Source organism: Brevibacillus sp. AG162 (assembly GCF_006715575.1).
Lineage (GTDB): Bacteria > Bacillota > Bacilli > Brevibacillales > Brevibacillaceae > Brevibacillus > Brevibacillus brevis.
The window spans coordinates 686569-801911 of the sequence record NZ_VFNO01000001.1 but is presented as its reverse complement, the minus strand read 5'-3'; the positions used below and the strand labels follow the sequence as shown (position 1 = coordinate 801911).

Annotated in this window: 110 protein-coding genes and 2 pseudogenes (2 of these 112 only partly in view); 30 read left to right on the top strand and 82 right to left on the bottom strand. The window is 45.3% G+C overall.

Features of this window, described 5'->3' with window-relative positions; translation table 11 throughout:
* From lpdA to pdhA, 4 genes are all read right to left on the bottom strand, one after another.
* A protein-coding gene (gene lpdA, locus FB479_RS03940; RefSeq protein WP_106656515.1) for a dihydrolipoyl dehydrogenase crosses the window boundary here: on the bottom strand, positions 1-343 show its 5' end (the start). The gene continues 1067 nt to the left of window position 1, outside the view; 343 of the gene's 1410 nt are visible here — the first part of the coding sequence; the start codon lies at positions 341-343; its stop codon lies off the left edge, out of view.
* Positions 344-349: 6 nt separating this feature from the next.
* A complete protein-coding gene (locus FB479_RS03935; protein WP_142062557.1) occupies positions 350-1738 on the bottom strand; it encodes a dihydrolipoamide acetyltransferase family protein in 1389 nt (462 codons plus the stop codon).
* 101 nt (positions 1739-1839) lie between these two features.
* Positions 1840-2820, bottom strand: coding sequence for an alpha-ketoacid dehydrogenase subunit beta (locus tag FB479_RS03930; RefSeq protein ID WP_047067643.1), 981 nt, complete (start codon positions 2818-2820; stop codon positions 1840-1842).
* A gap of 3 nt (positions 2821-2823) precedes the next feature.
* Complete coding sequence (gene pdhA, locus FB479_RS03925) at positions 2824-3909, bottom strand: pyruvate dehydrogenase (acetyl-transferring) E1 component subunit alpha (RefSeq protein ID WP_015891588.1); 1086 nt, start codon at positions 3907-3909, stop codon at positions 2824-2826.
* Positions 3910-4237: 328 nt separating this feature from the next.
* On the opposite strand from pdhA, the gene FB479_RS03920 reads away from it, so the two are divergent.
* A complete protein-coding gene (locus FB479_RS03920) occupies positions 4238-4972 on the top strand; it encodes an alpha/beta hydrolase (RefSeq protein WP_007718904.1) in 735 nt (244 codons plus the stop codon).
* A 3-nt stretch (positions 4973-4975) separates the two neighbouring features.
* On the opposite strand, the gene FB479_RS03915 is transcribed toward FB479_RS03920, so the two are convergent.
* From FB479_RS03915 to ltaE, 3 genes are all read right to left on the bottom strand, one after another.
* A complete protein-coding gene (locus FB479_RS03915; RefSeq protein WP_015891590.1) occupies positions 4976-5173 on the bottom strand; it encodes a hypothetical protein in 198 nt (65 codons plus the stop codon).
* Positions 5174-5316: 143 nt separating this feature from the next.
* Positions 5317-6960 (bottom strand): peptide ABC transporter substrate-binding protein, encoded by a 1644-nt coding sequence (locus tag FB479_RS03910; protein ID WP_142062554.1) that lies wholly within the window; start codon positions 6958-6960, stop codon positions 5317-5319.
* A 235-nt stretch (positions 6961-7195) separates the two neighbouring features.
* Positions 7196-8221, bottom strand: a complete 1026-nt coding sequence (gene ltaE / locus FB479_RS03905) for a low-specificity L-threonine aldolase (RefSeq protein ID WP_142062551.1) — start codon at positions 8219-8221, stop codon at positions 7196-7198.
* A gap of 124 nt (positions 8222-8345) precedes the next feature.
* On the opposite strand from ltaE, the gene FB479_RS03900 reads away from it, so the two are divergent.
* Entirely contained in the window at positions 8346-8648 is a 303-nt protein-coding gene (locus FB479_RS03900; protein WP_142062548.1) for a HesB/IscA family protein, read from the top strand.
* A 62-nt stretch (positions 8649-8710) separates the two neighbouring features.
* Here the strand turns inward: FB479_RS03900 and FB479_RS03895 are convergent, their stop codons facing one another.
* From FB479_RS03895 to yneA, 4 genes are all read right to left on the bottom strand, one after another.
* Positions 8711-10960: a HelD family protein gene (locus tag FB479_RS03895; protein WP_142062546.1), complete on the bottom strand. Its 2250-nt coding sequence runs from the start codon at positions 10958-10960 to the stop codon at positions 8711-8713.
* A gap of 38 nt (positions 10961-10998) precedes the next feature.
* On the bottom strand, positions 10999-11364 hold the full coding sequence (crcB, locus tag FB479_RS03890; protein WP_106656520.1) for a fluoride efflux transporter CrcB: 366 nt from the start codon (positions 11362-11364) through the stop codon (positions 10999-11001).
* Positions 11365-11461: 97 nt separating this feature from the next.
* A complete protein-coding gene (locus FB479_RS03885; protein WP_106656521.1) occupies positions 11462-11659 on the bottom strand; it encodes a DUF896 domain-containing protein in 198 nt (65 codons plus the stop codon).
* 76 nt (positions 11660-11735) lie between these two features.
* Positions 11736-12074 carry a cell division suppressor protein YneA gene (gene yneA / locus FB479_RS03880; protein ID WP_106656522.1) on the bottom strand — a complete coding sequence of 113 codons (339 nt, stop codon included), beginning with the start codon at positions 12072-12074 and terminating at the stop codon, positions 11736-11738.
* Positions 12075-12236: 162 nt separating this feature from the next.
* On the opposite strand from yneA, the gene lexA reads away from it, so the two are divergent.
* The gene (gene lexA / locus FB479_RS03875; RefSeq protein WP_007718939.1) at positions 12237-12860 is read left to right on the top strand and encodes a transcriptional repressor LexA; all 624 of its coding nucleotides are present in this window, start codon (positions 12237-12239) and stop codon (positions 12858-12860) included.
* Between the two features lie 50 nt (positions 12861-12910).
* Here lexA and FB479_RS03870 read toward each other — a convergent pair whose 3' ends face one another.
* Positions 12911-13396: a DUF456 domain-containing protein gene (locus tag FB479_RS03870; RefSeq protein ID WP_142062543.1), complete on the bottom strand. Its 486-nt coding sequence runs from the start codon at positions 13394-13396 to the stop codon at positions 12911-12913.
* Positions 13397-13504: 108 nt separating this feature from the next.
* Between FB479_RS03870 and FB479_RS03865 the strand changes: the two genes are divergently transcribed.
* Positions 13505-14080, top strand: a complete 576-nt coding sequence (locus tag FB479_RS03865; protein WP_106656524.1) for a DUF4269 domain-containing protein — start codon at positions 13505-13507, stop codon at positions 14078-14080.
* Here FB479_RS03865 and FB479_RS03860 read toward each other — a convergent pair.
* Positions 14077-14766, bottom strand: a complete 690-nt coding sequence (locus FB479_RS03860; RefSeq protein WP_142062540.1) for an SOS response-associated peptidase — start codon at positions 14764-14766, stop codon at positions 14077-14079. The genes FB479_RS03865 and FB479_RS03860 overlap by 4 nt on opposite strands.
* Positions 14767-14852: 86 nt before the next feature.
* On the bottom strand, positions 14853-15743 hold the full coding sequence (locus FB479_RS03855; protein ID WP_142062537.1) for a GNAT family N-acetyltransferase: 891 nt from the start codon (positions 15741-15743) through the stop codon (positions 14853-14855).
* A 688-nt stretch (positions 15744-16431) separates the two neighbouring features.
* Between FB479_RS03855 and FB479_RS03850 the strand changes: the two genes are divergently transcribed.
* A complete protein-coding gene (locus FB479_RS03850; RefSeq protein ID WP_106656527.1) occupies positions 16432-16695 on the top strand; it encodes a CD3324 family protein in 264 nt (87 codons plus the stop codon).
* 159 nt (positions 16696-16854) lie between these two features.
* Complete coding sequence (locus tag FB479_RS03845) at positions 16855-17493, top strand: FusB/FusC family EF-G-binding protein (protein WP_106656528.1); 639 nt, start codon at positions 16855-16857, stop codon at positions 17491-17493.
* A 63-nt stretch (positions 17494-17556) separates the two neighbouring features.
* On the opposite strand, the gene FB479_RS03840 is transcribed toward FB479_RS03845, so the two are convergent.
* The 4 genes from FB479_RS03840 to FB479_RS03825 form a co-directional block, all read right to left on the bottom strand.
* Positions 17557-18072: an SRPBCC domain-containing protein gene (locus FB479_RS03840; RefSeq protein ID WP_142062535.1), complete on the bottom strand. Its 516-nt coding sequence runs from the start codon at positions 18070-18072 to the stop codon at positions 17557-17559.
* Positions 18073-18103: 31 nt separating this feature from the next.
* Positions 18104-18448 (bottom strand): ArsR/SmtB family transcription factor, encoded by a 345-nt coding sequence (locus FB479_RS03835; protein WP_106656530.1) that lies wholly within the window; start codon positions 18446-18448, stop codon positions 18104-18106.
* A gap of 162 nt (positions 18449-18610) precedes the next feature.
* Positions 18611-19576 carry an SDR family NAD(P)-dependent oxidoreductase gene (locus tag FB479_RS03830; RefSeq protein ID WP_142062532.1) on the bottom strand — a complete coding sequence of 322 codons (966 nt, stop codon included), beginning with the start codon at positions 19574-19576 and terminating at the stop codon, positions 18611-18613.
* A gap of 111 nt (positions 19577-19687) precedes the next feature.
* Positions 19688-20194, bottom strand: a complete 507-nt coding sequence (locus FB479_RS03825) for a TetR/AcrR family transcriptional regulator (RefSeq protein WP_106656532.1) — start codon at positions 20192-20194, stop codon at positions 19688-19690.
* 1013 nt (positions 20195-21207) lie between these two features.
* Between FB479_RS03825 and FB479_RS30370 the strand changes: the two genes are divergently transcribed.
* The 3 genes from FB479_RS30370 (at position 21208) to yjcZ (ending at position 22607) form a co-directional block, all read left to right on the top strand.
* On the top strand, positions 21208-21345 hold the full coding sequence (locus FB479_RS30370; protein ID WP_164724472.1) for a hypothetical protein: 138 nt from the start codon (positions 21208-21210) through the stop codon (positions 21343-21345).
* 300 nt (positions 21346-21645) lie between these two features.
* Positions 21646-21912, top strand: coding sequence for a hypothetical protein (locus FB479_RS03820; protein WP_255438264.1), 267 nt, complete (start codon positions 21646-21648; stop codon positions 21910-21912).
* A gap of 608 nt (positions 21913-22520) precedes the next feature.
* Complete coding sequence (yjcZ, locus tag FB479_RS03815; protein WP_083995000.1) at positions 22521-22607, top strand: sporulation protein YjcZ; 87 nt, start codon at positions 22521-22523, stop codon at positions 22605-22607.
* 459 nt (positions 22608-23066) lie between these two features.
* Here yjcZ and FB479_RS30365 read toward each other — a convergent pair whose 3' ends face one another.
* Positions 23067-23222 (bottom strand): hypothetical protein, encoded by a 156-nt coding sequence (locus FB479_RS30365; RefSeq protein WP_185746327.1) that lies wholly within the window; start codon positions 23220-23222, stop codon positions 23067-23069.
* Positions 23223-23417: 195 nt separating this feature from the next.
* On the opposite strand from FB479_RS30365, the gene FB479_RS03810 reads away from it, so the two are divergent.
* Positions 23418-24410 carry a GNAT family N-acetyltransferase gene (locus tag FB479_RS03810; protein ID WP_142062530.1) on the top strand — a complete coding sequence of 331 codons (993 nt, stop codon included), beginning with the start codon at positions 23418-23420 and terminating at the stop codon, positions 24408-24410.
* 801 nt (positions 24411-25211) lie between these two features.
* Here the strand turns inward: FB479_RS03810 and FB479_RS03805 are convergent.
* From FB479_RS03805 to FB479_RS03785, 6 genes and pseudogenes are all read right to left on the bottom strand, one after another.
* Complete coding sequence (locus FB479_RS03805) at positions 25212-26243, bottom strand: Cfr family 23S rRNA (adenine(2503)-C(8))-methyltransferase (protein WP_142062527.1); 1032 nt, start codon at positions 26241-26243, stop codon at positions 25212-25214.
* A 1953-nt stretch (positions 26244-28196) separates the two neighbouring features.
* A complete protein-coding gene (locus FB479_RS03800) occupies positions 28197-30038 on the bottom strand; it encodes an ABC transporter ATP-binding protein (protein ID WP_142062524.1) in 1842 nt (613 codons plus the stop codon).
* A gap of 19 nt (positions 30039-30057) precedes the next feature.
* Entirely contained in the window at positions 30058-31362 is a 1305-nt protein-coding gene (locus tag FB479_RS03795) for a lanthionine synthetase C family protein (RefSeq protein ID WP_142062521.1), read from the bottom strand.
* On the bottom strand, positions 31352-34567 hold the full coding sequence (locus FB479_RS03790; protein ID WP_142062518.1) for a lantibiotic dehydratase: 3216 nt from the start codon (positions 34565-34567) through the stop codon (positions 31352-31354). Before FB479_RS03790 ends, FB479_RS03795 begins: the two co-directional genes overlap by 11 nt.
* A 148-nt stretch (positions 34568-34715) precedes the next feature.
* On the bottom strand, positions 34716-34877 hold the full coding sequence (locus tag FB479_RS31215; protein ID WP_221629573.1) for an FDLD family class I lanthipeptide: 162 nt from the start codon (positions 34875-34877) through the stop codon (positions 34716-34718).
* A gap of 719 nt (positions 34878-35596) precedes the next feature.
* Positions 35597-36030 (bottom strand): annotated as a pseudogene (locus FB479_RS03785) (IS110 family transposase); the annotation flags it as partial.
* Between the two features lie 890 nt (positions 36031-36920).
* Here FB479_RS03785 and FB479_RS03780 point away from each other — a divergent pair.
* Positions 36921-37322 (top strand): hypothetical protein, encoded by a 402-nt coding sequence (locus FB479_RS03780; RefSeq protein WP_142062512.1) that lies wholly within the window; start codon positions 36921-36923, stop codon positions 37320-37322.
* Positions 37323-38117: 795 nt separating this feature from the next.
* Here the strand turns inward: FB479_RS03780 and FB479_RS03775 are convergent.
* Positions 38118-39065: an ABC transporter substrate-binding protein gene (locus FB479_RS03775; RefSeq protein ID WP_142062509.1), complete on the bottom strand. Its 948-nt coding sequence runs from the start codon at positions 39063-39065 to the stop codon at positions 38118-38120.
* Between the two features lie 369 nt (positions 39066-39434).
* Between FB479_RS03775 and FB479_RS03770 the strand changes: the two genes are divergently transcribed.
* Positions 39435-40073, top strand: coding sequence for a flavin reductase family protein (locus tag FB479_RS03770; protein ID WP_142062506.1), 639 nt, complete (start codon positions 39435-39437; stop codon positions 40071-40073).
* Between the two features lie 40 nt (positions 40074-40113).
* Here FB479_RS03770 and FB479_RS31210 read toward each other — a convergent pair whose 3' ends face one another.
* Positions 40114-40248, bottom strand: coding sequence for a hypothetical protein (locus tag FB479_RS31210; protein WP_370511671.1), 135 nt, complete (start codon positions 40246-40248; stop codon positions 40114-40116).
* A 121-nt stretch (positions 40249-40369) separates the two neighbouring features.
* Here FB479_RS31210 and FB479_RS30835 point away from each other — a divergent pair, with 121 nt between their 5' ends.
* Together FB479_RS30835 and FB479_RS03760 are read left to right on the top strand one after the other, a co-directional pair.
* Positions 40370-40501 (top strand): hypothetical protein, encoded by a 132-nt coding sequence (locus FB479_RS30835; protein WP_255438263.1) that lies wholly within the window; start codon positions 40370-40372, stop codon positions 40499-40501.
* Between the two features lie 404 nt (positions 40502-40905).
* Positions 40906-41361 (top strand): PLAT/LH2 domain-containing protein, encoded by a 456-nt coding sequence (locus FB479_RS03760; RefSeq protein WP_185746326.1) that lies wholly within the window; start codon positions 40906-40908, stop codon positions 41359-41361.
* A gap of 1010 nt (positions 41362-42371) precedes the next feature.
* On the opposite strand, the gene FB479_RS30735 is transcribed toward FB479_RS03760, so the two are convergent.
* Both FB479_RS30735 and FB479_RS30730 read right to left on the bottom strand, forming a co-directional pair.
* On the bottom strand, positions 42372-42608 hold the full coding sequence (locus tag FB479_RS30735; RefSeq protein WP_221629572.1) for a hypothetical protein: 237 nt from the start codon (positions 42606-42608) through the stop codon (positions 42372-42374).
* Positions 42605-42748 (bottom strand): hypothetical protein, encoded by a 144-nt coding sequence (locus FB479_RS30730; protein ID WP_221629571.1) that lies wholly within the window; start codon positions 42746-42748, stop codon positions 42605-42607. Before FB479_RS30730 ends, FB479_RS30735 begins: the two co-directional genes overlap by 4 nt.
* Positions 42749-42838: 90 nt before the next feature.
* Between FB479_RS30730 and FB479_RS03750 the strand changes: the two genes are divergently transcribed.
* From FB479_RS03750 to FB479_RS31200, 6 genes and pseudogenes are all read left to right on the top strand, one after another.
* Positions 42839-43195, top strand: a complete 357-nt coding sequence (locus FB479_RS03750) for a hypothetical protein (RefSeq protein ID WP_142062500.1) — start codon at positions 42839-42841, stop codon at positions 43193-43195.
* A gap of 587 nt (positions 43196-43782) precedes the next feature.
* On the top strand, positions 43783-44412 hold the full coding sequence (locus tag FB479_RS03745; RefSeq protein WP_142062497.1) for a hypothetical protein: 630 nt from the start codon (positions 43783-43785) through the stop codon (positions 44410-44412).
* Between the two features lie 143 nt (positions 44413-44555).
* Positions 44556-44930, top strand: a complete 375-nt coding sequence (locus FB479_RS03740) for a hypothetical protein (RefSeq protein WP_255438262.1) — start codon at positions 44556-44558, stop codon at positions 44928-44930.
* Positions 44931-45114: 184 nt separating this feature from the next.
* Positions 45115-45429, top strand: coding sequence for a helix-turn-helix domain-containing protein (locus FB479_RS03735; RefSeq protein WP_142062491.1), 315 nt, complete (start codon positions 45115-45117; stop codon positions 45427-45429).
* Between the two features lie 119 nt (positions 45430-45548).
* Positions 45549-45911: pseudogene (locus FB479_RS31205) on the top strand (DDE-type integrase/transposase/recombinase); the annotation flags it as partial.
* A gap of 92 nt (positions 45912-46003) precedes the next feature.
* Positions 46004-46144: an IS3 family transposase gene (locus FB479_RS31200; protein WP_370511670.1), complete on the top strand. Its 141-nt coding sequence runs from the start codon at positions 46004-46006 to the stop codon at positions 46142-46144.
* 102 nt (positions 46145-46246) lie between these two features.
* On the opposite strand, the gene glnA is transcribed toward FB479_RS31200, so the two are convergent.
* The 7 genes from glnA to FB479_RS03695 all read right to left on the bottom strand — a co-directional run bounded on the left by glnA (position 46247) and on the right by FB479_RS03695 (position 53678).
* Positions 46247-47581 (bottom strand): type I glutamate--ammonia ligase, encoded by a 1335-nt coding sequence (glnA, locus tag FB479_RS03725; RefSeq protein WP_007719084.1) that lies wholly within the window; start codon positions 47579-47581, stop codon positions 46247-46249.
* A 35-nt stretch (positions 47582-47616) separates the two neighbouring features.
* Positions 47617-48027 (bottom strand): MerR family transcriptional regulator, encoded by a 411-nt coding sequence (locus tag FB479_RS03720; RefSeq protein WP_015891641.1) that lies wholly within the window; start codon positions 48025-48027, stop codon positions 47617-47619.
* 167 nt (positions 48028-48194) lie between these two features.
* Complete coding sequence (locus FB479_RS03715; RefSeq protein WP_142062486.1) at positions 48195-49472, bottom strand: methionine gamma-lyase family protein; 1278 nt, start codon at positions 49470-49472, stop codon at positions 48195-48197.
* Between the two features lie 7 nt (positions 49473-49479).
* The gene (gene hflX, locus FB479_RS03710; protein ID WP_106656547.1) at positions 49480-50772 is read right to left on the bottom strand and encodes a GTPase HflX; all 1293 of its coding nucleotides are present in this window, start codon (positions 50770-50772) and stop codon (positions 49480-49482) included.
* An 84-nt stretch (positions 50773-50856) separates the two neighbouring features.
* The gene (locus tag FB479_RS03705; protein ID WP_106656548.1) at positions 50857-51774 is read right to left on the bottom strand and encodes an RNA ligase family protein; all 918 of its coding nucleotides are present in this window, start codon (positions 51772-51774) and stop codon (positions 50857-50859) included.
* A 146-nt stretch (positions 51775-51920) separates the two neighbouring features.
* Positions 51921-52478 (bottom strand): DUF3221 domain-containing protein, encoded by a 558-nt coding sequence (locus tag FB479_RS03700; protein WP_142062483.1) that lies wholly within the window; start codon positions 52476-52478, stop codon positions 51921-51923.
* A gap of 33 nt (positions 52479-52511) precedes the next feature.
* Positions 52512-53678, bottom strand: coding sequence for a chymotrypsin family serine protease (locus FB479_RS03695; protein WP_185746323.1), 1167 nt, complete (start codon positions 53676-53678; stop codon positions 52512-52514).
* A gap of 234 nt (positions 53679-53912) precedes the next feature.
* Here FB479_RS03695 and FB479_RS03690 point away from each other — a divergent pair, with 234 nt between their 5' ends.
* Complete coding sequence (locus FB479_RS03690) at positions 53913-54863, top strand: AAA family ATPase (RefSeq protein ID WP_106653546.1); 951 nt, start codon at positions 53913-53915, stop codon at positions 54861-54863.
* A 59-nt stretch (positions 54864-54922) separates the two neighbouring features.
* Here the strand turns inward: FB479_RS03690 and FB479_RS03685 are convergent, their stop codons facing one another.
* Complete coding sequence (locus FB479_RS03685; RefSeq protein ID WP_142062477.1) at positions 54923-55675, bottom strand: DUF4184 family protein; 753 nt, start codon at positions 55673-55675, stop codon at positions 54923-54925.
* Between the two features lie 21 nt (positions 55676-55696).
* A complete protein-coding gene (infC, locus tag FB479_RS03680) occupies positions 55697-56182 on the bottom strand; it encodes a translation initiation factor IF-3 (protein ID WP_142062474.1) in 486 nt (161 codons plus the stop codon).
* A gap of 200 nt (positions 56183-56382) precedes the next feature.
* Here infC and FB479_RS03675 point away from each other — a divergent pair, with 200 nt between their 5' ends.
* The 3 genes from FB479_RS03675 to FB479_RS03665 all read left to right on the top strand — a co-directional run bounded on the left by FB479_RS03675 (position 56383) and on the right by FB479_RS03665 (position 58673).
* A complete protein-coding gene (locus FB479_RS03675) occupies positions 56383-56850 on the top strand; it encodes a MarR family winged helix-turn-helix transcriptional regulator (protein WP_174769407.1) in 468 nt (155 codons plus the stop codon).
* A gap of 46 nt (positions 56851-56896) precedes the next feature.
* Positions 56897-58129: a multidrug effflux MFS transporter gene (locus FB479_RS03670; RefSeq protein WP_142062471.1), complete on the top strand. Its 1233-nt coding sequence runs from the start codon at positions 56897-56899 to the stop codon at positions 58127-58129.
* A 112-nt stretch (positions 58130-58241) separates the two neighbouring features.
* Positions 58242-58673, top strand: coding sequence for a VOC family protein (locus tag FB479_RS03665; protein WP_142062468.1), 432 nt, complete (start codon positions 58242-58244; stop codon positions 58671-58673).
* Between the two features lie 111 nt (positions 58674-58784).
* On the opposite strand, the gene hfq is transcribed toward FB479_RS03665, so the two are convergent.
* From hfq to FB479_RS03645, 4 genes are all read right to left on the bottom strand, one after another.
* Positions 58785-59024, bottom strand: a complete 240-nt coding sequence (gene hfq / locus FB479_RS03660; RefSeq protein WP_007719110.1) for an RNA chaperone Hfq — start codon at positions 59022-59024, stop codon at positions 58785-58787.
* Positions 59025-59053: 29 nt separating this feature from the next.
* Positions 59054-60013: a tRNA (adenosine(37)-N6)-dimethylallyltransferase MiaA gene (gene miaA, locus FB479_RS03655; protein WP_142062465.1), complete on the bottom strand. Its 960-nt coding sequence runs from the start codon at positions 60011-60013 to the stop codon at positions 59054-59056.
* Positions 60010-60795: a class I SAM-dependent methyltransferase gene (locus FB479_RS03650; RefSeq protein WP_106653562.1), complete on the bottom strand. Its 786-nt coding sequence runs from the start codon at positions 60793-60795 to the stop codon at positions 60010-60012. Before FB479_RS03650 ends, miaA begins: the two co-directional genes overlap by 4 nt.
* A gap of 304 nt (positions 60796-61099) precedes the next feature.
* Entirely contained in the window at positions 61100-62302 is a 1203-nt protein-coding gene (locus FB479_RS03645) for an alpha-amylase family protein (RefSeq protein ID WP_142062462.1), read from the bottom strand.
* A gap of 861 nt (positions 62303-63163) precedes the next feature.
* Here FB479_RS03645 and FB479_RS31155 point away from each other — a divergent pair.
* Positions 63164-64135 carry a globin-coupled sensor protein gene (locus FB479_RS31155; RefSeq protein ID WP_142062459.1) on the top strand — a complete coding sequence of 324 codons (972 nt, stop codon included), beginning with the start codon at positions 63164-63166 and terminating at the stop codon, positions 64133-64135.
* Positions 64136-64772: 637 nt separating this feature from the next.
* On the opposite strand, the gene mutL is transcribed toward FB479_RS31155, so the two are convergent.
* From mutL to FB479_RS03595, 7 genes are all read right to left on the bottom strand, one after another.
* Positions 64773-66851 (bottom strand): DNA mismatch repair endonuclease MutL, encoded by a 2079-nt coding sequence (gene mutL, locus FB479_RS03625; RefSeq protein WP_142062456.1) that lies wholly within the window; start codon positions 66849-66851, stop codon positions 64773-64775.
* A gap of 24 nt (positions 66852-66875) precedes the next feature.
* Positions 66876-69464 (bottom strand): DNA mismatch repair protein MutS, encoded by a 2589-nt coding sequence (gene mutS / locus FB479_RS03620; RefSeq protein WP_106653535.1) that lies wholly within the window; start codon positions 69462-69464, stop codon positions 66876-66878.
* A gap of 88 nt (positions 69465-69552) precedes the next feature.
* Complete coding sequence (locus tag FB479_RS03615) at positions 69553-70842, bottom strand: putative amidoligase domain-containing protein (RefSeq protein ID WP_142062453.1); 1290 nt, start codon at positions 70840-70842, stop codon at positions 69553-69555.
* Positions 70843-70952: 110 nt separating this feature from the next.
* Positions 70953-71513: an outer spore coat protein CotE gene (locus FB479_RS03610; protein WP_106653533.1), complete on the bottom strand. Its 561-nt coding sequence runs from the start codon at positions 71511-71513 to the stop codon at positions 70953-70955.
* Between the two features lie 136 nt (positions 71514-71649).
* Positions 71650-72093 (bottom strand): YlbF/YmcA family competence regulator, encoded by a 444-nt coding sequence (locus FB479_RS03605; RefSeq protein ID WP_142062451.1) that lies wholly within the window; start codon positions 72091-72093, stop codon positions 71650-71652.
* 6 nt (positions 72094-72099) lie between these two features.
* Positions 72100-73611, bottom strand: coding sequence for a tRNA (N6-isopentenyl adenosine(37)-C2)-methylthiotransferase MiaB (miaB, locus tag FB479_RS03600; RefSeq protein WP_048033378.1), 1512 nt, complete (start codon positions 73609-73611; stop codon positions 72100-72102).
* 91 nt (positions 73612-73702) lie between these two features.
* The gene (locus FB479_RS03595) at positions 73703-74332 is read right to left on the bottom strand and encodes an HAD family hydrolase (RefSeq protein ID WP_142062448.1); all 630 of its coding nucleotides are present in this window, start codon (positions 74330-74332) and stop codon (positions 73703-73705) included.
* Positions 74333-74487: 155 nt separating this feature from the next.
* On the opposite strand from FB479_RS03595, the gene FB479_RS03590 reads away from it, so the two are divergent.
* The 4 genes from FB479_RS03590 to cbpB all read left to right on the top strand — a co-directional run bounded on the left by FB479_RS03590 (position 74488) and on the right by cbpB (position 78680).
* A complete protein-coding gene (locus FB479_RS03590; RefSeq protein WP_106653530.1) occupies positions 74488-75735 on the top strand; it encodes an S-layer homology domain-containing protein in 1248 nt (415 codons plus the stop codon).
* Between the two features lie 166 nt (positions 75736-75901).
* A complete protein-coding gene (locus tag FB479_RS03585) occupies positions 75902-76744 on the top strand; it encodes a lipoate--protein ligase family protein (RefSeq protein ID WP_142062446.1) in 843 nt (280 codons plus the stop codon).
* Between the two features lie 58 nt (positions 76745-76802).
* Positions 76803-77942 (top strand): acyltransferase, encoded by a 1140-nt coding sequence (locus FB479_RS03580; RefSeq protein WP_142062443.1) that lies wholly within the window; start codon positions 76803-76805, stop codon positions 77940-77942.
* A 267-nt stretch (positions 77943-78209) separates the two neighbouring features.
* A complete protein-coding gene (gene cbpB, locus FB479_RS03575; RefSeq protein WP_047067754.1) occupies positions 78210-78680 on the top strand; it encodes a cyclic-di-AMP-binding protein CbpB in 471 nt (156 codons plus the stop codon).
* Positions 78681-78748: 68 nt separating this feature from the next.
* Here cbpB and FB479_RS03570 read toward each other — a convergent pair whose 3' ends face one another.
* The 3 genes from FB479_RS03570 to FB479_RS03560 form a co-directional block, all read right to left on the bottom strand.
* On the bottom strand, positions 78749-79849 hold the full coding sequence (locus FB479_RS03570; protein WP_106653527.1) for a YheC/YheD family endospore coat-associated protein: 1101 nt from the start codon (positions 79847-79849) through the stop codon (positions 78749-78751).
* A 165-nt stretch (positions 79850-80014) separates the two neighbouring features.
* Entirely contained in the window at positions 80015-80575 is a 561-nt protein-coding gene (gene mnmM, locus FB479_RS03565) for a tRNA 5-(aminomethyl)-2-thiouridylate-methyltransferase MnmM (protein ID WP_088908043.1), read from the bottom strand.
* A 33-nt stretch (positions 80576-80608) separates the two neighbouring features.
* Positions 80609-81358, bottom strand: coding sequence for an MBL fold metallo-hydrolase (locus tag FB479_RS03560; protein WP_142062440.1), 750 nt, complete (start codon positions 81356-81358; stop codon positions 80609-80611).
* A gap of 53 nt (positions 81359-81411) precedes the next feature.
* Between FB479_RS03560 and FB479_RS03555 the strand changes: the two genes are divergently transcribed.
* A complete protein-coding gene (locus FB479_RS03555) occupies positions 81412-82446 on the top strand; it encodes a YkvI family membrane protein (protein WP_142062437.1) in 1035 nt (344 codons plus the stop codon).
* 46 nt (positions 82447-82492) lie between these two features.
* On the opposite strand, the gene FB479_RS03550 is transcribed toward FB479_RS03555, so the two are convergent.
* The 30 genes from FB479_RS03550 to dapA all read right to left on the bottom strand — a co-directional run.
* Positions 82493-83359 carry a 2-oxoacid:ferredoxin oxidoreductase subunit beta gene (locus FB479_RS03550; RefSeq protein ID WP_106653524.1) on the bottom strand — a complete coding sequence of 289 codons (867 nt, stop codon included), beginning with the start codon at positions 83357-83359 and terminating at the stop codon, positions 82493-82495.
* Positions 83331-85109, bottom strand: coding sequence for a 2-oxoacid:acceptor oxidoreductase subunit alpha (locus tag FB479_RS03545; protein WP_106653523.1), 1779 nt, complete (start codon positions 85107-85109; stop codon positions 83331-83333). The genes FB479_RS03550 and FB479_RS03545 overlap by 29 nt, the downstream gene beginning before the upstream one ends.
* 193 nt (positions 85110-85302) lie before the next feature.
* The gene (locus FB479_RS03540) at positions 85303-86241 is read right to left on the bottom strand and encodes a dipeptidase (protein ID WP_142062434.1); all 939 of its coding nucleotides are present in this window, start codon (positions 86239-86241) and stop codon (positions 85303-85305) included.
* 108 nt (positions 86242-86349) lie between these two features.
* Positions 86350-86610 carry a stage V sporulation protein SpoVS gene (spoVS, locus tag FB479_RS03535; RefSeq protein ID WP_003385776.1) on the bottom strand — a complete coding sequence of 87 codons (261 nt, stop codon included), beginning with the start codon at positions 86608-86610 and terminating at the stop codon, positions 86350-86352.
* 118 nt (positions 86611-86728) lie between these two features.
* Complete coding sequence (locus FB479_RS03530) at positions 86729-87523, bottom strand: TIGR00282 family metallophosphoesterase (RefSeq protein ID WP_106653521.1); 795 nt, start codon at positions 87521-87523, stop codon at positions 86729-86731.
* 109 nt (positions 87524-87632) lie between these two features.
* Entirely contained in the window at positions 87633-89174 is a 1542-nt protein-coding gene (rny, locus tag FB479_RS03525; protein ID WP_007719154.1) for a ribonuclease Y, read from the bottom strand.
* 273 nt (positions 89175-89447) lie between these two features.
* A complete protein-coding gene (locus tag FB479_RS03520; protein ID WP_106653520.1) occupies positions 89448-90089 on the bottom strand; it encodes a RecX family transcriptional regulator in 642 nt (213 codons plus the stop codon).
* A 69-nt stretch (positions 90090-90158) separates the two neighbouring features.
* Positions 90159-91217 (bottom strand): recombinase RecA, encoded by a 1059-nt coding sequence (gene recA, locus FB479_RS03515; RefSeq protein WP_106653519.1) that lies wholly within the window; start codon positions 91215-91217, stop codon positions 90159-90161.
* A gap of 166 nt (positions 91218-91383) precedes the next feature.
* A complete protein-coding gene (locus tag FB479_RS03510) occupies positions 91384-92973 on the bottom strand; it encodes a DEAD/DEAH box helicase (protein ID WP_106653518.1) in 1590 nt (529 codons plus the stop codon).
* 8 nt (positions 92974-92981) lie between these two features.
* On the bottom strand, positions 92982-94226 hold the full coding sequence (locus FB479_RS03505; protein WP_142062431.1) for a competence/damage-inducible protein A: 1245 nt from the start codon (positions 94224-94226) through the stop codon (positions 92982-92984).
* A gap of 107 nt (positions 94227-94333) precedes the next feature.
* Positions 94334-94909 carry a CDP-diacylglycerol--glycerol-3-phosphate 3-phosphatidyltransferase gene (gene pgsA / locus FB479_RS03500; RefSeq protein WP_017249262.1) on the bottom strand — a complete coding sequence of 192 codons (576 nt, stop codon included), beginning with the start codon at positions 94907-94909 and terminating at the stop codon, positions 94334-94336.
* Positions 94910-96256 carry a 30S ribosomal protein S12 methylthiotransferase RimO gene (gene rimO / locus FB479_RS03495; RefSeq protein ID WP_106653516.1) on the bottom strand — a complete coding sequence of 449 codons (1347 nt, stop codon included), beginning with the start codon at positions 96254-96256 and terminating at the stop codon, positions 94910-94912. It abuts the gene before it with no gap.
* Between the two features lie 111 nt (positions 96257-96367).
* On the bottom strand, positions 96368-97267 hold the full coding sequence (locus FB479_RS03490; protein ID WP_142062428.1) for a helix-turn-helix domain-containing protein: 900 nt from the start codon (positions 97265-97267) through the stop codon (positions 96368-96370).
* A 12-nt stretch (positions 97268-97279) separates the two neighbouring features.
* Positions 97280-98059, bottom strand: a complete 780-nt coding sequence (locus FB479_RS03485) for a YmfK family protein (protein ID WP_016743377.1) — start codon at positions 98057-98059, stop codon at positions 97280-97282.
* Positions 98060-98167: 108 nt separating this feature from the next.
* Positions 98168-98437 (bottom strand): DUF3243 domain-containing protein, encoded by a 270-nt coding sequence (locus FB479_RS03480; RefSeq protein ID WP_106653514.1) that lies wholly within the window; start codon positions 98435-98437, stop codon positions 98168-98170.
* Between the two features lie 102 nt (positions 98438-98539).
* Entirely contained in the window at positions 98540-99277 is a 738-nt protein-coding gene (gene ymfI / locus FB479_RS03475) for an elongation factor P 5-aminopentanone reductase (protein ID WP_106653513.1), read from the bottom strand.
* Positions 99278-99284: 7 nt separating this feature from the next.
* The gene (yfmH, locus tag FB479_RS03470) at positions 99285-100577 is read right to left on the bottom strand and encodes an EF-P 5-aminopentanol modification-associated protein YfmH (RefSeq protein WP_142062425.1); all 1293 of its coding nucleotides are present in this window, start codon (positions 100575-100577) and stop codon (positions 99285-99287) included.
* A gap of 1 nt (position 100578) precedes the next feature.
* Positions 100579-101874 carry an EF-P 5-aminopentanol modification-associated protein YfmF gene (gene yfmF, locus FB479_RS03465; protein ID WP_106653511.1) on the bottom strand — a complete coding sequence of 432 codons (1296 nt, stop codon included), beginning with the start codon at positions 101872-101874 and terminating at the stop codon, positions 100579-100581.
* A gap of 209 nt (positions 101875-102083) precedes the next feature.
* Positions 102084-102239: a hypothetical protein gene (locus FB479_RS30355; RefSeq protein WP_185746322.1), complete on the bottom strand. Its 156-nt coding sequence runs from the start codon at positions 102237-102239 to the stop codon at positions 102084-102086.
* A 53-nt stretch (positions 102240-102292) separates the two neighbouring features.
* Positions 102293-103471 carry a stalk domain-containing protein gene (locus FB479_RS03460; RefSeq protein ID WP_142062422.1) on the bottom strand — a complete coding sequence of 393 codons (1179 nt, stop codon included), beginning with the start codon at positions 103469-103471 and terminating at the stop codon, positions 102293-102295.
* Between the two features lie 125 nt (positions 103472-103596).
* Positions 103597-104556: an ABC transporter permease gene (locus FB479_RS03455; RefSeq protein WP_106653509.1), complete on the bottom strand. Its 960-nt coding sequence runs from the start codon at positions 104554-104556 to the stop codon at positions 103597-103599.
* On the bottom strand, positions 104556-105629 hold the full coding sequence (locus FB479_RS03450) for an ABC transporter permease (protein ID WP_106653508.1): 1074 nt from the start codon (positions 105627-105629) through the stop codon (positions 104556-104558). Before FB479_RS03450 ends, FB479_RS03455 begins: the two co-directional genes overlap by 1 nt.
* Complete coding sequence (locus tag FB479_RS03445) at positions 105622-107163, bottom strand: ABC transporter ATP-binding protein (protein WP_142062419.1); 1542 nt, start codon at positions 107161-107163, stop codon at positions 105622-105624. Before FB479_RS03445 ends, FB479_RS03450 begins: the two co-directional genes overlap by 8 nt.
* Before the next feature lie 93 nt (positions 107164-107256).
* A complete protein-coding gene (locus FB479_RS03440) occupies positions 107257-108303 on the bottom strand; it encodes a BMP family lipoprotein (RefSeq protein WP_048033407.1) in 1047 nt (348 codons plus the stop codon).
* A 57-nt stretch (positions 108304-108360) separates the two neighbouring features.
* A complete protein-coding gene (locus tag FB479_RS03435) occupies positions 108361-109086 on the bottom strand; it encodes a GntR family transcriptional regulator (protein WP_015891694.1) in 726 nt (241 codons plus the stop codon).
* A 241-nt stretch (positions 109087-109327) separates the two neighbouring features.
* Entirely contained in the window at positions 109328-111706 is a 2379-nt protein-coding gene (locus FB479_RS03430; protein ID WP_142062415.1) for an FtsK/SpoIIIE family DNA translocase, read from the bottom strand.
* Positions 111707-111928: 222 nt separating this feature from the next.
* The gene (locus FB479_RS03425) at positions 111929-112159 is read right to left on the bottom strand and encodes a YlzJ-like family protein (RefSeq protein WP_047067802.1); all 231 of its coding nucleotides are present in this window, start codon (positions 112157-112159) and stop codon (positions 111929-111931) included.
* A complete protein-coding gene (locus tag FB479_RS03420; protein WP_142062412.1) occupies positions 112156-112980 on the bottom strand; it encodes a ClpP family protease in 825 nt (274 codons plus the stop codon). Before FB479_RS03420 ends, FB479_RS03425 begins: the two co-directional genes overlap by 4 nt.
* A gap of 123 nt (positions 112981-113103) precedes the next feature.
* A complete protein-coding gene (locus tag FB479_RS03415) occupies positions 113104-114810 on the bottom strand; it encodes a ribonuclease J (protein ID WP_211330243.1) in 1707 nt (568 codons plus the stop codon).
* Between the two features lie 115 nt (positions 114811-114925).
* Positions 114926-115343 carry the final stretch of a 4-hydroxy-tetrahydrodipicolinate synthase gene (dapA, locus tag FB479_RS03410; protein ID WP_106653502.1) on the bottom strand. It continues 449 nt past the right edge of the window, so 418 of the gene's 867 nt are visible here — the last part of the coding sequence; its start codon lies beyond the right edge, outside the window; its stop codon occupies positions 114926-114928.

The following is a 115343-nucleotide window of genomic DNA, read 5'->3' as shown; positions in this document are numbered from 1 at the left end:
TTACCTGGATTTTGTTGCCTTTGAAGAGGGAGCCTACGCCACCAGTCAGTTGCTTCACGACGCCGCTTTTCCACTCTTGCACTTTGGCAAAATCCACTTTTACATTTTCCATGGTGATACCCATGGATTCTGTATGTTGTGTGTGCTCATATGTGTGTGCAGCGTGGATCATCGCTTTGGAAGGGATGCAACCTACGTTCAGGCACACGCCGCCCAGCTCAGCTTTTTCCACGACAGCTACTGTTTTACCTAGTTGAGCTGCACGAATCGCTGCAACATATCCACCTGGACCGGCACCAATTACGAGTACGTCAACCTCTGTAGTAAATTCACCTACTACCATTGTCTCTTATCCCTCCATGACGAGCAGCGTTGGGTTTTCGAGGAGCTGCTTCACGTAGTTGACGAAACGCTGTGCAGGTTCGCCATCAACCAAGCGGTGGTCAAAGCTCAAGGACAAGTGCAACATTTGACCTACCGCGATTTCTCCATTTTTCACAATCGGCTTTTCGCTAATGCGGCCAACACCCAGAATAGCTACTTCTGGATAGTTAATGATTGGCGTGAAGAACATACCGCCCGCAGAACCGATGTTTGTGATGCTGAAAGTAGAACCTTTCAGCTCGTCAGCAGTCGCTTTGCGGTCGCGTGCTTTCTTCGCCAGATCGCCGATTTCGCCTGCGATTTGGAAGATAGATTTGCTGTCAGCGGATTTCACAACTGGAACCAGCAAGCCGTCTTCAGTCGAGGTAGCGATACCAATGTTGTAGTACTTTTTAAAGATGATTTCTTGTTTTTCATCGTCGATAGAAGCGTTGAGCTCTGGGAATTTCTTCAGACCAGCTACAACTGCTTTCACGATCATAGGCAGGTAAGTCAGCTTCACACCACGCTCTTCAGCAAGTGGCTTCGCATCTTTGCGCATAGCGACAAGCGCTGTAACATCCACTTCGTCGAAGATCGTTACGTGTGGTGCTGTGTAAGCAGATTTCACCATTGCTTTCGCAATTGCTTTACGCATACCTTTCAGCGGAACGCGCTCTTCCAGCTCGCCAGCTTGAGGTGCGTGGTGAACAGTTGGAGCCGCTGCTGCTTGTGCTACACCTGTAGCTGCTGCTGCAGGAGCCTCAGTTGCTACTGGAGCTGCCACTTGGGCAGCTGGTGCTGCTGCTCCGCCAGATACGAAGCGGTCTACGTCTTCACGTGTAATGCGACCCAATTTGCCTGTACCAGGTACATTAGCCAATTGCACGCCTTTTTCGCGAGCGTATTTGCGAACAGAAGGTGTAGCCAACACATGCTTGCGGTCAATTGGTGCCGCTACTGCTGTTGCAGTTGCTTGTGCCATTGGCGTTTCCAGAGATTGGTTCGCATTTGCACTCACCTGGGAACCGATGTCGCAGCCTGGCTCCATTTTGTCCTCAGCTTGAGGCGCTGGTGCCGCTTCAGCAGCGTGGGAATCGCCATGACCATGGTCTGGCAAATTCGGAATTTCGCCTTCTACGTCAAACTCGATCAGTGGATCGCCGACTACAGAAACCGTACCCTCGGTTACTTTCAGGTCGATAACTTTCCCTTTAACAGGCGACGGTACTTCTACAACCGCCTTGTCATTTTGTACTTCCATGATGACTTGGTCTTCTTCTACGGAATCTCCGGGCTGTACGTGCCATTTGACGATTTCGCCTTCATGGATACCCTCGCCGAGCTCCGGGAGTCTGAATGTAAAACGACTCACAGTATCTCCTCCTTATAACACTTCGCCATAGTAGTAAGCCTATATTTCCCAAAAGAAGGCGGAAAGCTTTCAACTTTTCCGCCATTATGTCCGTTTCTCAATTAAAAATCGAGGACTTGAGTCAGACCATCTACTACGCGTTTTACGTCAGGCAGCCATACATCTTCTGCTTGTGCAAACGGGTAAACGGTATCTGGTGCTGTAATACGCAGCACTGGTGCTTCGAGGTGCAGGATCGCACGCTCGTTGATTTGCGTGATGATTTCTGCCGCAACACCAGACGTTTTTTGTGCTTCTTGAACTACAATCGCACGATTTGTTTTCTTCACAGAATCCACGATCGTATCGATATCGAGTGGGCTGATGGTGCGCAGGTCGATTACTTCTACTTTTGCTCCACGCGCTTTCTCGATTTCTTCTGCTGCTTTCAGGCTGGTATGCACCATCGCACCATAGGTGATGATGGTAACATCGCTACCTTCTTTTACTACGTTTGCTTTGCCGAGTGGAATCGTGTACTCGCCTTCTGGAACTTCTTGACGGAAGGAACGGTACAGCTTCATGTGCTCGAGGAAAACAACTGGATCGTTGTCGCGAATCGCGGAGATCAACAGTCCTTTTGCATCATATGGGTTGGAAGGGATAACCACTTTCAGACCCGGAGTTTGCATCATCAAGCCTTCCAAAGAGTCAGCATGCAGCTCAGGCGTTTTCACACCGCCACCAAATGGGGAGCGGAATGTAACTGGGCTCGTGAAGCGACCGCCGGAACGGTAACGCATACGAGTAGCTTGAGATGCAATAGCATCGAACGTTTCAAATACGAAACCAAAGAACTGAATTTCTGCTACTGGACGGAAGCCGTTTACGGAAAGACCAACAGCCAAACCGCCGATTCCGGACTCAGCGAGCGGCGTATCGAAAACGCGTTGCTCGCCGAACTCAGCTTGCAGACCTTCTGTTGCACGGAACACCCCGCCGTTGTTACCTACGTCTTCACCGAAGACAAGAACGGTTTCATCGCGCTTCAATTCTACGCGCATTGCATCCGTAATGGCTTGAACCATTGTCATTTGTGCCATGGCTTATTTCGACTCCTTCGCCAGGAATTCTGCCTTTTGCTCTTCGAGTGCAGGCGGCAGTGTCTCAAACATTACATCGATCAGTTCGGAAACCTTCATCTTAGGTGTTTCGTCCGCTTTTTTGATTGCGTCCGCAACAGCTGCTTTCGCTTCTTCGATGACAGCTTCTTCGTCTTTTTCGCTCCACAGGCCTTTTGCCTCGAGGAACTTGCGGAAGCGGATCAGTGGATCGCGCAGTTCCCACTCGCTTTGCTCTTCACCTGTACGGTAACGAGTTGGGTCGTCACCAGCCATGGTGTGAGGACCATAACGGTACGTCATTGCTTCGATCAGAGTCGCACCTTCGCCATTCACGCCGCGCTCTTTTGCTTGTTGAACCGCGTAGTAAACTGCGAGAATATCCATACCGTCAACGCGTTCGCTAGCAATACCAGCTGCAACTGCTTTGACTGCGATATTTTCAGAAGCCGTTTGTTTTTCGAACGGCAGTGAGATTGCATAACCGTTGTTTTGGGAGAAGAAGATAACAGGCAGCTTGTATACCCCTGCAAAGTTCATACCCTCGTAGAAGTCACCTTGGGAGGTCGCACCATCACCAAAGTAGTTGATCGCAACTTTCTTTTCACCGCGCAGCTTGTAACCCATTGCAACACCTGTTGCTTGTGTACATTGAGCTGCGATGATGATTTGAGGCATCAATACGTTTACACCTTCAGGAATTTTGCCACCCTCGATGTGTCCGCGGGAGTACAGGAATGCTTTGTGCATAGGGTAACCATGCCATACCATTTGTGGAATATCACGGTAGCTAGGCAGGACAAAGTCTTCTTTGGAAAGAGCAGCCTCGGAACCGATCATGCTTGCTTCTTGACCAGCTACTGGTGCATAGAAACCAAGGCGGCCTTGGCGGTTCAAGCTGATTGCGCGTTGGTCCCATACACGGGTAAATACCATTTTACGCATCAGTTCACGCAATTCATCATCGGAGAGCTTAGGCATCAAGTCAGGACGAACAACTGTACCATCCGGGGCAAGAATTTGCAGCGGGGCGTTGTTCTCTGTTTGTTCAACAGCAGTGGATACGCTCATCACATTCACCTCGTCACTAGAATAAGGGACTTCCTTTTCCCGAGTTGCCCTTTGTCGCCTTTATCTGAGCATCTGCTCGATGAGCGACGAATGCAATTCGCAGCGGAAGTGACCCTGATAAAAACCAGAAGAAAGTTGCATGGTGCAAGAAAGGGCTTACAGCGCCGTTTGCAACACCCTGTTATAATGCAGATGAAATACCTGTTTAACGTGTTACAGTATTGATATTACAGGGTTTATTTCCTCTCTGTTATCATTTACTATATAAGCTGTATCAGTTTTTTTCAAGGCTTAGTTTTTCATTTGAGCAAACAGGGAGTGTGAATCGATGTCTGACTATGTAAAGCGAACTATAATGAAAGAAGAAGTGCCCAGCATCCACGTGGACACTCCCCGCTCGGTCAAAGTATACCTACCGCCGGGGTACAATGAGCTTCTTTCATACCCTGTTGTGTATTGTCAGGATGGGAACGACTTTTTTACGATGGGGCGAATCGCAACCATCTCCAATCAATTGATTCTGGAAGAAGGTATCGAACCCTACATCGTCGTCGGTGTCTCAGTCGATCGCAACAAGCGCACGAGCGAGTATTCTCCGTCTGGGTCGAGAAACGCAGCCTATCAGCGTTTTTTCACCGAAGAGCTGATTCCTTACATAGAGGAGCGCTATCCTGTACGCCGTGATCCTGGTTCACGCATACTGGCAGGAGACTCTTTGGGTGGAACCGTTTCTTTGCATCTCGCATTGGAGCACCCCGACCTCTTTCCACAGGTACTCGCGCTGTCCGGGGCTTTTTTCCAAACGACACTCGACCCGCTTTTGAATCAGTCCAGTCTATCTTGGCTGCGAATCTGGATGGTCGTTGGCCTCGATGAGACAGCTGTGGAAACAAGTGCGGGTACCTTCGATTTCGTGCAATGGAATCGCGAGGCAAAACAGATTCTGGAGGACAAGCAAGCAACCTTGTCCTACCGAGAAAAACCAGGGAATCACGTCTGGGGTTTGTGGCAAAAAGAGCTGCCTGACGCCTTGCGTTACTTCTTCCCACCTCCCCGTCTGTAACCATTACGAGCCATTGATTTCTTTGATGTCCTCGTACCCGTAATACCGGCCATCCACCAGGAAAATACCTTGGTGGTTGGCTTTTTCAATTTCGCCCGCAACTTGATTGGCGTCGTTTAGAACGATGTTGACAATCTTGCTCTCGTCCCGTTTCATTTGATTGAGAATTCGTTCTCGCTCTTTAGCCGAGATCATATCCATCCCTCTTTTCCCCTATGTTGGATAGCTATAGTATTTCATTGGCGGGTCTGAATTACACACAAGTGAGTCAACCGAATGGACCCAAAAAAAGCCTTGCCGCTCTCCCATTTTCCGGACACGGCAAGACTTTTACACGTCTTTATTTATTGTTCGACGGTTGTATATTTAAAATCTCTTCCACCAAACGGGTTGATCAAAAATCCTTTGACTTTTTCATTTTTTATATAGGGTCTTGCGCCATAATACACAGGAGCAATCGGCATTTCCTCCATTAAGATAGTCTCAGCCTCACGCATGATCGCATTACGCTTCGTCGGATCTTTTTCCAAGTAACTCTGGACGATTAGCTCCCGGTATCTGTTGTTTTCCCAAGCAGCGTCATTCGTCCCCACTGTTTTGTCCTTGAAAATTTCCAGGAAATTGATGGGGTCGTTAAAATCAGCACCCCAATTTCGGTAGGCAAACTGATAGTTTTTGGAGCGCTTGTTTTGTAAAAATACTTTTTCCTCCAAGCCACTGATTTTCACATCAACACCTAGACTTCTTTTCCATTGATCCTGAAGAGCTTCCGCCAGCTTTTTCTGACGATCGTCACCTGAACCATATGTGAATGTCACTTCAGGCATCGTCGAAAGCCCCAGCTCCTTCAACCCTTCTGCCAATAACTGCTTGGCTTTGTCTACATCCTCTTGAAAATAGTCATTTCCGCTGAGTTGCATAGAGGGCGGAACCCATGCAAAAGCCGCAGGCACCCCTGTCTGCACGATTCCGTCTACGAGAGGCTGCCGTTGGATTGAATACGAGAAGGCTTGTCGAATCTTTTTATTCGTAAAAGGGGGCATGGTTGTATTAAAGGTGACGGCAACTGTATTCGGATACGGCGCCATTACGACTTTTCCTTCATCTTGCAAAGCGGGGATCACATCGACGGGCAACACATAGGTTGGATGCCCTCCCCAGTCCAATTCACCAGAATCAAACAACGCTTGAGCGGTATTGGTATCGGTAATCATGCTCCAGACGATTTTGTCGAGCTTCACGGCATCTTTATCATGATACTTCTCGTTTTTCACAAGAACCAATTTGTTTTTATGTTCCCACAGCTCCATTTTGAATGGACCGTTGCCCACGTAGTTGTCTGGAGACGCTGCCCAGTCCGGATGTGCCTCCAAGGTCTTTTTATGTAAAGGAAACAATGTCGGGAAAGCCGTCAGCTCGTAAAAAAACGGAGCTGGCGAATTGAGCTTAACCTCAAGCGTAAAATCGTCTAGCGCCTTGACCCCAACGTCTTCATGCGATCCTTTCCCTGTGTTGAATTCCTCAGCCCCTTTAATGAAATAAAGCATATAGGCATATTCGGATGCTGTCTTCGGATCGAGATTTCTTTTCCAGGCGAACTCAAAATCATGGGCGGTTACCGAATCTCCGTTACTCCATAGCGCATTCGTTTTCAATTTAAACGTGTACGTCGTCAGATCCTCGGATACCGTATAACTGTCGGCAATCGCGTTGGCTATTTTCCCATCCGGTCCATAGCGAGTCAATCCTTCAAAACAGGCAGTAATGACATCAAAGGAAGTTCCATCGGAAGCAAGTCCGGGATCTGCTGTCGGAGGCTCTCCACCGTCTGCGTTCCAATTCAATACCATCTCTTTCCCCGTTGGCTGCGTTGGTTGAGATGCCTGATCATTCGGTTTGTTAGGTACAGCTGTTTCACTTGTACTACATCCTGCTAAAACTTGCAGCAGCAAGAAACAGCTCAAAACGAAGCTCATCCTCTTTCTCATCGAGTCCATCCCCCTTGATTCCATTCGATTCCATCCACCAGTAAACGTTTTTGCTTTATCACACTACCATGATAACGCAAGTGTAGACGAAACAAATCAGACGGAATGGCGAAAAACTGATCGCGTATAGACTCATGTTTTGTACAAATTGTCTAATTATTTTGAATTAATTATTGTAGCAAAGAAAAAAGCCAGTCCTTCCTTCGACTGGCTCCAAGTGGTTGAAACGAAACAATTACACCGTTTCCAATAATTGCTCGACTGCTTCCACAACGGTCTTGATATGTTGATCACGAATGTGTCGATGCGTCGTAAAGCGAATGACATACTCGTCAAAATCAACAGCGAGCACTCCTTTTTCCTCCAATCGCTCCAAGAAGGCGACAGCTGTTTGTCCAATCGAGTCCGTATTCACGAGTACGATATTCGTCTCGACTTGCTCGACCTGAAGCGATAGCTGGCGCAAGCCTTTTGCCAATTGCTGTGCCCGTTCATGGTCTTCGGCCAATCGTTCAGTCATTTGAGTCAGAGCGATGATGCCCGGTGCTGCCAAATACCCTGCCTGGCGCAGCCCGCCTCCTAATTTTTTTCTCCACCATCTCGCTTCTTCGATAAACGCACGATCACCAGCCAAAATAGAACCAACTGGAGCACTAAGCCCTTTGGACAAGCAAATCTGAACGGTATCGGCAAAAGCGCTTAGCTCACTGACTGCAACACCTTGGGCCACAGCCGCATTGAAGAGACGGGCACCGTCCAAATGAACGGGAATACTGTATTTTTGTGCGATATCATAGACACTCTTCATTTGCGCGACAGAGATTACCGCCCCGCCAGCGCGATTATGTGTATTTTCGAGACAGATCAATTTTGTGCGAGGAAAATGGATATTGTTGCCCCGAATCGCCCTCTCCACACCCTCTGCACGCAAAGCACCACGTTCGCCAACCAGTGTCCGTGTCTGCACGCCAGCCAATGCCGACATAGCGCCGCCTTCATAGTAAAAAATGTGCGAATCCGCTTCCGCAATGACCTCGTCTCCGTTGACACAATGCGTCAAAACAGCCACTTGATTGCCTTGCGTTCCACTTGTTACGAACAGGGCTGCTTCCTTTCCGAGTATTTCAGCCGCGATCGCTTCCAAACGATTGACAGTTGGGTCCTCCCGGTAAACATCATCACCAACCTCCGCTTCCGCCATTGCTCGAAGCATCTCCTCGGTTGGTTTGGTAATGGTATCGCTGCGCAAATCGATTTTCATAGATGACTCTCCTTCCTCCCTGTTGTCATTCTCTAGACATGTCGTAACACTTTCAACATTGCATCCTGAATTCCCTCTTGCTAAGATGAAGGGGTAACTTACATACAGTTAGGGGATTTGACCTGTGAAACTAAAAATCACGCGTAACGCTGCCAAGCAATTGGCTCCAATCATCGAGCAAGAAGAAGACAAAGAATTGAAACTGCGCGTTTATATTACTCACGCTCACGGTGATCATGCACACTACGGACTCGCTCTGGACAAGCCAACAGAAGAAGATGTTGTGATCTCGACAGACAAAGAGATCGATGTGATCATGAAAAAGGATGAGCCATTGCTAGATGGCGTCGTCATTGATTACCTCTTCTTGCCGCAAGAAGGTTTTGTTATTACCAACCCTTCTAAAGGTAACACAGGCGACCACTAAGCATGATACAGATAAACCCTCTGCTTTTTACAGGCAGAGGGTTTTCTTTGATAATTCGTTTCTTATTCGTCAGTAGCCATGGTGTACAGCTCTGTCGGTAAATCTTTCAGCAACGGTGAAGAAACGCCATCAACCTGCGTCAAAACAAGTCGATGGACCGGACGCGTCATCGCGACATACAATAATTTTGCGTCCCATTCATTATTTTGATAGGCGTCTATATCCAGTAAAATGACCACATCGAACTGCAAGCCTTTCGTTAAAAAAGCAGGCATGACGGTGACGCCACCCGGAAATTGGTTATCCTTGCTGCCTAACAGAGTCAGATCAGCGACCTTGTCTTGCAGGCCTTTATGTGCTTTTTTACTGGCTTGAATGGTTTTCGCTACGATCGCAATCGTTTTGAAGCCTTTCGACTGGTAGGCAGCCACACGCGAAGAGATGTCCTCCCACAGTTGCACTCGTGAACGAGCCTTAACCATGATTGGTTTTTCACCATGCCGCAAAACCGGTTTTGCCAATACCGTCTCTGGCAATTCAATTTGCCGCAACACTTCATTGGCACAGCGCATGATTTCTATTGTCGAACGATAGCTTTGCGACAACGTATAATAGGAAGGAAACAGATGTGCAAAAATCCCCTTCGTCAACTCTTCCCACGCATGAATCCCTCGGTAGCTATGAATGCCTTGCGCAATATCTCCCACGATCGTGAGCGAGTTTCGCTTGGTTGCCAATGCAATCACGGCTATTTCTAACGCACTCAAGTCTTGTGCCTCATCCACGACCGTATGATCAAAATGTTCCGCTTTATTCATTCCTTCAACAATATGCTGCAAATATAGCAATGGCGCGATATCTTCCGGTTCCAATCTCTCCTCTGCAAACAGCGCAGCACTTGACTGCGTCACATCACGAACAACTTCGTCTGAAATGTCAGCAGGTACGAGCTTGCGCAGCAATTCCTCGTCAGCAATCAACTCGCGATAAGCTGCGAAGATCTCCAGTCTTGGAAACGAAGTCAGGTACGTATCCAGTATTTGCTCCAGCATTTTCTCGAATTTGTACAAGCCTTCTTTGTCCAAATCGACTTTTCGCTCTCGCAAATGGGCAAACAATTGCTTGTTCATTTCTTGTTTCAAATGCTTGCGAAGCGCTTCTACCCGGCGATGATACGGCATATTCGCGAATTGCTCCAGGAAGCACTGACGAATAAAATCACCGGGAATGGAAAAGACTTGCTTCGTTTTGTTGTATAAAAAGCTGAGCTTCTTAAAAGGGATTCTTGTTTCGACGATATGCCGAATGTACTGCTCCAGTGCCTCTCGACAAGCGAGCGATCCTTTGAAGCGAAGCCTGTTTCGCGTCATTTCTTGCTGGCGCTCATCCTGCCCCTCTTCGAAGAACAATTGAAGAGGCTTATCTGGACTCACGATTCTCCATCCTTTTGGCAGCAGAGGCTTCACAAGACGCGCTGCCCAATCTACAAAGGTAGACTGTTGAACGTCATCGACTCCCAGCTCAGGTAAAACCTCGGATATGTAGGTAAGAAACATCCGGTTAGGTGCAAACACCATGAACTTTTTGGACATCATGGAATCCTGGTAGTTATAAATCAAATAGGAGAGTCGGTGCAGCGCGATGGTCGTTTTTCCGCTCCCCGCTACTCCTTGCACAACAATGGGTCGTTCTTTTTCCGCCCGGATTATATCATTTTGCTCGGATTGAATCGTAGCGACGATGTCTTTTAGCCTGCTATCGTTTGCCTGATTCAGATTGGCAGCCAAAAACTCATCAATGAAGCCCTCTTGCAAAAATTCGTCGGGATGCCCCATTTCGCGGTTAATCGTTTCTTTTACCGCTCCATCATAGATGCCGACGATCTTTCCGTCTTCAATCGCAAAATTACGCTTTAATCGAACTTCACCACGTACGATCTCGCGTCCCATCCGGTAAAACGCGTCTTTGCTCTCACCAGAGTAATAAAGACCGGCGATAGGCGCACGCCAATCTACGACGACAGAATCAAATGTATCGCTACGTACAATTCCTCGTTTTCCTATGTAGACCTGATCCAGCTCGTAGATTTCATCCTTCAAGAAATCCACTCTGCCGAAATAAGGCTTCTCTCGACCCTGATCTTCCAGGTAGCGCAAATCCTTTGCCTTTTTATAGTTCACGACCTGTTTCACATAGTCATCCGTTGCCTCGCGAATATCATTGCGAAGCTGCTCCATTTCTTCGTCGATCGCTGAAATGGTTTCATCCAGCTTTTTTTGTTCCAATTCATAATCACGATGCTGTGTACTCACATTCATTCCCCCTCACATGTATCGTGTCATTGAACGTATCAGGACCATTGCCTAGCCAACCATATTCCAACCGCACAAGAGAGTAGGCCGACTCCCAAACTGAGAAGAGCGTACAAAGTGCCACGCAACAGGTGACCTTCTCCCCAAAAAGAGACCACTTCCAAGGAGAAGCTAGAGAAAGTCGTAAATCCTCCCATGACACCCGTTGCAAATAAGAGATAGAGCGTTGGAGATAAAATGTCGCGTTCTTTCCCCAGCACGAACAAGATGCCGATGATCAAAGATCCACAAACATTGGCAATCCAGGTTCCCCACGGCCATCCCGGCTGATTCGCGAGCAAAGACAATAGGTAGCGCACAAGAGAGCCAACTGCTCCTCCAACCGCCACAGCTATCCACGCCATCGCTTTCCCTCCCCTGGCTATCAAAACCGTATGTATGTTACAGAAAAAGACACCCTAGCTTCAAGCGAGGATGTCTGTCGTATCAGTAATTGTTATCTTACTGTTTTGGCTTATTTTCTTCAAGGTCTTCCACATAACGGATGGAGTCCAAATTTGCTTTCAATGAAAGCTTAACGGCGTCAATATACTTTTGGCGCAATGCTTTTTGTTCGAGCTTTTCCTCTTCGGTCAAACCTTCTTCGCGAGATTTTTTGACCAATTCGTTAATGCGTTTAATTTCTGCGTCAGATACCACTGCTGGTTCCTCCCACTCTGTAGTAGTGCCGCTTCATTATACCACATACGAATGATCCCGCAAGACAGCCGAACACTTATGGGGTATCAGGAAGGATGAGAGTCTGACCCGGGTAAATCCTGTTGCTCTCTAAACCGTTCGCATCCTTAATCTCTATTATATAGTCACGAACATCCATATGCTGATTTGTATTGTATTGAACAGCTAATGACCATAGGCTATCTCCGGATTGTACAGTTACCTCTCTACCCTTTGGCTCCTCCATTGGCGAAGAAGCAAACACTAGTTCGGTCAACAAGTAAAAAAAGAGAGTAAATGTAATAAGAAACAAGAGAGCTTGTCCTCTCGTGATACCAAAACGAACACGGCGTTCTTCTTTTTTCTCGAAACGATTACGTACTGTCGATGAATTCATGATAATGGCCCCCTCACAAACATACGTTCTGATCACTTGTAACCTCATGATAAATGAGAACATATGTTCATGTCAACAAATAATCGAACTTATGTTTGTCGAACGCAAGCTCCCATGGTATAATATAGGAAAATATGTTCGAGAAATCAGGGGTGTCTTTCTATGTCAAAATTATCGAGTAGACAACAAGCCATCATCGAGTTCATACGAAAGGAAGTTCGTGATAAAGGATATCCGCCATCTGTACGTGAAATTGGAGAAGCTGTTGGACTAGCTTCCAGCTCAACGGTACATGGGCATTTGGCACGTTTAGAGAAAAAAGGCCTCATTCGTCGAGATCCTACCAAACCTCGTGCCATCGAATTGCTATCAGATGAAGATCGTTTTCAAGACAATTTCGAAGACTCTGTCGTCCGTGTGCCAGTAATCGGAAAAGTAACCGCTGGACAACCGATTACTGCCATTGAGGATGTGGAAGAATACTTCCCGCTTCCAGATAATATCGTGACTTCTGACAAGGTCTATATGCTGCGCGTCTCCGGGAACAGTATGATTGATGCCGGGATTCTCGACGGGGACTACGTAATTGTTCGCCAACAGCACGTAGCGAACAATGGTGACATTGTCGTAGCCATGACAGAAGAAGACGAAGCCACCGTCAAAAGATTTTTCAAAGAAAAGAACCACTTCCGTCTCCAACCGGAAAATGCCACGATGGAACCGATCATTCTGGAACATGTCACCATTCTCGGTAAAGTCATCGGTGTCTATCGACTCATTCACTAGTTTCCACGTAAAAAAGGACAGCCGAGGCTGTCCTTTTCGTTTTCTGTATGTTATCTGGCGATAAAAAACCAGATGATCATTGTAACTTGCAAAATGACTTTTACGACCGCACTGCCCAAAAATCCGATCAGTGAGCCTACGCCCGCTTTCACTGCTCGCTCCATTGACTGCTTCTGTACCATCAGTTCTACCAGAACGACAAATACGAACGGCAAGATCAGCATACCAAACGGTGGGAAAACGAAAATCCCGAGGATAATTCCGACCGCAGCCGCAACGGACGACCACTTGGACCCCCCGTACCTTTTCACGAAGTACATGTTCGTCAGTAAGTCAGCACCGTATAGCAGAATGCTTAGAACGACCATTCCCCACCAAAAGGATGCCGGCAATCCCGCTCCCGGATCTGCAATGAAAAAGTGATAGAGCAAAAAGCCCGCCCACAGCAAGATCGTATCAGGTAAAACGGGTAAAAAAATTCCTGCGATGCTTAGCAAGAACAATAACACAACCACGACCCACAAAAATATTTCCATCCACTACACTCCCTTCATCTAGGTATACGAGTAATGACCGATTTCGTTGCGTACTTATTCACTTTTGTCTAAACTATTTTAAAAGAAAGTAGACATGGAGGTAGTCTCATGAGAAATTGGCATGATCTCTCTTACTTGGGCAGAGGAACGATGCGCCAAAAAGCGGCGTGGGCAGCGATTCAACATACGCACATCATGAAAGTACTATCCGATTACCGCCCAGTGCTTGCCGGAACCATCCCATTAGACATTGATGTCAAGGAAAGCGATCTAGACATTATTTGCGAAAGTCATGATCTGGAACAGTTTGAGCAAGCTGTTCGTACAGCGTTTGGCTGCTTGCCCGGATTTGAAGTGACATACCTGGATGTAAAAAGTATTCCCACGTGCGTTATCTCGTTTTTCACAGCTGACTTTTGGTTTGAATTGTTTGCTCAACCGGTGGCTGTCGAAAAGCAAAATGCCTACCGTCATATGGACATTGAAGCACGATTGTTAGACATAGGAGGCTTGGATGCGTACCAACATATCAGATCTCTGAAGCAAAGCGGCATCAAAACAGAGCCTGCATTTGCTCGATACTTTCATATTCCGGGTAATGATCCCTATGAGGCATTGTTGCAATTGGAGCCGTTAACCGACCAGGAATTACGACAAAGAATTCAGCTCCTGCGAAAGGATTAATCTTCGAACAAAGAACCGATGTCTACTTCTTGAATACAGGAAGGATCATCATTTTTGGGACTGCCCACTTTGGTAGATACCGGATACACCGTCATCTCGCTGGAATCATAGGGGGTAAACAGTGACTGTAGCTGCAGCTGATCATACTTCTCCCGATCAAGCCATAAGTCCTCGTCATCTTTCTTTAAGATGACAGGCATTCGCTCATGTATATTCTTCATGAGCTCATTCGCCTTTGTCGTAACAATCGTGCAGGTATGTACTTTTTCTCCCTCTTGATTCGTCCACGTATCATACAGGCCAGCAAAAGCAAATGGTTCCCCGGTCTTCATCATGATCCGCATCGGTTGCTTCCCTGTAATGGCGTTCATCCACTCATAAAAGCTGTCAGCAGGAAGGATGCATCTCTTTCGGGCGAAAAGCTGTTTGAATGCGGGCTTTTCATTTAATGTCTCGCAACGCGCATTGATCATTTTGTAGCTGCTCTTCTCATCGGCAGCCCACGACGGCACTAACCCCCATCTCAACTGACCCATACGTCGCTCGCCACGATTAGCAATAATCGCTGGAATGAACTGACCCGGTGCAATATTGTACCGTGGCTTTGCATCAAATGGAATGACTTCGATTTGGAACCGTTCCTTCCATTTTTCCAAGTTCGTTACGAGAGTAAAACGGCCACACATGCTTTTCCCCTCACACCCTTCCATACTGGACGTCTGCTTTTTCTCTTCTACTTTACTGTTTCACCTGACGTGTCATTTCAAACCTTTTATGCGTGTGAAGTAAGCGGAAAACGAAAATGCTCTCTCTCCATTTTTAACGAGGGACGAACAAATAAGGCATCATCCGTCGTTGTCATCCATGCAGATTGGATCTTTTCATTCTCACTATCCGGCATAAAGTGAAAATGAATGATCGTTGTCTCAGCCGTTACCAAATGAGAAAGGACTGCTTCTATATCAACTGGTTTTTTACTTACTAGATCAAATACATGCAGGTGGTCATCTTCTTGTTCAAATAAGACAATCACATCCTCTTCTTCGACATAATAAATCGCATCCCGAAAAACGAGCAGAAAGTAAAACATCAACAGATGCTCGCTATCCTTGACGCCCAATTTCGATGAAACAGGAATTCGTTTGGCAGCAAATTCCTTCATGATGATAAAATCAACCTCATTATCAACATCTAGCTTGCGCAAGACCGACTTTTTTCCTACTTGCTTTTTCAAATCAGACGCCATTAAGCGAAAACTACTTTCCTGTACTCTCTCAAATCCGAACTTCGGATAAAAATCGAGCACAGTTTCGTTGGCAAACAAATAAATAAAATCGTATTCCTTCTCGCATGTTTGAAGAATATGGTTCATCAATTTCGCTGCCAATCCTTGGGTGCGATAAGCCGGGTGCGTCATGACCGTTCCGATCTGGAGTGCCTTATAGTCTTTACCATTGGATGTCACGACCATCTTACTGGCAGAAGCGTTGGCAATGACCTGGTCCCCATCCATATAGGAGTAGCAGACATAGTTGTCATTCCAAAAGCCCTTGTTATACCATTCTTTAAAATCGAGCTGAAAGATCAGCTTGGCGAGGTCATTAAAGCTTTCCTTGTATGTTTCGATATGCTTGTAGTCGCTAATCAAACGATATTCACCCATGTAAAAACCTCCCATTCTATTGTTAGTGCTGTTTGTCATCATCCATTCCTTTTCAGCAATCCCTTCTTTCCAATAAAAAAGACCACAAGAAGAATTCTCTTCTCATGGTCAAATTTATCGATGTGATAAAGACAGCTATCCCGAACAGAATAGATATCATGCACAAACGTGAAATTTGTTTTGATGAGATATAATGACTTCTAATCGCTTTTGGAAAAAAGGGGTAAAAAATAAACAAAGGGCATGCCCTTCATTTGACCTTTTCCCGTATAAAATTCAGTTAGAATTTTATTTAGCGATTGTCAGTTTCATCATATTCTATCAAAACCTCTTTTCACATTCGTTACCTTTACTATATTTGACTTTCAATAGGCTGTAAATGAGTAATTCATATGTTTTAGTTGCGTAAGTACCGTTATACAAAAAAGTCATTTTCTTATATAATTACAAATAGTCCCTTCGTATATAGGAAGGGAAAACCATACCTCGAGGGGGGTGTACCAATGGCGAATGCTCTCAATTTGCCACATACCGCAGCGGCTCATGCAAAGCCTAGAAATAGTGAGGCGATACTTTGCATGAGGTGGTCTTACGTTTAATCGAATCATCGCCTTCATTTGCGTATCTCATTTCCTATTTCTTGGCTTTGCCCCTTATTTGCCTATTTATAAATAAGGAGCGAGCAGAAATGAAATGTGTGAAAGCAAATTTAATCCTTCCTGAATCGTTACTCGCAGAAATTCAAAAGTACGTGCAAGGAGAAACCATTTACATTCCGAAGACAAAAGTAGCCCATCAAAGATGGGGGACGCGTACTGGCGGGAGAAAACTCCTGGATGAGCGGAATACGGCTATTAAAAGCAGCTTCCGGGCCGGGACGGCTATTTCTCAGTTAGCGGAGGAATACTTTTTGTCTACAGAGACGATTAAAAAGATCGTGTATACCAAATAGACGTTTATCAAGCACTGACGACCTTTCCATTCAGGTTGTCAGTGCTTTTTTATGGCGAGTTTTTTTAGGAAATGTCCTCCCCCCTTTCTCCTCTCTTGCAAACACGCTAAAGTAAAGAAGAACCCACATTACAAGACAGAAGCAAGGAGGAACCGAAAGATGGAACCTTTTATCCATACGCATCAGTATCACTTCATTAAATCACGCGTTCAAGCAATCATGAACGCCTATGCGACCAGTACAGACGTCAACGTGATTCGTGCTCGCAAAGAAATCGCCCATGAAGAAATCTTTCAGTTGTTCCCAAACATGACGGAAGAACAAAAAGAGATTTTGCAGCCGATTGACTCGATTAAAGAAAAAGCAGAAGGAAAGCAGTTTTTGCATCAACTTTCACCGTTTGTGATTCCATTCCCTGCTCTCACAGAGGCTTCCATTAAGAAGCTCTTTCCAAAAGTAAAGAAGCTGAAAGTCTCGAATTTAGCTGAGATCAATTTTTCAGAAATCTCTTATGTGAGCTGGCTAGACACTGCGACGGAAAAGAAATTTATTGTCGCTTACCACGAAGGAAAACTGATTGGCATACACGGACAATTTACAAACGTAAACAAAAAAGGCGTTTGTGCTCTCTGTAATCGCTTTGAGGAAATCGGCATGTTCGTACTCGAAGCAAAAGGTTCTGGGGATGGAACGTATTTGAAAAAAGGAAACTACATTTGCCAAGACAGTGTGACGTGCAATCAAAATATCATTTCGTTGGATAAGTTAAACGATTTTATCTCGCTAATGGTGAAATAAATCTTCAACGAAAAAGCAAAAGCCGCCGGGTCTCCATGCCAGGCGGCCTTTCCTATATGTCCCTTACTGGATCTCGTTCAGACTCTCTTCCAAACGATCCCATGTTTGGGTGATACCCTCTAGCATGCCCATGTCCATGACAGTCTTCAGTGCTTCTGCGGACACGTATTCACCACGGCTAACCAACTTCGTCTTGCCGCCCAAATCAATGAATTCCATCGTGACCTCTGTTGAAGGCATTGTATCATTCGTATTGCCTTCTGCATCTGAAAAGTAATCGGTATAGATGATTTTTTCCGGCTCGACAATTTCCTTATAAACGGCCTTGCCCCAAGATTCCATGCCGTAAAAATCACCTTGATTCTTATCGACACATTTCATGCAGTAGTGCCAAACACCGCCCGGTCGGAATTCGACATGACAAACCGGAAGTTCCCAGCCTTTCGGTCCCCACCAACGCTTGAGATGCTCAGGCTCCTTAAACATCTTGAACACGAGATCTCTGGGCGCGTCGAAAACACGCTCCAATATCAGCACCCGCTCATTCTCTACCTTTGAAACCATTGTATTTCTTGTCATAGCAATTCCTCCTCATTCATTTGAGTGGATCTCAAGAATTTTCCTTGTTTTGCAGTTCCCGCAAATAGTCTTCCAGATTATCGAATCTTTCTTCCATAACACGCTGGAATGATCTCACCCAAGAATCCAGCGCTCGGAAGGGCTCGGGCCTGAGTTTGTAAAATCGACGATTGGCTTCGGCCTTCACATCTACGATCCCGTTGTCACTAAGCACCTTCAAATGCTTCGAGGCTTGGGGTTGGCGAAGCCCCAGTTGTTCAGCGATTTCCCCTACAGTTAGAGGACCCTCGCGTAAAAGTTCGACGATTTTCATACGATTCGGTTCAGCCAAAGCACTCAGCGTCGCCATGTCCATGCCCGGATCCATCCCTGACATGTCACTCACCTCGTTACATGATGGATTCTACGTTCATCTCATCCCCTTCAGCGTTATTGTGATCATCTTGTTAGGTAAAATATACACCAACAGGAATATTCCTGTAAAGGAATATTTGAAGAAATATCTGTTAGTGATTAATCAATAACTAACCGCTAGCATTTATTTCATGGAAGTTCGATTCTGCAAATGCTGGATCGTTGCCGTTATACCCTCCTCGAAATTCGTCGCTGGGATCGGTCCAATAAGCCGTTTATATTTTTCTCCGCTAAGGATCAACGGTTTTTCGGTTAAGTACAGCATCTCGACAACCTCCTTCATCACCGGGACGAACATACCTAACAAAGACAAACCCATTTTCCCAAGAGGAATGACAGGTTTCACGGTGCCACTTGCTTTTTGGGCGATTTGGACAATGTCTCGACCGGAAATGATGCCTCCACCTGGAATATGCCAGTTTTGTCCATAAGCAAACTCACGGCTGGCCAACTCTACAATCATCTTCGCCGCATCCGGTAAATAAACAAACTCGCGAGGAACATGCATATTCCCAATGAAAAGCCCCGGTTTTCCAGCCGCAATTGCCTCAAGTGTGGAACCCAAATACGATGCTTGATTAGCAGTAGGTCCGTAATAATCCGGTAATCTGACAATCATCGTTCGCGCATGATCCCAGCGACTGCTAAACAGCATCTGTTCAAATGCCAATCTGATTTTTCCTTTCTTCGTATGCGGTTGCTTTGGATGCTCTTCCGTCACTGGTTCCATCCGCTTTCTTCCGTATGGATAAATGCCGTCTACTGCAACAACCTTCAAACCTTTCTTGTTGGCGGCTTCCATAACCGCTTCGCCAAGTGGGATCAGCTTATTTACCATCTCGTGATATGGGACGTTTGCACAATGGAAAAGTACATCCGCTCCTTCCGATGCTGCTACGATGTCTTGAGACCGGAATGCATCCCCGACGGCCAGGTACAAATGTGCTGGATGCCCCAGCTCTGACGCCATTTGTTCTAGCTTTTGTCGAGAACGCCCAAAAGCAATTGTTTCAACCCCTCGATTGATGAGTTCCGCCAAAATTGCCGCTCCCGTTCCGCCTGTTGCCCCGACTACAATCGCTTTTTTCATTCAGATCATCTCCACTTGTTTTATTTGTGATTGATCAATCACTAACTAATTTGAACTATAACGTTTTAGTTAGTGATTAGTCAATAACTAATTGTCGCATTTTTTTCTCCGCTACACCTCCATCAATTCTGGCATGTCCAAAGCCGCTGAAATATTACACAGCATTCCTCTTGCCAGGAAAATTAGTGTTCTCTCTTCCGGACTCGCGATGCCCGCTTCACGAAAAGCTGTTAGGACAATCTGACGAACCTCCCGAAATCCTTCGCGCATTGCCTCTCGAATCGAAGGCTCTTGAATCGTCTGGGACTGCATTTGAAGAAGTATTTCATTTTGATGGGAAGCCAAAATCTTTTCATATGCCTTGATTAAATCTGTTTCCACTTGCTCTTTGGATGTGGACTCCACAACGAGACGGAAAGAGTCAATGATTCGCTCCCACGAAGCCTCCAAGGCTGCCTGTAACAGAGCTTCCTTCGATGCAAAAAACTTGAAAATATACGGCTGGGAAATCTTTGCACGCTCTGCCACTTGCGCTGTCGTTGCCCGGAAATATCCGATTTCAGCAAAAACTTCAATGGCAGCAGAAATGATTTCCGTTTTACGATTGACCGACGTCATTGCAAGATCGACTCCTTTTAGTGATTAATCAATAATAACTGATTATACGCCAGTTTGTGATGGGTTTCAAATGACGTGTAGCACTCTCATACAGACTTGCCACAAACCTCGCGATTGATGATGGGTGTTTGCTTGTTCTCACAGTTGCAAATGATTAAGAAAGCCTTGATGATTCTAGCAGTAAGCTCTGTTGTCGCGGTACCAGGCTTAGCCACAACCGCCCAAGGAGCAACACTCCCGTTACAGGGGCAGTCGGTCCCCTTCGCAGCAAGCACTACCCAATATGACTGGAAAGGGAAAGAAACTTCTTACGCTGTCCAACCAACAAGCTGACGTTGAAACTCCATCGACATCAGCTTGTTTCCTTTCCTATTTCAATTTCTAACACACTCTTTTTCTATGTCCTTTTACAAAGTGGCGGCTGCCGCTTGGCGCTGTATTCCAACAATAGTTAATGAAGAATGGAGAGACATAATTAGATGCTTTCAAGTGAGAGATCATTGAACGATAATTTTACATTGCCGCAGGTATCAGTCAGTTTCCTCTCTTGTTATCACAATTCGTAGTTTAATAACTAAGACAACGACATTTCATTAGCAGATTTTTATTTTCCGAATTTTTGGTATTTTTCATGTTAATTTGAGTGCATGTGTGTTACTATTAAATCGGAAGTTATATTTTTCCATTTAAGGAGGTGAATAACAATGTTGAAGAAATTACTTCAAAAAATAGGTGCTAACTCATACCGCTCATGCCCTCGGGAGTGCATTCCAGCAGGAAAACACTGTATGTGTCCTGCGTAATGTTAGATGGTACTTAAAAAAGGCCGTCCCAAAAACCATGTGCGTGGCGGAGGGATGGTCTTTTTCCGTCTAACTATTCATCAAAATTTCTTGACTGTTTTACGGATTCACTCTATGAGCACTCGCCAGCTACTCGATTTCTTTTCAGAATAGATGTTGTTCACGAGCCTATACTTTTTTTGAAGTTACACTTACGAGGGGGGAAGATTTATGAAAAAGCTTGCTCTGTTTGGTATTGCTGCTGCATTACTTTTATCGCTTTCATTTCCTGGGGTTAGCAGCGCAAAAGAACAACGCGTACCATGTGAAGCTGACGGGTATTGCGGATGGCCGACCTATAGCGTTTAACACCAAACATTCCAATAAAGACTGATATGAAATAGTAACGTAAAAGAAAGCAAAGTAAATTCTACATCGTTTATTTTAGTCAAACATCATACACCGACTGTTTAACGATCGGTATGATGTTTTTCTTTTTTCTCATTTGTAAAGTACGATTCGTGATACCACTATGAAAAAACATATATGAATGGAAACTTTCCATTACCGATTGGTAAAAGAACTGGTTTCATTTGCATTTCCTATTAAATCGTTTTCTCTGTGTTCCTCGTCTTATTAAACAAACGTATGTAGCAGGGAGAAGAAAGCATGAAAAGTCTTTTGAAAACGATGATTGGTTTGGCCTTTGCTTTTTGGTTCTTTATTCTTTGGGCCAATAAATCGCTTCTTTCAAGCGATATTCCAGTAACCATCTCGACCTGGGGCACGATCGTTTTCTCTTTCAGTTATCTCGTTTCTACGGTAGTAGCTCTTATCTATGTCAGGTTTACGCATAATGGAAAAATACATATCTTCCTGTCTATTCCTACACTTTTGTGGATTCTGATGCAGCGTAAATCTCCGAATTTTACCTAAAACAAATGCTACATCACTATATCCATGATTGTTCATGATCCTTCTTCAAGTGTTATTCATGAATCCCAGCTTTGCATTGGTCTCTTGAGAAAATAAGTTCAAATTTAGAAGAAATCACCTCAGATTATTTCCAAATTCTTCGAAAGGCTTGAAGCTTTAACTCCGAACATCGTGTTCAAATAAAATTCATGTTCTTATAATCACTTACCCACGATAATATGGTAATACATGGAAGATATATCTACCAAGGAGGTGAATGAACATGCTGAAGAAGCTCCTGAAAAAGTTAGGTTCAAATTATTCAATTGAGCCTTGCGGAGATTCATGCATTATTTATCATGGCAGATGCTTATGCCCTTGGTAGAGATAGCTACACTCACGAAAGTTCCAAGAAGGCTGTCCCGAATGCCATAAATGTGGCTAAGGGATGGTCTTTTTTCGTCATATCTCCCTGATTTTTTAACATAATTGAGTTTGTGGACATGACAGGTAACAGTTGGTTACATGCCCAAATTTCCCACTTGCTGTGATATCGCCCTTACATAGCTCCTCCATTTGCATAGCTTGAGTTTGAGGTTCTTCCTCATACTCTTGAAGGGGTGATATCGATGGGATTCTTTGACGACAATTTTGCTTTAGTTTTGGTTCTTTTCGTTTTATTAACAATTGTTGCTGTCAGCTGTGATGATTGCTAATATCCGTCCAATGTTTTTGGCGGCTTAGCTGCCCTCTTTCTCACTCTTAGACATAATTGAGCTTTGAGCCCATCTTTTTGTCCAATCCTCCCCCGTTACGCTTTAGTAGAAGTCGTGCAGTATTGCGGAGAGGTTAGATTTGGACACCCTGTCATACGACAAAACTTTTTCAGTGGTATGTCCTTCACCTACGATTTCAACAAAAAAGCCGCCCGGTTCTTCCCCCCGAGCGGCTTAACGCCTTTCACATCATCATGTTAGGAACCTAACAACTCGTCACTGTATAGCCCCCTTGCGATGGGCATTTTTTTAGTACAACCGATTTACCTCATTCTGCTGCCTCATCACAGTTTCTCTTATAGTAAATGGCATGCTCAGTACTCTGCCTAGCCAAGATTCTCCATTTCCATCGTCATCACGATAAAGGGGGTCCCATTGTTTACGAATGAGGCCGACTCTTTAAATCTCGCTCTTGTATAAACTATAATAGGTACCGTCTAATAGTTCCTGAAATGTTTCTGGAATATCTTCAAAATCATAAAAAGAATTTTCCTGCGGATATTTCCAAGTTGCGACTTGCTTTGCATCTATAATTGTCATCAACTGAAAGTTCATTTATTGCCCCTCCATAAAACCTTTAAAAACTCACTTCGTTTTTCAGAAAGCTACCCCCTGCTTTTGCTTCACCTTCTATACGAATTTTCTCCATGTTATTCTCCTCAGGACTTAAAGTACGAGTTGGATGAAGGAAACGAATTGCAATAGATTAAGAACAGCTTTATGATGATAAAAAACAGAGGTGTCCATTTCATGTATTTCATACCATTTACTGACGAGTTAATCTCAGAGGCTGGGCAACTATTGTCCAATCGTCATAGACTAGATCGAGAAATCCTTTCGGTACTACCCATTGAATGTGAAGAGGAAAATTATGCAACGACTGCTGTTAAAACGATATGGTCAAAACCAAACAGTAGCGGAGTCGCAGCAATTAAAGATGGTAAATTAATCGGTTACCTAATTGGACAAAAGATTGAAAATCCTCTTCGGGATCGACATGTCTGGATTAATTTGGAGGGTCATGCAATTTCTCGCAATACCTCTGTTGAATTATATAGAGATCTTTATTCAGAGGCTTCTCAACTATGGGTAGATGAGGGATATTTCAGTCATTTTGCACTCATTCCAGCCAGTCAACCGGAATTACTTCATTCTTGGTTCCGTTTAGGATTTGGCTTTGAACAAACACATGCATTACTCTCATTACTTGATCGGGAATCTCCCCTTCCCTTGAGCATCCCAGATGTTGAAATTCGCTTGGCATCCCCAGAAGATCGTAGTTTGGTAGAGGATATTGCAAATATGATTAGAACTCATCAAAATAAGGCACCCGTTTTTGGCTATTCTTTACGTGATGATCCTCAGGAATTACGTAAAGGTTATGCAGGTCTCCTTGATGATCATGATGTCGATTTCTGGATCGCCTTAAAAGATGGAAAAATTGTTTCTTTCCAAGGATATTTCCCCTTAGATACAAGTAATGTAAATTTGAATGTACCGGATCGTTGTGTTGAATTAGGAGTTGCTGGTACTCTAGATCAATTTCGCGGGCAAGGTATTAATTATGCACTTACTCTACATGGACTTGCCCATGCGAAGAAAAAAGGATATGTCTACTGCATGACAGATTGGAGAGAAACGAATTTACAATCTTCACGTTATTGGCCTCGTCAAGGTTTCCTTCCTGTTTCTTACAGAGTTTCTCGCCTTATTGATAGCAGAATAACCTCGGTAAAAGAGTAGTTCCAAATACCCGTCCCCTCCGGATATTTTGAAATACTGTATTCAAATAAATGTTTCACGAATCCGTCCAATTTTTACAAAATTCCTTCTAAGCTGATCTACTATAGATCAGCTTGTTTTCATATCTAACCCAAATGATCGCAAACCGCCACCTTATATACTAGCACCGTTCCCCCTCCTTATCTCCCTAACTATTCCTGTAAGTCACCCATTCTGATTAGTTAAGTTCATACACATTGTTGCTTGGCAAAACGTAATTAGGGATTATTTAGCAATTTTGGACCTTGAATCTTTGCAAACATCTCAAAACCTAGTATCTCTAGATACCAAGTGGGGCTGCTGGGATCACAAAGATTGCTCGAATACACGTCACTACGTACAAATTCACCAGCGTTGCAAGAGAATAGATGGTACCAGCGACTATTAAGATGTATACCGAGAAGGCTGCCTCTAAGTAGATAATTCTACAAACGGGGCAGCCCTAGATATCATTTATTTACTTCTGTTTACTTGCTCGATTGAATTCCAGCCTACAGGAGGGAGTCGCCCTTTTGAAAACCAGATGCATCCATTCCTAATCCAATTATCTCTCCATTTTTTGTAGAACGACTCTTTATCAGGTACATCATCGTCATCATAACCATAGTGAAATCCACAACACGGGCATATTTCGTCTGAAGCTATTCCCCTTCCATTGTATGGAGTTCAAATGAAGGAGCTCTCTATTAGTTTAATGGGTATATTGGGGTCTGTTGCAGACCCGCTGCGTCCGGCGTAATAAATTTTAATTTTCGGCATCGATTATTCAGAGCGGTATAGCTGGCCGCATGCCGCGTTAATGTCCGATCCGAATTGAGTTCGGACCGTGATGCTTATACCCTTTGACTTCAAGATCCGAACAAACGATTTAATCTGAGTAGGATCGGATTGCCGATAGCTGTCTGGCGTAACTTCGGTAGAATTGAATGGAATCAGGTTAACGTGGTAGAGATGTTCCCAAGGTCCCCTTCCCCTTAGCAATTCGGCAACTGCTTCCGCGTGCGCCGTCGAGTCGTTTACTCCACGAAGAAGAATATATGCAATATATACCTTTCTCCCTGTTTGCCGGATGTGACGATCCAATGCCATCAGTACGTCGCGGACTGGGAATCGGTCGTTGATCGGCATCAGTTCACTGCGCTGATCGTCGAATGGCGAATGCAGCGAGAAGGTTAGATTGACCTGGGGAAACTCCCGAGTCAGCTTGTCGATCCCCGGCAACAGGCCGATAGTGGAAATCGTAATTCGTCGATGTCCTAAACCAAAGAGATACGGGTCGGTCAATATCGTCATTGCATCAAAAATATGCGGGTTGGCAAGCGCCTCCCCCATGCCCATGAATGAGATGCTGTCCAAAGTGTGGCCGTTCAAGCGAAAGTACAGCAATTGGTCGGTAATTTCGTCGGCGGTCAGATTTCGTTTCAGGCCAATGGTACCGGTAGCACAAAACTTGCACCCGAATCCGCAGCCGCACTGTGTGGAAATACAATACGATTTCCACCCCCGCTCATAAGTAAGTCGTACGGCCTCCACGCGTTCGTCACCCGGAATAGCAAACAGCACCTTGCTAACCTGTTTCGATGTGAATTCCTTTACCGGAACGATACTGCAAACGTTTGGACCAAGTATCCGGTTCAACTCGTCACGCAAAAATTTGGGTAGTATGGTCATCCGTCCGTATTCGCCGATATTTTGCTTGAAAATTGCGTCCATAATCTGAGCATACCGATACTCGGGCTGCTTGAAGTCGGACAATATTCGCCGAATCGTTTCATATTTCGAGGTTAGTTTCATGTCTTCTCCTTACCGCCGGAGAAACCGTAAAAAGCAACCGTCAATTGGCGCTATGACACGTCATGTCAATAATCAACTATACAGAAAAAGCGCACACGTTTGCAGACAGATTACTACGTGCACCTGTCGATAGATTGGTAAACCTCCGGCAACCGATTTGTTTTTTTGTGAACCGCTTCACACAATAGGAACCGGTTCACATAATCATCTACAACCTCAATCTCCATCACTTTCATCCTCCTAGAAATGGTTTATCTCTTGCAGTTCCACAATCCTTGTCCCGCTTTGCTTCCAAAAATTCGCTGTCATGCTTCAACCTCAACTATCGGTTGTTTGTGATACGCCATCTGAGATATTTTCAGTCTTTCCGAGTTCGACAACCTCCTTTGTCAGAATAAAAAAAGAGCTACAAGAAAGTTACCTTTCTTGTAGCTCAAAAAATACGGCACATCCAACCCATTGCAGGGTATAAAAAGGATATATTTTCTGAGTGAAAAGAATAAGGTAACTATCTTGCCAATAAAGAATAAAAGAAATTCTGCTTTATTCTTTAAAAAGGTGGCAAGAATTATTACATTATCCTCTTCAACTCCAATCGTTAAGTGTCAGCACGATTTTAACATACCAGTTTTTACATTACAACATCCTATAAATCTAACTGCCCATTTGATTTTTAATAAAATTCAAACGCGTAGCCGTTTACTTAATAGGTGTGATGATCCATGACCGACCGCCGCCAGCGGATCTGTCTACCCTACCTGGGCAAGTAAAATGTCAACGCGGAATGGGAGTGTGAATTAACTGCTTTCCCTTTGAGCTTTCGGAGCTTGAAAGCAGCATGGTCTGGACTTCTCCCGTTCCGTTACAGCTTTGCAAAGATAATAAAGTTTTAGCATGATTAATAAAGTATTAGACTGGTAACCATGTTAAGCTAACAGGCAGCATTCCTGTAATGAAACAATGACGTATGAGCATAAAAAAGGTGTCTTGGTATCATAAGTGTTGTCCTGAGCTGGCTAGCAAAAAGGACCGAACACAAAGACCAGGAGGCTGCTGTGCGAGCCAAGTTAAGCACTATTGGATAGAATAGTGCCCGAAATGAAAAGCACAATATATGTGCCTTTTACTATTAGTCCAATGTATCATGACCTACAGAGACAAAAAGGCGCGTACTCACCCGAATTAACCGATAAACACGCGCCTCTTATTTAAATTTGTCATGCGAAATGATCTTCATATTCTCTGGATCCCCTTCTATGTCTTTGACTACGCGAACAGCGAATACACCGTAAATCATGCCTCAGTTGGCTTAATATCGACCCTCGCAGCGATTCCTTCTATAAACATCATTGACATTGCCCCGACAGTTGTTTCATATAAATTCCGTACAAATGGCGTCTTCTCTTCTGTAGAAAGGCATGTCCACTCTCCGGTTTCTCACGAGTATGCGATCCCAAACATCGTTGTTGCCTCAGCTTCCGATTAGTTTAGGATCGATTTTATATGAAATAAATTTTTGAGTTCTGCAAATGAAGGACCGAAATCATACGAGAAGATTCCCGAGGCTTTCTTCGGTTAGTCCCGGCTTTTCTACAGAAAACCCCCTTGATGCTTCCGCTTTTGCGTTGGGGTGTAATACTGTAACTTTATTCAAGCTGGTTACAGGTGAGATGTTTCCTGTAAGAATGACAAACATGGCAAATATAGAAAGTATCTGCACTATAATATACATTCCTTTTTTATTCAGAAATAACAAAAGAAAGGATTTTTGAGCGAATTGAGCTTGGAAAAAATCGGTCTTACTTCAATGTCCTAGACGTTTCTTTGTTGTGGTCTTTTCCCTAAGTTTACTAAAAAGGACAACAAGGTTTCCCAAAAAATGAAGTAGCTAAGTATTGGAAAAGGTAGGAGAAGAATGCAGACGAGAGAATGAATCCCTCGTTATAGTGTTTGTTAACTTTGCGCGACAAAGGGTGAAGCTTGCAGATTATACATGCGGGCATACTTTTGTTGTAAACGGATCAATTCGGTATGGGTGCCAAACTCAACGATTCTCCCCTGATCCAACACCATGATATTATCAGCATACTGAGCAGATGAGTAACGGTGAGAGATAAAGATTCCCATTCGCTCCTTGGTCAACAGGTTTAATGCATCAAATACTTCTTTTTCTGCCAAAGGGTCCAGCGAAGCACTTGGCTCGTCGAGAATATAGAGGTCTGCATTTCGGAGGAAAGCTCTAGCAATGGCAATGCGCTGCCACTGTCCACCTGACAACTGAAGACCTTCCGTGAACCATTTTCCCAATTGGGTATCCAATTCTTTAGGAAGACCCTCTGTCAAGCTTCGCATACCTGATTTTTCAAGAGCGTCGTATAGGATGTCATCATGGTGAAGAAGAGAAAGATCACCGAACCCGACATTGTTACGAATGGACATCTCATACTGCATAAAATCTTGAAAAACAACCCCGATTTTTGTTCGAATCTGATCTAAATCAAACACGTTCAAGTCGGTTCCGTTTATCAGTATCTGTCCTTCATAATCTTTGTACAACAAGGTTAGCAGCTTGACTAATGTTGTTTTGCCGGAACCATTCTCCCCTACAATTGCTAGCGACTCTCCTTTTTTTATTTTGAAAGAGAGATTTTGAAGAACCGGTCGTTCTGTTTCCGGATACGTAAATGAAACGTTGACGAACTCGATACTTTCGAAAACAAACGGGTCGTTCTCTTGGGGAGCAGGTATGTCCACTTTTTGTTGCTTAACAGGATCAGACGAATCTCTATCCAAAAAAACAAACAACTGTTCCACAAACATGTTGTGCTGAGACAGTCCAATTAGGGAATGCATCAACGACTGCGACGTAGTTTGGGTTAACGTGATCCCCTGAATATAACTAACCAAATTCCCTAACAGGATCTCTTTCAGAAAAGCAGCTTTTATGGCAATAAAGCTCATCAAACCAATCATCGCAATCGTTAAACTTTCGAAAACCAGTGCGGTCTTCAAACGAGATTTGGCGATCTTTTTGTCTTCATAAAAAAATTGTTTGATCAAATCGCGGAAATGTGTAATCAGATAGGAGCCAAGTTTATAAATTTGCACTTCCTTGAAAGCACGATCGTGGGTTAATAAATAACTGATGTACCAACCTTTTCTCTCCCGTTCAGCCCTGCTCCAACGGATATAGAACTCTTGTTGACTTAACCGAAAATAGGAATAGAAGGATATAAGCGGAAACAACACCAGAATGAACACAACCCACCATTTCCAAAAGACCAGGAACAGCGAAGTAGATACCAGGGAAATCACACCGGATACAATACTTAGTAGCAGTACGAAAATCTGATATGGTCGGTACGTGGTCTCTTGTTGCGCACGTTTAAGCTGATCCTGCACCTCTGCATTTTCAAAATCAGCTAATCCTAGCGTGCTTGCTTTGTCCAGAACCATTTCACGGAGGCGATTGGAGAGCAGGGACTGAAACAATCCTTCGACATAATTCTGAATGAGTGTAACAAGCTGTTTCACTAAAATGAAAGAGAGGAAGAAAAGGAAACTGATTACCACAGTATCCCCTTCTTGGCTTACTCCTCTGGAAACAGCGTTAACAATCTCCTGGGTAACATACAGCATACCAACAGGAAACAGTCCTTGGAGAATATTCAGAATCAGAATCGTTATAAAATAACCTTTTTGTACAGTCCAGAAAAGGCGAAAAATTTTCGGCCAGTTTCGAAAAGACTGGATAACAGTCTTTAGACTAAACACATCCTCTGTTGTTGCGTACATGTGTTTTCCCCTAACTCAGCTATTTCAGCAAAAAAATGCAGTCCCATTCGGGTTCATCCAAACTCAGACAGCTGAGCAAGACAAGCGCTACTCCTGCTGCTCCGACCAACAATCCTGGAACATCTTGGGATTGTCCTTGCTCGATGTCTTGAAATCCATAAGCATTGTTTTCGTTGTAGCTGTTCAAAATTTTGTTTACCAGTTTTTCACGGTAAGCTTCAAAAACATCAGAGTCCGTGTCCATCATCATTCTTTGGAGCATCCAAAGCGTCCCTGCATCGCCGTGACAAAACGTAGGGGACGCGAGCTCTACTGATCGCTGGACAAGTGAGAGATAAACTTCTTGCGCCAAAGACTTGATCACGATATCGCCCAATGCTTCGCCAGCCAGCCACAACACTCGTGCTATGCTTGGTTCCCCGTAGCACCATGATGCATTGTAAGCAAAATTGTTCTGCACCTGTCCACAAGTTTCTTCTTCAAAGCTGATTCGCTCTGGCCAAATGGGCCCGTGCTCGTCTTCGGCCTTCCACTTGCCATAATAGGAACATAACTTGCGAATGGCTTCTCGCTGTCCCGCTACCTTTACTCCCTCCAGCAAAGCAAGAGAAAGCAAGGCAAACGGACCGGCAATACCGTGAGAAATCCCTAGATTAAAGTTGCCATGTGGGTATCGTTTTTGTTCATGTTCCAAAAACTGATTCTCGCTTTTGATATGCCAGCCTGGAACATTCCTACCATTAACTTGGATATCTTTGGTTAATTGTACGGTATATGCTAACACCTTGTTAAGATTTTCTTTACATTTAGGGTGCTCTTTAAATGAAAGAAGATATCGACCGATACCAGCTAATCCTTCAATCACATCGTAATCAGGCATGAATAGACTGCTCCCGATTCGTCCTCGAGCTTGATTGATGAACTCATCAATCGCAGGCTGCATGAGAATATGCAGTTTTTCGATGAAGTTTTGATATCTGCCTCGATTACGGGCAAGTATGGAGGCGACTACGGGTGCTCCGGATAAACCACTCCATAGGGAAAGCGATTGAAACGTATTCGCGTTAATCGCGGTTTGTACATATACCAAATAGTTGTGTGCGACGACATCCCATTGCTCCTCAGGGTATAGTCGATCCAATTCCGCATAAAAGAGGACGATGCCCAATGCACCTGAGGCTAGGGATTCTGTCCCAGAGATAGGTTCGCCCAGTACCGTATGAGGAGATTGAAGCTTACGGGCTACCTGCTTTACCACGTACTCTATGTTTTTGATCAGCTTATCGTTTTTAATCGGTTGCCAGTTCTTCGTATTAGAAAGCATGTACAGCCTCCTTCGTACGACTTTCCTCTTGCAGCAGGAAATATCGCAAGTTGTGCAGAGTATGGCGGGCCAAGGTCATCACTTTCTTTTCGCGTTCACGCTCGACCCCAAGCAGCCTATTTATATGCAGATGGATGATGCTGCCTATGATCTGATCCTGTGAATTATACAGCTCCGATTGTGCTTTCAGTGAACGCATGACCCTAGAAAAGCTTTTGATCGCCGCTGATCTTATCTGCAAAGCATGATGGAGCATGAGGCCGTCTTCCAACCCTTTTAATTCTTGCCAATCGTTCGTATAGCGTCCTGCCTTCAGGTAGAACACTCTGTCTGTGCGGAAATCGTCGAGGTACGCTTTATACTGGATCATCCTGTTCAGGAAGTGTAGCTTTTCGTCGATTGAATGCAAGAATTGATGCAAAAGGTCGATGATGCTGATTACAGCAACCTTTTCCAATGGCATATTCATCTGCTTTGTACGATGCTGTTGTAGCAAATGGGCCACAACCATACTGTCAACTGCAAATATTTCCTCCGCCAGAGAAATCAATTGAGGTCCTCCATATCGTTCAATTTCAGGATCATACGTATCGATCGTTGTTTTAGAGAGGTAACCCTGTTTTTGCATGTCAGACGTCCATTGATACATTTCTGAGAAAATGGATTGCAGTCCTTTGGTGGATGCTGCTTGAAAGCGCAGACGGATATGCGGTTTCGGATCGGCGTACCTCATGAAGAAGATCTTTTGACAAACACCTTGAGTACGCATCCCTTTGCATAAAGACTGAAGCGGAAAGGCGATGAATTCATCCATTCTGGTTTCATCACAGTAAAGCTTGTAGAATAACCAATCACTTCCTGGCATTTTCAATCGTTCTTGGTCGGAAATAAGCGCGCGATTCGATTGCACGCCGTTTTCCACAGAACCCGTTTCGGTTGCAGTCGCTTCAATCGGAGTATTTTTTACAAGCGGGAAGACACACTCCATATGAAAGGCACCGTCTTTCCCTTCAACTACACAGTCCTTCAGCTCAGCGCCTACTTCTGTCAGAACGAGTGTCTGACCGGAATTCAGCATTTGAAGCTCCCGAATCAACTCAACGAGATGTCTTTCATTTTTCAGATCGAGTAGCATCTTGTTGTCATAATCGGTGATATACACGAAATCGGGAACCTGATATTGGCCTATCCAGTTTTGTACGGCTTCCATCCAGCGTTCTTTTCCATCCTTTTTGGAAACAGATAACAGCTCCTGATCCACATTCCAGGTAGCTGGTGACAGTATAATCTTTCCATAACGCAGACGAGGCAGAACAGGACCATGACGAAAGCTACCCCAGCTGAATGGCATCCAATTTCGCTGCTTTCCCATCCCCAATTCGGACAGAAAACGGTATACGTTAGGAACTGAGCCTGTGTAATTAAGCATATGGCCCGTTACAGGGATGACTTCCTTATTCAACGATCGTGATTTCAAATAGAAGGAATGCGATGTAGCCCTTACAACCAGATCTGACAAGGGAATGCTCTTCGAGTGATACGAAGGGGTGCCGATCAAAATCTCGTATTCCCGCTTGCTTTTCGAAAGAACGACATTGGCAGCCCTTCCGTGTCGTGGAAAGTAAACAACTTCAGCAAATATACTGTCGGGGTACGCCTGCTGATGTTCCTGATTGATCTGCTCAAGATTTTCTTCGATAGACTCTCCGAGTATGTCAGCGAATCGTCCAAATGATTTTCCGGCTAACGTTGATCCTGTATTCCCACCAATATGTATGGTGTAATCCCCGTTGTCCATGGCTTGTGTCGAAGTGGCAAATAGCGACGCATACAATTCCATCGAAAGCGGGACATGTTCCCATTTGGGTGATACCGGCTCTAGCTTCTCGATCAGCTCATCTGTTAGCTCTATTTCCCTGCTTCCTGTCAAAAGCGAGTGGGACAACAACTGTAAAAGAGCCTTCTCATTTATTTTGTCACGGCTAGACGGGAGATAGTTTCTTTTGCTAATTGGATTTTCGTAGGTGGCAGGAGCTCCTAAACCTCGGTTTTCATCCAGCAATTCGAGTAAGGGGACTTCTCTCTCAAATCCGTACCGTTCAATAAAAGAGTCCCGATACTCCGTCAAATGAGGCCATCCAACGTGATTGGGCGATAGTCTCCACAGCAGTTCTGCTGCTTTGCTCAGATCCTTGGCAATAGATTTCGGCAGCGTCACCTGCTCAGTTGACAACGATAAATCTACTTGTAACTGCGATGATGAAGATTCTACCGATTTCATTTTGAAGAGCGTAGAAAGGAAATGCGTTTCTCCCTGGCCGATCTCCAGCTGGTCATAGGCGATGATGTCCTGCCTGATCGTCAGCAGCTGCTGGTACAATTCATCAATACCGTCAACACGTTTCAATACAGCAAGCAGTTGATCAAACGGCGACGTATGAGTAAGGCGCGGCCGAAGGCTTGTAAGCAGAAACTCATTTTTGACCAACTGAAACAAGAAGGATTCGATTCTGCGGTCTTCCGTATCCGGGTATGATTCTTTAATAATCTGCAATAATTCCATAAACGGGACCGGCTCTGTTGCCTTGTTAAAAACAAGCGCGATCAAATCATTCATCGCAATTGACACATTTTCTATTTGATAGCCATCGTGCTTTTGACCGTACCGCGTAATATACGGCAGTGAAACCCGATTACCCACTATCTCATACATCGTGTTTGTCTGGACGTGAAGCTGCTTGACCACATCCAGATTTTCTTCCAGAGATTGAACGATTTTCAGGAGCCATTCCATATCAGGGCGGCTCCGTTTTTTATGCTGCTCCATTTTGTTTACGATGAGATTGGTGTTTGTATCAAAATACCCACAGGCTACTCCGGAAAAAAGCCCAAATGGCGTCGCTCGCGTACTCATTCTGATGACATATCGTAAACAGCTCCTCGCAACCTGCTCAAGCTGCTCACGGTCGGCCTTCTCCCGTTTGTTTAAAGATTCAATCAACGAAGGGCTGGCAACGGCAATGCACTCTCGAATGATGTCTTGTTTTCTCGGATCAAGCTTGTCCAGTTTCCAATCCGATTGACATAACTCTAGAAACATATCTATAGGCAACAATGGCGTTCGAAGCATGAAAAAATCCATCGTGCGAAAGAGGGATCGGGATTCTTTCTTTGCGTGTTTTTTCACGTTTGGTTGACATTCCACTCTAGATCCCTCCTATTGAAAATGGGGAAAGGATAGTAAACGTAGGTGAAAGAAAACGCCTTGCACCAAGCATTTACTATCCAGATGGCAGGGTCTGACTGTCCCAAGTAGCTTTGTGCTCCACATTGGTTTTTAGTGCGTTGCTATCCTATTTCTCGTCCGAGCACGTATTGTAGGTACATCCGCAAGTGTTATACGTGATGCAATTTATTAAGGTAAAAGGAAGAGGGAGTGTCCAAGAGTTTGGTGTAACACCAGTAGAGCTTACTGCGTTTACTTGAACATCCAAATCAAACATGTCGTTTTTCATAACCGGTTCCCCCAATTTTTTGCTAGTTGTAATGAGTGAAAGAGCTGCCAATGTGGAGCACAAGGAACAATGGGATAAAAAGTTAATCATCCCAATTATTACGAAAAATTAAAACATAGAGAGTCGATAAAATTCAACTTATTCTTTTCTACATATTTCTACATTTTTTCAAAAAAAAAAAAAAATAATTGGCTTGTTTATCGATTCAACCCAAGAAGAATTGGCAACATGTGTGACTCAACTCCCAATCTAGATACCTCCTTTTGTAAAACAGAAAGGATAGTAAATGTAGGAATGAAACGTCTTGCCCAACGCATGTTATATTCGTATGACAGGGTCTAGCTGACCTAAGAAGCTTGTGCTCCACATTGGTTATTAATGCGTTTATCAGGCGTTTCGGATAAGTCGGGGGGAACCATAGCATAGTAACAGAAGCGTTATTAATTAAAACTAGCTAACATCTTGTCAGTATTTATCTCTAAATTTCTTAAGAGCCGATGATATACTAAAGATGCATATGCCAAATATCCTTCCAGAAACTTAGTGGAAGGCTTTTCTTTTATTGATCTTTTTTGGGATTCAAGCTAAATCAAGGAAAGGCTGTTTTTTTCTTAAAACGGCATATATCCAATTAAGAAGTTTGTTTACACAGGCTATTACTGCCACTCTGTACGGTTTTCCTTCTTCGCGTTTCTTATCGTAGAATTCCTTAACATATCCGTCAGGGATTCAAACTGCCTCGTGAGATGACGAAGATTCAAGAAATGTACGCCTCTCTGTTTATAAGCCTCAAACTCCTCCTTGTAATACAGCTCGCAGAGCTGATAGGCATCTACTTCATCAGTCTTAACCTTTCTCAAAGAAGAAGATTTTTTCGCTTGGTTTGAGATCAACGGATTCACTACAATGAAGATAATAGAGTGTTCCTCCAGAAACTGAACAGCAGCAGCCTGATAATGCCCAGTAGACTCTAAGATGACAGTGGGTGAATGACCTGTTAGTTTAGTGACATCGTTAATCAAGTTTAAAAGGTAATGAAGCCCTTCTTGGGTATGAAGGAATGCGACACTCTTACGTGAGGCTGACCTTTATCTAAAAACAATTGCCCTTGACTTTGCCCTTTTGATACATCCAGACCAATGACTGGATTCATAGATCTCTCCCTCTCCAAAGAATTATTGCCGGCACCCTCTAATCACTGCTTGCAGTTCCACAGCATCGCTAGTGATGCGAGATCTTCTTTTGTCCCAACCAGCCTAAACATGGTTTCTACAAGTAGGGGGTGAACAGCTTTAGCGACGGGATGAGATTTCCCACGGGTTCGACCGTTCTCCCCCGGCTACCGTAATGGTAAGCCCCCTAAAATGAAAGAAGTCAACCAGGAAAAACTGGCTGACCTCATAATACGACGGGTTCGTTAGTTGAACAACAGCATCGGCAGTCTAAGACTTTATTATCAAGGTCTTAAATCACCACTTTTTCATTTATTGGAACAGTCTAAAGCTTATTTCGAAAGGCTGCTGTATTATCAATCGAAGAGAGTTGTAAGATCAACGATTCCAGTCTAAAACATTATTATCATCAGACAACAGCAAACGCATGCTGCTCCCATATGCACCCCTCTGTTTACAATCCTACACATTTCACAGGGTTGTATATCTTTCAACTCATTATGTGCATCAAAATGAACAATCCCCTCTGTTCATTCTATACAAGCCGATTCTTTTACTGACTTAGCTTTTAATAACTCTGCATTATAGATGGATTCTTCTTGTCGCCCGTTAACAGACATAAGAGAATCGCCGCCCCTTTCGATATAGGGATTAGCTTCTTCAATGCCTTCTGGAGAGGAAGTCCTACTACAAAAACCCATGCCATTTTCCATGACAGCCAAACGTGATCGGGAATTGTGGTCATGAGATATGAACAGCATGTCTCTTTTTTTGTGTAAACATTTACCAATTAATCCATTTTAAGTATATGATAGTCTTTAGTTCGTATATTTAAATTTGATAAAAATTGATACAAAGGAGTGTACCAAGTATGAAAAAACAGCTTCTCTCTATTTCGATGCTCGCTTTACTCCTCTCTGGCGGACCTGCCTATGCTTCCGCTTCTACCAATGCTCAAGTACAAGGTGAACCAAAAATATCCATGGAGCAGCAAAAACAAGAACAACAATTCACCAAATATTACTACCTTACACCTGGTCAGTTAAGTCCAAAAGAAGCAATTTATCTAAAGAAAGGGCAGGAGCTTCGTATCAGTCCAAGAGGAAGCTTTGCTAATTACACCGTCTATCATGCTGAAAATAAACAGATTTGGAGCGGTACGACAGGAGTCATTATTAAGGCTGATGCGGACGGGTATCGCTACGTACAATTTCAAGCCCCCTATTCCTATCAGGATCAAAATGTTATCGTAGCTACTTTTACGATTCAATAAAACATGAATAGCTTTTAGCCCGTCTTGTTTGTAAAGACGGGCTTTATACGTATTTGCATCGCTCTTTCTTTTATTTCAATGTCAGCCTAATACCGTATTGTTCGTCAACCACTTCTCGTTGTCCATTCCTCCTGTGAAAAGTCGAATAGCCAGCTTGCATCCCACCTTGGTGACGTTCCTAAATACTGATCTACATACATTTTCGAGAAATAAGTACATTTGGCCAATCAAAACGATAATGGAGTTCGTACACTATCTAAGATCGTCATCAGGAGGGAATATCACTTGAAAAAGAAAAAATCAAAGTCTAAGCGCTTCAAGAAAGTAAATGGTCAATTGGTTGAATTTCTTCCTAGCTATCAAGAATGTGTGAACGAATGTAGACGTGTAAGTCCGCCTCAGGAAGATTGTGAAACGTTATGTCTCCCGTACCTAGACCCAAGAAGAGTACGATTGGATGTAGAGTGTTACGAACGTTGCCGTCGCTGGAGATCTCACGGGATTTGTGATCACATTTGTCAGGTGCCCTATTAAGCAGTAAGGCAGCTAAATATTCCGCCAACCGAGCAGGCATTGTTTTTCCTACCCTTAACGTTCGCGTTTACGCCGTGTTTCGTGGGTGCAGCCAAGATGACCTTTATTTTTTAAATGCACCCACGAAAGAAAAATTCCCTCGCACCAACAGGCACAAGGGGTTTCGCTTATTAGTAAGCAGTCAAACATAGCATACACTTTATCAAGTCCACGATAGGAAACAACTTTCGAATAGCTCCATTTTTAGTGTCTATCGCATGGTTATTGCTTTTTCAGCAACATGCTTCCAATCTCCTCTAAGAGCATTTCCTTTCCAATTGGGCCAAAGGCTTTGGTGTTGAATGTTTCATTGGTTACTTCATAGAGATGGCCTTGTTGAACTGCCTTGTTGCTTTTCCATACTGGGCTCTTTTTCAGTTCTGCGTAAACATCATCCGCTTTTCCGCCGAAATTGACGAGGAACATATGGTCTGGCTGAAACTTTGTCAGTCCTTCCAGCTCGATCATTTCCATTGTTTTATCGGCAGGTGTTCCGGTATCTGGCTTCAAACCGAGATCAGAGAACAGGATATCTGCATATCCATAGTTGCCGTACACGCGGAACAATTTTGGCGTTACGGCCAGGAACATGAAGGTCTGGTCGCCGTACGCTTGCTTGAGTTGCTCGCGCATCCCTTTCGTCTTCTCGTCGTAGCCAGCCAACCATTTGTTCACGTCCTCTTCTTGTCCGAGCAGGCGACCGATTTCTTTAAACTTATCACGCCACTTGTCCATATCTGTCTCCAGAACGACAGTCGGCGCAATTTTGGACAGCTGCTCGTACATCTTTTGCTGGCGGTTATTCATAATAATCAGATCTGGCTTTGTTTCTACAACAGCTTCCAGATTGATGGAGTCATCCCACATCCATCCAACCGGTTTTACATCGGTCAGCTTATTCGCTACGTGGGACATGATTTTTGTCTTGTATGTATTGGCCGTAGCAACAGGCTTGTGTCCCAAAATTAAAAGCTCCTCCGCTGCTCCCGAGACGTCTGCAATTCGCTTTGGTTCCGCCGGGATCGTCACTTCCCCCATTAGATGCTTGACTACGCGTGTCTCAGACTTCTTGGGTGCTTCCGAAGCTGTTTGGCTGCTTCCGCAACCCGCCGATACGAGAGTGACTAATGCAACCAAGCAGGTCAGTACGATTCGTGTTCCTTTTTTCATGCGCTCATTTCTCCTTGTCACGTGATGTTTGGTGTGAAGTAACGTTTGATAATGATTATCATTATAAGTGACAGAGTAGATAATTACATATTTGAGCTCTCATGTCAATGATTTTTATATTTTTTGTGTATATAAAGAAAAGAGCTGGTCCCATTGTCTTTCGACTTTAGGACAGCCCCTCTTTCTTTTTCTTTTTCTTGTTCCGTCCCCTTTCTGATGACTCCCTCCCCTTCTCACACGTAATGTTGTGTAAAGTTCAATCGAAATGAAACAGCAAAATAACGAAAAGAATAGTGATTATAATTTGATATAGGTCTCTTATCTGAGACGATGGGAAACTTTTCTTTTCATAGTGGAGGGAGCGCGATTATGCATAAGGTAGTTGAGCCAAAAATTCTTTATTTTGGGACGCCAGTTGTACTCATCAGCACATTAAATGAGGACAATTCTGTCAACCTTGCCCCTATGTCTTCTGCATGGTGGCTTAATCAATCATGCATGCTTGGAATGAGTAGCTCATCTCAAACTGTTACCAATTTGTTGCGTGAGGGCGAATGTGTTTTAAATCTTCCTTCGTCTGATCTTGCCCATGCGGTGGATCGTCTGGCTCTACTGACTGGGCGAAATCCTGTCCCGGAGCGCAAAGCTAATGTGGGATACCGATTTGAACCGGATAAATTCGGAACGGCTAGGCTCACCCCACAAGATTCGGACCTGATTCGGCCTCCACGCGTTGCGGAGTGCCCGGTTCAATTAGAGGCCGTGGTAGAACAGGTCCATGATTTTGAACGGCCCAGCACTTTAAAAGCTATTGAAGTAAAGATTATACGCGTTCATGTTGATGAACAAGTCCTAATGACTGGCGAGAAGAACTACATCGATCCCGAGAAGTGGAGCCCACTGATTATGAACTTCTGTGAATTTTTTGGCCTTAGCCACAAGCTGCACCCGTCAAGATTAGCCCCAGTTTTTAGTCCCTCTCCAAGTTCCGTTAGCAAATCGAATTAAACAAGGGGTGCTATGAGCGCCCTTTTCTTTTCGATTGTTTTTACAAGAAGGACAGTATTCGAAAAAAACAGTAGAACTTCATGAAAGAAACTTGTCTGGCTCCAATCATTCCTGCCACTTCTCTGCTATCTACCAGAAGTTGTCCATTTTGATTTATGACAGTGAGATTCTTCATGCTTCTACCCCTCCTAGATACACACGAAATATTTTGTTAAATATCGCGATTTCTTTACTTTCATGCTATTATTCACAAAGGTACAAGTTACCTAATGATTACCAATTAAGGTGGTATAAAAATGGATGTATTAGTCTTTGGGATTGTGGTAATGATCTCAATTGTGAATTTGTATTATCTGCTGAAGCAAACCAATCAACATTTACAGAGAATCGAAGACCTGCTTACCAAGTTAATCGATAAGAAGGATTAACATAGTTCATCACAATTTCTCTTATGTTAAATGTCGATTCCCTTTGCCATAAGATAAACCTGGGAAGTAAGCTTCACGGAGACACCCTTTTTGGTCTTCCCAGCATTCGGTACCATCCCTCGTCAATCGCTTCTTTCCACCCCAACGTCTCCGCGACTTTTGCATCCAACTCACGTCCTGCTTGCATCGCCTATTCCTTTCATTTCCACTGCACGAATACGAATTCAGTCGCTCTATCTCTTACATGCCCCAGCTAACAACTGCTTCCTGCATTTCTATACGAAATATTGATTGAACCTCCTTTTTAGCTCCCTTAACTCGCTGATACCCATATATTTACATTTGAGTAAATGTTTTGTATAATTTCATTGCTTCCAATATACAGATCTAAAGGAGTGTTTTACATGAAACGTTTAGGGATCTCTACTGTGCTAGCTTTTGCATTAATGTTAAGTGGAACAAGCGCTTATGCTTCTGAGAGCCTCCAAAATTCAAATCAAATTGAACCACTTGCATCGTACACCTATAAAGTTACTGTCAAAACAAACAATGCAGATGACGCAGGAACAAATTCGAAAATTCAAATTAAATTACATGGCTCCAAGAAGGATTCCCCATGGACAACCTTAGACAGTGCTGGTGATGATTTTGAGCAAGGTTCTACAGGTGTATATTACGTAACCGCATCCGCCTCTCTTGGTAGTATTCAAAAGATTGAAATTAAATCTGATGGCAAAGGTAATAAGCCAGGATGGTTACCATACTCCTTTGTAATACAAAAAGATACTTCAACTTGGAAATTCTACAATAATAAGTGGATTGGTGATAATGGGCCTGAAACAGTCACTTTAACTCCTTAATTAAAAGCACAGAAAGCCGTTAAGAAAAGGATTTGATTGAAGATCATGGTCTTCCCATGGTCTTTTTTCTTTATCAAAGTTAACTAGTTTCCAACAACTCAGGGTTATCATAAATGTTCCCGATAATGGTTAGTGTGTCCAAAATGCTCCCGATGATTTGTGGAATCAATTTTTTCCTGGACAAAAAATTAAAAAGCACAAAACACACCGTACGCCATTGATATTAGTCATGATCTTGATGTTCCTGATAATTCGATCATTCATCTCGAGGTTTATGGAAATGAAATGGATACTGTTAGTGATGACGAATTACCAGGATTTATTCATACATGGAACAGAGATAGCAGTTGGGGCTTAGGATTTCATCCCGAGAAACAGTCCAATGACACATAACTTACACACTTAATTATGAAATTCCCCAAATATAGGGCATAATTAACACCTGTTTATTACTTCGCCTCCCACGTTTTTTTATTACAGCGTGGGGTTATCTCATTTAACATTCAATTCTCCTCGTTTCTTCCTTAACTATTTTGATAATTGATATACAACTCGTTTTTTTCTACAATTCTTGGAAGAACAATCAATAGGAGTGTTGAAGAATATTCCCAAGAATTCTCCGTATTAATGGAACCACAAGGCACGACAGACTTCATGTAATTGGAGAGATAAATGATGTGATCTCTGTGAGTGGCGGTTGGGCGCTTGATTACAAAATGTTTTCGAACGTATCGATAAACATTCTCTTCGAGATATCTCTTCGCGATGTCAATAGATTATTAACTGAGATACTGAAGATTAATGTGCAACTAACCAACGAAAGTATTTCTCTTTTAGAAGAAGTCACTCAAAAGCAAGCTCAGCTTAGTGAAGATGCTATTTTTGACATTCCTGGTACACTACAAATTACCTTTATTCACAACGATCCAGATCTTACAATCCCAGTCCCTCCCTTTAATCTGTTACGATCCCACTCTTGTCTCCCTACACATTATGATAAGATCGCTTATTCACTGACCTAAGCTGCCTTGGCTTTTCAGCAACATAATCGGACCATTAACAAAGGCTTTTAGAATTGGCTGCACATTGACATCGCTAAACCCCCCGCCAAATCCAATGAAACCAGTTTGACTAAAAGTAATGCCTTCTCTCCTGCTGAAATAGCTGCCGTCTATTTGGATTTGAGCGTGCTTTGGGCCGCTTTTTAAAATCTTCACATCTTTTACTCTTGGCTTGCTTACTTTCATGTCCATCTGTCGGGCATGTACACCGCCATACAAGAGATAAGACCAAGCATATTTTGCAATACCATGATGTCTTCTTTCGTCAAGACGTCATAACTCAGCCCTAAATTTTTGAAGTGCTCCCGCGCTTCGTTCCTCTCCATGCTTATCCTCCTTATCTCCCTGAGCATTGTGACAAACACGCTCCTCAAATGATACAATTCAAAAAAATGGATTCTGGGAGTGTGTCCATAATGAAAGAATTAATTACTAAGAGTAGTGTATTAAAAATTACATATGCTCTCATTTTTCTTGCTCTATTATTCTGGGTGACCCATATCGTTCAGGAATACTACAATCAAAAGCCAATTAGGGACAAAATTGAGTCACGCCTCGGTAAAGTACTGAGCGTTAAAGAAGTTGAATTCAAGGACACCCCCTTTGTTGTCAAAATGAGGGGAAGGGACATTACAAATAGCGACATAGAAAAACGTTACTATGAGGTTTCATATCTCCTTTATGACAACCAATACAGAGCATGGTTCAACGGTGAAGATTGGTTTTTCCAAGCAAACCCAATAAATGAGGAACTGGAAACTTATCATAATTGAGCATTTGTCTCAATTATGGGTGATTTGTGGGTGAAACTATTTTTACAGCCACACCCACAAATAGAAAAAACTCCTCGCACCTACAGGCACAAGGGGTTTCGCTTATTAATAAGCAGTCATGTTTGCTCGCGCTCCCAATCGTGAACGCTTGTGCGGGACATATTCTTGGCTTTCAATCAGTTTTAATGCTCCATGAAAACCGTATAAAATCAACAGTTTCACCTACTGTTGTTTCAAATGACATCAAATGATTTCATGATTTTGTGGGTGAATTGTGGGTGGACTATACATGTAAAAATGCCCGATATAATGCTGCTAAGAGCCCTTCACCATTGGAGGGCTCTTGTCTTCATTTAGTATTTGTTTTCTCTATATATGTTTGTTTGTTAACAGGAGCACGAACCCCTCCCGCTTCCATCCAAGCAGTTAATCTACTGAGTTGAAAGGAATCAGGCTCACTGCTTCCTGATTGTCATGGTCGGCTCTTAGCTATCGGGCATAAATGATTCCAGTTATATATTAATTGGAAATATATGTTATGATCATTCCGTATTGAAAATTGCGTCAAATATCCTGGAGGGAAGAGAATGAATATTAAGATGCTTTCTATCACAACTGTCTTACTTAGCAGTTTAGTAGTATCTGGAGCTGGTTCTGCCTTCGCAGTATCTCAAGGTGAGCCTATTAAAATAGGTAAGCTAAAAATTGTTGAACATGTATATGAGAACCCAGTAGAGTATGATTTTACAAATGCCCTTACAAAGAGTGATTCATCTAAGATTGCTCCCTTAGGCAATGATATGACTGGCAAAGTGTATGAACAGTCTAAGAAGGACCTATACAAATCAAAATCTTATGAAGCTGATATTGAGAACGATAGTAACGAGAACGATACATTTTCAAGGAAGGTTACAAGAAAAACATTTCTGACCGGAAAAATAGGTGCGGAAGCCGAGACGAAAGTAAATTGGAGGATCATAGAGGGAAAAGTGGGGATTAGTGCAGAAGTTTCATTTGGTGAAGAAGATACTGTAGAAACAACTCACAGCTGGGTCATACCAAAGCGTACGGTTACAACCGTTGAATACGGATCAAAAGCCGTAAAAACAACTGGAAACTTAGTCGAATATTTTCAAGGCAGAGTAGTAGATTCTAACTACGTTAACGTCAAATACTCGTACAAAGAGTATTCTAGTAAAAAATCAAAAGATCTATGATCCGACCTCTCCATATACTTCTTCCTCTGTTCATAGTTCTTCTTAGTGGCTGTAGCGAGGCAGTAACAGTCCCTAAAGAGAAGTCATATGTAGGCGTCTACGATTATTTCGAAGAAATTACAGGGGAGAATTTAAAAACATCCGTGCTTCAAATAACAAAAAACGGCAATTCGGCAGAACTCACGTTACGAATCTTAATTTCGGACGAGTTGAGAGAAAAAATGATGCATACGGAAAAACCCATTTACTTTACGTTTGCAGATATGCCGGGTAACGAGACCATTAAAAATTTGCTTGCTGAGACTCCTTTACACATTCAAATTGAGTTAAACAGTAAAGAGAATCGGTATACGATTTCGCAACAGCTAAAGTTAAAAGAAAATTTAACAGAAGCTGATAACCAGGCGCTATTGTCTCCTGCCAATTACCGATTACAGGTCATAAACGAAGAAAAACTCTCTGTAGCTAGTTTTATGGGTTTAGAATATTCGCTACTTCCTGAAGATAATCAGAAGTAGCAAATCGCTGGTTACGAATTGTACCTCGTGGTCAAATAAAGTATTTGTTTCGTGTACCCGCAAATTCCGCATACGAATAGACAAAAGTAAAAAACCCGTCTCCTGGAAATGTAGTGCACCCCTTAAAGTAGACATTGGAAAAACCCCCGTGGTTTTACCGATTAACTTTAGGGGGTGTATTTTTATGCCAGCAAAGAAAGGGCAGAAGTTTAAGCATTACAGTGAAGAACTTAAGTTGCAAGCAATTCAGATGAGATTAAAGGGTGTTTCCAAACGGGTGATCATGGAAGAATTGAATATTCATGATGAGGACCGACTAAAGACCTGGATGCGGAAGTATAAGAAACTCGGAGAGTTTGGTCTTCTAGATCAACGTGGCCGTCGCGAAGAATACATAGATACAAACAGATATATAGAAACATTAAAGCGGGAGAATACACCATCAGTGAGCTCTGTAAGTTGTTTGGCGTCTCAAGAAGTGGATACTACGCATACTTAAAACGCCAAAGAATAGATCGGGACAAGTCTATGAAAGATTTAGTCCAGGCTGTGTATAAGAAGTACCACGGTAAATATGGGTAGAGACAAATCCAACTATTTCTCCTGCAAGATCACGGGGTGTGGGTCAATCATAAGAAGATACTACGTCTCATGCAAGAAATGGGGCTCCGTTCTCGAATACGCCGCAAGTATCGTTATCACCTTGCTTCATCGGTTGGGGGACGAGTTACCCAAAATATTCTACAGCGTAATTTCAAAGCAGATGCGCCCAATCAAAAGTGGGTAACGGACGTCACACAGTATCGTGTTGCGGATACTTGGCTCTACCTGTCTGCTATTAAAGATTTGTTTAATAACGAAATCGTGGCCTATCACATGGATGTTCGCAACGACAATCAATTGGTCCTACGGACCTTTGAGAAAGCTTTTGAAAAGACGAAAGACGTGACTGGACTGATCGTTCACAGCGATCAAGGATTCCAATACACGTCCTACACTTACCACGACATGCTGCCAAAGGTTGGCGCCCAAATCAGCTGTCTAGAAGGGGCAACTGTTATGACAATGCCTCGATGGAGAGCTTCTTCTCGCATCTCAAAACGGAAGGGCTCTATCCTTATGATATCCGAAGTATCGATGAGGCACAAAGGCGAATTGAGGAGTACATTGAATTCTACAACCAAAATCGCCCGCAGAGAAAATTAAAAAGCTGACGCCTGTTGAATTCAGACGCCAGCTAGTGGCCTAACGGCCCGGGTTTTTCTTACTGTCCACTAAACGGGGCCTTGACCAACAGGCACAAGGGGTTTCGCTTATTAGTAAGCAGTCATGTATTGCTCGCGCTCCCAATCGTGAACGCGTGTTCTAAACATATCCCACTCAATTTCTTTCGCTTCAATAAAGTGTACCAATGCATGCTCGCCCAATGCTTCGCAAATCACCGGATCTGCTTTCAGGCACTCGATTGCTTCCTTCAAAGTAGCAGGCAGGTTCTCGATACCGTTTGCTTCGCGGTCTTGCTCAGTCATCACGTAGATGTTGCGATCAATGGCAGGAGGTGGCGTAAGCTTGTTTTTGATTCCGTCCAAACCAGCTTTCAGCATAACTGCCAGTGCCAGGTATGGGTTCGTTGCAGGGTCTGGGCTGCGTACTTCAATACGCGTGCTCAAGCCTCTGGATGCAGGGATACGGATCAATGGAGAACGGTTTTTCGCAGACCAAGCTACGTAGCAAGGAGCCTCGTAACCAGGAACCAAACGCTTGTAAGAGTTTACGAGCGGGTTCGTGATCGCAGTAAAGCTGCGAGCATGCTGCAAAATACCTGCCAGGTAATGCTTCGCTGTTTGGCTCAGTCCCATTACATCGGACTCGTCATAGAAAGCATTTTCTTTACCACGGAACAGCGATTGGTTCGCGTGCATACCGGAACCAGCTACACCGTACAGCGGTTTTGGCATGAAGGTCGCATGCAGACCGTGTTTTTGCGCGATGGTTTTGACAACCAGTTTGAACGTCAAAATTTGGTCAGCTGCTTGGAGTGCATTTGCATACTTAAAGTCGATTTCGTGTTGACCTGGAGCTACCTCGTGGTGAGATGCTTCCACTTCAAAGCCCATTTTTTCCAATGTCAATACGATATCACGACGGCAGTTTTCACCGGAGTCGAGTGGAGCAAAGTCGAAGTATCCGCCTTGGTCATTCAGATCCAGCGTAGGCTCGCCTTTTGCGTCCAGCTTGAACAGGAAAAACTCAGGCTCTGGACCTACGTTGAAAGCTGTGAAGCCCATTTCTTCAGCTTCTTTCAGGGCACGCTTCAGGATGTAGCGCGGATCTCCTTCGAATGGAGAGCCATCTGGCATGTGGATATCACAGATCAGACGTGCAATTTTGCCAAACTCATTGCCCCACGGGAATACAACCCATGTATCCAGATCAGGTACCAGGTACATGTCGGATTCCTCGATGCGAACGAAGCCTTCGATGGAAGAACCATCAAACATCATTTTGCCATCGAGTGCTTTTGGCAATTGGGACAGGGGGATTTCTACGTTTTTAATGATCCCCATCAGGTCGGTAAACTGCAGTCGGATATACCTTACGTCCTCTTCTTGGGCCATGCGCATGATGTCTTCTCTTGTAAACTTGCTCACATTTCTCTCCTCCTGTCTCTATATCGGCTTTCTATCTAGTGGAAGAAGCGGGAAAGCTCTCCACGTATCAATGCACCCTCGCCATGGCGAGTGGCATCGCGATACATAATCTGTTGCCTTAGGAGCTGATGCAGCTCTTTGTCGGACATGTCCTTACGTTTCTCTTCGGACGTCGTGGTAATCTCTGTTTGTTCCATAGCAGGCTCTTGCATTTGTAGGACTTGCTTGATCCCTGCAATATTCAGTCCTTTTTCAATCAGAGCCTTGATCTCCAACAAGCGATCTACATCGTTGAAAGAAAAGAGCCTCTGCTTCCCTTCTGTGCGGGCGGGCTGAATCAGGTCGTTTTGCTCGTAATAACGGATTTGCCTCGCAGTGAGATCCGTCAGCTTCATGACGATCCCAATGGGAAAGAGGGCCATATTCCGGCGAAGGTCATCACTCATGACTTGTCCCTCCTGTTTCGTATTTCTTAGTCTTATTCTATTTTATAACAAAATCCCTGTCAATAGATGTTAGATAATATTACACAGAAAGTTATGTGCAGTTTTTTACTTAAAAAAACGACATCCTCCATCTTCAGAGAATGCCGTCCAATTTTTGCGCTTTTATCCTATTCACCCGGTATTTCGAGTAAGCCTTTTTCCAGCATTCCGTTCAACGCCGTCAAAATCCCCACTTTTACGTGCGAGTACGTCAACCCGCCTTGAACGAAGCCCAAGTACGGTGGACGAATCGGACCATCTGCCGAGAATTCGATACTCGCCCCTTGAATGAAAGTACCTGCTGCCATAATCACAGGATCAGCGTATCCAGGCATTTCGCTTGGATACGGAGTGACGTGTGAATCGACTGGTGCTGCTTTTTGAATCCCTTGGCAAAACGTAATCAGTCGTTCAGCACTGCCGAATTCCACCGATTGAATCAGGTCGGTACGCGGCTCATGCCACAGTGGATTTGTTTTGAAGCCCAGGCGCTCCAGCATTGCCGAAGAGAATACCGCTCCTTTTAAAGCTTCTCCCACGACGTGTGGAGCCAAGAAAAGGCCTTGGTACATCTCCAGTAGTGAATAGAGCGATGCACCACCCTCTGCGCCAATTCCCGGTGCTGCCATCCGATACGAAGCAAGCTGAACCAAATCCCCGCGCCCTACTATATAACCGCCTGTTTTGACCAAGCCGCCACCCGGGTTTTTGATGAGGGAGCCTGCCATGAGGTCTGCACCTACATGCAGTGGCTCTTGCTCCTCCGTGAACTCTCCGTAGCAATTGTCTACAAATACGATCAGATCAGGCTTGATTTCTTTTACAACCTGAATCATTTCTTTGATTTTCGCAATGGTGAAAGAAGGACGATCTGCATAGCCTCGTGAACGTTGAATCCCGATGACCTTCGTCTTTGGCGTAATCGCTTGTGCGACTGCCACAAAATCAATTTCACCTTCTGGCGTCAAAGGCACGTAGCTATAACCGATGCCGTAATCCTTGAGTGAGCCTTGCCCTTCGCCACGCACTCCTACTACTTCTTCAAGCGTATCGTACGGTTTGCCCGTAATATAGAGAAGATCGTCGCCCGGGCGAAGGATTCCAAACAAAGAAATCGCAATTGCATGCGTACCCGAGATGATATGGTTGCGAACCAAAGCCGCTTCTCCACCGAACACTTCGGCATAAATCGATTCTAATGTTGCACGTCCAGAATCATCGTAGCCATAGCCTGTGGATGGGGAAAAATGAAATTCATTAACCTCGTGCTTTTGGAAGGAACGCAACACTTTCAGTTGATTCGTATCCACCAAAGCGGAAATTTGACGATGTCTCTCTGAGATCGTCGCTTCCACCTCCATGACGAGAGGGCGAAGCTTTTCTCCATGGGAAAAATATGAAAACATCTGTTACTTACCAACTCTCTTCAACAGTCTCTGGTTTATCCAGGAGGAAAGGAGCAATCCTGCCGTAGATCGGATTATCCTTGTTCACACGGACGGTGATCAAGTAGGCCGCTTCCTCTTCATTAAATTCTTGTTCCATCTCTACCCCATCCCGATGCAACAGGGAGAGAATATCTCCGCGCTCGACAGGTACCCGCAGCTTCATTTCATTGAAGGATTGCAGGGCAAATGACTCAATTCTGGTGAGCAGTCGCTTCAAGTCATCTTCCCGCATAGCGGAAATCAAAATCGATTCGTCTGCATGCGGCAAGTAAGAGCCCTCTGCAAGCAAGTCTGCCTTGTTGAAAACAACTAGCTGCGGAATTTCTTCTGCTTTTAGCTCACGCAAAATCCTATCTACGACTTCCATGTGTATTTGGAAATCAGGGTGATGACAATCAACCACATGCAGGATGAGGTCTGCTTCCTTCACACCTTCCAGCGTTGACCGGAATGCTGCGACCAAACTTGTAGGCAAATCTTGAATAAAACCAACCGTATCTGTCAATAGCACATCCAGTCCGCTCGGCAGCTCCAATTGCCTAGTCGTTGGGTCCAAAGTGGCAAACAGTTTGTCTTCCTGCAATGTGTTTGCATTCGTAAGCTTGTTGAGGATCGTCGACTTCCCAGCATTCGTATAGCCGACCAACGCAATCTGGAACACATTGTTTTTCTTCCGGCGTTCCCGATGCAATTGTCTCGTCCGAACGGTATCCTCTAATTGCTGCTTGAGTTCACTGATCCGCTTGCGAATATGACGACGGTCACTTTCCAGCTTGGTTTCACCCGGACCACGCGTACCGATACCGCCTCCGAGACGGGACAGCTGTTTCCCTTGCCCGGCAAGCCGCGGCAGCAAGTAATTGTACTGCGCCAGCTCTACCTGGATTTTCCCTTCACGCGATTGTGCACGCCCTGCGAAAATATCCAAAATAAGCTGTGTGCGATCAATCACTTTGCAATCAAAAACTTTATCCAAATTACGAGTCTGACTTGGAGACAACTCATCGTTGAAAATGATGACGTCTACATCTAGCTCTTCAGCCCGCTGCGCGATTTCATCAATTTTACCTGTCCCCAAATACCAGGCAGAATCAACCCGGTCCCGATTTTGCGTGATGACGTCGAGTACCTCTACACCAGCAGTATCGGCCAGCTCATGTAATTCTTCCATGGAAAGACGGGTTCTTTCTTCATCCCGGTTATCTAAATAGCAACCAATCAGTATGGCTGTTTCTTTCGTTTTGATCAGATCGTTCACCGATTCACGCCCCTTCATGCACTATCATACCACATTTTGCCCAAAACGTTACGGCAGCGAGGCACACCAACTAAAATCGACTTGTCATGGATTACCTGCCTCTTTCTCTGAGAAAATCTCCTTCACGAAAATCGGAATCACTTTGCTAATCGCTTTGCGGAGTTCCTTCTCATCATATCCATCACGCAGGGAATCCGCCTCTTCCTTGAGGAGATCTTCATGAATGCGGAGATTCAGATTTTTCAGGATAACCCCCATGTCTTTTACGCCAAATGTCTCTTCCAGTAGGCCATCGTCAATCAATTTGTAGAGAAACTTCTCCACACGGGCGAGCGTCACATACTGCTCAACAAACAACACTTCTTCCGATTTCGGTTGATTCGGGTCTTTCGGTGGCTTTTGACGATTGACTTCACTAAATACATCCGTGACGATTTTGACAAATAACTGTCGTCCAAAACGATCCCGGTAATCGGCATTTTTCACGACGATGCCCTCACCGATTTCTTCATCCCGGAGCTTGCCACCTAGCGCTGTTTTACCGACAAACGATCTGAGATGCTCTTCCCCTTGGTATTCCCCCTGATAAAAGACCGGCACGAGCTGCAAGCCAAGTCGCTGTGCTTCCCTTTCCACGATAGTAAAATCCACATATTCGCAGGCAGCGGTATCGTACATATCAAATAAAAAGAATTGTTTTTCATACTGAGGATATTTGATTTTATGCGGATTCAACCACTCTCCGAAATAAACCATGCCCGCCACGATTTTCTCTTTCGGGAGCTGTTGTGTCCATTGAAAAAAGCCGTGCAGATTCTCTTCCTCATGCAATTCCATATTCCGAGAGAATGCCCGGATGCTGTTCGTTTCTTCATCGTATCGAAAGCTTGCATTCGCTCCGTCAAGCTTTTCTTGAATGATAATGAAATCCCCTTCTTTAAATACACCTTCTGTCGTTTGATGGCCGAGACGTACAACGTCCGTATATTTCTTTTGTTCCATCTTATTCCTCCGCTTGTTTGCTAAAGTTACTTTATTTTGGAAGATTATATCATATTGTGGAAATTTGAATGGGAGCATTGAAAAAACAAAAAGACCATCACTCTGCCCTTACCGAGTAATGGTCTTTTCCGTATTGCAACAGGGAGTCAAACTTCTTTTACTTCTCCCGTTTGTGCATTAATTTGTAGAATAGTTTCTTCTTCATTATCATAATCTGTTGCTTTAATCTGCCAATAATCCTTCTGTCCATTTGCACTTTTAATAATGATTCCGTTATCATAGTTGCTCTTTAAATAATTGATTGCTTGTTGAATAGCCTTTTTTTCATCCATTTGATTAATAGGATTTTTGCTTTCTTCATTAATTACAAGTTTACTGAGTTCTGCTGAACTGGGGTATGACTGCGCGGAAGGTGTCGTTGACCATGTAGATACCATTTGTCCTACTTCAATTTTATCAAAGGAAATGTTATTGCCCTTGCTATCTTGGAAGACTGCTTCTTCTTTTGGGAAGTACCACTCTGCTTCATAGTTCGTACTGTCGTTCGTCTTAGTTTCATCATTTTCTATGACTAAGAGACCTTTTTTTTCCGTATCTTTTTCAATGACGTATCCAGTTATTGTTTGTCTTTCAACCTCATTGTTACTAGTTGCACATCCAGACATGAGTAATATGGCTAAAAATAAGGTGAAAGCTTTTTTCATTGCAATCCCTACCTTACCTTTCTAGTTTTCCATTTAATTTTCAGTAAAAATTGCATCAAGGTTGAAATAATCTTCTATTTTACTGATATGTGTATACACTCCTGTATCAGCACTATGCACCCCAATGGCTGTTCCCCCATAAAAAATAGGCCCTCCACTATCTCCGCTTATTTCAGAATAAGTAGCTTGTCTCATGTTAGTAAAGTATTGTGTTTCTCCATTGGGGCTTACTATACTCCCTCTCCAATTCGTAGATTCCAGCGTGCCACATTTCACTTTTCCCATTTGACTTCCTGAAATACACACAAACCTTGCCCCTCCTTGCTCAAACCTATCTCCAACATTATCTGTGCAGTGTCCAGCAGTTATGACATAAAAATTATTATTCTTTTGCGCAGAAAACGCCGACGTACAAGTTCGATTTTCCGTATCATTTTTTATTTCTAATCCTGCCTGAATAGGTCTGAATTTGTCATCTGGACGAGCCTGAGCTTTTCTGACTTCTTCTTCCTTGATATTGAAAATGTCAGCATCAAAACCCATTTCATCTCGTGCAGCCTTTTCATCTATTTCTGCCATAAGAAGCTTTGCAGCCTTTTTGGCTGATGGCTTTTCCTTTACTCCAATGTTAATTTTTTGAGTTGGCAAGTCAACATTGACAGAAACGATAGGTAACCCTCTTTTCTCAAGGCTTGCTGCATTTTGAAAAACATGATCGGCTATTTCGTTTAGTTCATCCTCTGAGTATTCCGTAAAATAGATGATTAACTTGTCTTCTTCGTACAACTCTCTCAATTCTTCAAGATGATTTTCTACTTTCGTTTTAGCATTGGCTTTAAATCCAATATTAACTACTCCACCTGATCTTTGATCGATATAGATCCCAGCAAATTCTTCTTTAAGATTCTCTTCAATAAAATCTTTAATAAATGGAATCTTATCTTTTTGCTGATTGATTCTTTCGTCAAGTTCTTGTTCTTCTTCTACCGTTAAGTAGGCACCAAATTTAGAGAGTTTGAACTCTCCGCTGGAAAAATCCGGTTCTTCTAATTCTTCAAGACCCATTTCCTTTCGAAATCTAATTGTGTCATCAATGTCTGCTGAGTTCACCTTTTCATTCGCAATAAGAGGACTACTGTTTGTTAATGACATGGAAGTAGCTACTACAATTGCAGCAAAAATAGTTTTACATTTACGCAAAACTTCCACTCTCCTCCCCATTACCAATTACCATAATAGTAACATTTTGGTATTTGGTCAATCTTGTATTTGCCCATATCATGCCCCCTACGCAATTTCGCCTACTTACATAACATCACTTTCACAACAACCCCTTCAACGACTTGTCCAATTCGATCTCTTGCGTAAAAATTGGCAGGTTTTCCAATGTTCCTGAGTATACATTCTGTATGATGGTCAAGGCAGGTGAAACATGTGAAGCAAGCAGGAGCCATTCCTCAAACTGAGGTGCTCGAATCTTCAAGTAGTAATAATCGAATTCAAGTTGTATTCAATCGACCAGTAAGTGTTAAGCAGCTAAATACTTTACCTGAAATAGTTCGTACCACGTCCAGTTCAAATTTAACAACTGTTTTTGAAGAATTAGAAAGCCTGATTGGTTTACATGAAGCCAAGAAAACGATTTATGAAATTTATGCGCTCATCAAAATGAATAAAGCAAGGGAACGACACGGGCTAAAAATTGAAAAGCAAGTTTTCCATATGGTTTTTAAAGGAAATCCGGGTACTGGGAAAACAACAATTGCACGCCTTTTCGGAAAGATCTTTAAAGAAATGGGTGTTTTAACGAAGGGCCATCTAACTGAAGTTGAACGTGCAGATCTCGTTGGTGAATTTATTGGGCACACGGCACAAAAGACCCGTGATCTTGTTAAGAAAGCCATGGGGGGAATACTTTTTATCGATGAGGCCTACTCATTAGCTCGTGGTGGTGAAAAAGATTTTGGAAAAGAGGCTGTAGACTGTCTTACAAAATGCCTTGAGGACTTTGGCAATGATTTTGTCTGTATAATTGCAGGGTACAATGATGAAATGGATACATTCCTGGAGTTAAATCCGGGACTGCCTTCACGCTTTCCCGTCCACATCAACTTTGCTGATTATGAGGTAGATGAGCTGATGGATATTGCAAATTTGATGGCAAAGAACAAGGAGTATAGAATCTCTGCAGAAGCAAGTGAAAAACTGAGAAGAAGACTGCTAACAGTAACAAGCGATCCATTTCATGTGAATTTCAGTAATGCAAGATATGTACGAAATAATATTGAAAAGGCAATACGTGTGCAAGCCGTTCGATTGCTCAAAATTCCCGACCCAACCCGTGATGATTTAATGAATTTGAAGTCTGAGGATTTTTCAATTTAGAAACAATAAAATCCCTCATATTGAGGGATTTTGTATTCTATTACCGAGGTAAACCTGCCCTATATTTTCAATCTGAGCCTGACCAATGCGAAGCAGAGCACTACGATTCCAAGCAGTGATCCTGAGAGAAACGGGACCACTTGCTGCAAAGGATGGACGAAGGGTGAAATTCCTTTTACCAGGAATGCGTGAATAAAGACCGTCGCGATACCAAAAAACCCCACTCCGAACCAGAACAACCATTTTTCCAAGACAGGTACTTGTCTCAGAACGATCTGTCTGTTTTTCCGCGCCCTTTGTGCAATGACATACAATATGGCCAAGCCGCCGAAAAATGTACTACCGTGCTGCAGCAGCTTGTAAACAGGCACTTTATAATGAGCGATCGAGATGGTCTGTTGCAAGATCAAGAAGTGGTCTACCATACGTCCACCATCATGGGTAAAGGCATCCCATGCGATATGACTCAAACTGCCGAGTAACGCGGAGTACATAAACACAATTGCCGCTCGCCATGCTGGCATTCTGCTACCATTGTCGGTGTAGACTAGCCCTCGTCCAATCCACCCTGGCAACCGGGCAAGCATCGGCTTTTTCACCACATACTGGTACAAAAACGCTAATAGGATCGCGATTGGCAAATCAACCAGCCACAATCCGAGCATGGTGTGACTGTACACACTGAATGGCTGCATCCGGAAGAAATACTCAAAATCCGGTGCCATACTGCCAAAAACAAGGGCAGAGAACGAAAACCACTTGCATTTTCGTAACGGCAGTACAATAGCCGGATGAGCAAAAGTAAAAGGCATGCGCTTACTCCCTTTTCGTCATTAGAGTGGCAATAGATTGGCAACAACCTGCTTGCCGCTTACTTGAATCCCTTTATCCTGTTTTCCGCAATGAGTCAGATCTTTGATGAGATGCTCAATTAATCGCTTGGCTTCCTGACTTTCCTTTTTCTCCAGCTTGACAGTCAACTGCACAGCATCCCCGGATGAAAGAATTCGTTCTGCCTGTCTTTTTTTCGTATCGTAATCATGGTCTTCGATGTAGGCACTTAAACGAATTTCTTTTACTTTTACGCCTTTTTCTGCTTTCCGGTTTTTGGCGTTTTCCTTGATGACCTGTTCCTTATAATTCGTTCGATTCACTAACTGACAAGGCGGCGGACTCGTAGCCAAAGACAGACATACTAAATCCACTCCCTGTTCCTTTGCCATTTGAAGCGCTTCTTTTGTGGAGATGATTCCGAGATCTTCTCCGTCTACCCCTGTTAATTGTACGACTGCCGCTTTTATTTTTTCATTCAGGATCATCTTGATCTCACCTAACCTGTTCATTCGATTTTCAAGGACATCATTACTTCTCCAAAGAATGCAGCGTATCCTTCCAAAGCTCGTAAATGCAAATCATTTTCATGACGAGGACCAATCGTTTTTGTATAATAGGACAAGGCATAAACTTACGGACGTCTTTAACAAAATATTCATTAGCAAACTAATTAATTGGGGGTACTTTGGTGGAGTTCAGTTATGCAACCGCATTAACCCATTCTGCGTCGCATGTAATGAAAATGCATCGGCAAAATGTAGAATTTCTGATTCAAAAATACGACGTCTATCCCGGACAGCCCATTCTGTTGATGCGCTTGATTGAAAAAGATGGAATGATTCAGAGAGAATTGGCCCGAAAAATCGGGGTAAAGCCCGCTACGCTTACTGTCATGATTAATCGGATGGCCAAATCGGGACTTGTCGAGCGCAGAGCAGATGAACGGGACCAACGTATCTCCCGCGTTTATCTTACCGACAAAGGTCGGATGGCTACCATGCACGTCAAAGAAGTATTACGCGTCATTGAGGAAAATTGCTTCATCGGATTCTCAGAGGAAGAAAAGGATGTATTGCGTGGATTACTCGATCGCATGCACAGCAACCTCCAAGCTTTTTACTTGCAAAATACGCAACCCACTTCAGAGTTGTAAAAAGCTTCTACTCTGAAAAATAATGAGAAAGGTTTGACAACTTATCGTGAATAATCTAGCAAAAGAACTTGATTCCACGTCCCTAACCGGCAACAAGTCACGCCGGCTGTGGATGGCTGCGATTTTAGGGTCACTTTCGGCTTTTGGTCCACTATCCCTAGATATGTATTTACCTGCGCTTCCAATGCTTGCCGATGATTTGCAGACGAGCACCTCCATGACCCAACTCAGTTTGACAGCATGCATGCTCGGTCTGTCCATTGGTCAATTGTTCGCGGGGCCGATCAGCGACGTACGCGGTCGAAGAATCCCTTTGATTATCGGACTCATTTTGTATGCGATCTCTTCCTTTTTGTGTGCGGTGGCTCCCTCTATTTATACGTTCGTCTTGCTTCGCTTCGTACAAGGTCTTGCTGGTTCTGCTGGAATTGTTATCGCCCGGGCTACCGTTCGGGATTTGTACGCGGGGACAGAGCTGACGAAGTTTTTCGCCCTCTTGATGCTCATTAACGGGATTGCTCCGATCGCGGCACCTATCGTAGGGGGACAAATCCTCCAATTTACTACCTGGCACGGTGTATTTGTCGTACTCGGTCTCATTGGTGCGATCATGTTTCTCGTCGTGCTGCTTGCTCTTTCAGAAACATTGCCACAAGAGCGCCGCTCCAAGGCGGGAATCGGCAATACTCTGACGACCTTTGGTACCTTGCTGAAGGATCGCGTTTTTATGGGTTACGCCATGGCGCAGGGACTTGTGACTGCTGCTATGTTTGCGTACATCGCCGGTTCGCCCTTTGTCTTTCAAAAAATATTTGAAGTGTCTCCACAAACGTTTAGTCTCATTTTCGCGATTAATGGTGTAGGCATTATTATTGCGAGTCAAATCACAGGTAAGCTTGCAGGTAAAGTGAAAGAAACTTCTTTGTTCATTGCTGGAATATTGATTGCGGGAGTCGGCGGAATCCTCCTTCTCGCGATGATCCTCCTACAAGCTGGTCTTATTGCTGTGCTCGTTCCCCTTTTCTTTGTCGTATCTAGTGTAGGGATTGTCGGCGCAACAGGATTTTCCCTCGCTATGCAAAATCAAAGCAAGGCGGCAGGAAGTGCATCTGCTCTCCAGGGGCTACTTTCCTTCATTAGTGGCGGAATTGTCGCCCCACTTGTGGGAATCAGCGGCGAACATACCGCAGTACCAATGGGGATCATTATTGCTCTTTCTACGATCGGCGCCATTGTCTGCTACGTAGTCATGGTTCGTCGGAGTTCATCAGCTTCCTGATCACTTTTCTGCTTGCAAACATACGTTCTGTGCATTACAATCACATTATAGGTAATAATAGTAAGTGGGCTTGACAAGTTGGTCATATGAAAACCAAGGGAGATGTTGACTGATGGCATTGCGTTTGATTCCTTACATCGTTTTGAATGGTACTGCAAGTGAAGCAATTAGCTTTTACGAGAAAGCTCTAGGTGCTGAAGTGCTGTATAAGCAAACCTTCGGTGAAATGCCGGAAAATCCAGAGTTCCCATTACCTGAAGAAGCCAAGAATCGTATCGGACATGCTACTATTCGCGTCGGTGAAACGGAACTGATGTTTTCCGATACCTTTCCAGGACAACCGCATCAGCTTGGTGATCAAGTGACCATCTGCATCTCTACCGATGATAAAGAACAATCTCATAAGATTTTTGATGCCCTGCAAGAAGGCGGTCAAGTGCTTATGCCACTGCAAGAAACATTCTTCAGCCCAGCATACGGCAATGTGAAGGACAAGTTCGGCATCACGTTCCAAATTTACACAGATAACCATTGCATGGACTAATGTGAAAGCCCTGTTCGCTTCAACGGCGACAGGGCTTTTTATTGATGCTTTTTGCGTTTAATAAAAAAAGAACCAGGATCACATGTATCCTGGCTGTTGGTGTTGCTTCGCTTACTGTTGGTTGTTCTCCTGAGACATGAGCGATACAGGGCGTTGCGGAGTGAAAGTGGAGATCGCATGCTTGTATACTAATTGTTGCTTGCCTTCGCTATCAATCACAATCGTGAAATTATCGAATGCTTTAATATACCCGCGCAATTGAAATCCGTTCACAAGGTAAATGGTAACCGCGATGTTTTCTTTCCGCAAATGATTCAAGAACGTATCTTGAATGTTGATCGTCTGTTTCATGTACACTACCCCCTAAAAGGACTTGTATGTTATATATTCGGCAATTGTTGAAACTTTCCTGCCAATATTCGCTTGATAGTTTCCACGTTATTCCTCTGTTCGGCCGGATCAGTCATGTCAAACCATTGAATTTCTTCCATGCGACGGAACCAGGAAAGCTGGCGTTTGGCAAAATGTCGGGTTCGCTGCTGTATGTCGTTCACCGCTTTTTCTAGCGTGATTTCTCCATACAGATAAGGAATGAGCTCCTTGTACCCCAAACCTTGCATGGAGACCAGTGACGCGTCGTAGCCAGCATCCAAGAGCCCCCTCACTTCTTCAACCAGTCCCGCTTCGATCATGAGTTCGACCCGGTGGTTGATTCGTTCATACAGCTTTGCGCGGTCCATCGTGAGACCAATCATCACCAAATCATAGGGTGAATGCTGCGCCCGCAGTTGAAAGTCGGACATTTTGTACCCGCTGCTTTCATAAATCTCCAGTGCGCGAATCACCCGTTTTACATCATTGGGATGCAAGCGTTCGGCTGTAATCGGATCGACATCGGCCAGTCTGGCGTGAAGTGCTTCCACGCCTTCGCTGTCAGCCAATCTTTGCAGTCGATCACGCAGCTCAGGGTCTTGAGAAGTGGTGGAAAACTGAAATCGATGGGTAACCGATTCTATGTACAGACCTGTTCCGCCAACGATAAACGGAAGTTTGCCACGTTGGTTGATGTCTGTAATCAACGCTGCGGCACTTTCCTGAAACATCGCGACAGAGTATTCTTCGTCTGGATTTTTAATATCAATGAGGTGATGCGGTATGCTCGCAAGCTCCTCAGGTTCTGCTTTTGCGGTGCCAATATCCATTCCACGGTATACTTGCATGGAATCTCCGGAAATGATCTCACCGTCGAACTGTTCGGCCAGCTCCAAGCTAAGCTGGGTTTTGCCGACCGCTGTTGGGCCAATAATCACGACTAGCCTTTCTCTCTGTTGCAAGGTCACTCCCCTCCACCTATCTCTTTGTAGCTGTACACGACCTGCTGGCCGCGGGAGCGAAACGGCGTAAAACCAAAGCGCTCGTACATCCTACCTTCTTTTCCTTCTTTCATTACCACACGTTTTCTCGCAACTCGCTGCGCTTCCAATACAGCCTCCTCTGAAAGAGCATCTGGATTGGCGAGCTCACGGACTCCGGCAATTCCCGACGAGCTTTGTACAGTTATTTCGAACATGGGATCGAAATAAACGACGTCGAAGGAACGTGCAGGCAGTCCTCTCAGTACTTCTAGATGGTTGCCACATCGCACCTCAATACGACGCATGGCCTGCTCCAGTTCTTCCGCATCGGATGACCAGTGCCGCAGTCCATCTTCTACCAAGATGGCTAGCAATCGCTCAGATTCGATGCCAACAACTTTCCCATTTGCCCCAGTCGCATGAGAAAATACAATAGCATCAGCACCTAAACCCAAGGTTGCGTCCAGCACTTCATCCCCTGGTTGAATTTGGCAAGCAACAAGCATAGTATCAGTATCGCCGCGCATGAGCCGCTTTATACGAAAAGCAGATGTGTTCGGATGAAAAAAGAATGGTTTTTTCCCCGGCACTTCCAGACGTGCTCCGAGAGCGGAAACCACCAATACTTCTTCTACCCCATATCGCTTGCGCATTTGACCCAATGAAAAATCGCGTCGATTCACAACTTGTAGCCCCAATGTACTAGCCAATTCAGCTGCGTGACGCAAGGTTTCTTCACCAGGCTCAAGTCCTGTCGTAACAATCACGCCTTTGTTCCCTTCCTTACGTCTTCGCCCTTTTTGACAAGAACTGCTGTTCAAGAAAAAAGACTCGACGATTTTTACATAAACGGTAACGATCATATTATTGTAAGCAGGATTAATTTGCCGGTCAAATAGAATCTGAACCAAACTGTTTTCCTCTTCGCTATGACAATCATACCATTTTTTATGAAAGCGCGTCGGACTGTAGTATGATTTTCCAGTCCATCCGTTTCACCCTTGAAAAAAAGACCCGGGAAGTTCCGTGGGTCTTGTTACATGTGGGCATACGCCATGCGAATGAAAAATGCTATCTCCACTCCTCAACTGCAAGGTTCGCCTGTTTGATCCAGTCCAGCCTGCGGTTATTTAACAGTCCGAGATTGTAATAGGTAATCGATTGAGCACCTGCGTCCACCGCGGTTTTCACCCTCGCTGCCAACTCGACTGCTGACTGGATTTGGCTATGATGCAGGGAGAAAGCTGCCCCCAGCGCAGCTTCTGGGGCAACAAGCTTGGTTGCATGGAACGCATACGCCACATCACCGACACTGTCTCCATAGGCGAGCGGAACAAGACGATCCAATGTAGCCACTGCTTTTCGCAACGAAACCCCTTCCCAATAAGACTGATTCACAAAAAACGGTGTCGAGGACGGAAAGCCATCCAACGCAGTCCCCATACTCTGCGCGATCTCCTTCAAGCTCCTCCATAACTGATCTACCATTTCCAGACGGGATTGCTGATAGTGATACAATTCCGGGTATTCCAGCAGTAAAAAGGCAATCTCTCTCGCTTCTGCGGATACTTGCGAAAGAGAATCAGCTTCCACCATCTGACTGACTAGCCTCGATACAAGCTGTCGGACTGCTCCCACATCGATTCGCTTCGATTCGGCACGCTCCGTACATGCCCCGCAAAAACAGAGCGAGAGTAACCATTGCAGTGATTCTCCTAACGGTAAGAGGCATACTTCATGATGCTCGCCATGCTTCATCGGCAAAAAGGCGGTCGCTTCGATCAAAATCCGCTCTGGCTTCACCTGCTCCAGCGTATCGGTAAAAAGCGCCTTGGCGTAGTGCTGAACCTCAGGCTGCGATGGACATAATGCGTATGTGTATGTATCCCCCCAAATGTTTTGAACACAAAGATCTGGATGAGCCAAACCAAGCGTAGAATTGTGAAGGCCAACCCACCAAGTATGAAACCCCATCCCTGTCTGTTTACAAGCTTCTTTCATTTTGGCAAGAATGCCTGCTTGTGCGACTTGCTCGTGTACGGTCGGTCGCAAACGGTTGTACTTCGACCATTCAGGCGTAAACGATACTCCTGAAAACGGCAGCCTGCGAAACGTTTTGCTTCGCGGGTGAAAAAATCTCCCCTGATGGTAGCTGCTATTGACCACCGCTGTGTTACATCTGGCTGTTTGCAAGGTTTGCATCACAGCTTCGATACCACTCTCGGCTATATCCCACGGATAAATAAACACCCCCGTTTGGCGTGATGAACTCATTTTGTTTCACCTCGTTTTTGCAAGTAATCATAAGTCAGTGTTTGTCTAAAATCAACCTTGATTTTCGAATTTTCTGAACAACACATCCGAAGAAACACCCCCAAGGAATTGTGTCGGGCAGGTTATGCGCGTTGTCAATTTTGTTGTCACCGTTGTCGCGGTTACTATCCTATCTCCTCAATGATTAGCGACTTTACTCCCCACAGTAACTATACTGAATCACGCCCATTTCAGTTGTAACAGAATATGATTACGCAAATTAAAGTGAATGGAGAGAAATCTAATTAGAAGATAGCAACTGGTCCGATCCTTTAGGCATAAAGCTAAAAGGACAAGACCCATTTTCTTTTACTCATACGTAACTTTCATTATGTCCAGGAAAGGAAGCTTCCTGATTGCTCCATTATCCTCTAAATGAACTAGCCTCGTACGCGAGTCAAGTTCTGTGATCTGCCCGCCTAATTTCTCGGCCATACCCTATACAGTCAACGACCTTTCAGCTCCGTCATCTTTTGCTTCCAAGGGCTCAATCCCCCAATTCTCTAATTCAAACTCATCCCTTTTAGGACGCTTTGGTGTAGCTGCCATTGCCATAAAGCCCCTCCTCAATGAATCGCATAGAAATGATTTTCTATCTTCTTGCCATCTGCTTTAGTACTTTCTCTCCCATACATATAGTACCTTCTTCCATGTTCTTACTTGCAGGGATACATGTTTCTTCATCATGTCATATTTAGCATATCAGTATAAATTTCATAAATATTTCATTTTTATTTAACATTTTATTTTTATTTAGATTTTATTTTTGTTAGAATCTGAAAGAGTTTTACATTACATATAAAGAAAATAGGGGTTGGTATCATGATTGCACTGGATAATGAATGGAATTCACTTAGGGTGTTCTACGGCCTAACAAAAGAAGACTTAGACCTCTTGTATTCACACAAAGAATTCTTCACCACTCATTCAAAAGAAATCGTAGATTGTTTTTATGAAGAATTGGAAACACATTCTAACTTGGATCAATTGATTCGCACAAATGTAACAATGGACCAATTAAAGAACATGCAGATTTGGTATATCGAAACACTTTCTTCTCATGTTATTGATGAAGAATATGTAAACAGCCGAAAACGAATCGGAACAACCCATGCGAGAATTGGATTGTCAGCTTCTTGGTTTTTGGGTGGATACTCACTATATTTACGTCTTTTTTCAGAAAGAATTCAATCGCTAGAAAACTCAACTGCATTTTATCAGGCTCTTATCAAAAGAGTTTTTTTTGATTCTGCAATTATTCTTGAACAGTATATCGGTGACACGATGCGTGAAAATGTAAGCTACCGCCACAGTATGGAGCAAATGGCAGCCGAATTGACAGCTACAACCCAGGAAGCGCTAAGAATCTCTTCCGTCTTCACCGACTCCGCAACCAAACTATACGAATACAATGGTGAAATCGCTCATTCCATGAATGTGTTAAAGGAGCAGAATGAGGAGATTGAGAAACTCAGCGGCTTCGTAGCAGATGTTTCTACACAAACAAATCTTCTAGGCCTTAATGCAGCGATTGAAGCTGCTAGAGCTGGAGAGCACGGACGTGGCTTTACCGTTGTTGCTAATGAAGTACGTAAATTAGCCGATAAATCAAATGCCTCATCTAAAGACATTTATCAATCTCTACAGAACATTAACAATCAATTACTTAAAATCGATCAACAGGTCTCATTATCAACTGTTTCCGCTGAACAATTAGATACTACTTCCGAGCAATTATTTTCTATCATCCATAAACTAGATGGAATTTCTCGTCGTCTTCAGAATAAACACTAACTAACTACTTCTGAACGGCCAAAGGAGCTTATTTCTTTGGCCGTGTTCTATTATGTAGCTCCTTCCTTTCCCACGCTTCCAGGACCGTCATGTTATCTGGTTCAGAACGTTTCCACTCAATATATTCCTCAGGTGCCAGGACCTCCAACATTGTCATGATGCCGCCGCGAGATCGACCTGTCTTGATACATAGTTCCTCTACTGTTGGTATTCTACGCCACCCTGCCGATCACTCCCCAAAAAAAGAACGTTTGTTCCTGGTTTAGAACGGGTGACGATAAAAGAAAAGCCCCACTTTTTAGTGGAGCAATGCCATCGGGTGCCAGCCAGGACCGCCGTCCAAACTTAGTCCCCAATCAGGACCAGTTAATAGGATTTGCGGTCGTACAAAAGTACAGAGCTCACTATTATATAAACAGATACTCCCCTACTTTTCGTTTTTCAATAAAAGAAGAAATATATCTGTAGTCGTATCCAATGATCCGATTTGTCATCTGCCTCGATGGAAGAAGCTCTGTTCCAGCTTGAGTGATGACAGATTGGGGTAACCGCAGAGGAACACTGATTTCGATGGGAACCGAAGCAATTAGTCCACACAAAAATACCCTCCCCGGATTTTTCCGCAGGAGGGCATAGTTTACATCACACGCTTAAACATTTTTTCTAAATCATAACCAGTAAAATGAATCACAATCGGCCTGCCGTGTGGACACGTATATGGACTGCTCGTATTACGCAGCTGGTTCAGCAAGCTTTCCATCTCTGCATGCGTCAGGAAGCGGTTCGCTTTAATCGATGCTTTGCAGGACATCATGATGGCAGCTTTTTCGCGCATCAGCACGACATTGGCATGGGCGTTTTCTCCCGTTTCCAGTACAAACTGAATGAGCTCCTCAATGACCTCCAGCTCCGCCCCTTCTGGAAACCAATGCGGGTGAGCGCGAACGATAAAGGTCCGTCCACCGAACGCCTCGATCTCCAAACCAAACGATTGCAAAAGCGACAGTCGCTTCTCCAGTTTGCTTGCCTCTGCAGCCGTATATTCCACCGTATGCGGAAACAGCATGATCTGGCTGGAAATGTCCTCTTCTGCAAGCTTGTCCATGAAATACTCGTAAAAAATCCGCTCCTGGGCGGCATGTTGATCAATTAAATACATGCCTTCGTCATTTTGCGCGACGATGTAGGTGCCATGGACTTGACCAACTGGGTACATAACGGGAACAGGCGAATCCGTTTCATTTTCATTGGTAGCTTCCATGAGTGGAGGTGATTGCTCGATATCAGCTACGGTTGTGGTATCCTCGCTGCTGATCTCATTCAATAGATGCGCAGGAGATGGTGTCCGGGCAATGTCCAGCTGTGACGGAAGCTTCGTCTCGTAAGGTTGGAAAGATTCCCTCGTGTCCGCTTGATCCAACAGAGTCGCCTGCACCATTTCATTCGGGAAAGCCTCTGCTTTTGCAGACTCCAGCTTTTCATAGTTGGCTGCCGACTCCTTCACCGTGCCGCTCTCAATGGATGGTGCGATAGGCGCCGCCGTCACAACATCCACTTGCTTACTGGTCGTTTCCTGCTTGGCCATCCATTCCTGAAGCCGGGGACTCGCTGCTAATAGTGGCGATTGCGGAGTATCAGGCTTATTGATTTGCAGGTCAAACTGCGGTTGAATGACCTGGGTGACGACCTTAGCTTTTGGTTGCGTAACCATGGGTCTGACAATTCCTAAGCCTTGTCGCAATGTCTCTTTTACCGACTGTTCTATTGCACTGCACAATTCATCTTCTTTGCTAAATCTCGCTTCTAGTTTGGCAGGATGTACATTCACATCAACCAGTGACGGATCCATTTCGATCTGTAAAGCCACAATCGGATAACGGCCGATGGGTAACAATGTATGATAACCGCGCATAATCGCATTGTTAATCGAATAACTGCGCACGTACCGACCGTTTACCAGTGTTGAAAGGTAAGAGCGATTCGCCCTCGTCACTTCCGTCTTCGAAAGAAAACCAGACCACCTATAGTCGAGGGTCTCCCCTGCAATTGGAAGCAACAGCTTCGCTACTTGCACACCGTAGATAGCCGCCATAACGTGCAGCAGCTTTCCGTCGCCAGACGTTTGCAAGAGTGTCTTGCCATTATGAGTCAGCAGAAAGGAGATCGACGGATGCGTCAGTGCAAGCCGATTCACATAATCGGAAATATGCCCGACTTCCGTGGCGATCGACTTCATGTATTTCAAGCGAGCAGGTGTGTTGAAAAACAAGCTGCGTACACATACTTCCGTCCCTTTTACAGCGGCTTTATCGGAAATAGTGCCAAGCTGCCCACCTTCAATCAAAAGATGCGTGCCTACCTCACTACTGGACGTACTGCTCGTCAGCTCCATGCGCGAGACTGCCGCAATACTCGGCAGTGCCTCGCCACGAAAACCCAGTGTACGAATGCGGAACAAATCACGAGCGTTGCTGATTTTACTCGTGGCATGGCGCTCAAAAGCCAACTGACAATCTTCCCGATCCATCCCTTTTCCATTGTCAACGATCCGAATCATCTCCAGACCGCCTTCTTCTACGTGGATCTCGATTGTCGTTGCACTGGCATCAATTGCATTTTCGACCAGCTCTTTGACAACCGAAGCCGGTCTTTCCACTACTTCCCCTGCAGCAATCATATTGGCGAGATGCTCATCTAACACTTGAATGCTTCCCATGAGTGCCTCCCCTCCGGACGAAGCCTATCGCTTTTTCAATTGCTGTTTCCATGCATACAGCTTCATCATGGCGTCCATTGGCGTCGTTGAATTCAAATCCAGCTCGCGCAGTTCAGCCATAATCGCCTCTTCCTCCGCTGAAGCAAACTGCATCGGTTCTTCATGCACCGCGGCAACTGGTGCCGTCCATAGCGATTCGAGCGACATTTGCACGTCACTCGCTGCATTTCCATTCCCTGCATTTCCATTCGCTTCAAGCCCGGTCAAAATACTGCGTGCCCGCTCAATGACCCAAGTCGGCATTTCAGCCAGCTCTGCCACATGGATTCCATAACTTTTGTCTGCTCGTCCTTCTTCAATTTTGTGAAGGAACAAGAGCTTTCCTTCCCGTTCTTCGCATCGAGCGTTGACATTCACGACACCACTCAACGTCTCTGCTAACCCGGTCAACTCGTGGTAGTGCGTCGAGAAGAGTGTTTTGGCACCGATTTTTTGGCAAATGTACTCAATGACTGCTTGTGCAAGCGCCATTCCATCGTACGTCGAAGTCCCGCGACCAATTTCATCGAGCAGAATCAAGCTCTTCGCTGTCGCTTTTTGCAGGGCGTGTCTGGTCTCCAGCATTTCTACCATAAACGTACTGTGCCCGCCTACCAAGTCGTCGGCTGCCCCAATTCGCGTAAAAATCTGATCGACAATCGCCAGCTTGGCCTGTTTAGCCGGAACAAAACAACCGATCTGTGCCATCACTGTGATCAAGGCGATCTGTCTCATATACGTACTCTTACCTGCCATATTCGGACCTGTAATGAGCAAAACTTGACGATTGGTCTGATCCATCTCCACGTCATTTGCCACGTATTTTTCGCGTTCCAGAACGGCTTCTACTACTGGATGCCGCCCTTCTGTAATGACGTATTCGCCACTTTCCACAAGCTCAGGACGTATAAATCCACGCTCGTCACTTACCGTAGCAAACGACTGGAGAACGTCCACAGATGCGACGCGCTCTGCGAGGTTCTGCAGTCTTGGTATATGCTTCGCGACTTCACTTCTTACAGCGACGAACAGTTGGTATTCCAGCTCAATCATCTTTTCTTCCGCTTCCAGAATGAGCGCTTCGCGTTCCTTCAACTCTGGCGTGATGTACCGCTCTGCATTGGCCAAAGTTTGCTTGCGCTCATACCGACCGGCCGGAACGTTGGCGATGTTGGATTTCGATATTTCGATGTAATAGCCGAACACCTTATTGAAGCCGACTTTGAGTGAACGAATCCCTGTCGCTTCCCGTTCTCCCTGCTCTAGTTGGGCAATCCACGTCTTCCCTTCACGACTTGCCGTATGGAGCTTGTCCAGGTACTCATCATATCCCGTCCGAATCATTCCGCCTTCACGAACCGATATCGGGGGATCATCCACAAGCGCATGAGCCAAATAGTTAACGATATCCGTACATTCATCCATCCCTTGCGCCAGTTCCATTAATACCGGAGTATTCGTTTGGATCATATACTGCTTCAGCTCTGGAACAGCTTCCAAAGACAACCGCAGCTGAATGAGATCTCGAGCGTTCGCATTCCCGTAGGAAATGCGCCCCGCCAGACGCTCCAAATCATAGACACGATCCAAGCAAGTCCGCAAATCGGAGCGAAGCAGCATGTCACCCTTCAAGGCTTCCACAGCGCTCAGACGTGCCTCCAACTGCTCGCGACTGAGCAATGGACGCTCAATCCATCTGCGCAAAAGACGACCACCCATTGCGGTTTGTGTCCGATCCAATAGCCACAGCAGAGAGCCTTTTTTCGTCTTATCGCGAATGGTCTCTGTCAATTCCAAATTGCGTCTGGAAAAACCGTCCATTTGCAGATACTGCTTTGCATCGTACTGCTTTAACAGGCGCATATGGGCAAGACTGCGTTTTTGCGTCGTCCCTATGTAGAACAAAAGAGCATTGACTGCCGCTCGCATGGACATATCCAACCCTTTTGCCTGCTCCGCATATTGACTATCCACCGCAAATGCGTCCAGCTGGTGTGCATCCACGATAGTAGATGGCAGTGCTGTCTTCGGCAAAACAGCGAGGCCAAAAAAGACGAGCTCCTTAGGGCGATATTGCAAGGCTTCATCCAGAACAGCCTCTGCCTGTCCCACCAAAGAGGTAACGTACATCTCGCCTGTACTCATATCACACGCAGCAACACCTGTACGCCCTTCTACCTGGGCCAATGCTGCCATGTAATTGTTTTCCTTATCCGTCAGCCATTTGCCTTCCATCATCGTACCCGGAGTAATGACGCGTGTAACTTCCCGGCGAACGACCCCTTTCGCTTCTTTTGGATCTTCGACTTGCTCGCAAACGGCTACTTTATGTCCTTTTTTCAGCAGCTCTGCAATATAGCCATCTGCCGCATGGTGTGGAACTCCACACATTGGTATGCGCTCAGAACCACCACCATCACGTCCCGTCAGTGTAATTTCCAGCTCACGGGACGCAAGAATGGCGTCATCAAAAAACAGTTCGTAAAAGTCGCCTAAGCGAAAAAATAAGAAAGTATCCGGATAATCTTTTTTGATAGCCAGATACTGTTGAATCATTGGGGTGTATTGAGCCATGATTTTCTTCTCCTAGCCTACTAATTCTCGTCGCTATTATATCATGATTGTACGGTAATGTTGACCCTGCATCCGATGGAAGACCCGTTTATGGCAGCATCCATGTTTTACGCAAGTCTTCATCCGTTCTCCACGCTTGGCTCTCGATTAAAAAAGAAAAGTATCGATCCAAATGGATTCGTGACAGCGTATAGCCTGGTAGCTCCTTTAATTCTTGCCAGACTTGGACTACGTACGGCAGTAGCTTTTCTTTTTCACCCTGGTAGTACGCTTTAATAAGCGGGAGCTTTAGATGAGGCGTTGCTTGTAGCTTCTCGTGATTGGTTGCAACCAAATGGGCCAAATGAAGAATACCTCGAGCGACAAGGGGATCAACGAGCCAACTGGGGAGTGTACGATATTCGAATCCATATTCCTTCTCCCTTACATCCCCCAAAAATCCATAGCGCTCTCTGCGGCTCATACACCCTGCATCCTCAATCAGAACAAGGGGAAGAGCCAAGTACGCATCCAACTTTCGCCGAAGAGAAAAAGTAGGTGTGAGCCCGCCAAAATGAATATGCCCGCCGATTGGATAACCTTGAAACGGCATTCCGCCAGCGAGCCATTCGATAGACGCGTTCCCTATTTTTTGGTATGCGAGTGCCAGACTATCGTAGATATGCATAAATAATTGATCAGGGTCCTCCGATGGCGCAGGTCTCAACTCTGCAACCGGGTGCTGATGGAGACCTAATTCTTCCCGATAGCGTGTCGTATCACAACCAACCGTGCCATTGATGCTCAGGAAGTCCGAGGCAAGTGCCATTTCTCCTGTGGACTTGCGTAAAGCAAACTCAGGATCAGCCCCTATGCTTTGCAGCTTTTGCGGCTGTTTGCACATCTGACCTTCCCACCAAATTCGAGCACGCTGCATATATTCGTCAGCATGCTTGGCTGGCCAATTTGGTTCCACCTCGACGACCTTAAGTCGATGGGGAGAAGCCGCCATGATCGTCACTTGACCTGCATCAGCTCCGGCAGCATACAAACTGCGCGCAGCCAGCCCTTGCACCACCTGAACTTCTGTTTCGGTGGAAGGCAAGGAGACGGAATGCCACTCGGGTTCCTGTAGGCGATGAAGCAGCCATTGTGATTGCTCCTCGCTCCTGGCAATATCCAGCACATAGTCTTGGTAAAGGCAGATCCTATATGTCCGCCAGCCCGGTCGCACTGCTTTTCCTGTTGTTACAGGTATTCTCCCCTGCCGGAGCAACCAGCGCCCGATTTCTGGACGATGCAAATACGCTACGACTTCTTTTGCGTTGGCCGTCATCGGTTGTGTTGCTGGCGTTTCCTGCTTGTTAGCTCGCTGACTCGCCTTTGTGCGTAGAATCATGCCTTCCACACTCCCCCGCTATTCTTTCGTTATCTTATGACTGCGCCTAGAAAAAAGTGTGAATGGTACGCATCCGAAAAAAAGAAAAAAGAGGAGATAATTTCTCCTCTTTAGTCGAGCTCGTCGAGTAGCGTAGCGGAATCAAAGTCATCAAACTCGTCACTGTTATCTTCAAAGTCGTCATCCAGATGGAACTCTTTGTCATCACAACTATTGCAGACAACAACGCACACCTTTGTTTCTCCAATGACCTCTACTGCATATTCGCTTTCAACTCTGACTGTGATTGTGCCACCACCACTTAACTCCGCTTTTATGCACTTCGGTTGCTCCACGGCGCGTGCAACGATTTCCAGATCGCCTCTGCAGTTTTTGTCGAAGAACGTAAGCGGTACGAGTACGGAGAACTTAACAGTTTCCCGCTTGACTTCGGTTTGCGTGTTATTAGCAAACGAAAACCACAGGTTGACGTCATACGTACCAGATACTTCAACGGCATCTCCGACTTTCTCTGCTTGGAAGTTCGTGTTTATAATCCAGCATCCGAGGATCGTCGAAGGAGTTTGCGACGGTATGATGGTGTGGGTGGTAGTAGAAAATTTATGGCCTTTGCCGCAGACTGCTTTCGCGATAAGTTCCCGGCACTGTAGATCTTTGTCTATACCCGACATTTCGTTACCTCCTCCATACAACGTTTCTGTACATTTGTATGCAGGGCATTCGACTAGCGTGCAAACAACCACCTTATATTTGGGAAAGTTGTTGGGTATTCATCAAAACAGCGCCGGGAAGGCTTTCTATCAAGAATTAGGAGCAGCAGCCGCCAGATTTTTTCTTCTCAGGCCCGCCACCCGTCTCTCCAGTCAATGGGTTTCCGCCTGTATCCAAAATAATACGCTCCGAAACGGTGTTCGTGATCACGTTCGTGACCATTTGCAAAAGATCATTCACATCGACCTGCGATTGCTTGAATTCCGTAACAATAGGAATGGCATCCAGTTCCTCATGCAATTGGTTGTATTCGTCTTCCACTTTTTTCACCAGTTCCGGCTTGTTGATGGATTCAAACATCACCATTTGCTTTTGCTTTTGCTTCAATGTATCAATCAAATCTTGCACACGTTCATTGTGCTTGATTTGCAGTTCGGCACGTTTGAAGAAATCAACTTCATTTGTACGCGCGATCATAGCTGCGAGCTCGCGAGCTTTATCGAGAATTTCTTTCTGTGTATATATGTTTGTTTGTTCCATAATGACCTACACCTCAACTTTGGATACGAGCTCTCCGTGGAGTGTCCACGTTTTCGCATCTGTAATTTTTATGTGAACATACTGTCCGATCAAGGATTTGTCGCCAGTGAAATGAACCAGCTTGTTCGTACGCGTACGACCCGCAAGCACTTCCGCATTCGTTCTCGATTCGCCTTCCACAAGTACCTCGACAACCTGATCCTGCAGTTTTTTGTTCTGCTCTAGCCCGATGCGAGCCAACACTTCATTAAGTCGATACAAGCGCGCTTTTTTCACTTCCATCGGAACGTTGTCTTCCATGACAGCTGCTGGTGTACCTTCACGCGGAGAGTAGATGAAGGTATACGCAAAATCGTACTTGACCTCTTCCACCATCGAAATCGTATCTTCAAACTGCTCATCGGTTTCGCCTGGGAAGCCAACAATAATATCGGTAGAAAGCGAGACATTCGGGATCGCGTCCTTGATTTTGCGAACGAGCTCCAGATAATGCTCACGCGAATATTTGCGCGCCATCCGCTTGAGTACTTCTGTCGAACCGGATTGGACAGGCAAATGGATTTGCTCCACGAGGTTGCCGCCTTTTGCCAGCACCTCGATCAAGTGGTCGTCAAAATCGCGCGGGTGACTTGTCGTAAAGCGCACACGCGGGATATCAATCTTGCGGATCTCATCCATCAGGTCTCCAAAACCGTATTCGATGTCCTCAAAATCTTTCCCATACGCATTGACGTTTTGTCCAAGAAGCATGATTTCTTTAAAGCCTTGGCGAGCGAGATCACGCACTTCCGCGATGACATCTTCAGGGCGTCGACTGCGCTCTTTTCCGCGGGTATACGGCACGATACAGTACGTACAGAACTTGTCACAGCCGTACATAATGTTAACCCAGCCCTTGGTGTTTCCTTCGCGGAGCTTCGGCATATTTTCGACGATATCGCCTTCTTTGGACCAAACCTCAATCACCATTTCTTTGCTGAACATCGCATCGCGCAACAGTTCTGGCAGTCGGTGAATATTGTGCGTTCCAAAAATCAAGTCGACCTGCTGGTAGCTTTTCAGGATTTTCTTGACGACTTTCTCTTCTTGGGACATACAGCCGCAAACACCGAGGATCAGATTCGGGTTGTTATTCTTGAGCCGCTTCATGTGGCCAAGCTCTCCAAATACTTTATCCTCTGCATTTTCGCGGATCGCACAGGTGTTAAATAGGATGACATCCGCATCTTCGACAGAATCAGAGGAGGTATAACCCATTGCTTGCAAAATACCAGAAATCGTCTCCGAATCATGCTCGTTCATTTGGCAGCCATACGTACGAACGTGATAACGCTTTCCTTTTCCGATGTTCTGCATGTCTTCTGGGATATTAAAATCGTAATGGACTAAAATCTCTTCCTTACCGCGCTTTTTCGCATCCTTCAGAGAGGGGGCCTGGAAGTATTTCGCATAGTCTTCCGTTTTCTTTGGAGACTTAACGGATTTTAAGTCCACAGTCGCCTCTTTCGTTTCCTTCATCATGTATCACCTCAGCTAAAATCATCTACATAAGTAACCAATAAAGAATTATATCATTTTGGGTGATACAAAAGCTAATGCATAATAACCATTATGAGGCAAAATATGTACGAAACGGCGAGTGACCGTTCCGATCATCTCTGGGTTTCCCGGCAAGGAGATGTGGCCTCGCACGCGCCCCTTGTACATCGTTAACCGGGTGATCCCCCACATATACCGCTTCACTCGCTTTCACTCCAAGCCGGTCCAACGCTCTTTCAAATATGATTGACTCTGGCTTGGACACCCCTTCCCGCTCCGAAATCAATATGGCATGAAAAAATGGTTCAATTCCAATCGCATTCAAGTTTTTCATTTGAAACTCACTTCGTCCATTCGTAATGATCCCTAGCTTCATTCCCAATTGATGTAAGATCTGAAGTGTTTCAACCACACCTCTAAAAGACAGACAGTCCTGCCAAAATAGATGTACGTATTCTTCTAATAAAAATAAAGAAGTAACCTCTTCAGTCTTTGACTCTTCCAAGATGGTCTGATAGACAACATCTTTCCACACATACCCACGCTGGTCCAGCTCATGAAAACGGGATGTGAACGCTTCCAGAGACATTTTTTTCTGGAGCGGCTGTGTACGTTCGTACTGTCGTGCCAAAAATGTATCCAACGACCGTTCCCGATCCAAAAGCGTTCCATCCAAATCAAACAAGCATGCCCTTACCATTGGTATATGCTCCTCCTTACCTGTCAATTTTTTTGAAACTCCGTCTTTTTGCCTATTTTCACCATAATATTTTTTTCTCCTGCAACAATACAAGCCCACTCGCCGTCTGAATAGCAGTCAACAAAAAACTACATTGCCATTTTGAGGAGGTTAACATGAAAAGAGCACTAGCCGTATTTTTGTCGGTGTTGATGTTCTTAACGGTTATCCCGGTCGTCGGTGCCGCTTCCACTCCTTCGTTCTCAGACGTTCCACGTAGCCATTGGGCATACAAGGAAATTACGGAGATGGCGGCAAAAGGGATTATCAAAGGGTACGACAATCGAACATTTAGACCGAACAATGAGGTTACCCGCGCCGAATTTGCAAAAATTATGATCGCAGCAGCAGATGTAGATATAAACAAACGCTACGTCGACCAAACCTTTAAAGATGTACCACGTCATCACTGGGCATTTCTGTATGTGGAATACGCCAAGCCTTACTTGACTGGTTACAAATCCGGCTCCACCTACACGTATAAGCCAGATCATGCGGCAGTACGGGAAGACATTGCTGTCGCATTGGTACGCCTGTTGGGCTACGATCAAAAGTACAAAGCTGACATGAATCAATTGAAAAAGTTCCGTGATTACGACGATATTTCGTCAGCACTGCGTCCGTATATTGCGATTGCGATCCAAACCGATTTGATGAAAGGATACAATGGCAATTTCCGTCCACAAGATCCGATTACTCGTGCGGAAGCTGCTTCTCTGCTCTATCGCGCTATTTTGGATCGTGACGATGATGATGAGATCAAAATTGTTTTCCCTAACCCTGGTCAACCGAAACCGCAGCCAGAACCAGAGCGAATCAATATCAGCGACTCCTTCTCTGATTCCAAATTGAAAAACTGGGATACAGACAAAGCGACAGGAAACTGGGAGGTCGCTAGCAAACAAGTGACAGCTGAATCCGATGACGATGATCTGGATCACTATTTCCTGCCACTGAATTGGAATGAGTCTGACAAAGTTAAAAAATACGAATTGAGCGTCGATGTTAATGTCGTTGGCAGTGAAGGTTTAGGAGGCCTTTACTTCAACGGTAAAGACGGAAAAGCCAATGTTGTATTTGTCCAAAAAGATCGCGTTGTTTTAGGAAAAGTGAATGATGTCGAAGAGGACGATATTGACATCATTACTTCTAGCTCCTACAAGTTGAAATCCAGCAATCGCTTAAAAGTAGAAGTTAACGAGAACACTGTTTCCATTTACTTGAACGATCAATACTTGTTCGGTCAACAGTATGTGAAACAAGAAGGCACAAAGCTCGGTCTGTACCTGCAAGAAGAGGCAACTGAAAACGCGCCTCGCAAAACGACCTACCTAGACAATTTCTCCTTCAAGGAGACCAAATAAAGAACCATATTTTGACCCGACAAGCTATCTTGGCCTGTCGGGTATTTTTTCACTCTACTTGACATGCATGTTCTACCAAATGGAAAAAAGATAGTGAAAACGTAGAAAAAAACGCATTTCAGATGGTATAATGGTAGCTATTCTTGTCCTGTGAAGGAGCCTTCTTATGTCATTTTCTGTTAATCAACCGTTTCGCTGGATGGACTCCGGTACCTACCAGGATAGTCCACTTGAGCCTTTAATCCGTGATGAAGCGTTGGCAGCCAGTATGCAATCTGAATCAGCAACCCCTATTATTCATCTCTGGGTGTACGATCAGGCGCTGTATCTCGGCCGCAGAGACGCCAAGCTTCCTCAACTCCAGCAAGCCTTGCGTAAGTTCGGTCAAGATGGCTTTGGTTGTGTTCTTCGCTCGTCTGGTGGAGCTTGTGTTCCACTTGATGCTGGCGTACTCAATATGGCTTGTTTATTGCCTGACACTTCGATTTCCATTGACTCTTTCTTCTCGTTTGTTGCCCAACTTCTTGATGTTGGCCTGCGCGATTACGGGAAGCTGGAATTTGGAGAAGTGAAGGGTTCCTACTGTGCAGGGGAATACGATTTTTCCATTCACGGTAAAAAAATCGGAGGTATGGCACAAAGACGCACGCGACACGGCTCTATTTTGCAGCTATGCATTAACGTCGACGATCGGCCACGAGGGGAATGGATGGAGCGCTTTTACCGTCTAGCCGGCTTGGATGAAATGCAAAGTCATAAGCCAATTCCTTCTATCGATGCTTCTACCGTTGGCAGCATTGCGAGTTTGACTGGAAAATTGGCCACTATAGATGATGTAAAAGCTCGTCTATTGGAGACAATCCGTTCTGAGTGGGCGGTATCACCTACCCCCTTTTATGTCCAAAATGAGTTAGTGACAGAGTCAAAGCATCATTTGTCGCAGCGATTACACTTATTTTCTTATACCGCAAAAGAACTGGCCGCACCTGACTGGCACTTACCCGAATAACGGGCATGTTACTTGCTTTTGATTCTCCAGGTGCTGCCGGGAAAATTCTGGAGGAATTATGAATAGCAATCGAAAGGGGACGTTTCAGGATCTGAATGCCCTTTTTGTTTTTGGGGCTCTTACTGTCTTGATGATTCACATCCTCAGTTTTTTTCTCGCTAATGAAAAGACGTATCCGTGGAATAGTGATTTGCAAGCCGTTCTCATCATCTTGTTGAAATTCGGTCGCTCTTTGTTTATTTTTGCAACTGGAATGCTGCTGTTTTACTGGTATCAGAACCGACAATTGGATTGGCGTGCTTTCTGGAAAAAACGCTGGCGCGCAGTTATTTTGCCTTACGTAATATGGACAGCCATCTTCACCTATTTTAAACACCAAACCTTTGATCCCGCCGTGCTGGTAGGACCCTTTTTCGATAGTCTGTTTACGGGTAGCTCTTTCTACCATCTGTACTACATTCCGCTTTACTTGCAATTGTGCTTGTTGTTTTGCCTGATCAAACCGTGGATGGAACGGTACTTGAACTTCCGCTGGATCATCGCCCTCTTTATTGGACAAGCTGGTCTGTACGTTCTCTACCACTATTTGTTCATTAAACCGTTTTGGGCCATTGATTGGGCTGCAAACCCATTCCTGTCCCTCGTGAAGCACAGTTATGTTTACGGACAGCATTATGTTTTCATGTACGTATTTACTTTTGCACTCGGCGCTTATGCCGGAATGAATGTGAATAAATGGCGGACGTGGGTGAAACGCCTTCAAATACCTTCTATTGTTGTGATGGCAAGTGCAGCCGTTTGGATGGCGTACAGCTATCTTTCCGGCTCCAAAAGCTACTACGAGAGCATGAATATTTTCGAACCGCTTTACTTGGTATACACACTCTGTGTGATCATCAGCTTTTACCCTGCATCCACTTATTTCGGCAAACTGCCTAAACTAGGTCCGTGGCTTGCCCGATTGGCCAAACAAAATATGGCTATCTATTTGGTTCATCCGCTGATCTTGTTCTTAATGCAGAGTTACGTTATTCATCGACTAGGCTGGTCGACGCCGTCATTGGTTCTCGGCATGTTCGTGATTACGCCGCCACTGTGCATTTTCCTTTACGAGCTGACGACGATGTCCTTTTGGTTCAATCGGAAAAAACGGGTGGAAGCAAAACCGATTTTCAAAAATCAAACGTATAAAGCGTAAGGGAGAAACTGGTTTCCTCTAAACTCCTAATGTAAAAAACAACATGATCTCCCATACTAGAACTAGGGACAATTGTTCCACACCTCGATTACTTGCCTGGCGTAACTGCCGGGCTTTTTTTCGTCTAATGCCTCGTGAAAGGCTTGGCAACGCCAAGTTTTCTAAATGTAGCCCTACCGTTTGTACCTCGCTTACGGTATCATAGAAGAGGACCACAAGCAGTTCTTACTGCTATCGACGACAGAAAGAAAAGGTGGTGGATCTGAATTGAATCAAGAGATCCCTTTGTTACATATTCCGATCAAAGATCTCATAATCGCGTCCACAAAGGTCGCACATGTGCAGCTAGGCAATTCGCTTGAGCACGCCCTGCTCGTCCTAATCAAGTCCGGCTATTCAGCCGTTCCTGTACTGGATCATCAGTATCGTTTGCATGGGTTAATCAGCACGAATATGATCATGAATAAAACTCTAGGTCTGGAACGCTTCGAGACCGAACGTATGTCCGAACATATTGTAGATGATGTGATGGATACGAAGGTCCCTCGATTGCGTGACACCGATGAATTTTTGAAAGCATTGGAAGTGTCCATTAATCACCCTTTCGTCTGCATTGAAGACGACGAACACTATTTCCAAGGAATCTTGACTCGAAAATCGATTTTGGCATTGGTATATCGTCACTTTCGCAATCTGCCCTTTCCTTTGGCTGACCAACAACAGCCGGCAGAATCGTAAGTCAAGGCATACGAAAAGACGGGGCAATAATAGCCACCGTCTTTTTCACATTCTTGTACATTACTTCTTTAGTTGAAATAGCTAGGCGATAAAAGCTGATGCTTCCGTTTCTTTTTTTCAGCGAGTAATGTCTGCGCATATTCTAGTGGATGACGGTACGTTTGTTTAAACATCTCCTTCTCTCCAGCTTTGAAAAACGAATAGCGCTGATCACGCACATTGACTTCAATTAAATACGGATTGCCTCGATCATCAATTCCCATATCCATGCCTAAGTCTGCTAATGATGAAAAATGACGACCGTACTGCTTCGCAATTTCCACCGCTGCTATGCCAACTCTTTCGATGACCGCTTGTTGTTGTTTTACCTCAGGAAAGATGGGGAATAATGCTTCCGAAAACGGCACTGCTGTCCCACCTCGGGAGAGATTGCTGAGCTTGTTTTTCTTATTGGCGACCTTGGCAACCATCCCGCTCACTGTCCACTGTTTCTCTTTGTTTTTTTGCACCGAAACACGAATATCAAAGGTTTTGCCTCCATAGCGCGCCAAAGGAATTCCTCGCTGGATCAAAAATCTTTTGTTACCGACCCAGCGTCGCACCGTGGAGAGTATCTGGGAATGAGATAAAATCTGCCGTTTTTTCGATGCAATGAAGTGATAATTGCCTCCGTGCCGTTCAATACGCGCTACCCCAATTCCAACAGATCCAATTGAAGGCTTGACGTACACCACCTGGTATTTATCCAAGAACAGACGCAACTGCTCCGTGGAATAAGGTACAGTATGCGGCAGATAGCTGCGAATCTGTTCGTTTTTCCAGAGCATCTGGTGTACTCTTCTCTTATCCCGTACAACCAAGCCATTGAACACCGTTTTCTTTTGGCTCAATCTTCGAATCACATTCCGCGCTTTTGTATCCCCTGTCAAAACACGATTGTGGATGACTCGCGGGACTGAAACCAGTTGTGAGACGAGTCGATTTCCGTTCCAAAAATATCCCTTGACCCTTGCATCTCCTGGCTTTACATGCCGCGGGTGGAAAAAAACAGGCTCCAATCCAAGCTCTTTTCCGATTTCGACATAATAAGGCAGACGCTCATATGACTTGAGGCCTTGAATTCCTTTCTCTATAAGGGCCCAATCCAACATTATCCCGATTCTGTCCACGGTAGATCCCCCTTGCCACATTGCTCTACATAGGGTATGTGCCAGAAAGGGCAAGAGCGTGCCTATTTTTGTACACCTATCCGCGACCTGACAAAATATTTGCTTTCCCATAGGAATCATGTCGGATGCTGCGCTTGCCCGGGAAAGGATCGCGTTGCGTTCTTTTTATTGTCCCCTGCGTTCGATGGCCAGTAAAAACGGGGCTTGGTTTTGCTGATTGATATATTGGTATTTTAAAACCAAATAATCCAATTGACTCAGCTCGTGGCAAAATGCTTCCACTGCCTCTTTTTCCGTCTCTCCCGCCGGATGCCCCCAGTAAATCATGACTGTCATGATTCCGCCTGGTCTGAGCACCCTCAACCCGGATTGAATCGCCTGAATGGTACTGCTCGCTTGTGTTGTGATTTCTTTGTCTCCGCCCGGCAAATAGCCCAAATTAAACATGATTGCCGCGGCACTAATCTCCAGCTTGTCAATTTCCTCATGACTGGCGAGCTTCATTTCTACCCTGTTCGCCAGACCCTCTCTTTCGAGTCTTTCTCGCGTTTTCTCGATCGCCTGCGGCTGGATATCGAAGGCGATTACTTTCCCTTCTTCTTGCACCAGTTGCGCAAGAAATAACGTGTCATTTCCATTCCCCATCGTGGCGTCTACAACAGTTTCTCCTACTTGTACCCGTTCACGGATTAATTTGCGTGCAACTTCTAATACATTTGGAAACAAAGTCAACTCTCCTCTCTATGTACACAAACAACGTTATAAATCGATTTGCAGGCCGATGCGCGCGGCATAAACCGGACCTGCGACAAAAGCATTGGCCTCCGCAATTACTTGGGACTCCTCATAGCCGTAAAACAAATGCGTAACCAATAACGAGCGGCAGGATAGGGATTGTGCCAATTCTGCCGCTTGGCGAACAGACAGGTGCCCATTTGGCTTCGCTGGTAAATTGTAATCCAGATAGGTGCCCTCACAAATGAACAAATCCGCTTGAGTTGCGAACCCCTCCCAGGCTGTACCTGGTCCACTGTCAGCTCCGTATACGAGGATACGTCCGTTTGCTTCCAAGCGCATGGCGTAGCATGGATCTCCGTCACCATGGTCTGTCCGTAAAAAAGTGATTGCGACATCCCCAATGGTAACAGACGTTTCTTCCGTGATTGGGGTAAATGTGGTCGCATCTCGATACACCAATGTCTGAGCATTGGTCACTGGCAGCGCAGGAGCATAGATTGGAAGCGGCTTGTCAGCAGGTCTTTGGCCAAACAACTGATGCACCATCAAACCGTACTGCATCACTCCTACATCCGCAACATGATCATGATGGTAGTGAGATAAAAGCATGGCATCCAGCTCATAAATGGGCAAATGCTTGCCTAACTGCGCAAGAACACCACTGCCGCAGTCGAGAAGAATTTTGACACGGTCTGTCTCAATCAGGTAACCCGGAGTAGCACCCCCTGGACCAGGATAAGGAGATTGATAGCCTAACACGGTAACGCGCATATTCGGTTCACTCCCTCTCATAGGATGGAATAAGGTGGGACAGGAGGTCTGAGATGCAAGGAACATGGAGAGCCGCATGGCAGATCGCTTTTACGTATATTGGAACAGTCGTAGGAGCTGGTTTTGCCTCTGGCAAAGAAATTGTAGAGTTCTTTGTTCAATATGGAACACAAGGCTTAGTAGGCATCATTCTGGCTACGACGCTGTTTATTTGGGCCGGCATCCGCGTCATGCTGATTGCCTATCGACTTCAGGCTGATTCCTATCAAGAAGTCAGCACCTATTTGTTTGGACATCCCTTTGGAACTGTATTTAATACCTTGCTTTTAACCGTATTGCTAGGCACTACCTCCGTCATGCTCGCTGCTACCGGCGCGATTTTTTGGGAGTCTTTTCGATTATCTCCCCAAATCGGAATTTGGTTTAGCATGATTTTGATTTTTTTCGTGACGAAAAAAGGGCTGTTTGCCATCCATCACGTGAACAGCATTTTTGTTCCGATGCTCATTGGCTTTACTGTGCTTGTCTTCCTTTATACGAAGCCATGGTTAGATACGAATGTGGTCGTAGAATCATTACGGCCTTGGGCGTGGCTTAGTTCTCCCTTTTATTATGTTGCCTTAAATGTCACACTTACACAAGCGGTTTTGATTCCGATGGGCAGACAGAGTCCCAGCGAGAAACCTCTTATCCTAGGGGGAATCTTAGGAGGGTTGGGAATAGGCCTTCTGCTCATACTCGCTTACGCTTCTCTGTCTGTAAAAATGCCGGGAATCCATCACGCGGAAATGCCTATGATCGCTGTGCTGCAAGGCTTGGGGCCAACTATTCCCTTTTTGTTCTCCCTATTGGTGTACGCCGAAATTTTCTCGACTCTTGTTGCCAACGTTTTTGGTCTAGCCCAACAGATTAGACAAGTTACCCCCCTTCGAGGTCCGACTATTTTACTCGGGATTCTGCTAATTTGTTATTTGATCAGTTTTATCGGGTTTAGCTCGCTTCTCCGTTTCCTGTATCCACTCTTTGGTCAATTGGTTGTCTTTTTCCTTGTCATGCTCGTGTACAGGCAGTGGCGCGATCGCATGTAATAAAAAAACCTCTCCCGTTAAGGAGAGGTTTTTCACTCTATCAAACTTAAGCAAATTCTTTAACCAATTTTTCGAAGTCTTCTTCAGACAAGCGAATGTCTTGGTTAACCAAACCTTCTTCTTTGAAGCCATTTACGAGAGCTTCATAAGGTTTTTGCTCAGTGTTTTGGTAGATCAGACCTGTAATCAGGCCTTTGTATTGCATGGAAGTAGACATTGCTTTGATACGGTCATGTGGATCGTATCCTTCGATTGTGTCTACTGGTACGATGTTCTCTTTGAACCAGTCGTACGTATTTACCTTGTTGTAGGTTACACAAGGGCTGAATACGTTGATCAAGGAGAAGCCTTCGTGTTGGATACCTTTTTCGATCAGTTCAGTCAAGCCCTTCAGATCGCTGGAGAAGGATTGAGCAACGAAAGTCGCACCTACAGACAGCGCCAGTTCAACTGGAGAAATGGAGGACTCGATGGAACCTGCCGGTGTAGACTTAGTCACGAAACCAGTCGCGGAACGCGGGGAGGTTTGACCTTTTGTCAGACCGTAGATTTGGTTATCCATTACGATGTACGTAACGTTCATATTACGACGGATTGCGTGTACAGTATGGCCCATACCGATCGCAAAACCATCCCCGTCTCCACCAGCTGCGATAACTGTCAGCTCGCGGTTCGCCATTTTCACACCTTGTGCGATTGGCAGGGAACGTCCGTGAATACCGTGGAAACCATAGCAGTTGATGTAGCCGGAAATACGACCAGAGCATCCGATACCAGAAACGAGAGCCAGATTTTCAGGTTCCAGACCTACGTTCGCTGCGGCGCGTTGAATAGCCGCCTGGATGGAGAAGTCACCACAGCCTGGGCACCAGTTTGGCTTTACATTATTTCGAAACTCTTTCATAGTCGCCATGTTTTACCAGCTCCTTTACTTCAGCATAGATTTCCTTCGGCAGGAATGGGTTACCATCATATTTCAGCACGGACTCGATTTTTTCAGCGTTTCCAACGTTTTGTTTGAGCAGGTTTGTTACTTGCGCTTGGATGTTGTGCTCAACAACAACGACTTTCTTCGCTTTGTCCACGAGTGCTTTGATTTCTTCGGTAGGGAACGGATGCAGCAAACGGATTTGTGCATGGTTTACTTTGATTCCCTCTTGTTCCAGACGAGCTTTTGCTTCTTGAATCGTACCAATTGTAGAGTTGATACCCACAACCAGAACATCCGCATCAGCGTGAGGAGCATCTGCTGTTACAGCGTTTTTGAAGTTTTTCAGTACGCCTTCCATTTTGCGCATACGTTTATCCATTTGTTGAATACGGTTTGCAGCATTCTCAGATGGACGACCAGTTTGGTCATGCTCAACACCAGTTACATGGTGCAGACCGTATTTTTGGCCAGGAATAACACGAGGAGAAACGCCGTCTTCTGTTACTTCATAACGTTTGAACAGGTCGTTTTGCTCTTTTTCTGGCAATTCTTGTCCAGCAAGCAGTTTTCCGCGGCGGATTTCTACTTTGCTGTAGTCAAATGGAGTCACTGTTTGTTTACCCAAAGACAGAGTCAAGTCAGTCATCAGGATAACAGGCAGTTGGTATTCTTCCGCAATGTTAAACGCTTCAACTGCATCGTAGAAGCACTCTTCTACTGTGCTTGGCGCGATAACTACTTTTGGAATGTCACCGTGTGTACCATAAATCATAGCATTCACATCAGATTGCTCGATTTTGGTAGGCATACCGGTAGATGGGCCACCACGCTGCGTGTTCACGATTACAACTGGTTGTTCCGTGATACCAGCCAGACCAATTGCTTCCATCATCAGGGACAGACCAGGACCTGCAGAAGCAGTCAAGGAACGAGCACCCGCGAAGTTAGCACCGATTGCCATCGTAATAGCAGCAATCTCGTCTTCTGTTTGGATAACAGTACCGCCCAATTTAGGTAGCTTTTTAATCAAGTATTCCATTACCTCGGAAGCAGGTGTGATCGGGTAAGCTGGCATGAAACGGCAGCCTGCTGCTACAGCACCCAGAGCGATCGCATCGTTACCGATGAGGAACAGTTGTTTTTGTGGATCAGCCTTTTCCATTTGGAACTCAGGCAGTTGACCACCAGTCAATTCATTTACATAATCAAAACCGCGGCGAATGGCATCCATATTCTTTTCAACCACTTTTTCGCCCTTGCGGAGGAACATATCTTCAACGATGGGACGGTAGCTTTCCACTGCAATGCCGAGGATGGCACTGGACGCACCAATCGACACCATGTTTTTCATCAGGGAAGTTCCCAGCTCATCAGCGATCTCAGTCAGTGGTACAGTGAAGAAGCGAACTGGCTTCAAGCCGTCCGGCAACTTTGGATTAAATTTCGCATCCGCGATAATGATACCGCCTTCACGCAACTCATGCGCGTTGAAATCGATCGTCTCTTGGTCAAACGCTACGAGAATGTCCAGATCGTCAGAGATCGCACGCATTGGCGTTGTGCTCACGCGAATTTTATTGTTCGTGTGTCCACCCTTAATACGGGAAGAGAAGTGACGGTAGCTATACAGATGGTACCCCATCCGGTTCATCGCCATCGAGAAAATCTCACCAGTACTCTCGATGCCCTCCCCTTGCTGTCCTCCAACTTTCCAGGAAAGTTGACTAATCATTCAGATTCCACCCTTTCAGTGACTGTGAGAAAAGCTGCCTATCACACCTTGAAAAGACTGATAAGATGTGACATTTCTGTGCATAGACAGTAACAATTGTAGTCCTGTCCATGTCAAATTGCAAGTGCTTTTACTCAACTTACTTTTGACCTGAATTTTAATGTTGAACTTGGTACATTAATATCCTCATGCTTTATTGTAGCACGTTTCCGAAAACACGCAACCAATTTCCTTGCACAAATTTCAATACTTCCGCCTCTTTATAACGTTTTAACAAAGCTTCTAGTAACTGGGAGTAATCTGCCGAGGATGCTATGTCTCCAAACGTCTCGGTAATCCCATCGAAATCGGAACCAAAGCCTACGTGGTCTACACCACCCAACGCACAGATGTGATCCAAGTGGCGCAACAAGTCATCGATCCAAACCGTGCGCTTGTCCGGTACGGTAAAGAAGTCTACAAACGTCAAGCCGATCGCGCCATCTTTGGCGATTAATGCTTGTATTTGTTCGTCCGTCAAATTGCGAGAGTGATTGCATATCGTTCTCACGTTCGAGTGCGAAGCGATCACTGGTGCTTTCGAGCATTCTAGTACATCCCAGAATCCTGGATCGGCCAAATGCGAAACATCAATGATCATCCCCAGCCGATTCATTTCTTCTATGACTTCTCGTCCAAATGAAGTAAGTCCACCTGGATTCGGCTCCCCATTTCCACTTGCTAGGGCATTGCCATGATTCCAGGTCAGCGTCATTCCTCGTACCCCAAGCCGGAACCATGTACGTAGCTGAACCAGACTCTCTTCTAAAGCATGCGCGCCTTCTACAAACAGAATAGCCCCTTTCTGTCCCTTTAATACGCATTCAGCCAAATCTGCCTTTGTGAAAATGGGTCGGAATTTATCACTCGCCACCTTTTGATAAAAAATATCGACCATTTCTAGCACAGTATGAAAGCGACGTCCAAACGGCACCTGAGTGGGGACGAAACAGGCTAGCACTTGTATGTCTACATTCCCTTTTTCAAGGGCGGTAAAACCAGTTTGCAAGAGCTTGTCTTCTTTATAAAAGTCCAGCTCGGGGTTCTGCCATAGCTTGCATAATACATCGCTATGCGCATCAAAGATTTTCATATGGAAACGCTCCTTCTCTTCGATATCTTCAAAGGGAATACTTCTGGACAAACGAAAAAACCTGTTCATTCTTCGAACAAACAGGCAGGTGAAGCATTTGCAGTTGTATCATCTGGGTTCTACGATTAATTTGATTGCAGTTCGTTCTTCTCCATCAATCACGATGTCGGTAAAGGCTGGAATACAAATGAGGTCAACTCCACTCGGCGCTACGAACCCTCGTGCGATTGCTACTGCCTTCACAGCTTGATTAAGCGCCCCAGCGCCAATGGCTTGGATCTCAGCCGCTCCTCGTTCACGAAGAACTCCGGCAAGGGCACCAGCAACGGAATTGGGGTTAGACTTTGCTGAAACTTTTAATACTTCCATCCTTTTTGAACCTCCCGTCTGATAGGAATCCTGTCATCATTAGAATGATATTCGCATAACCCCTAAAAATTCCTGCTAACTTGCTTGAAAGATTCAAAAAATTCTAATCTTATTCCCATTATTCCATAAACGGATGGTCAGAGTCAATTCTGATTCGTTCCATTTTTTTCGCATGCCCAGTCGCTTTATCTATGGTAATCAGCACCGCATTCAACTGCGCAGGATCTGGCGCTACCTCAAAGCGAACAGGGAGCTGCGTCAAAAATTTCTTAATAACAGCTTCGCGTTCCATTCCCAAAATGCCGTTACTTGGGCCACACATTCCTACATCACACAAAAATCCGGTTCCTTGAGGCAAAATACGTTCATCAGCTGTTTGCACATGGGTATGTGTCCCCACGACCGCTGTTACCTTCCCATCGAGGTACCATGACATTGCTTGCTTCTCCGATGTGGCTTCGGCATGAAAGTCTACAAAAATGAGCTTCGTACGCTTTCGAGCTTGCTCTACTAGCTTGTCAGCCATTTGGAACGGACAGTCGAGCGGTGGCAAGAACGTACGCCCCATCAAATTAATGACGGCTAGTTCCCCTTCAGGTTGCTTGATATATGTAATCCCTTTTCCAGGAGCCCCTTCTGGGAAGTTCGCGGGTCTTATCATCCGCGGCTCATCATCAATAAAATCGAAAATTTCTCTTTGGTCCCATGTATGATTCCCGAGCGTAATCGCTTGAACGCCCCACTCGAAAAGCTCCTTGGTAATTTTCTCTGTAATCCCGCGACCATGCGCAGCGTTCTCTCCATTCGCTACGATAAAGGTAGGGTTGTATTTTCGCTTCAGTAACGGCAGATATGTTTTCACGATCTCTCTGCCAGGCGAGCCCATAATATCTCCAATGAATAACAACTTCATTACCAAATCACCTCATTGCTAGTATACACAATTCCTCTGCTCATTAGAAAACTTGACTTCGTCAAGTATTTGGTGTGCTACAAAAAAAGTAAAGTGGCACGCAGCCACTTTACTTTGCATACTCAACTGCCCGCGTTTCACGGATAACCGTTACTTTAATATGACCTGGGTAGTCAAGTTCATTTTCAATTCGTTTCGTGATATCCCGTGCCAGACGGGTAGCTTCCGCATCGTCAATCTTATCAGGTTGAACCATCACGCGAATTTCGCGTCCTGCTTGAATCGCATAAGACTTTTCTACGCCATCGAACGACTCAGAGATTTCTTCCAGTTTCTCCAAACGTCTGATATATGTTTCCAATGTCTCACGGCGTGCACCTGGGCGTGCAGCAGACAGAGCGTCAGCAGCTCCCACGAGCATAGCAATGACGGAAGTTGGTTCGGTATCACCGTGATGAGACGCAATACTGTTCACTACTACGTGATGCTCATTGTACTTCTTAGCCAGTTCTACACCGATTTCAACGTGTGAACCTTCTACTTCATGGTCAATCGCTTTTCCGATATCATGCAGCAAACCTGCACGTTTGGCCAGCTTCACATCTTCTTTCAGTTCTGCCGCCATTAAACCGGCGAGATGTGCCACTTCCATAGAGTGCTTCAGTACGTTTTGACCGTAGCTTGTACGATAACGCAAGCGTCCAAGAATCTTGATCAGATCTGGATGCAAGCCGTGAACGCCTGTTTCAAACGTTGCTTGCTCACCGTATTCACGGATTCGCTCGTCTACTTCGCGACGCGCTTTTTCCACCATTTCCTCGATGCGAGCTGGGTGAATGCGACCGTCTGCGACCAGTTTATCCAACGCTGTCTTGGCGATTTCCCGACGAATCGGGTCGAAGCCAGACAGGATGACTGCTTCTGGAGTATCGTCAATAATCAGATCGATACCAGTCAACGTCTCCAGGGCACGAATGTTACGTCCTTCGCGTCCGATAATACGTCCCTTCATCTCATCATTTGGCAGCGTAACCACGGAAACGGTTGTTTCTGCTACATGGTCTGCTGCACAACGTTGAATGGAGGTCGTAATGATCTCACGAGCACGCTTGTCCGCTTCTTCCTTGGCCTGAGTCTCAATCTCCTTGATCATCACAGCCATTTCGTGACGGACGGTATTCTCCACATCCGTGAGAATGATCGTCTTCGCCTCATCCTGCGTCAAGCCGGAGATTCGTTCTAGCTCTGATACTTGTTCTTTATATAAGTGCTCTACCTTGCTTTGCAGTTCTGCGATGGCACGGTCACGCTCGGACAATTCTTCTTCTTTGCGCTCCAACTGTTCCATCTTGCGGTCCAACGATTCTTCTTTTTGTAGAATTCGTCGTTCCTGACGCTGGATCTCATTGCGTCTCTCACGCAATTCGGTTTCCGCTTCGGATCGAAGCTTGAACACTTCATCCTTCGCCTCCAGCACCTTTTCCTTCTTAACGGCCTCGGCGTCCCGTTTGGCTTCCTCCACGATCTGTCGTGCAGCTTCTTCTGCACTGGAGATCTTCGCTTCCGCAATCGATTTACGAGTGAAGTAGCCAGCACCCAAGCCGATCAGCAGGGCAACGAGCACAATGACAACTGTAATTATAGGATCCATAGGCTTTTTCGTTTCACCTCCTTATTGTAAGACATCTCCCCGCTTTCCAAGCATTTGTTTTTCATGGAGTGCTCTCACATTTGAACATTCGGCTAAAAAACAAGACCGATTTTACTCGGTCCGCTGAATCCGTACAGCTTTCGCACGGTTTTTCAGTTGTTCCATAGGCAACGAGTGAGCAAATCACAAAAAGTTATGATACACCAAGTAAATACAAACCTATTTTATTATTTGTGAACAAGAATTGTCAAGATCATGCAAATAGAGTTGGCCCTAACTATCGCTTCTATGACGCAATTCTTCACGCATTTGTTGAATGATCGCATGAGAGAATCCCTTGCGCATCAGCATGGACAGCAGCTTGCGTTCTTCATCGGGGTTCGGTGCACCCTCTATGCGTCGCGCCTTCTTCTCTATCAATGCGCGGGCAGCATCTAGTTCAGCCTGCCTAGACACGCCACGAACTGCGTCCTCTACAATCGCTCTGTCCACTCCTCGCTGGGTAAGCTCCATACGCAGCATATAAGGACTCCTCGGCTTCAAACGCAATCGCTCGTCTACCCATTGCTTCGCAAATGCTTCATCATCGATGTAGCCGTGATCCTTGCAGCGCTGGCATATCTCTTCGGCAATCTGCGTAGAAAATCCCTTCTCTACCAAATAAGAATGCAGCTGACTGCTTGTCCGTGGGCGTATTCCAAGGTATCGCAAAGCACCTAAATACGCTTTATGCTTTTCTTCTGCTACCAGGACTTCCCGGCAAAAAGCTTCATCTAATTCTGTTCCCTTAAATAGATTGTACTTTACCAGTATGTCTTCGTGTACGGTAATCGCATACTCGCCTTCTACATCGATATGGTAGCGTTGCTTTTGTTTGATATCTCGATGAACGGCAGTGATCAGGCCGCTCTTCATGCTGATTCACTCCTTCGCAAAGCTAAAATAACAGCCTGTCTCATCGACAGGCTGCTCTTCTACTCTTCATTAATCCAGATCAAATGTTGGCTCTTCATCTTGCTCTGGGTCGTTTACCGGCTCAGTTTCTGGAACAGAGCCAGGGTTCAGGCTGAAGTATTCGCGCACCTTTGTTTCAATCTGAGATGCAATGTGCGGATTTTCCTTCAGGAAGACCTTCGAATTTTCTCTACCTTGGCCGAGACGCTCTTCGTTGAAGGAATACCAAGCACCACTCTTTTGAACGACATCAATCTCAGAACCGATGTCGAGGATGCTACCTTCTCTGGAAATACCTTCACCGTACATGATGTCCACTTCTGCAACCTTAAATGGTGGAGCCACTTTATTTTTGACAACTTTGATCTTCGTCTTGCTACCCAAAATGTCGTTGCCGACTTTGATAGATTCTGCTTTACGAACATCCAAACGAACACTCGCGTAGAACTTCAAAGCGCGTCCACCTGGAGTTGTTTCCGGGTTCCCGAACATAACTCCCACTTTTTCACGAAGCTGGTTGATGAAGATCGCAATCGTTTTGGACTTGTTGATGGCACCGGACAGCTTGCGGAGTGCTTGGGACATCAAGCGTGCTTGCAAACCTACGTGGGAATCTCCCATCTCGCCTTCGATCTCTGCTTTTGGCACGAGTGCCGCAACGGAGTCGACTACGATTATATCTACCGCACCAGAACGAACCAGTGCTTCCGCGATCTCCAAAGCTTGCTCTCCAGTGTCTGGTTGGGACAACAGCAATTCGTCGATGTTCACACCCAGCTTCGCAGCGTAAACCGGATCCAAAGCATGCTCAGCATCGATAAACGCAGCCTGTCCGCCTTGTCTTTGCACCTCTGCGATCGCATGAAGTGCTACTGTTGTTTTACCAGAAGACTCTGGTCCGTAAATCTCAATAATCCGTCCACGTGGGAATCCGCCCACACCTAGTGCGATATCAAGAGCAAGCGCTCCACTCGATACGGTAGAAATCTGAACGTTGGATACTTCCCCCAACTTCATAATGGAACCTTTACCGAATTGCTTTTCTATCTGACGCAATGCACTCTCCAAAGCTGCGCGACGATCTGACAAATGGTACACACCCTTTCAATTTTTCGCATCTGTTTTGCTTGTCTTCATCATACCTCGAGACAGAAGTGTTTGCCAAGTATTTTTTACGAACAAATATTCGCATTGTAAAAAAGCAGCCATTTCCTGGTTATTCCCAGTGAAATGACTGCTTTGTAATACTCGCTAATTAGGAACGTTTCGCTCCGCGAGGCTTTGCTGGCTCCAGATTGATTCGTTTTCCGTTGATACGCGTTTGACGCAGTGACTCATATACGAATGCCGCTACCTCTTCTGGAACCTCAACAAACGTGAAGTTCTCAAAAATGTCGATGCGACCTACTGATTTTCCTGGGATACCAACAGATTCAGAGATCTCTCGTACCAGATCCTGTGGCTTCATGTTCGCATTGCGGCCAACGTTCAGGAAGAAGCGAACCATGCCTTTTGCTGCACCCGTTTCACCAAAGTTGTACGCTTCTGCTTCCTGCCCTTGTCCCGCTTCGGTATGGAATGCCAGGTGCAATGCAGCAGCTGCTACTTTTTCAGCCGGGTATTGACCAACGAGAGAATCCGCTACTTTTTGGTACATATCCGCGATTGCATCGCTTTCCAAAAGGCTGGTCAACTGTTCACGCAATTGTTCTTGTTTGCGCTCAGCCACTTCCTCCAGGGAAGGAACATTGCGAGAAAGCACTTGTGCTTTTGTCTGCTTTTGGATAAACATCATTTGTCTTACTTCACGAGGCGTAACCAACGTCATCGCAATTCCTTTGCGACCTGCGCGACCAGTACGGCCAATACGGTGTACGTAGCTCTCAGAGTCTTGTGGAATATCGTAGTTGATTACATGAGAGACGTTTCCTACGTCGATACCGCGTGCTGCTACATCTGTCGCGATCAGGAATTCAATCGAGCCCTCACGGAACGCATTCATAACCTTGTCACGTTGTGCCTGTGACAAGTCGCCATGCAAGCCGTCCGCAAGGTATCCGCGGGATTGCAGGACTTCGGACAACTCATCTACACCGCGCTTGGTCCGGCAGAAAATGATTCCCAACTCAACATCCTCACTGTCCAAGATGCGGCAAAGGCTCTCCACTTTATTGCGGTCAAACACTTTGTAGTATACCTGTTCGATCAATGGCGCCGTTACTTCTTCACGGCTAACCGCAATCGTTTGCGGCTGTTTCATGTAACGGGTAGCCAAACGCTTGATTTCTGGCGGCATTGTCGCAGAGAACAGCAAGGTTTGACGCTCTTCCGGCATATGTGTGATGATCGTCTCGATATCTTCGATGAAGCCCATGTCCAGCATTTCATCCGCTTCATCCAAAACGAGTGTATGTACGTGATCCAGCTTCAATGTTTTGCGGCGCAAGTGGTCCATGACACGACCAGGAGTACCTACAACGATTTGTACACCTTGGCGCAGCGCACGAATTTGATGTCCGATCGATTGTCCGCCATAGATTGGCAGCGTACGAACTTTGTTGTATTTGGAGATGCGCAAGAGCTCTCCCGCAACCTGGATAGCCAGCTCACGAGTTGGGGTCAGCACGATCGCTTGTACACGATTGGCAGGCGTAATCTTTTCTACAAGTGGAATCCCGAATGCAGCAGTCTTACCAGTACCTGTCTGTGCTTGACCAATCAGGTCTCCGCCATCCAGTACTTTTGGAATGCATGCTGCCTGAATCGGTGATGGCTCCTCGAAGCCCATATCGTGAATGGCTTGCAGAATAGATTTATGTAAAGGAAAATCGGAAAAAATCGTCATGAAAAAAATCACCTTTCTTTTTGCATTTGCAGCGCATAAAACAACGCGTATTTAGCGGCACGCCCAACGATTGCATGCCTTCTTCCAGCAAGGCGCAGCTCTTTTACAACTGTGGGCATTCCTTCTGCCGCGATCCCTACATAAACAAGGCCAACAGGCTTGCCCTCGGAAGGATCGGGTCCAGCCACTCCCGTAACAGAAATCCCGTAAGTAGCTCCCAGCTTTTCTCGTACATGTTCAGCCAGCAATTGAGCTGTTTTCTCACTGACTGCCCCATCTGTTTGCAAAATGGAATCAGGTACTTCGAGCAGCTGATTTTTCACTTCATTGGTGTAGCAGACTACCCCGCCACGAAACACTTGCGAGCTTCCCGGTACAGAGGTAATCAACGAGGCAATTGATCCTCCTGTGCAGCTTTCTGCACAAGCAATTGTTTCATTTCTCTTTTTCAGCTCAGAAACCAGGACATCATGCAGCGACGAGCTCTCGCCCATCCCGTACATATACTGGCCAACACGGCTGAGAATTTCTTTTTCTACAGGCAAGATCAGGGCTTCCCCTTCTTCGACTGTAGCAGATCTTGCCGTAATCCGAAGCGTTACTTCGAATTCTTTGGCGTATGGCGCGATCGTTGGATTGTCCTGCTTTTCGATCAGATCGAGCAGTTGTTCCTCCAAAGCGGATTCGCCTATTCCGTAGAACCGGAGTAAATGAGAATGAAACACTTGTTTTTCGGGGAGCAAATCGGTTACGTAAGGCATCACGTAATTCTCCACCATTGGATACAACTCGCTTGGTGGTCCAGGCAACAGCACGAACGTACTACTGTCATGACGGATCGCCATCCCCGGCGCCATCCCGAAATCGTTGGAGAATACATGGCTGCCAGAAAGCACCAGCGCCTGCTTACGATTGTTCTCCGTCATGACAATCCCACGTTGCGAAAAGAATTTCTCAATTCTCTCCATGGCTTCTGGATTCGTTTCCAATCCAATGCCTACATGCCCCGCCACGGTTTCTTTCGTCAAATCATCTTGAGTCGGCCCTAACCCACCCGTGAAAATGACGAGATCAGATCGTCCTGATGCCAATCGAATCACTTGTAGCAATCGCTCCGTGTTGTCTCCCACAACCGTATGAAAGTATACTCCCACGCCAATTTCCGCCAGCTTCTGAGAAAGAAACTGTGCGTTGGTGTTAGCGATCTGGCCTAACAAAAGCTCGGTACCTACCGCGATAATCTCCGCTCTCATCTTCCTCATCCATTCTCTTTGAGAGTAGAAAAGCCTCTAAACTAATAGTCTATCACTTGGAAACGCTCAAGAGAAGAGTCTTGTGAAAAAAGAGACCAATACCCGCATTACGAGTATTGGATCACGTTACGATTTTTCGCAAAGTAGTCGTACCCGGAGTAAATCGTGATGATCACCATCGCCCAAGTAGCTACTTCGTCGAACGGAATACCGAAGAACTCAAATGGGAAGTTGCGAATCATGACAGCCGTAATCGCTACGATCTGCACCCATGTTTTCAGTTTACCCAATGCACTCGCAGCAATTACCTGTCCTTCTGCCGCAGCAACTAGCCGTAAACCCGTCACCGCAAACTCCCGGCTGATAATGACAATCGCAATCCACGCTTCCAGACGCTGCATCTCTACGAGTGAAATGAGTGCTGCAGAAATCAACAGCTTATCAGCAAGCGGGTCCAGAAACTTCCCCAAGTTCGTCACGATTTTATTTTTCCGTGCAATATAACCGTCGAGTCCGTCCGTACTGGCTGCTAGGATAAATACCAAAGCCGCAATCAGCTCGTTATACGTCATCGTCAGGCTGCCAATCGAAAATGTCCCGATGTTGTAACGCACCAGCATAAAAAACATAACTACCGGCACCAGAAAGATCCTGGCGAGTGTGATGCGGTTGGCGAGATTCACCTAGACTACCTCCCCGGCTAAATCGTATTCATAGGAGTGTGTAATTTTTACTTTTACGATGGTGCCCAGTTCGCCTTTAAAACCAGTGACGAATACTTCACCATCGATTTCCGGAGCGTCATACTGTGTTCGACCTACATAAATATCGTTACGTCCTTCATAACGTTCAATCAAAACATCCAAGACTTGACCAACAAAGCGTCCGTTGCGATCTCCGGCTACTTCACGCTGAATTTCCATCAGCATGTTCGCACGTTTTTCCTTAACCTCTTCGTCTACGTGGTCCGGCAGACGGGAAGCTGGAGTGTCATCCTCGTTGGAGTAAGTAAACACACCCAGTCGATCAAAACGGATATCCTTCACAAACTCGCTCAGGCGCTCGAAGTCTTCCTCTGTTTCCCCTGGGAACCCTACGATCAAAGAGGTACGCAGAGCCACATCTGGAACCTGCGCGCGAATTTTGGCTACCAACGCACGAATGTCCGTCTGTCTTCCAGGGCGACGCATTCTTTTGAGAATATGGTCTTCCGAGTGCTGCAAAGGCATATCTACGTATTTGCACACTTTTGGATTGGTAGCAAAGGTGTGGATCAATTCATCCGTGAAAAATCCAGGGTATGCATAGTGAAGACGAATCCACTCGATGCCCTCGACTTCTGCCAGACGGTTTAAAAGTTCAGGAAGCATCAGTTTTCCATCGTAAATATCCGTTCCGTAGTTCGTAGAATCTTGTGCGATCAGACTTACTTCTACGATACCTTGCGCAGCCAAATGACGCGCTTCTTCCACGATGGATTCGATTGTACGACTGCGGAATCCCCCACGCATTAAAGGAATCGAGCAAAACGTACAGGCGTTGTCGCAGCCCTCGGCAATTTTAATATATGCGGAGTACGTGCCTTCCTTTACTTTCCGCTTCACTACATCTTCGTACGTAAAAATGGGATTTCCTACAAAAATCGGTCGCTTGCCCTCTAGAGATTCTTCGATAATACCTGTAATCGACATAAAATCGCCTGTTCCGACAATGCCGTCCACCTCAGGAATCTCATTCAAGATATCCTCTTTGTAACGTTGTGTGAGACAGCCTGCCACCACAAGCGATTTCAGTTTGCCGGATTCCTTCAATTCACCCATTTCCAGAATCTTATTGACGGATTCTTCCTTGGCTGCATCGATGAAACCACAGGTATTGACGATGACCACAGTTGCTTCTTCCGGGTTATCAACCAGTTCATAACCTTTTTCATCTATCAGATGGGCCATCATGTCCGAATCAACGAGATTCTTTTCACAGCCCAGCGTAACAATCGCTACTTTTTCACGCGTGCCTACCTTCTCTGTCATCTTTTTTCCTCCAATTGGTCACACCAACCCATATTACACCTATCCAGTATAATATAAGCCTAAAGGAAGTGTCAAAAAAGAGAAAAGTATAAAAGGCAAGCATATGCTTGCCTACTGGGTGACCGCCTCTTTTACTTTCATCGTAATATTGGACGGCATTGACTTCATTTTAGACGTGTCTACCAAGACTCCGTTAACCTTCAATTCCACTAAAGTCGGTTTGCCTAAACGAATATAAGCGGATTTCCCCAGCTCAATCGTTTTTTCCTGATCCTTCTTGAGCGTGCCCTGCTCAACATAAGTTTTGCCTTTTCCTTCCGAAATACCAAACCAGCTGGTGTCTTCTTTCACCTTCAGATGAACCGTGATTTTTTCTCCTCCTTGCAAGGAATAGTTATACATCGATCCTTGCTGCGATTCGAATGTGATGGTTGCCTGAGGAGTTTCCGTACCGGTCTCGGGTGGGTTTGTTCCTGTTTCAGGATTCGGTGTGGTAATAGAAGGAGGCTTCGGTTGTTGAGCAATCGGGGATGTTACCGCTCCACCACCATTGCCAGGCGGGACAATTTCCGCTCCAGGACCAACTGTTCCACCCGGCACTGGCTGAGTCAACTGACCTCCATTGTTGTTAACGACAGCGAAATAAATAACCCCGATAATCAAGGCAATAAACAATACGAGCAAGGTCTTGGTAACCCATCGACCTGCTTGTAATGGATTGTTCGCTGAAGCAACTCTTCTGCGACGAAGTCGTTCTACTTGCTCTGTAGGTGGCTGGGCCGGCAAATCGGACTGAAAGTGATTCAGGATGTGGTTCGGGTCTAGACCGACAGCTTCCGCATAACTCTTTATAAATGCACGCGCGTAAAAGTGGCCAGGAAGTACGTGAAAATGACCCCTTTCAATGGCTTCCAAATATCGCCGCTGTATCTTGGTGATACGTTGGATGTCGTCGAGCGTGATTCCTTTTTCTTCGCGGGCCCTTTGCAGGACTTGACCTAGCTCAGACACAGCTGCCCCTCCTTAATTCATTTCGAAATTATCAAAGCCGCGATTGTTGATAAGCTCATATGTAATCTCTTCATCCGGATGATGACGCAGCTCAATAATGTAATGGAAATCATCAAGTTGGTACTCTGATTCCCTTACGAATATATCCGGATGCTCAATGATTTTTGCGGCAGGAAAGTTCATAATCTCCCGAAGCAAGGTGAAGTGCTTTTCTGTCGATCGCAGCGTTGAGACAATTCCATCTATCAAATATACATGATCAGTAGACATTTCATCAATGGCTAAGGAGCTGCGTACCGTCTGGCGCAACAAAGTGGAGGAAATGAATGTCCAACGTTTATTGGCGGATACGCTGGCAGCAATCATGGATTCAGTCTTCCCTACGCGAGGCATTCCACGAATCCCGATAAGCTGGTGACCTTCCTTCTTCAGGATTTCTGCCATGAAATCGACCAGCAAGCCCAGCTCTTCACGAACAAAGCGAAACGTTTTTTTGTCCTCGCTATCCCGTTCAATATAACGACCGTGGCGAACAGCCAAGCGATCCAGCATGGTCGGGGGACGTAACCTCGTTATGGTTATGTTGTCCATTTTTTGCACAACGTTGCGCAAAACCTCCATTTTTTCATCATCATCGGTCAAGAGCAGCATACCTCGACGCATGGTATCCACACCATTGATCGTTACGATATTGATGTTCAACATCCCCAGAATAGAAGATACGTCCCCTAAGAGACCGGGACGGTTACGGGCAATCTCATACTCCATGTACCATTCTTTCTTCGCTTCCATATGCAATCCTCTCCGCCAACCAGAATTCTCTTCTTATGTAGTATATCACGTTCGTTTCATTCGACAATCGCGAAAAGAAAAATCCCCAAAAGTAGGGGATTTGAATGGCTAGCTGCCAGCGTTCGCGTCATTGCGATTCTGAACAAGCTTCACCATGAGTGATGCCAAAGCCTGTTGTTGCTGTTGATCACCTGCGTCCCACAGCTGTTTCAACAGACGCTCCTGATCGTTTTTCGGGTCTACTTGCTCAGACAGATAGCTACCGATTTGATAAGCTACATTTTGAAGCGTTTCGCTTTCCATCCCGGCTTGTTTCGCTTGTTCTACCCGATCTCCGAGAAACGCTTTCCAGTCGCTGAAATTGTCAAGAATCGACATAGGGAAATTCCCTCCTTTTGTACGTTGCGAACAGATTTGCTGCCCACACAAAAGGTAGAATTCCATCATTTCTCGTTTTTTATTCATGCATACTTTTATCTTCTACGTGTACCATCCACCGTTTGGACTAATCACTTGCCCCGTCACATAACTGGAATCCGCCGAAAGCAAAAAGCGCACGACTGCAGCTACCTCATATGGTTGTCCGAGACGGTTGGCTGGTATTTCTTCCGCGATCATTTCCATTTCATCTGGAGCAAAGCGCTCCATCATTCCACCAGCAATAGCTCCTGGAGCGACAGCATTTACCGTGATTCCGTTTGGTGCCATTTCCTTTGCCAAGGCTTTGGTGAACGTATTGATGGCTCCTTTGGTCATGGAATACAGTACCTCACATGAACCGCCCGTAAGCCCCCAGATGGAAGAAATGTTGACGATACGCCCATACCTTGCCCGCAGCATGGCCGGAACAGCTGCTTGGCAGACCAAAAAAGCGGATCGAACATTAAGTGCGATGAGCTCATCGAATTTCTCGACAGACACATCCGTAAATAAACCGACATCATCCACAGAGGCGTTGTTTACGATCAACAGTGGTGCAACCTGCATCTGAGCAAACATCGCGGCAATTTGCTTTGGATCCCGTAGATCAGCTTGGAGGATGCCGTACGGAACGCCCCGCTCCTGGCATTTTTGCACCAACGGCTCCAATTTTTCCATATTTCGATTGTAATGCAGATAAAGGGGAACCCCCGCATCAATCAGGTAGGCACCGATTGCGTGCCCGATCTCTCCGGAAGCTCCCGTAATTAATGCCCACGGCGTCTCTTGGTTGAACATGAATACATTACTCCTGTGGCGAAGCGGAACGAACGATGGAAACAGCCATCTGCTCGGTTAAAAAATGCTCCTTCAAACGTTTTTCCACATCTTCGCGTGTGATCGACTCCAAGGTCGGCACTACGGAAAACAGATCATTCCCGTTAAATTTGAAGCTGGTAAACTGGTTAGCGATAAACTCCACGGAGTTTAGAGAACGCAGGAAGTTTCCGATTTTTTTACGCTTCGCACGCTCAAAATCGTCCTGAGCTATACCGTTTTGCTTCAATTGTTCGATTTCCGCTTTGATCGTTTCCACTAAACGCTCTGGATCAGGTGTATCTCCACCAATGATCGTATACGCATAATCCTGCTCGCTGCTGTAGTCAAAATCAAAGCTTTCCGTAATTAGCTCACTATCATACAAACGCTCATAGACAGCGGAGCTTGTGCCAAACGCGATGTCCAATACCAGTTTAGTAGTCAACTCACGTTTTAACAAGGCTTCCTTGGTCAGTCCGTTTTCCTTTTCCTTGATTCCGATCATGCATTTAGGCAGACCAACTGTCAGAAACGCTTCTACTTTCGCCTCCGCCGGAGCTGATGGCTCTTCTGGAAACACGCGCGTGATTTGTGGCGCAGGAGGAAACTCCTTTGCTCCTTGGTTTTCACGAATGAGCTTTATGATCGCTTCTGGTTCGAAGGAGCCCACGACCAATAGGAGCATATTTGCAGGATGATAAAACGTTTCATAGCACTGATACAAATATTCTTTTGTAATATGAGAGATCGTCTCGATCGTACCCGCAATCTCAATGTTAATCGGATACTTTTGGTACATAGCCTTTAAGAGGTTCATGTACACCTTCCAGTCAGGGTTGTCATCGTACATGGTGATTTCCTGGCCGATGATTCCTTTTTCCTTTTCTACACTGGCATCTGTAAAATACGGGTCCTGCACATAGTCGAGCAGCAGATTCAAATTGTCGTCTAACTTATCTGTGCACGAGAACAAATAAGCCGTACGATTGAAACTCGTGAACGCATTGCAGCTCGCCCCGTTTTTACTGAATTCGTGCATGACATCCCGATCTTTTTTCTCAAACATTTTGTGCTCAAGAAAATGCGCAATGCCGTCAGGAACATTAATTTCTTCCCCGCTTCGGGTGCGGAAATGGCTATCAATGGAGCCATAGCGCGTAGTGAACACAGCGTATGTTTTGCTGAAGCCTTGTTTGGGAACCAGATAGACTTGCAATCCATTTTGGAGAGTTTCATGATATACCGTTTCATTTACTTGTTCAAAGACAGTGGTCTGCATCTTATGCCTCTCCCTTCTTGTCCCGCAGCAGATAAATCGTGTCGATCGTTACCTTGCTCGCTACTTTCTTGATATCCTCAATTGTCGCTTGGTTAATCCCCGCCAAAAGCTCTTCGATTTTCCGAGGACGTCCGCTAACTACACCATTGTACGTAAAATCAATCATGCCGCGTGCACTGTCCAGCAGCTCACGGAATTGGTTAGACAAAGTCGCACGTGTCTGACTCAATTCCTCATCCGATATGGTTCCTTGTTGCATCAGATCAAGCTGCTGCTTAATAATCTCAACCGCACGTTGATATTTGCTAACATCAATCCCGGACATAATCATAAGAATCCCTTTGTGGCTCTCTAGCCTGGATACGGCATAATAAGCGAGACTCTCTTTTTCACGGACGTTGACAAACAGCTTGGAGTGAGGAAAGCCACCTAATATCCCGTTGAATAGCAACAACGTCGGGTAATCGTCATCCTTATAAGTGATCTGCGTGCGGCAGCCGATGTTGAGCTTTGCTTGGTTGACGTCGAGTCGATCGATCACTTCGCGTTCAGCAGATACGTCCTTCGCCGTCGATGCGATCTGCAGTTCTCCTACTTGGGTGCGCTCCAATGGGATGTGCTTGCGAATAGCCTCGCTTACTTCCTGCTGGTCAACATCGCCCACCACGAACATATTGATCGGATTCGTCGTCGTTACTTCTTTAAAATATTGATACAGTTCCTGACCTGTGATCTTCGGCAAATCTGCCACGCGCCCTTGGACGAGAAGAGCGAATGGTTCTCCTTTACACATTTCTTCTGTCACGCGTTGGTTTGCATACTTCATTTTGTCGTCGATCAAGCTCTCCATCCGTTTACGTAGCGTTTCTTTTTCCTGTGCCAAGTACTTTTCGGAAAAAGCGTTCTCCTGTACGTACGGTCTGACGAGCATGTCTCCTACGAATTCGATGGCCTGCTCCAAAAGAGAGGCTTCATTGGACAAATATTTTTCATTCGGTACTTCCATATAAATTTGCAGGATTTGCCGCTCGCCTTTTTTCATGACATCGACATCAAAAATGGCACCATACAGGAAATCCAAATGTGCTCGTAATAGCTTCGTTTCTGGAAAACGAGCGCTGGCACGTTTCATGACCATCGCAAGCAATGCTGTTTTCGTTACGTGCTCCTCCGATAGCGCCTGTTCAATCATCGTCACGATCGTCGTTGTCTTGAACTTTTCTGTTGGAAGGATATGTACGTTCATCCCATTGATTTGGGAGCTTTGAAATGCAATTTCGGTTGTAGAAGCAGTCATAGTCCAATCTCCCTTCTCCATCAGCTTACTCATACTCTTCTCTATTGTAACCAATTGTCAGGGCATCAAGCATCAGAATCTTCCATTATATATCCCAGTCCTTCATCCTATGCGCTCACGCAAGTCCCGTAATACGCAAATCACAGCGCTTCCATTGTATAAAAAAAGAGCGAACAACACCTTTTTACAAAGGGTGTTCACTCTATTCCTTACATATCCATTGCATCCCACTCCCGAGGATCATCCGAAGTGCTATGCTCTTCAACAAATCGACCGCAATCAGACGAGAGACAGAGCATGCCATCCAACTGCTCATCGTGAAAGGGTAAGCCGTGGGTTCCCCCACAGTACGGACAAGTCCACATACGAAGGGCCTCCTTTTATTCGTGAAGGTACTCCGTAGTAGTTTGTCCCAATATCAGAGGGGACTCTCCACTTTATTTTGCTCCCAAATCCGCAAGTAATCATACGGATCGATCGCTTTCCCCGTGCTGTTACGATAGAGGCCAAAATGCAGGTGAGGCTCAAACATTCCCACTGTACCAGTACCACCGTAGCCTGTGTCTCCAACAAAACCGATCAACTGTCCAGCTTTTATCTTTTTGCCTACATGCAATCCTGGAGCATAGGCCTGCAAATGAGCGTAGTACATCCGATATTGACCATTTTCATCCGTAATGTTTACTCTCCAGCCACCATACGTATTCCAGCCCACTTTGTTGATCGTCCCATCGGATACCGAGTAAATCGGCGTTCCCTTTGGTGCCATGATGTCGATGCCCTCGTGACTGCGAACACTGCCGCTATTGGACTCCGTCCACTCTCGATCAGACCCGAAGCTATCCCCATACGGCTCATACCAGCTATTCTCGTGGAAAGGAAACCGAAATTGATTTCCAGTCAATTGATCATCCGCAACTTTCGTGGCAATAGGATACTCAGCTCGTTGTGCACCTTCTGGCAAAAATAAAATCTGGCCCACTAGTAACTCATCAGAAGAGAGATGATTATTTTTCTGAATGGCACTCATGTTCGTATCGTGGCGAGCTGAAATTTTTGATAAGGTATCTCCCTGTTGAACGACATATGGATTCAAGGAGTATTTCACACTCGCAGCTTTGTCTTCCACAGGTTTGGATTGTATGTATGCAACGGCCGACTTCTTATCCCATTGAACTTGATAGCCAAATGCCTCGGAGATAAATCGGATCGGAACAAGCGTCCGCCTATTCACAATGATGGGAGAGACATCCGTCTTCCATCGTTTTCCATCTACGTACGCTGTCTGGCTGCCGATCGTAAGGGTTATATGCTTGCCTTTTTTGTTAAGGAATACTTTCTGCGTAGCAGCTTCGTAGCTTACTTCTGATCCTGTTGCCTCCGCTACTACCCGTATCGGAACGAGCATACGCCCATTTCGATGGATTGGCGATACATCGGATTGGACTCCCCTTCCATTGACAACGACAGAAATGACCGGTCCTGGCTCTTTTGCTGAAGCCATTCCACCAGATACCGCTATCATCAGGCACAAAACAAAAGCGCCTAGAAGCCTGTTCCATCGATAACTGCTGTACTTATGTAGACAGCGGTTCATCTTTTTCCCTCCCCACAGACAATTTGCCAAAACGGATAGGACCGTTTGCGGACTGCAAGCAGTCACAAAAATTATCGCACAGGGAAAGTGACAGGTTCTAGACGCTAAATTTTGTCAACGAATGATTAACGCGATCCCGTATCGTAAGGTTTACCGAGGGCCGCTGGAGCACTGGATCGTCCTACCAGACCAGCCATCACGAGAATCGTCAGTACGTACGGAAGCATGAAGATAAATTCAGTAGGAATGTAATTGGTCAATCCGAAGATTTGGACCAAAGACTTGATCGCTTGAGCGACACCGAAGAACAAGGCTGCTCCCATCGCACCCGCTGGATGCCATTTACCAAAGATCAAGGCCGCAATCGCGATAAACCCTTGTCCGGAAACCGTGTTATGGGAAAAGTTACTGGTTGTCGTCAAAGAAATGGTAGCTCCACCCAATGCAGCCAGCATGCCACTGATCATAACAGCCGTATAGCGCATTCTCTTAACATTGATCCCTACTGTATCAGCAGCACGCGGATGCTCACCAACCGAACGCAAGCGCAATCCGAAAGGTGTCTTAAATACAACATACCACGTAAGGAAAACAGCAATGAAAGCTAGAAAGCTAGTAGGATACGCCTCAAAAATGGCATGTCCGATATACGGAATTTCACTCAATCCAGGAATACTGAATTTGTTAAACACAGCGGTCAATGTTGTTGTCTGACCTGCTCCATCGAAAATAATTTTGGTCAGGTAGATGGAAAGTCCAGCTGCCAAGAAGTTCAGGGCCACACCACTGACGGTCTGGTCCGCTTTAAACGTAACGGAAGCAACGGCATGCGGGAGTGCAAAAATAGAACCGGCAATCCCCGCTGCAATAAATCCGACCCACGGTGCCCAAGCACCTAGTGAATCTTGGAAAGCATAGGTCATTACGGCACCGGTAAAAGCACCGATAATCATCATACCTTCTAGCGCAATGTTCACGACACCAGAACGCTCCGAGTACAATCCACCCAGTGCGGCAAAAATCAAGGCAGTGGAAAACACGATGGTATCATGAACGAGGTTGCTGAGAATTAATCCCCAATCCATCAGTTTCCACCTTCCTTTTTCTTCATCAAGATCGGCTTAACGAAAATTTTCACGATGCCATGTGCAGCAACGAAGAAAATAACAGAAGCAATCACGACACGAATCAGCTCAAACGGTACACCCGCACTAAACTGCATGCCGCTCGCACCGAATGTGAGAACCCCAAACAATATGGCAGCAAGGATAACCCCGAATGGTGTATTTCCGCCAATCAATGCTACCGCGATTCCATCAAAGCCATAGCCCGTATGCTGCGTCATAATCGCTTGATAGTGGAATACGCCCAAAATCTCAGTAGCTCCACCAATCCCCGCAAACATACCACCAATGAACATAGCCTTTACAACATTACGATTCACGTTCATACCAGCATACTCTGAAGCATGCGGGTTCAAACCAACGGAACGCAATTCAAAACCAGATTTTGTTTTCCAAAGAATGATATAGAAGAAAATAGCTGCGAGTACGGCAACCAGTGTACCCCAGTGTAAACGAGCATTGTCAAACATTTCAGCGAGCCATCCAATGGTAATGATCGCAGAATCCTTTACTTCTTCAGATGTTTGTTTGCCTGCTGGAATAAAGAAGGCATTCATGACCCAGTTTGCAAAGTAAAGAGCTACCCAGTTCAACATGATGCTGGTAATAACCTCATTGACACCACGGGCTGCTTTCAAATAGCCGGCAATAGCACCCCACAAACCACCTGCTACAGCACCTGCAAGGATAGCCAGTGGAGCATGAATGATTGCTGGGAGGTCAAAAGAAACACCTACGACAGTAGAAGCAATCATCCCTACGATAAATTGACCTTCTGCCCCGATGTTAAAGAGACCTGTACGGAAAGCAAACGCTACAGCCAAACCTGTAAAGATCAAAGGCGTAATTTGGCGAATCGTTTCACCAAAGTTATACGCGCTTCCAAATACTTTTTTAATCAAAGCCGTATAGGCATCGATTGGATTAAATCCACCTGCCAGCATGGCGATTGCTCCAGTCAAAAGACCAAGAATGATCGCAACGGCAGGAACGAGAAACGATTCTTTCGTGAAGACCGCAATAACTCTATTCATCGTTTCCCCCTCCTTGCATTACTTTTCCGCCGGACATCATCAAGCCGAGCTCTTGCTCCGTTGTCGATTTGGCATCGACAATCCCCACAATGGCTCCCTCATAAATAACCGCAATCCGGTCGGACACATTGATAACCTCATCCAGCTCCAAGGAAAGCAAGAGAACCGCTTTTCCCTGATCGCGTTGATCAATCAGTCTGCGATGAATGAATTCGATAGCCCCTACGTCCAAGCCACGAGTAGGTTGAGCCGCAATGAGCAAATCCGGGTTCTTGTCCACTTCGCGGGCAATAATTGCCTTCTGTTGGTTTCCTCCCGAGAGCGCTCGTGCTGGCGTGTAAATACTCGGCGTCCGAACGTCGAATTCTTCGATAAGCTTGGCCGCATGCTTGTCAATGGCGCCATAATCAAGAAAACCGTTTTTGCAGAACGTTGGATGGAAGTACGTTTCCAATACCATATTTTCACTCATGGTGAAATCAAGAACCAATCCTCGTTTATGTCGGTCTTCTGGAATGTGCGACAATCCTGATTCCGAGATGTTGCGCGGACTTTGATTCGTAATTTCTTTGCCATTAAGAAGGACACGCCCACTTGTTGCTTTACGCAAGCCAGTTAATACTTCAATCAATTCACTTTGACCATTTCCGTCGACTCCTGCAATTCCGAGAATTTCGCCGGCGCGAACTTCTAAGCTGAGATTGTTCAGCGCATTCACACCGCGGTTACCCATCGCAGTCAAGTTCTCTATGGAAAGAATCGTATCTTTTGGTTTTGCTTCCGTTTTATCCACGCGGAAGTTCACTTCACGACCAACCATTTTCGCAGCCAAGTCGTCTGGATTCGTATCTTTTACCAATACGGAGTCAATGACTTTTCCTCGACGAATGATCGTAACCGCATCACATACAGCCATAATTTCTTTCAGCTTGTGTGTGATCAGGATAATCGTCTTACCTTCTTTTACCAAGTTATGCATGATCTCGATAAGTTCATGGATTTCCTGCGGCGTCAATACAGCCGTAGGCTCATCAAAAATCAAGATGTCCGCACCGCGATAAAGCGTTTTCAAAATCTCTACACGCTGCTGCATCCCTACTGAGATATCCTGAATTTTTGCTCTCGGATCAACTTTGAGCCCGTATTGATTCGACAGTTTTTCTACCGCTTTCTCAGCGCTTTGAATATCTATCTTCAACCCGTTTTTCGGTTCATTTCCTAGCACAATGTTTTCCGTGACTGTAAATGTTTCTACGAGCATAAAATGTTGGTGAACCATTCCGATACCAAGTTCGTTTGCAATCCTTGGACTGGTGATCTGTACAACTTTCTCGTTAATCAGAATTTCGCCTTCATCCGGCTGGTATAGACCGAACAAGATATTCATGAGTGTGGACTTACCCGCGCCATTCTCTCCGAGCAGCGCATGAATTTCACCTTTACCTACTGACAGTGTAATACTGTCATTCGCAATAATGCCTGGGAACCGTTTTGTGATCCCTCTCATTTCAACCACTTTTTTTACCGAGTTCATGCATGCTCACCCCATTTTTCGGGTCTATTGTGAAGGTAAAGGACAAGGCCAGTAGCTCGAACCAGCCTTGTCCGTTTGCAGTTTCCTTAGTTTTTACTTGTCAGGAACTGTGATTTCGCCTTTAACAATTTTTTGCTTATATTCTTCAACCAGCTTCAGTACGTCTTCAGGAACGTTCTTCGTGGAAGTGTCAGCCAGACCTACACCGTTTTCAGCCAGTCCGAGCCATTGCACTCCGCCTTTGAATTTACCCTCAGACAGGTCTTTCGCTACACGAATAACTGCTTCGTCAACACGTTTTACCATGGAAGTCAATGTGATTTCGTCGCCGAAAGTCAGGGATTGGTCTTTGTCAACACCGATTACCCATACGTTCTCGCCTTTAGCTTTACGGTCTTTTGCTTCGTTGAACACACCGTCGCCTGTACCGCCGGAAGCGTGGAAGATGATGTCCACACCTTGACCGTACATGGAGGAAGCCGTAGATTTACCCATGTCTGGTTTGTCAAAAGCACCCGTGTAAACTTTAACGACTTGAATGCTAGGATCTACAGCTTTTACACCCGCTTCGAAACCAAGATCAAAGCGTTTGATTACCGGGATGTCAACGCCACCCACGAATCCTACCTTTTTCGTTTTGGTCATTTTCGCTGCAACTACCCCAGCGAGGAAGGAGCCTTCATGCTCTTTGAAGAGTACAGATGCTACGTTAGGAGCATCTACTTCAGCGTCGATGATCGCCAGTTTTGCGTCTTTGTTTTCATCTGCTACTTTTTTCAGGTGGTCACCCATCAGGAAGCCGATACCCCAAGTCAGATCCCAACCGTCTTTTACGAATTGAGTCAGGTTTGGTACATAGTCAGCATCTGATTTTGATTGCAGATAGTTTACGTTTTCTTTCGGGAGATTCAAATCGGTTTGGAGTTTTTGCAGCCCTTCCCAAGCACTCTGGTTAAAGGAGTTGTCGTTTACACCACCAACGTCTGTAACCATACCTACTTTGATAGCTTTAGCGGCTGGAGCGCCTCCATTGCTACCAGTTTGGCCTTGAGGCTGTGCTTCTGGTTTGCTTCCGCACCCAGCGAGAACGAGCGACAGGCTGAGTGTTGCCACAGAAAGCACGGATAGAACTTTCTTCATCTGAGATTACCCCCTGTTTTTAGTTGATGAAATTGTTGAGTGAGGTTGCCCCCACAGTTACAACCGTCTCCTCACGACATGAAAGTGAATTTTGTCAGCCCTGAAGTAATTATGGGAGTATAGCACTGGCTTTTCACTTTCGTCGTAATGAATCTGTTTGAGCAAGAGCATGGGAGCAGATTTATCGCAGTGCAGCAGGTTGGAAACCTTTTCATTGTAGCCCACAGGTTCAATATCAGCTACTGCGTATGCGATCCTTACCCCTGTTACGCTCTCCAGCCATTTGAAGATAGACTCTCCACTTGCCGCATAGCCCTCAGGCACCAGATGTGCAGGAATGCGGTCCACACAATAAACCACAGGCTCACCGTCAGCCGTTCGAATTCGCTCTACTATGAGAACGCCTTCACCCGGATTTAAGGCCAGCCGCTTCCTCTCTTCTTCAGCAGATTCGCCAAAGGATGTTTTCAGGATCAAGGTTCCTGCGGTATATCCTTGACGCTCGATTGCATCCGTCACACTAAAGAGTTCCCCAATCCCGCCTGAAAAAACAGGCTTTGAATTAATAAAGGTACCTACACCGTGTCTACGAATGACAATCTTCTCTTCCTCAAGAAGTCGGAGTGCCTCGCGAAGCGTCGCCCTGCTTACACCAAGCTGTTTGGATAGTTCGGCTTCAGAAGGGAGGCGTTCACCAGGACGAAGAAGTCCGGTTTCGATATCACTCTTGATCTTGTCCATTACCAAGAGAAACAGTGATCGAACATTCCCTTTGATGCTCATCATCATTCACTCCTGCTGTCCTTCAGCCATCCCAACAGGTAGGACGTCAGACCTCTGATTCGTATGAGACATAATATAACAACAATTTCCGTCAATCTCTTAAAAATTTTACATGAGGGGCGAGTATCATGCAAGCCAAATATTTATGAATAATAATGCAAAATGATTAATTTCGACAGGGATTTTTCTCCTAAAATAGGAAAAAAGACCCTGCCAGTATAAATTCTGGCAAGGCCTTCCATTATGAAATATTACTTTCTATGGATGGACGTGGTAGTCGAACCTCACGAGGCTTACTTCCCTCATAAGGACCGACTACTCCTTGAGCTTCCATCATATCAATCAATCGTGCCGCTCGCGTATAACCGACACGGAGACGACGCTGCAGCAAGGATGCCGATGCCGTCTGGGCTTCTGAAACGATTTGGACAGCTTGATCGTACAGTTCATCATCCACGACTGGCTGCTGTTCCTCCTGCACGTCACCTGGGATCATCTCTTCATTGTAGCGAACCTCTTGCTGTTCTTTCACAAAACGAACGACCTCTTCTACTTCCTTGTCGGATACAAAGGCTCCTTGAACACGGGTCGGCTTGGATGCCCCCATCGGCAACGAAAGCATGTCCCCTCTACCAAGAAGCTTTTCCGCTCCTCCCATATCCAGAATCGTTCTGGAGTCAGCCATCGATGACACGCCAAAGGCAATGCGGGAAGGGATGTTCGCCTTGATCACACCCGTGATGACATCTACGGAAGGGCGTTGTGTCGCGATAATTAAATGAATCCCGGAAGCACGAGCCATTTGCGCAAGTCGACAAATCGCATCCTCCACTTCTCCCGGAGCTACCATCATCAAGTCCGCAAGCTCATCGACGATGACGACAATATAAGGAAGTGGCGTGCCTTCCACTTGCGCATTGTACATTTCAATGTTGCGGCTACCTGTTTTGGCAAACAAATTATAGCGCCGCTCCATCTCGGCCACGACTTTTTTCAATGCAACAGAAGCCCTTCGCGGGTCAGTGACAACAGGAGCCAACAAATGTGGAATTCCGTTGTACACATTCAGTTCCACCATTTTCGGGTCAACCATCATCAGCTTGACTTCTTCTGGCTTGGCCTTGAACAAAATACTCATGATTAATCCGTTAATGCATACTGATTTTCCGCTTCCCGTCGCACCCGCTACGAGTAAATGGGGCATTTTGGTCAAATCTGCTACGATCGGCTCTCCGGAAATATCCCGGCCAAGAGCAACGGTAAGCTTCCCTGGCGCATCTTGATACTCGGGAGCTTCCAACACTTCTCGTAGTGATACGACCGCTACCTCCGAGTTCGGAACCTCGATGCCAATGGCTGATTTTCCTGGGATCGGTGCCTCAATCCGGATATCTTTTGCCGCCAATGCCAACGCAAGGTCATCCGTCAAGCTGACAATCCTGCTTACTTTTACCCCTGTAGCGGGTTGAACTTCGTAGCGTGTAACAGCAGGTCCGCGATGTACTTCGGAAACCGTTGCATTGACGCCAAAGCTCTTCAGTGTCTGTACTAATTTTGCCGCATTTGAGGTATGATCGACGTCTTTACTTGTTGCACTCGCTTTGGGCCTTGCGAGCATTTGCAGACTTGGCAGCTCATACGGTATGGTATTTTGTTCTTCTCCGGTATCTATTGTACCGAAGATTTCTTCTTCTCCTTCGAGCGCAAACGTAATTTCCTGATTCGTTTTCGGTTGTGCAGCTCTCGCTGAATGACTAGGATTAATCTGTCCGTCATCCTCTTCCAGCGCAATGCGATCCGTAAAATCACGAATTAACGGGGCGTTCGGTTGCTGGACTTCTTCCTCCTGAATAGCAGGCTGTGGATGACATTTTTGCTCTTTCAACGCCGTAACCGCGATGGCCTCATTCTCTGACTCCGATTGCTTTTGCTTGCGAGCCTCTTCGGCTTCCTTTGCTTCTTTCTTTCGCTTCTCGCTCTCTTCCTGCAAAAGTTGTACAGAGTCCTTCACTGTATCTTTCGCCTTTCCGTAAACCAAAGCCAGCTTGTCCTTGGCAAACATCAAAATGTTTACATAAGAAAGATTGAACAGAAACATCAGTCCCACAAGGAAAAGGAAAACAATCACGAGACCAGTACCAATTGTTCCAACAAGGCCATTTGTCACTGCAAAAAACAGGGCACCGATCATTCCTCCACCTACCCCGGTGGTGGACACTTTCTGACCATGATCGAGCCAAATTCTGTCCCATGTAACCTTAATAATGCTTTGCTCTGCAAATTTTCCATCTGCGGTAATTTGTTTGTACAAAATCATGTGATCCCAGGTCAAAATCGCCACACCAATGAGAGCTATCCCTAAGACGCGGTATGTAAGCTTCGGTGACTTTCTCGTAAACATCATATGTATGGCCATACCGATTAGCAGAACAGGAATGATAAAATCCCATGAGCCCGCAATAAACCGAAATAGAAGTGCCAGTACATTTTTGCCCAGCCATCCACTCTCCAATAGCCCGATCAAGGACAGCACGATGATCAGAAGTCCCAGCAGCTCTATTTTGACAACTGAGGCCAATGCCGCTTGTGAACGCTCTTTTTTTCTTCTACTCAATGGCACGCCTCCTCCTCGTCGTTACACTCGTTATGTACCGTAATGGTAAGAAAACCTCTATCGAGGCCTTTTTAACGTGGAGCGACCGCGTTTTAGCGGAAAGTTTCCACACGCTCCGGAATTTCATTTATAAATTCCTCTTCGTTAAAAAAGGCAGCCGTCGCGTGTTCGGCTGCTGTTCGTACATTACTAGTATAACACAGGAAATTCATAGAAATACAGGACTTCTTAGGCGAGCCATTCAGGTTGAAACTGAATTTTTTGTCCGGGTGCGTACTGCTCCTTCAGGTAGTCTTGCGGATCTGGGCTAATCAACCTGACGATTTTTCCTTCAAACGGTCCGGTTTGCTCAATGAGCATCGTGGCATGACCTACCGCAATCTCTTTCAGCTCTTGTTTCTCCACTTGCTCCATGTTCTCAAACACCGTTTCCATCGGAATGATGGAGTATAAGATCATTGGAGTACACTCTCCTCGCCTTTTTGCGCTTTGATCAGTTCGTTCAGCTTTTTCAGAGCACTACCAAGGCCACCGACTTCATCAATCAATCCATATTTCACCGCATCTACGCCAATCACATTGGTTCCAATGTCTCGTGTCAATTCACCGGTTCGGGTCATAAGCTCACGGAACTTTTCTTCTGAAACTTTGGAGTGACGGGCAATAAAGCTTACTACACGATCCTGCATTTTGTCCAAGTACTCAAACGTTTGGGGCACACCAATCACAAGTCCCGTCAAACGGATCGGGTGAATCGTCATCGTGGCTGTTTCTGCAATAAACGAGTACGAACCAGCTACAGCGATTGGCACACCAATACTATGACCACCGCCGAGTACGAGTGTGACTACCGGTTTGGACAAGGAGGATACCATTTCTGCAATCGCCAAGCCCGCTTCAACATCCCCACCAACCGTATTCAAAATAACGAGGACACCCTCTATTTTGCTGTTTTGTTCTGCCGCAACCAATTGAGGGATGAGGTGCTCGTATTTGGTTGTCTTATTTTGAGGAGGCAGCTGAATATGCCCTTCTACTTGTCCGATGATGGTCATACAATAAATATTGCTTTCGAGCTGTGGGACGTTTGTCTGACCCAGTTGCGTAATGGAATCGAGCAGTTTTTTCTTTGGATCTTCCTGTGCAGGTGCTTCCGATGGTGGCGAGGCAGCAGGCTCCTGATCATTAGTTGGTGAATTTGGCTGGGATTCCTTACTATTTACCGGTGTGTTTGCAAACGGCGGCCTATTTAAAAAATCGCTGAATTGTTGATTCGACATGGATGATCCTCCCTCACTTTCCTCTGTAGTATGGATAAGGGGAGGAAAAATCATGCGCCCATAAAGCCAAAAAAAGCCAGAAACCCTTTTTCGAAAGGATTTCCAGCTCTTTTTCAAGTGATCCTACACTTCCATGATAATCGGCAAGATCATCGGACGTCTGCGCGTTTGCTCGTACAGATAACGGCCTAATGACTCTTTTACGTTATTTTTTAGTGAAGACCATTCATTCACATTTTCTTCCATGCATTTGACAAGTGTTTGGGTCACTATGCGATTTGCCTCATCCAGCAACTCTTCGGATTCACGCACGTAGACGAAACCGCGAGAAATGATGTCTGGACCTGACAAAATCGTGCCATTTTGTTTGCTGAGTGTAACGACAACTACCAGTATGCCATCTTGTGACAGTAATTTGCGATCTCTAAGTACGATGTTTCCTACATCACCAACACCCAAGCCGTCAATCAAAACGTTGCCAGCATGGACTTTTCCACCGTAACGGGCCTTGCCCCCTAAGAATTCAACTGTATCGCCGTTATCCAGCAAGAACGTGTTTTCTTCAGGAATGCCAACCTGTTCAGCAAGTAAGGCATGCGTTTTCAACATGCGATATTCACCGTGAACAGGAATAAAGTACTTAGGCTTCATTAGGTTAAGCATTAGGCGCAATTCTTCTTGGCTACCATGACCGGAGACGTGGACGGTTCCGTTAGGTCCATGGCCACCATAAATGACATCTGCACCAATACGCGATAATTGATCAATTGTACGCGCCACGTATTTTTCATTCCCTGGAATGGGAGTGGCTGCAATAATAACTGTATCCCCTGGAAGGATGTCAATTTTCCGATGGGCGGATCGGGCCATCCGAGTGAGCGCGGACATAGGCTCTCCTTGGCTTCCAGTTGATAAAATAACGACTTGTTCAGCATTCAGCTTGTTGATTTCATCGATCTCAACAATCAAGCCCTCAGGGACCAACAAGTACCCTAAGTCTCTACTGATATTAATAACATTTTGCATGCTCCGACCGACAACCGTCAATTTACGGTTGAACTGTGCGGCAGCGTCCACCACTTGTTGAATGCGGTGAACATTTGATGCAAACGTAGAAACAACAATACGTCCAGATGCTTTACTGAACACATCCATGAGTGCTTTGCCCACTGAGCGTTCCGATCCGGTAAATCCAGGCCGTTCTGCATTCGTACTGTCAGAGAGCAAGCACAAAACGCCTCTGTCACCAATCATCGCCATTTTTGCCAGATCAGCTACCTGATTGTTAACAGGCGTTTGATCGAACTTGAAGTCTCCTGTATGAACGATGTAACCTTCTGGCGTATCCAGGCATACCCCTACACAATCCGGGATGCTGTGGTTTACGCGGAAAAAGGTCGCCTTCATCTTTCCGAGAACGACTTCCGAGTCGCTGTTGATCAATACGCGTTTTGTTTCATGTAGGATGCCCGCTTCTTTTAACTTTGCATCAATTAAACCAAGGGTAAGTTTTGTCGCATAAACCGGGACTTTCAAATGCTTCAGCACGTAGCTGAGGCCGCCGATGTGGTCTTCGTGTCCATGCGTAATAATAATACCCCGAACCTTGTCGCGATGTTCCTCCAAGTAGGTGATATCCGGAATAACCATATCAATCCCCAGCATTTCCTCTTCTGGGAACTTCAATCCGGCATCAATCACTACGATGTCGTCACCGCTTTGTACCACGTACATATTCTTCCCAATTTCGCCGACTCCGCCCAGGGCGAAAACGAGAACAGAGTGATTCGATTTTGCCAAAACGTGTAACCTCCTATATTTAGTTGTCATGTCCACTCAAAAAAACCGCCCCAAATCACTTGTTTTTATTATACCCGAAGTGAAATCATGAACACAAGGAAAAAGAGCCATCCCAGGTAGGAATGGCTCTTGATCTTCTATGGAGTTAAACAAGCAGGGAATGCACGAATGCTTTTTCTTGTTCGTTCAGCTCGACTAAAGGTAGTCGAACGCCGCCAACTTGAACCCCGAGCTTTTCTAAGGCGACCTTGGTTGGTCCTGGGCTCGGGTAGGCAAAGAGGCCTTCAAAAATCGGCAACAGCTTGCGATGGAGTCTTGCTGCCTCCGTATAGTTACCGGCAAAATAAGCGTCCATCATGTCTGTCATTGGGCGGCCAACTACATGACTCGCCACACTGACAATGCCCACCCCACCGATAGACAGGATCGGCAAGGTTAAGCCATCATCACCACTGTACAGCTCAAAGCCTTCCGGGGCATGCTCAATGATTTGAGCCATCTGCGACAAATTGCCGGAGGCTTCCTTGATGCATACCACATTAGGCAGTTCCGCCAAACGAAGT

Coding starts and splice junctions, on each gene's coding strand:
- FB479_RS03930 (WP_047067643.1), bottom strand. CDS start 2,820: ATGGCACAAATGACAATGGTTCAAGCCATTACGGATGCAATGCGCGTA.
- pdhA (WP_015891588.1), bottom strand. CDS start 3,909: ATGAGCGTATCCACTGCTGTTGAACAAACAGAGAACAACGCCCCGCTG.
- FB479_RS03920 (WP_007718904.1), top strand. CDS start 4,238: ATGTCTGACTATGTAAAGCGAACTATAATGAAAGAAGAAGTGCCCAGC.
- FB479_RS03915 (WP_015891590.1), bottom strand. CDS start 5,173: ATGGATATGATCTCGGCTAAAGAGCGAGAACGAATTCTCAATCAAATG.
- FB479_RS03910 (WP_142062554.1), bottom strand. CDS start 6,960: ATGAGAAAGAGGATGAGCTTCGTTTTGAGCTGTTTCTTGCTGCTGCAA.
- ltaE (WP_142062551.1), bottom strand. CDS start 8,221: ATGAAAATCGATTTGCGCAGCGATACCATTACCAAACCAACCGAGGAG.
- crcB (WP_106656520.1), bottom strand. CDS start 11,364: ATGGCGTGGATAGCTGTGGCGGTTGGAGGAGCAGTTGGCTCTCTTGTG.
- yneA (WP_106656522.1), bottom strand. CDS start 12,074: ATGAATTCATCGACAGTACGTAATCGTTTCGAGAAAAAAGAAGAACGC.
- lexA (WP_007718939.1), top strand. CDS start 12,237: ATGTCAAAATTATCGAGTAGACAACAAGCCATCATCGAGTTCATACGA.
- FB479_RS03870 (WP_142062543.1), bottom strand. CDS start 13,396: ATGGAAATATTTTTGTGGGTCGTGGTTGTGTTATTGTTCTTGCTAAGC.
- FB479_RS03865 (WP_106656524.1), top strand. CDS start 13,505: ATGAGAAATTGGCATGATCTCTCTTACTTGGGCAGAGGAACGATGCGC.
- FB479_RS03860 (WP_142062540.1), bottom strand. CDS start 14,766: ATGTGTGGCCGTTTTACTCTCGTAACGAACTTGGAAAAATGGAAGGAA.
- FB479_RS03855 (WP_142062537.1), bottom strand. CDS start 15,743: ATGGGTGAATATCGTTTGATTAGCGACTACAAGCATATCGAAACATAC.
- FB479_RS03850 (WP_106656527.1), top strand. CDS start 16,432: ATGAAATGTGTGAAAGCAAATTTAATCCTTCCTGAATCGTTACTCGCA.
- FB479_RS03845 (WP_106656528.1), top strand. CDS start 16,855: ATGGAACCTTTTATCCATACGCATCAGTATCACTTCATTAAATCACGC.
- FB479_RS03840 (WP_142062535.1), bottom strand. CDS start 18,072: ATGACAAGAAATACAATGGTTTCAAAGGTAGAGAATGAGCGGGTGCTG.
- FB479_RS03835 (WP_106656530.1), bottom strand. CDS start 18,448: ATGTCAGGGATGGATCCGGGCATGGACATGGCGACGCTGAGTGCTTTG.
- FB479_RS03830 (WP_142062532.1), bottom strand. CDS start 19,576: ATGAAAAAAGCGATTGTAGTCGGGGCAACAGGCGGAACGGGAGCGGCA.
- FB479_RS03825 (WP_106656532.1), bottom strand. CDS start 20,194: ATGACGTCGGTCAATCGTAAAACGGAAATCATTTCTGCTGCCATTGAA.
- FB479_RS30370 (WP_164724472.1), top strand. CDS start 21,208: ATGAAAAAGCTTGCTCTGTTTGGTATTGCTGCTGCATTACTTTTATCG.
- FB479_RS03820 (WP_255438264.1), top strand. CDS start 21,646: ATGAAAAGTCTTTTGAAAACGATGATTGGTTTGGCCTTTGCTTTTTGG.
- yjcZ (WP_083995000.1), top strand. CDS start 22,521: ATGGGATTCTTTGACGACAATTTTGCTTTAGTTTTGGTTCTTTTCGTT.
- FB479_RS30365 (WP_185746327.1), bottom strand. CDS start 23,222: ATGAACTTTCAGTTGATGACAATTATAGATGCAAAGCAAGTCGCAACT.
- FB479_RS03810 (WP_142062530.1), top strand. CDS start 23,418: ATGTATTTCATACCATTTACTGACGAGTTAATCTCAGAGGCTGGGCAA.
- FB479_RS03805 (WP_142062527.1), bottom strand. CDS start 26,243: ATGAAACTAACCTCGAAATATGAAACGATTCGGCGAATATTGTCCGAC.
- FB479_RS03800 (WP_142062524.1), bottom strand. CDS start 30,038: ATGTACGCAACAACAGAGGATGTGTTTAGTCTAAAGACTGTTATCCAG.
- FB479_RS03795 (WP_142062521.1), bottom strand. CDS start 31,362: ATGCTTTCTAATACGAAGAACTGGCAACCGATTAAAAACGATAAGCTG.
- FB479_RS31215 (WP_221629573.1), bottom strand. CDS start 34,877: ATGAAAAACGACATGTTTGATTTGGATGTTCAAGTAAACGCAGTAAGC.
- FB479_RS03780 (WP_142062512.1), top strand. CDS start 36,921: ATGAAAAAACAGCTTCTCTCTATTTCGATGCTCGCTTTACTCCTCTCT.
- FB479_RS03775 (WP_142062509.1), bottom strand. CDS start 39,065: ATGAAAAAAGGAACACGAATCGTACTGACCTGCTTGGTTGCATTAGTC.
- FB479_RS03770 (WP_142062506.1), top strand. CDS start 39,435: ATGCATAAGGTAGTTGAGCCAAAAATTCTTTATTTTGGGACGCCAGTT.
- FB479_RS31210 (WP_370511671.1), bottom strand. CDS start 40,248: ATGAAGAATCTCACTGTCATAAATCAAAATGGACAACTTCTGGTAGAT.
- FB479_RS30835 (WP_255438263.1), top strand. CDS start 40,370: ATGGATGTATTAGTCTTTGGGATTGTGGTAATGATCTCAATTGTGAAT.
- FB479_RS03760 (WP_185746326.1), top strand. CDS start 40,906: ATGAAACGTTTAGGGATCTCTACTGTGCTAGCTTTTGCATTAATGTTA.
- FB479_RS30735 (WP_221629572.1), bottom strand. CDS start 42,608: ATGAAAGTAAGCAAGCCAAGAGTAAAAGATGTGAAGATTTTAAAAAGC.
- FB479_RS30730 (WP_221629571.1), bottom strand. CDS start 42,748: ATGGAGAGGAACGAAGCGCGGGAGCACTTCAAAAATTTAGGGCTGAGT.
- FB479_RS03750 (WP_142062500.1), top strand. CDS start 42,839: ATGAAAGAATTAATTACTAAGAGTAGTGTATTAAAAATTACATATGCT.
- FB479_RS03745 (WP_142062497.1), top strand. CDS start 43,783: ATGAATATTAAGATGCTTTCTATCACAACTGTCTTACTTAGCAGTTTA.
- FB479_RS03735 (WP_142062491.1), top strand. CDS start 45,115: ATGCCAGCAAAGAAAGGGCAGAAGTTTAAGCATTACAGTGAAGAACTT.
- FB479_RS31200 (WP_370511670.1), top strand. CDS start 46,004: ATGGAGAGCTTCTTCTCGCATCTCAAAACGGAAGGGCTCTATCCTTAT.
- FB479_RS03720 (WP_015891641.1), bottom strand. CDS start 48,027: ATGAGTGATGACCTTCGCCGGAATATGGCCCTCTTTCCCATTGGGATC.
- FB479_RS03715 (WP_142062486.1), bottom strand. CDS start 49,472: ATGTTTTCATATTTTTCCCATGGAGAAAAGCTTCGCCCTCTCGTCATG.
- FB479_RS03705 (WP_106656548.1), bottom strand. CDS start 51,774: ATGGAACAAAAGAAATATACGGACGTTGTACGTCTCGGCCATCAAACG.
- FB479_RS03700 (WP_142062483.1), bottom strand. CDS start 52,478: ATGAAAAAAGCTTTCACCTTATTTTTAGCCATATTACTCATGTCTGGA.
- FB479_RS03685 (WP_142062477.1), bottom strand. CDS start 55,675: ATGCCTTTTACTTTTGCTCATCCGGCTATTGTACTGCCGTTACGAAAA.
- infC (WP_142062474.1), bottom strand. CDS start 56,182: ATGATCCTGAATGAAAAAATAAAAGCGGCAGTCGTACAATTAACAGGG.
- FB479_RS03665 (WP_142062468.1), top strand. CDS start 58,242: ATGGCATTGCGTTTGATTCCTTACATCGTTTTGAATGGTACTGCAAGT.
- hfq (WP_007719110.1), bottom strand. CDS start 59,024: ATGAAACAGACGATCAACATTCAAGATACGTTCTTGAATCATTTGCGG.
- FB479_RS03645 (WP_142062462.1), bottom strand. CDS start 62,302: ATGAGTTCATCACGCCAAACGGGGGTGTTTATTTATCCGTGGGATATA.
- FB479_RS31155 (WP_142062459.1), top strand. CDS start 63,164: ATGATTGCACTGGATAATGAATGGAATTCACTTAGGGTGTTCTACGGC.
- mutL (WP_142062456.1), bottom strand. CDS start 66,851: ATGGGAAGCATTCAAGTGTTAGATGAGCATCTCGCCAATATGATTGCT.
- mutS (WP_106653535.1), bottom strand. CDS start 69,464: ATGGCTCAATACACCCCAATGATTCAACAGTATCTGGCTATCAAAAAA.
- FB479_RS03615 (WP_142062453.1), bottom strand. CDS start 70,842: ATGATTCTACGCACAAAGGCGAGTCAGCGAGCTAACAAGCAGGAAACG.
- FB479_RS03610 (WP_106653533.1), bottom strand. CDS start 71,513: ATGTCGGGTATAGACAAAGATCTACAGTGCCGGGAACTTATCGCGAAA.
- FB479_RS03605 (WP_142062451.1), bottom strand. CDS start 72,093: ATGGAACAAACAAACATATATACACAGAAAGAAATTCTCGATAAAGCT.
- miaB (WP_048033378.1), bottom strand. CDS start 73,611: ATGAAGGAAACGAAAGAGGCGACTGTGGACTTAAAATCCGTTAAGTCT.
- FB479_RS03595 (WP_142062448.1), bottom strand. CDS start 74,332: ATGGTAAGGGCATGCTTGTTTGATTTGGATGGAACGCTTTTGGATCGG.
- FB479_RS03590 (WP_106653530.1), top strand. CDS start 74,488: ATGAAAAGAGCACTAGCCGTATTTTTGTCGGTGTTGATGTTCTTAACG.
- FB479_RS03585 (WP_142062446.1), top strand. CDS start 75,902: ATGTCATTTTCTGTTAATCAACCGTTTCGCTGGATGGACTCCGGTACC.
- FB479_RS03580 (WP_142062443.1), top strand. CDS start 76,803: ATGAATAGCAATCGAAAGGGGACGTTTCAGGATCTGAATGCCCTTTTT.
- FB479_RS03560 (WP_142062440.1), bottom strand. CDS start 81,358: ATGCGCGTTACCGTGTTAGGCTATCAATCTCCTTATCCTGGTCCAGGG.
- FB479_RS03555 (WP_142062437.1), top strand. CDS start 81,412: ATGCAAGGAACATGGAGAGCCGCATGGCAGATCGCTTTTACGTATATT.
- FB479_RS03550 (WP_106653524.1), bottom strand. CDS start 83,359: ATGGCGACTATGAAAGAGTTTCGAAATAATGTAAAGCCAAACTGGTGC.
- FB479_RS03545 (WP_106653523.1), bottom strand. CDS start 85,109: ATGATTAGTCAACTTTCCTGGAAAGTTGGAGGACAGCAAGGGGAGGGC.
- FB479_RS03540 (WP_142062434.1), bottom strand. CDS start 86,241: ATGAAAATCTTTGATGCGCATAGCGATGTATTATGCAAGCTATGGCAG.
- spoVS (WP_003385776.1), bottom strand. CDS start 86,610: ATGGAAGTATTAAAAGTTTCAGCAAAGTCTAACCCCAATTCCGTTGCT.
- FB479_RS03530 (WP_106653521.1), bottom strand. CDS start 87,523: ATGAAGTTGTTATTCATTGGAGATATTATGGGCTCGCCTGGCAGAGAG.
- rny (WP_007719154.1), bottom strand. CDS start 89,174: ATGGATCCTATAATTACAGTTGTCATTGTGCTCGTTGCCCTGCTGATC.
- FB479_RS03520 (WP_106653520.1), bottom strand. CDS start 90,089: ATGAAGAGCGGCCTGATCACTGCCGTTCATCGAGATATCAAACAAAAG.
- FB479_RS03510 (WP_106653518.1), bottom strand. CDS start 92,973: ATGACGATTTTTTCCGATTTTCCTTTACATAAATCTATTCTGCAAGCC.
- FB479_RS03505 (WP_142062431.1), bottom strand. CDS start 94,226: ATGAGAGCGGAGATTATCGCGGTAGGTACCGAGCTTTTGTTAGGCCAG.
- rimO (WP_106653516.1), bottom strand. CDS start 96,256: ATGACAGAGAAGGTAGGCACGCGTGAAAAAGTAGCGATTGTTACGCTG.
- FB479_RS03485 (WP_016743377.1), bottom strand. CDS start 98,059: ATGGAAGCGAAGAAAGAATGGTACATGGAGTATGAGATTGCCCGTAAC.
- FB479_RS03480 (WP_106653514.1), bottom strand. CDS start 98,437: ATGTCGATTCTTGACAATTTCAGCGACTGGAAAGCGTTTCTCGGAGAT.
- ymfI (WP_106653513.1), bottom strand. CDS start 99,277: ATGTTCAACCAAGAGACGCCGTGGGCATTAATTACGGGAGCTTCCGGA.
- yfmH (WP_142062425.1), bottom strand. CDS start 100,577: ATGCAGACCACTGTCTTTGAACAAGTAAATGAAACGGTATATCATGAA.
- yfmF (WP_106653511.1), bottom strand. CDS start 101,874: ATGACTGCTTCTACAACCGAAATTGCATTTCAAAGCTCCCAAATCAAT.
- FB479_RS30355 (WP_185746322.1), bottom strand. CDS start 102,239: ATGTGGACTTGTCCGTACTGTGGGGGAACCCACGGCTTACCCTTTCAC.
- FB479_RS03460 (WP_142062422.1), bottom strand. CDS start 103,471: ATGAACCGCTGTCTACATAAGTACAGCAGTTATCGATGGAACAGGCTT.
- FB479_RS03455 (WP_106653509.1), bottom strand. CDS start 104,556: ATGGATTGGGGATTAATTCTCAGCAACCTCGTTCATGATACCATCGTG.
- FB479_RS03450 (WP_106653508.1), bottom strand. CDS start 105,629: ATGAATAGAGTTATTGCGGTCTTCACGAAAGAATCGTTTCTCGTTCCT.
- FB479_RS03445 (WP_142062419.1), bottom strand. CDS start 107,163: ATGAACTCGGTAAAAAAAGTGGTTGAAATGAGAGGGATCACAAAACGG.
- FB479_RS03440 (WP_048033407.1), bottom strand. CDS start 108,303: ATGAAGAAAGTTCTATCCGTGCTTTCTGTGGCAACACTCAGCCTGTCG.
- FB479_RS03435 (WP_015891694.1), bottom strand. CDS start 109,086: ATGAGCATCAAAGGGAATGTTCGATCACTGTTTCTCTTGGTAATGGAC.
- FB479_RS03425 (WP_047067802.1), bottom strand. CDS start 112,159: ATGATCTTATACTCCATCATTCCGATGGAAACGGTGTTTGAGAACATG.
- FB479_RS03420 (WP_142062412.1), bottom strand. CDS start 112,980: ATGTCGAATCAACAATTCAGCGATTTTTTAAATAGGCCGCCGTTTGCA.
- FB479_RS03415 (WP_211330243.1), bottom strand. CDS start 114,810: ATGACAACTAAATATAGGAGGTTACACGTTTTGGCAAAATCGAATCAC.